Annotated in this window: 109 protein-coding genes (1 of these 109 only partly in view); 51 read left to right on the top strand and 58 right to left on the bottom strand. The window is 62.9% G+C overall.

Annotation, left to right across the window (positions count from 1 at the left end):
- The 4 genes in view from NKH33_RS04715 to phnG are tightly spaced (at most 1 nt apart) and all read right to left on the bottom strand, a layout consistent with a single transcriptional unit that may run on beyond the window.
- Positions 1-787 carry the 5' portion of an alpha-D-ribose 1-methylphosphonate 5-phosphate C-P-lyase PhnJ gene (locus NKH33_RS04715; RefSeq protein ID WP_352918352.1) on the bottom strand. 125 nt of this gene lie to the left of the window's left edge, so only the first 787 of its 912 coding nucleotides appear in the window; it begins with the start codon at positions 785-787; its stop codon lies off the left edge, out of view.
- Positions 784-1,896 (bottom strand): carbon-phosphorus lyase complex subunit, encoded by a 1,113-nt coding sequence (locus NKH33_RS04710; protein WP_352918350.1) that lies wholly within the window; start codon positions 1,894-1,896, stop codon positions 784-786. Before NKH33_RS04710 ends, NKH33_RS04715 begins: the two co-directional genes overlap by 4 nt.
- A 1-nt stretch (position 1,897) precedes the next feature.
- Positions 1,898-2,509 carry a phosphonate C-P lyase system protein PhnH gene (gene phnH, locus NKH33_RS04705; protein ID WP_352918348.1) on the bottom strand — a complete coding sequence of 204 codons (612 nt, stop codon included), beginning with the start codon at positions 2,507-2,509 and terminating at the stop codon, positions 1,898-1,900.
- Positions 2,509-2,970: a phosphonate C-P lyase system protein PhnG gene (gene phnG / locus NKH33_RS04700; RefSeq protein WP_352918347.1), complete on the bottom strand. Its 462-nt coding sequence runs from the start codon at positions 2,968-2,970 to the stop codon at positions 2,509-2,511. Before phnG ends, phnH begins: the two co-directional genes overlap by 1 nt.
- A 134-nt stretch (positions 2,971-3,104) precedes the next feature.
- Here phnG and phnF point away from each other — a divergent pair, with 134 nt between their 5' ends.
- Positions 3,105-3,848, top strand: coding sequence for a phosphonate metabolism transcriptional regulator PhnF (phnF, locus tag NKH33_RS04695; RefSeq protein ID WP_352918345.1), 744 nt, complete (start codon positions 3,105-3,107; stop codon positions 3,846-3,848).
- Positions 3,849-3,866: 18 nt separating this feature from the next.
- Here phnF and NKH33_RS04690 read toward each other — a convergent pair whose 3' ends face one another.
- The 5 genes from NKH33_RS04690 to NKH33_RS04670 form a co-directional block, all read right to left on the bottom strand.
- Positions 3,867-4,883 carry a zinc-binding alcohol dehydrogenase family protein gene (locus tag NKH33_RS04690; protein WP_352918343.1) on the bottom strand — a complete coding sequence of 339 codons (1,017 nt, stop codon included), beginning with the start codon at positions 4,881-4,883 and terminating at the stop codon, positions 3,867-3,869.
- Positions 4,884-4,953: 70 nt separating this feature from the next.
- Positions 4,954-5,919 carry an ABC transporter permease gene (locus NKH33_RS04685; RefSeq protein WP_352448376.1) on the bottom strand — a complete coding sequence of 322 codons (966 nt, stop codon included), beginning with the start codon at positions 5,917-5,919 and terminating at the stop codon, positions 4,954-4,956.
- Positions 5,916-7,469: a sugar ABC transporter ATP-binding protein gene (locus tag NKH33_RS04680; RefSeq protein WP_352456805.1), complete on the bottom strand. Its 1,554-nt coding sequence runs from the start codon at positions 7,467-7,469 to the stop codon at positions 5,916-5,918. The genes NKH33_RS04685 and NKH33_RS04680 overlap by 4 nt, the downstream gene beginning before the upstream one ends.
- A gap of 104 nt (positions 7,470-7,573) precedes the next feature.
- Positions 7,574-8,569 (bottom strand): ABC transporter substrate-binding protein, encoded by a 996-nt coding sequence (locus NKH33_RS04675; protein WP_023675208.1) that lies wholly within the window; start codon positions 8,567-8,569, stop codon positions 7,574-7,576.
- A 315-nt stretch (positions 8,570-8,884) separates the two neighbouring features.
- A complete protein-coding gene (locus tag NKH33_RS04670) occupies positions 8,885-10,390 on the bottom strand; it encodes a UxaA family hydrolase (protein ID WP_352685868.1) in 1,506 nt (501 codons plus the stop codon).
- A gap of 256 nt (positions 10,391-10,646) precedes the next feature.
- Between NKH33_RS04670 and NKH33_RS04665 the strand changes: the two genes are divergently transcribed.
- From NKH33_RS04665 to NKH33_RS04635, 7 genes are all read left to right on the top strand, one after another.
- Positions 10,647-11,549 (top strand): GntR family transcriptional regulator, encoded by a 903-nt coding sequence (locus NKH33_RS04665; protein WP_352685870.1) that lies wholly within the window; start codon positions 10,647-10,649, stop codon positions 11,547-11,549.
- Positions 11,550-11,668: 119 nt separating this feature from the next.
- Positions 11,669-12,025 (top strand): DUF2946 family protein, encoded by a 357-nt coding sequence (locus NKH33_RS04660; protein WP_352685872.1) that lies wholly within the window; start codon positions 11,669-11,671, stop codon positions 12,023-12,025.
- Positions 12,026-12,124: 99 nt separating this feature from the next.
- Entirely contained in the window at positions 12,125-12,661 is a 537-nt protein-coding gene (locus NKH33_RS04655; RefSeq protein WP_352539441.1) for a copper chaperone PCu(A)C, read from the top strand.
- A gap of 25 nt (positions 12,662-12,686) precedes the next feature.
- Positions 12,687-13,205: a YcnI family copper-binding membrane protein gene (locus NKH33_RS04650; RefSeq protein WP_352918340.1), complete on the top strand. Its 519-nt coding sequence runs from the start codon at positions 12,687-12,689 to the stop codon at positions 13,203-13,205.
- Between the two features lie 56 nt (positions 13,206-13,261).
- The gene (locus tag NKH33_RS04645) at positions 13,262-14,887 is read left to right on the top strand and encodes a copper resistance CopC/CopD family protein (protein WP_352918338.1); all 1,626 of its coding nucleotides are present in this window, start codon (positions 13,262-13,264) and stop codon (positions 14,885-14,887) included.
- Positions 14,888-15,027: 140 nt separating this feature from the next.
- Positions 15,028-16,452 carry an NADP-dependent phosphogluconate dehydrogenase gene (gene gnd, locus NKH33_RS04640; RefSeq protein WP_023675215.1) on the top strand — a complete coding sequence of 475 codons (1,425 nt, stop codon included), beginning with the start codon at positions 15,028-15,030 and terminating at the stop codon, positions 16,450-16,452.
- A gap of 187 nt (positions 16,453-16,639) precedes the next feature.
- Positions 16,640-16,870, top strand: a complete 231-nt coding sequence (locus NKH33_RS04635) for a hypothetical protein (RefSeq protein WP_095488311.1) — start codon at positions 16,640-16,642, stop codon at positions 16,868-16,870.
- A 242-nt stretch (positions 16,871-17,112) separates the two neighbouring features.
- Here the strand turns inward: NKH33_RS04635 and NKH33_RS04630 are convergent, their stop codons facing one another.
- Positions 17,113-21,864: an NACHT domain-containing protein gene (locus tag NKH33_RS04630; protein WP_352918336.1), complete on the bottom strand. Its 4,752-nt coding sequence runs from the start codon at positions 21,862-21,864 to the stop codon at positions 17,113-17,115.
- A 477-nt stretch (positions 21,865-22,341) separates the two neighbouring features.
- Entirely contained in the window at positions 22,342-23,391 is a 1,050-nt protein-coding gene (locus tag NKH33_RS04625; protein WP_352766999.1) for a LacI family transcriptional regulator, read from the bottom strand.
- Positions 23,392-23,785: 394 nt separating this feature from the next.
- On the opposite strand from NKH33_RS04625, the gene NKH33_RS04620 reads away from it, so the two are divergent.
- The 7 genes from NKH33_RS04620 (at position 23,786) to mgrA (ending at position 31,254) form a co-directional block, all read left to right on the top strand.
- The gene (locus NKH33_RS04620) at positions 23,786-25,024 is read left to right on the top strand and encodes an ABC transporter substrate-binding protein (RefSeq protein WP_352684520.1); all 1,239 of its coding nucleotides are present in this window, start codon (positions 23,786-23,788) and stop codon (positions 25,022-25,024) included.
- Between the two features lie 107 nt (positions 25,025-25,131).
- Positions 25,132-26,025 (top strand): carbohydrate ABC transporter permease, encoded by an 894-nt coding sequence (locus tag NKH33_RS04615; RefSeq protein ID WP_352474879.1) that lies wholly within the window; start codon positions 25,132-25,134, stop codon positions 26,023-26,025.
- On the top strand, positions 26,018-26,947 hold the full coding sequence (locus NKH33_RS04610) for a carbohydrate ABC transporter permease (RefSeq protein WP_023675222.1): 930 nt from the start codon (positions 26,018-26,020) through the stop codon (positions 26,945-26,947). Before NKH33_RS04615 ends, NKH33_RS04610 begins: the two co-directional genes overlap by 8 nt.
- Positions 26,948-26,952: 5 nt before the next feature.
- Positions 26,953-28,065: an ABC transporter ATP-binding protein gene (locus NKH33_RS04605; protein ID WP_352918333.1), complete on the top strand. Its 1,113-nt coding sequence runs from the start codon at positions 26,953-26,955 to the stop codon at positions 28,063-28,065.
- Positions 28,066-28,170: 105 nt separating this feature from the next.
- The gene (locus NKH33_RS04600) at positions 28,171-28,917 is read left to right on the top strand and encodes a sugar phosphate isomerase/epimerase family protein (RefSeq protein ID WP_352918332.1); all 747 of its coding nucleotides are present in this window, start codon (positions 28,171-28,173) and stop codon (positions 28,915-28,917) included.
- A gap of 12 nt (positions 28,918-28,929) precedes the next feature.
- Positions 28,930-30,078: a Gfo/Idh/MocA family protein gene (locus NKH33_RS04595; protein WP_352918331.1), complete on the top strand. Its 1,149-nt coding sequence runs from the start codon at positions 28,930-28,932 to the stop codon at positions 30,076-30,078.
- Between the two features lie 129 nt (positions 30,079-30,207).
- Positions 30,208-31,254 (top strand): L-glyceraldehyde 3-phosphate reductase, encoded by a 1,047-nt coding sequence (gene mgrA, locus NKH33_RS04590; RefSeq protein ID WP_352918330.1) that lies wholly within the window; start codon positions 30,208-30,210, stop codon positions 31,252-31,254.
- 82 nt (positions 31,255-31,336) lie between these two features.
- On the opposite strand, the gene NKH33_RS04585 is transcribed toward mgrA, so the two are convergent.
- Positions 31,337-31,633: a DUF2934 domain-containing protein gene (locus NKH33_RS04585; RefSeq protein WP_352918329.1), complete on the bottom strand. Its 297-nt coding sequence runs from the start codon at positions 31,631-31,633 to the stop codon at positions 31,337-31,339.
- Between the two features lie 190 nt (positions 31,634-31,823).
- Between NKH33_RS04585 and NKH33_RS04580 the strand changes: the two genes are divergently transcribed.
- Entirely contained in the window at positions 31,824-32,174 is a 351-nt protein-coding gene (locus NKH33_RS04580) for a hypothetical protein (protein ID WP_352613085.1), read from the top strand.
- Positions 32,175-32,265: 91 nt separating this feature from the next.
- On the opposite strand, the gene NKH33_RS04575 is transcribed toward NKH33_RS04580, so the two are convergent.
- Positions 32,266-33,354: a S1 family serine peptidase gene (locus NKH33_RS04575; RefSeq protein ID WP_352918328.1), complete on the bottom strand. Its 1,089-nt coding sequence runs from the start codon at positions 33,352-33,354 to the stop codon at positions 32,266-32,268.
- A 390-nt stretch (positions 33,355-33,744) separates the two neighbouring features.
- On the opposite strand from NKH33_RS04575, the gene NKH33_RS04570 reads away from it, so the two are divergent.
- A complete protein-coding gene (locus NKH33_RS04570) occupies positions 33,745-34,827 on the top strand; it encodes a trypsin-like serine peptidase (RefSeq protein WP_352918327.1) in 1,083 nt (360 codons plus the stop codon).
- Here NKH33_RS04570 and NKH33_RS04565 read toward each other — a convergent pair.
- The 3 genes from NKH33_RS04565 to NKH33_RS04555 all read right to left on the bottom strand — a co-directional run bounded on the left by NKH33_RS04565 (position 34,808) and on the right by NKH33_RS04555 (position 38,169).
- Complete coding sequence (locus tag NKH33_RS04565; protein ID WP_352918326.1) at positions 34,808-35,488, bottom strand: DUF4760 domain-containing protein; 681 nt, start codon at positions 35,486-35,488, stop codon at positions 34,808-34,810. The two genes, NKH33_RS04570 and NKH33_RS04565, sit on opposite strands and share 20 nt — an antisense overlap.
- Positions 35,485-35,865 carry a hypothetical protein gene (locus NKH33_RS04560; RefSeq protein WP_352474870.1) on the bottom strand — a complete coding sequence of 127 codons (381 nt, stop codon included), beginning with the start codon at positions 35,863-35,865 and terminating at the stop codon, positions 35,485-35,487. The genes NKH33_RS04565 and NKH33_RS04560 overlap by 4 nt, the downstream gene beginning before the upstream one ends.
- 102 nt (positions 35,866-35,967) lie before the next feature.
- Positions 35,968-38,169, bottom strand: coding sequence for a caspase family protein (locus tag NKH33_RS04555; protein WP_352918324.1), 2,202 nt, complete (start codon positions 38,167-38,169; stop codon positions 35,968-35,970).
- 211 nt (positions 38,170-38,380) lie between these two features.
- Here NKH33_RS04555 and NKH33_RS04550 point away from each other — a divergent pair, with 211 nt between their 5' ends.
- Complete coding sequence (locus NKH33_RS04550; protein ID WP_023675234.1) at positions 38,381-38,785, top strand: Fur family transcriptional regulator; 405 nt, start codon at positions 38,381-38,383, stop codon at positions 38,783-38,785.
- Between the two features lie 67 nt (positions 38,786-38,852).
- Here NKH33_RS04550 and NKH33_RS04545 read toward each other — a convergent pair whose 3' ends face one another.
- On the bottom strand, positions 38,853-39,107 hold the full coding sequence (locus NKH33_RS04545; protein WP_352918322.1) for a type II toxin-antitoxin system RelE/ParE family toxin: 255 nt from the start codon (positions 39,105-39,107) through the stop codon (positions 38,853-38,855).
- Positions 39,108-39,427: 320 nt separating this feature from the next.
- On the bottom strand, positions 39,428-42,376 hold the full coding sequence (gene polA / locus NKH33_RS04540) for a DNA polymerase I (RefSeq protein ID WP_352469411.1): 2,949 nt from the start codon (positions 42,374-42,376) through the stop codon (positions 39,428-39,430).
- A 442-nt stretch (positions 42,377-42,818) separates the two neighbouring features.
- Here polA and NKH33_RS04535 point away from each other — a divergent pair, with 442 nt between their 5' ends.
- The 5 genes from NKH33_RS04535 to NKH33_RS04515 all read left to right on the top strand — a co-directional run bounded on the left by NKH33_RS04535 (position 42,819) and on the right by NKH33_RS04515 (position 48,584).
- Positions 42,819-44,204 (top strand): M20/M25/M40 family metallo-hydrolase, encoded by a 1,386-nt coding sequence (locus NKH33_RS04535; RefSeq protein ID WP_352469412.1) that lies wholly within the window; start codon positions 42,819-42,821, stop codon positions 44,202-44,204.
- A 103-nt stretch (positions 44,205-44,307) separates the two neighbouring features.
- Positions 44,308-44,928, top strand: coding sequence for a ribonuclease D (locus NKH33_RS04530; protein ID WP_254816792.1), 621 nt, complete (start codon positions 44,308-44,310; stop codon positions 44,926-44,928).
- Between the two features lie 43 nt (positions 44,929-44,971).
- A complete protein-coding gene (locus tag NKH33_RS04525) occupies positions 44,972-45,226 on the top strand; it encodes a hypothetical protein (protein WP_352918320.1) in 255 nt (84 codons plus the stop codon).
- 291 nt (positions 45,227-45,517) lie between these two features.
- Positions 45,518-47,770: a PBP1A family penicillin-binding protein gene (locus NKH33_RS04520; protein WP_352918318.1), complete on the top strand. Its 2,253-nt coding sequence runs from the start codon at positions 45,518-45,520 to the stop codon at positions 47,768-47,770.
- 61 nt (positions 47,771-47,831) lie between these two features.
- A complete protein-coding gene (locus tag NKH33_RS04515; RefSeq protein ID WP_023675240.1) occupies positions 47,832-48,584 on the top strand; it encodes an SDR family NAD(P)-dependent oxidoreductase in 753 nt (250 codons plus the stop codon).
- 113 nt (positions 48,585-48,697) lie between these two features.
- On the opposite strand, the gene NKH33_RS04510 is transcribed toward NKH33_RS04515, so the two are convergent.
- The gene (locus NKH33_RS04510) at positions 48,698-50,470 is read right to left on the bottom strand and encodes a cation:proton antiporter domain-containing protein (protein ID WP_352818328.1); all 1,773 of its coding nucleotides are present in this window, start codon (positions 50,468-50,470) and stop codon (positions 48,698-48,700) included.
- Positions 50,471-50,922: 452 nt separating this feature from the next.
- Between NKH33_RS04510 and NKH33_RS04505 the strand changes: the two genes are divergently transcribed.
- The gene (locus tag NKH33_RS04505; RefSeq protein WP_352818324.1) at positions 50,923-51,420 is read left to right on the top strand and encodes a GNAT family N-acetyltransferase; all 498 of its coding nucleotides are present in this window, start codon (positions 50,923-50,925) and stop codon (positions 51,418-51,420) included.
- Between the two features lie 272 nt (positions 51,421-51,692).
- Here NKH33_RS04505 and NKH33_RS04500 read toward each other — a convergent pair whose 3' ends face one another.
- Positions 51,693-52,142, bottom strand: coding sequence for a baeRF12 domain-containing protein (locus NKH33_RS04500; RefSeq protein ID WP_352448343.1), 450 nt, complete (start codon positions 52,140-52,142; stop codon positions 51,693-51,695).
- Positions 52,143-52,582: 440 nt separating this feature from the next.
- On the opposite strand from NKH33_RS04500, the gene cysG reads away from it, so the two are divergent.
- From cysG to NKH33_RS04470, 6 genes are all read left to right on the top strand, one after another.
- Positions 52,583-54,034 carry a siroheme synthase CysG gene (gene cysG / locus NKH33_RS04495; RefSeq protein ID WP_352539422.1) on the top strand — a complete coding sequence of 484 codons (1,452 nt, stop codon included), beginning with the start codon at positions 52,583-52,585 and terminating at the stop codon, positions 54,032-54,034.
- Complete coding sequence (locus tag NKH33_RS04490; protein ID WP_352469417.1) at positions 54,031-54,336, top strand: DUF2849 domain-containing protein; 306 nt, start codon at positions 54,031-54,033, stop codon at positions 54,334-54,336. The genes cysG and NKH33_RS04490 overlap by 4 nt, the downstream gene beginning before the upstream one ends.
- A 73-nt stretch (positions 54,337-54,409) precedes the next feature.
- Complete coding sequence (locus NKH33_RS04485) at positions 54,410-56,080, top strand: nitrite/sulfite reductase (protein ID WP_352469418.1); 1,671 nt, start codon at positions 54,410-54,412, stop codon at positions 56,078-56,080.
- Positions 56,055-56,819, top strand: a complete 765-nt coding sequence (locus NKH33_RS04480; protein WP_352448339.1) for a phosphoadenylyl-sulfate reductase — start codon at positions 56,055-56,057, stop codon at positions 56,817-56,819. Before NKH33_RS04485 ends, NKH33_RS04480 begins: the two co-directional genes overlap by 26 nt.
- 207 nt (positions 56,820-57,026) lie before the next feature.
- Positions 57,027-57,563 carry a DUF934 domain-containing protein gene (locus NKH33_RS04475; RefSeq protein WP_352539420.1) on the top strand — a complete coding sequence of 179 codons (537 nt, stop codon included), beginning with the start codon at positions 57,027-57,029 and terminating at the stop codon, positions 57,561-57,563.
- A 137-nt stretch (positions 57,564-57,700) separates the two neighbouring features.
- Positions 57,701-58,321 carry a DJ-1/PfpI family protein gene (locus tag NKH33_RS04470; protein ID WP_352539419.1) on the top strand — a complete coding sequence of 207 codons (621 nt, stop codon included), beginning with the start codon at positions 57,701-57,703 and terminating at the stop codon, positions 58,319-58,321.
- Between the two features lie 147 nt (positions 58,322-58,468).
- Here NKH33_RS04470 and NKH33_RS04465 read toward each other — a convergent pair whose 3' ends face one another.
- Positions 58,469-59,491 (bottom strand): fatty acid desaturase, encoded by a 1,023-nt coding sequence (locus tag NKH33_RS04465; RefSeq protein ID WP_352469420.1) that lies wholly within the window; start codon positions 59,489-59,491, stop codon positions 58,469-58,471.
- Positions 59,492-59,617: 126 nt separating this feature from the next.
- A complete protein-coding gene (locus NKH33_RS04460; protein WP_023675249.1) occupies positions 59,618-59,821 on the bottom strand; it encodes a hypothetical protein in 204 nt (67 codons plus the stop codon).
- A gap of 236 nt (positions 59,822-60,057) precedes the next feature.
- Between NKH33_RS04460 and grpE the strand changes: the two genes are divergently transcribed.
- A complete protein-coding gene (gene grpE, locus NKH33_RS04455; RefSeq protein ID WP_023675250.1) occupies positions 60,058-60,693 on the top strand; it encodes a nucleotide exchange factor GrpE in 636 nt (211 codons plus the stop codon).
- 120 nt (positions 60,694-60,813) lie between these two features.
- Here the strand turns inward: grpE and olsB are convergent, their stop codons facing one another.
- From olsB to NKH33_RS04420, 7 genes are all read right to left on the bottom strand, one after another.
- Entirely contained in the window at positions 60,814-61,689 is an 876-nt protein-coding gene (gene olsB / locus NKH33_RS04450) for a l-ornithine N(alpha)-acyltransferase (protein ID WP_023675251.1), read from the bottom strand.
- A gap of 149 nt (positions 61,690-61,838) precedes the next feature.
- Positions 61,839-64,127: a PAS domain-containing hybrid sensor histidine kinase/response regulator gene (locus NKH33_RS04445; RefSeq protein ID WP_352918314.1), complete on the bottom strand. Its 2,289-nt coding sequence runs from the start codon at positions 64,125-64,127 to the stop codon at positions 61,839-61,841.
- 88 nt (positions 64,128-64,215) lie between these two features.
- On the bottom strand, positions 64,216-65,205 hold the full coding sequence (gene acuI, locus NKH33_RS04440; RefSeq protein ID WP_352918312.1) for an acrylyl-CoA reductase (NADPH): 990 nt from the start codon (positions 65,203-65,205) through the stop codon (positions 64,216-64,218).
- Between the two features lie 51 nt (positions 65,206-65,256).
- Entirely contained in the window at positions 65,257-65,733 is a 477-nt protein-coding gene (lspA, locus tag NKH33_RS04435; protein ID WP_352454178.1) for a signal peptidase II, read from the bottom strand.
- Between the two features lie 26 nt (positions 65,734-65,759).
- Entirely contained in the window at positions 65,760-66,623 is an 864-nt protein-coding gene (locus tag NKH33_RS04430) for a TrmH family RNA methyltransferase (RefSeq protein ID WP_023675255.1), read from the bottom strand.
- Positions 66,624-67,685 (bottom strand): RsmD family RNA methyltransferase, encoded by a 1,062-nt coding sequence (locus NKH33_RS04425; protein WP_352613052.1) that lies wholly within the window; start codon positions 67,683-67,685, stop codon positions 66,624-66,626. It abuts the gene before it with no gap.
- Positions 67,579-68,214 carry an anthrone oxygenase family protein gene (locus tag NKH33_RS04420; protein WP_352918310.1) on the bottom strand — a complete coding sequence of 212 codons (636 nt, stop codon included), beginning with the start codon at positions 68,212-68,214 and terminating at the stop codon, positions 67,579-67,581. Before NKH33_RS04420 ends, NKH33_RS04425 begins: the two co-directional genes overlap by 107 nt.
- A 143-nt stretch (positions 68,215-68,357) precedes the next feature.
- Between NKH33_RS04420 and NKH33_RS04415 the strand changes: the two genes are divergently transcribed.
- Positions 68,358-69,041, top strand: a complete 684-nt coding sequence (locus NKH33_RS04415) for a helix-turn-helix transcriptional regulator (RefSeq protein ID WP_352684488.1) — start codon at positions 68,358-68,360, stop codon at positions 69,039-69,041.
- Positions 69,042-69,127: 86 nt separating this feature from the next.
- Positions 69,128-69,496: a VOC family protein gene (locus NKH33_RS04410; RefSeq protein ID WP_352469426.1), complete on the top strand. Its 369-nt coding sequence runs from the start codon at positions 69,128-69,130 to the stop codon at positions 69,494-69,496.
- Between the two features lie 128 nt (positions 69,497-69,624).
- Here NKH33_RS04410 and lhpI read toward each other — a convergent pair whose 3' ends face one another.
- From lhpI to sppA, 4 genes are all read right to left on the bottom strand, one after another.
- On the bottom strand, positions 69,625-70,593 hold the full coding sequence (gene lhpI / locus NKH33_RS04405; protein ID WP_352767037.1) for a bifunctional Delta(1)-pyrroline-2-carboxylate/Delta(1)-piperideine-2-carboxylate reductase: 969 nt from the start codon (positions 70,591-70,593) through the stop codon (positions 69,625-69,627).
- A 33-nt stretch (positions 70,594-70,626) separates the two neighbouring features.
- A complete protein-coding gene (locus NKH33_RS04400) occupies positions 70,627-70,959 on the bottom strand; it encodes a DUF1049 domain-containing protein (RefSeq protein ID WP_352767039.1) in 333 nt (110 codons plus the stop codon).
- Between the two features lie 47 nt (positions 70,960-71,006).
- Positions 71,007-71,291, bottom strand: a complete 285-nt coding sequence (locus NKH33_RS04395; protein WP_023675261.1) for an integration host factor subunit beta — start codon at positions 71,289-71,291, stop codon at positions 71,007-71,009.
- Between the two features lie 81 nt (positions 71,292-71,372).
- Positions 71,373-72,329 carry a signal peptide peptidase SppA gene (gene sppA / locus NKH33_RS04390; protein WP_352502648.1) on the bottom strand — a complete coding sequence of 319 codons (957 nt, stop codon included), beginning with the start codon at positions 72,327-72,329 and terminating at the stop codon, positions 71,373-71,375.
- A gap of 306 nt (positions 72,330-72,635) precedes the next feature.
- On the opposite strand from sppA, the gene lptC reads away from it, so the two are divergent.
- The 6 genes from lptC (at position 72,636) to ptsN (ending at position 77,886) form a co-directional block, all read left to right on the top strand.
- On the top strand, positions 72,636-73,349 hold the full coding sequence (gene lptC, locus NKH33_RS04385) for an LPS export ABC transporter periplasmic protein LptC (protein WP_352502649.1): 714 nt from the start codon (positions 72,636-72,638) through the stop codon (positions 73,347-73,349).
- Positions 73,336-73,944: an LptA/OstA family protein gene (locus NKH33_RS04380; protein WP_292664963.1), complete on the top strand. Its 609-nt coding sequence runs from the start codon at positions 73,336-73,338 to the stop codon at positions 73,942-73,944. Before lptC ends, NKH33_RS04380 begins: the two co-directional genes overlap by 14 nt.
- Positions 73,944-74,762, top strand: a complete 819-nt coding sequence (gene lptB / locus NKH33_RS04375) for an LPS export ABC transporter ATP-binding protein (RefSeq protein ID WP_292664962.1) — start codon at positions 73,944-73,946, stop codon at positions 74,760-74,762. The genes NKH33_RS04380 and lptB overlap by 1 nt, the downstream gene beginning before the upstream one ends.
- A gap of 197 nt (positions 74,763-74,959) precedes the next feature.
- Positions 74,960-76,486 (top strand): RNA polymerase factor sigma-54, encoded by a 1,527-nt coding sequence (rpoN, locus tag NKH33_RS04370; protein ID WP_352469431.1) that lies wholly within the window; start codon positions 74,960-74,962, stop codon positions 76,484-76,486.
- A 291-nt stretch (positions 76,487-76,777) separates the two neighbouring features.
- Positions 76,778-77,362: a ribosome hibernation-promoting factor, HPF/YfiA family gene (gene hpf / locus NKH33_RS04365; RefSeq protein ID WP_023675267.1), complete on the top strand. Its 585-nt coding sequence runs from the start codon at positions 76,778-76,780 to the stop codon at positions 77,360-77,362.
- 59 nt (positions 77,363-77,421) lie between these two features.
- A complete protein-coding gene (ptsN, locus tag NKH33_RS04360) occupies positions 77,422-77,886 on the top strand; it encodes a PTS IIA-like nitrogen regulatory protein PtsN (RefSeq protein WP_352469432.1) in 465 nt (154 codons plus the stop codon).
- 92 nt (positions 77,887-77,978) lie between these two features.
- On the opposite strand, the gene NKH33_RS04355 is transcribed toward ptsN, so the two are convergent.
- Positions 77,979-78,236 (bottom strand): BQ00720 family protein, encoded by a 258-nt coding sequence (locus tag NKH33_RS04355; RefSeq protein WP_023675269.1) that lies wholly within the window; start codon positions 78,234-78,236, stop codon positions 77,979-77,981.
- Between the two features lie 63 nt (positions 78,237-78,299).
- Positions 78,300-78,725 carry an Hsp20 family protein gene (locus tag NKH33_RS04350; RefSeq protein WP_352469433.1) on the bottom strand — a complete coding sequence of 142 codons (426 nt, stop codon included), beginning with the start codon at positions 78,723-78,725 and terminating at the stop codon, positions 78,300-78,302.
- A gap of 144 nt (positions 78,726-78,869) precedes the next feature.
- Here NKH33_RS04350 and NKH33_RS04345 point away from each other — a divergent pair, with 144 nt between their 5' ends.
- A complete protein-coding gene (locus NKH33_RS04345) occupies positions 78,870-79,811 on the top strand; it encodes a nucleoside hydrolase (protein WP_352918307.1) in 942 nt (313 codons plus the stop codon).
- 490 nt (positions 79,812-80,301) lie between these two features.
- Here the strand turns inward: NKH33_RS04345 and NKH33_RS04340 are convergent, their stop codons facing one another.
- From NKH33_RS04340 to NKH33_RS04320, 5 genes are all read right to left on the bottom strand, one after another.
- Positions 80,302-80,670: a hypothetical protein gene (locus tag NKH33_RS04340; protein WP_352469435.1), complete on the bottom strand. Its 369-nt coding sequence runs from the start codon at positions 80,668-80,670 to the stop codon at positions 80,302-80,304.
- 52 nt (positions 80,671-80,722) lie between these two features.
- Positions 80,723-81,337 (bottom strand): LysE family translocator, encoded by a 615-nt coding sequence (locus NKH33_RS04335; RefSeq protein ID WP_352469436.1) that lies wholly within the window; start codon positions 81,335-81,337, stop codon positions 80,723-80,725.
- A gap of 103 nt (positions 81,338-81,440) precedes the next feature.
- Positions 81,441-82,901 (bottom strand): amidase, encoded by a 1,461-nt coding sequence (locus NKH33_RS04330; RefSeq protein ID WP_352469437.1) that lies wholly within the window; start codon positions 82,899-82,901, stop codon positions 81,441-81,443.
- A 6-nt stretch (positions 82,902-82,907) separates the two neighbouring features.
- On the bottom strand, positions 82,908-83,816 hold the full coding sequence (locus tag NKH33_RS04325; RefSeq protein ID WP_352818293.1) for a ribokinase: 909 nt from the start codon (positions 83,814-83,816) through the stop codon (positions 82,908-82,910).
- A gap of 116 nt (positions 83,817-83,932) precedes the next feature.
- Positions 83,933-84,826 carry a methylated-DNA--[protein]-cysteine S-methyltransferase gene (locus NKH33_RS04320; RefSeq protein ID WP_352453988.1) on the bottom strand — a complete coding sequence of 298 codons (894 nt, stop codon included), beginning with the start codon at positions 84,824-84,826 and terminating at the stop codon, positions 83,933-83,935.
- 115 nt (positions 84,827-84,941) lie between these two features.
- Between NKH33_RS04320 and NKH33_RS04315 the strand changes: the two genes are divergently transcribed.
- Positions 84,942-85,757 carry a class I SAM-dependent methyltransferase gene (locus NKH33_RS04315; protein ID WP_352469440.1) on the top strand — a complete coding sequence of 272 codons (816 nt, stop codon included), beginning with the start codon at positions 84,942-84,944 and terminating at the stop codon, positions 85,755-85,757.
- 9 nt (positions 85,758-85,766) lie between these two features.
- Here the strand turns inward: NKH33_RS04315 and NKH33_RS04310 are convergent, their stop codons facing one another.
- The gene (locus NKH33_RS04310) at positions 85,767-86,261 is read right to left on the bottom strand and encodes a DUF2244 domain-containing protein (RefSeq protein WP_023675281.1); all 495 of its coding nucleotides are present in this window, start codon (positions 86,259-86,261) and stop codon (positions 85,767-85,769) included.
- Positions 86,262-86,283: 22 nt separating this feature from the next.
- Between NKH33_RS04310 and nth the strand changes: the two genes are divergently transcribed.
- On the top strand, positions 86,284-87,111 hold the full coding sequence (gene nth, locus NKH33_RS04305; RefSeq protein WP_352918304.1) for an endonuclease III: 828 nt from the start codon (positions 86,284-86,286) through the stop codon (positions 87,109-87,111).
- A gap of 28 nt (positions 87,112-87,139) precedes the next feature.
- Here nth and NKH33_RS04300 read toward each other — a convergent pair whose 3' ends face one another.
- From NKH33_RS04300 to NKH33_RS04285, 4 genes are all read right to left on the bottom strand, one after another.
- Entirely contained in the window at positions 87,140-88,651 is a 1,512-nt protein-coding gene (locus NKH33_RS04300; RefSeq protein WP_352502656.1) for a tripartite tricarboxylate transporter permease, read from the bottom strand.
- A gap of 9 nt (positions 88,652-88,660) precedes the next feature.
- Positions 88,661-89,128, bottom strand: a complete 468-nt coding sequence (locus NKH33_RS04295) for a tripartite tricarboxylate transporter TctB family protein (RefSeq protein WP_352469443.1) — start codon at positions 89,126-89,128, stop codon at positions 88,661-88,663.
- A gap of 79 nt (positions 89,129-89,207) precedes the next feature.
- Positions 89,208-90,185 carry a tripartite tricarboxylate transporter substrate-binding protein gene (locus NKH33_RS04290; RefSeq protein WP_352469444.1) on the bottom strand — a complete coding sequence of 326 codons (978 nt, stop codon included), beginning with the start codon at positions 90,183-90,185 and terminating at the stop codon, positions 89,208-89,210.
- Positions 90,186-90,370: 185 nt separating this feature from the next.
- A complete protein-coding gene (locus NKH33_RS04285; protein ID WP_352469445.1) occupies positions 90,371-90,826 on the bottom strand; it encodes a DUF2214 family protein in 456 nt (151 codons plus the stop codon).
- Between the two features lie 212 nt (positions 90,827-91,038).
- Between NKH33_RS04285 and NKH33_RS04280 the strand changes: the two genes are divergently transcribed.
- The 6 genes from NKH33_RS04280 to NKH33_RS04255 all read left to right on the top strand — a co-directional run bounded on the left by NKH33_RS04280 (position 91,039) and on the right by NKH33_RS04255 (position 97,057).
- Positions 91,039-91,584 (top strand): GNAT family N-acetyltransferase, encoded by a 546-nt coding sequence (locus tag NKH33_RS04280; RefSeq protein ID WP_502896413.1) that lies wholly within the window; start codon positions 91,039-91,041, stop codon positions 91,582-91,584.
- Positions 91,585-91,791: 207 nt separating this feature from the next.
- Complete coding sequence (locus NKH33_RS04275; protein ID WP_352453995.1) at positions 91,792-92,769, top strand: Bug family tripartite tricarboxylate transporter substrate binding protein; 978 nt, start codon at positions 91,792-91,794, stop codon at positions 92,767-92,769.
- Between the two features lie 155 nt (positions 92,770-92,924).
- The gene (locus tag NKH33_RS04270; RefSeq protein WP_352918376.1) at positions 92,925-93,458 is read left to right on the top strand and encodes a tripartite tricarboxylate transporter TctB family protein; all 534 of its coding nucleotides are present in this window, start codon (positions 92,925-92,927) and stop codon (positions 93,456-93,458) included.
- Positions 93,459-93,462: 4 nt separating this feature from the next.
- A complete protein-coding gene (locus NKH33_RS04265; RefSeq protein ID WP_352469448.1) occupies positions 93,463-94,986 on the top strand; it encodes a tripartite tricarboxylate transporter permease in 1,524 nt (507 codons plus the stop codon).
- A gap of 15 nt (positions 94,987-95,001) precedes the next feature.
- Positions 95,002-96,186, top strand: a complete 1,185-nt coding sequence (locus tag NKH33_RS04260) for a CaiB/BaiF CoA transferase family protein (protein ID WP_352469449.1) — start codon at positions 95,002-95,004, stop codon at positions 96,184-96,186.
- A gap of 19 nt (positions 96,187-96,205) precedes the next feature.
- Positions 96,206-97,057, top strand: coding sequence for a citryl-CoA lyase (locus tag NKH33_RS04255; RefSeq protein ID WP_352469450.1), 852 nt, complete (start codon positions 96,206-96,208; stop codon positions 97,055-97,057).
- A gap of 79 nt (positions 97,058-97,136) precedes the next feature.
- Here the strand turns inward: NKH33_RS04255 and NKH33_RS04250 are convergent, their stop codons facing one another.
- The 13 genes from NKH33_RS04250 to NKH33_RS04190 form a co-directional block, all read right to left on the bottom strand.
- Complete coding sequence (locus tag NKH33_RS04250; RefSeq protein WP_352469451.1) at positions 97,137-97,646, bottom strand: NUDIX hydrolase; 510 nt, start codon at positions 97,644-97,646, stop codon at positions 97,137-97,139.
- A gap of 130 nt (positions 97,647-97,776) precedes the next feature.
- Complete coding sequence (locus NKH33_RS04245) at positions 97,777-98,043, bottom strand: hypothetical protein (protein ID WP_352469452.1); 267 nt, start codon at positions 98,041-98,043, stop codon at positions 97,777-97,779.
- A 160-nt stretch (positions 98,044-98,203) separates the two neighbouring features.
- The gene (locus NKH33_RS04240; RefSeq protein ID WP_352818277.1) at positions 98,204-98,896 is read right to left on the bottom strand and encodes a response regulator transcription factor; all 693 of its coding nucleotides are present in this window, start codon (positions 98,894-98,896) and stop codon (positions 98,204-98,206) included.
- Complete coding sequence (locus tag NKH33_RS04235; protein WP_352767753.1) at positions 98,893-101,634, bottom strand: DUF4118 domain-containing protein; 2,742 nt, start codon at positions 101,632-101,634, stop codon at positions 98,893-98,895. Before NKH33_RS04235 ends, NKH33_RS04240 begins: the two co-directional genes overlap by 4 nt.
- A gap of 53 nt (positions 101,635-101,687) precedes the next feature.
- Positions 101,688-102,257 (bottom strand): potassium-transporting ATPase subunit KdpC, encoded by a 570-nt coding sequence (kdpC, locus tag NKH33_RS04230; protein ID WP_023675296.1) that lies wholly within the window; start codon positions 102,255-102,257, stop codon positions 101,688-101,690.
- A gap of 12 nt (positions 102,258-102,269) precedes the next feature.
- Positions 102,270-104,363 carry a potassium-transporting ATPase subunit KdpB gene (gene kdpB, locus NKH33_RS04225; protein WP_352539404.1) on the bottom strand — a complete coding sequence of 698 codons (2,094 nt, stop codon included), beginning with the start codon at positions 104,361-104,363 and terminating at the stop codon, positions 102,270-102,272.
- Between the two features lie 213 nt (positions 104,364-104,576).
- Positions 104,577-106,280 carry a potassium-transporting ATPase subunit KdpA gene (kdpA, locus tag NKH33_RS04220; protein WP_352539403.1) on the bottom strand — a complete coding sequence of 568 codons (1,704 nt, stop codon included), beginning with the start codon at positions 106,278-106,280 and terminating at the stop codon, positions 104,577-104,579.
- 25 nt (positions 106,281-106,305) lie between these two features.
- The gene (locus NKH33_RS04215; RefSeq protein ID WP_023675300.1) at positions 106,306-106,395 is read right to left on the bottom strand and encodes a K(+)-transporting ATPase subunit F; all 90 of its coding nucleotides are present in this window, start codon (positions 106,393-106,395) and stop codon (positions 106,306-106,308) included.
- Positions 106,396-106,728: 333 nt separating this feature from the next.
- Positions 106,729-108,210 (bottom strand): hypothetical protein, encoded by a 1,482-nt coding sequence (locus NKH33_RS04210; protein WP_352918300.1) that lies wholly within the window; start codon positions 108,208-108,210, stop codon positions 106,729-106,731.
- Between the two features lie 107 nt (positions 108,211-108,317).
- Positions 108,318-108,500, bottom strand: coding sequence for a hypothetical protein (locus tag NKH33_RS04205; protein ID WP_352814468.1), 183 nt, complete (start codon positions 108,498-108,500; stop codon positions 108,318-108,320).
- A complete protein-coding gene (locus tag NKH33_RS04200; protein ID WP_352918298.1) occupies positions 108,500-108,688 on the bottom strand; it encodes a DUF3606 domain-containing protein in 189 nt (62 codons plus the stop codon). Before NKH33_RS04200 ends, NKH33_RS04205 begins: the two co-directional genes overlap by 1 nt.
- A 233-nt stretch (positions 108,689-108,921) precedes the next feature.
- The gene (locus NKH33_RS04195) at positions 108,922-109,152 is read right to left on the bottom strand and encodes a hypothetical protein (protein WP_352469460.1); all 231 of its coding nucleotides are present in this window, start codon (positions 109,150-109,152) and stop codon (positions 108,922-108,924) included.
- Between the two features lie 372 nt (positions 109,153-109,524).
- Entirely contained in the window at positions 109,525-109,959 is a 435-nt protein-coding gene (locus NKH33_RS04190) for a DUF3597 domain-containing protein (RefSeq protein ID WP_352539401.1), read from the bottom strand.
- 321 nt (positions 109,960-110,280) lie between these two features.
- Between NKH33_RS04190 and NKH33_RS04185 the strand changes: the two genes are divergently transcribed.
- From NKH33_RS04185 to NKH33_RS04175, 3 genes are all read left to right on the top strand, one after another.
- Complete coding sequence (locus tag NKH33_RS04185; RefSeq protein WP_352465923.1) at positions 110,281-110,706, top strand: cupin domain-containing protein; 426 nt, start codon at positions 110,281-110,283, stop codon at positions 110,704-110,706.
- Between the two features lie 120 nt (positions 110,707-110,826).
- On the top strand, positions 110,827-111,426 hold the full coding sequence (locus tag NKH33_RS04180; RefSeq protein WP_352918296.1) for a YdeI/OmpD-associated family protein: 600 nt from the start codon (positions 110,827-110,829) through the stop codon (positions 111,424-111,426).
- A gap of 462 nt (positions 111,427-111,888) precedes the next feature.
- Positions 111,889-112,161: a hypothetical protein gene (locus NKH33_RS04175; protein ID WP_352469463.1), complete on the top strand. Its 273-nt coding sequence runs from the start codon at positions 111,889-111,891 to the stop codon at positions 112,159-112,161.
- The last annotated feature ends 117 nt before the right edge of the window (positions 112,162-112,278 follow it).

The raw sequence follows: 112,278 nt of genomic DNA, 5'->3' as shown, positions 1-112,278 counted from the left end.
GGTCGTCGAGGATGACCTCGTCGAGATAGACGTTCTCGGCCGCGCACAGCGCGCAGGGCTGGTCGAAGGTCTGCACCTCGAACGGATGGTCCTCGAAATCGAGGCTGACCACATCGGTGAAGGGCGGCAGCGCGTAGATGCGCTTTTCGCGGCCGGCGCCGAACAATTGCAAAGCCGGCGAACGGTGCATCTTCGGATTGTCGAATTTCGGCGTCGGCGAGGGATCCATCACATAGCGGCCCTCAACCTTGACCGGGTAGGCGTAGGTGGTGGCGATGCGGCCATGCCTGGCGATGTCTTCGTAGAGTTTTACATGCATCAGACCGTATTCCTCCAGCGCATGCATCTTGCGCGTCTCCGTCTCGCGTGGTTCGAGGAAGCGCAGCGGTTCGGGGATGGGCACCTGATAGACCAGCACCTGGCCGGCACTCAGCGGATATTCGGGAATGCGGTGGCGCGTCTGGATGATGGTCGCCTTGGCCGTCTCGGTGGTGACGGCGACATTGGCGACCTTCTTGAAGAAGGCGCGGATCGAAACCGCATTGGTGGTGTCGTCGGCGCCCTGGTCGATGACCTTGAGCACATCGTCCGGGCCAATGATCGAAGCGGTGACCTGCACGCCGCCGGTGCCCCAACCATAGGGCATCGGCATTTCGCGCGAGGCGAACGGCACCTGATAGCCAGGAATGGCGATGCCCTTGAGGATCGCCCGACGGATCATCCGCTTGGTCTGTTCGTCAAGATAGGCGAAGTTGTAGGTGGCGATGTCCGCTGGTTGTGCACTCATTCCGCTGCCTGCCTCTTTTCTTCGGCCTTGCCGGCATTTTCGCGGGCATCATGCTCGGCGCGCATGCGGCGCACGAGGTCGAGCTCGGCCTGGAAGTCGACATAATGCGGCAGCTTCAGATGCTCGACGAAGCCGGTCGCCTGGACATTGTCGGAATGCGAGATGACGAACTCCTCGTCCTGCGCTGCGGCGATGACATCCTCACCCAACTCCGAGGCGCGCAGCGCGCGGTCGCATAGCGCCATGGCCATGGCCTTGCGCTCGCTCTGGCCGAAGACGAGGCCATAGCCGCGGGTGAATTGCGGCGGCGCCTTGGCCGAGCCCTTGAACTGGTTGACCATCTGGCATTCGGTGACGCGGATGCTGCCGAGCGGCACGGCAAAGGGCAGTTCCGGCACGTCCAGTTCCAGTTCGACCTCGCCGATGCGAACCTCGCCGACGAAGGGATGGTTGCGCGCGTAGCCGCGCTGGGTGGAATAGCCGAGCGCCAGCAGAAACCCCTCGTCGCCGCGCGACAGCGCCTGCAGGCGGATGTCGCGCGCCATCGGGAATTCGAGCGGCTCGCGGGTGATGTCGCCGGGGGTATGATCCCCAGGCAGGTCGCCGTCGGGCTCGATCAGGCCTTCGCGGGCGAGGATGGCCGAGACGCGCGGCATGGCTTCCGCCTTGCCTGCGCGCTGCTCCGGTTCGGCGACATCGCCGCCGGCGGCGAGCTCGGGATCGAGCAGGCGGTGGGTGTAGTCGAAAGTCGGGCCGAGCAGCTGCCCGCCGGGCAGGTCCTTGTAGGTGGCCGACAGCCGTCGCTCGACCAGCATCGTGCCGGTGTCGATCGCCCTTGTGTAGCCGAAACGCGGCAGCGTGGTGCGATAGGCGCGAACCAGGAAGATCGCCTCGATCATGTCGCCGCGCGCCTGGACGATGGCGAGTGCCGCCAATTCCCGGTCGTAGAGCGAACCTTCGCTCATCACCCGGTCGACGCCGAGCGCCAGCTGCTCGACGATCTGGTCGAGGCGAAGTGCGGGCACCGAGCGGTCGCCGCGCCGGCGGTCGGCGAGCAGTTTGTGGGCGTTGCGAATGGCCGCTTCGCCACCCTTTACCGCGACATACATGCTATGCCTCCATCGTCTTGATGCGCGTCGTGCGCGGCAGGCAGGCAATTGCTTCGGACGTGGCGAGGATGATGTCGACGCCACGCGGAAAACGCTGCTTGTTCTGCTTCCATTGCTCGACGAAATGGCGCGGCATTTGCGCCGGCGCGATCGTCGCCGTCGTCTCGATGCCCGGGCCTTCGAGCAGCAGCGCAGCGCCGGAGACAAGATCGCTGACCTCGAGGATCAGCGTCGTGGAGCGATCGGGATAATCCCGGGTGCCTTGCGAAAACCCGTCGAGCGCCATCATCTCGGCCGGCGTGGCGATCAGCGCGAAATGCGCGTCGGCCGGGGTGTTGGCCAGCGGCGCGCCGGTATGAAAGCCAAGCCAGGATTTCACCGTCGCTGAAGCCTGCAAGGCGTGGTCGAGCCAGAGCGGCGTGTCGTTATCGCACAGCGCCAGCGCAACGGCGCCGGCGGTGGCCGACAGCGGCACCGGGGGGTGGGCGAGGGCCGGCAGCGGCTGCACACTGCCTGGCCGCGCCATCGCGTCCATCACGGCACGGAATACGGTCTGCGCGTTGAATACCGGATCGGCGAAGCCGCCTTCAATGGATTGAGTGGCGATATTCATCAGTCTTCTCCGCGCACCATGGTGAAGAAATCGACCTTGGTCGCCGCCGTCTCGGCGCGGCGCTGTTCACGCGCCTTGGCCAGTGCCGCCTGCAATGGCGCAACGATCCTGATCTCGACCTCATTGCGGTGGGCCGGGTCCTGCCACAGCGCATCGGCGATTGCCGCCAGCCTTGCCTTCTGCTTGTCGCGGCCGAGCGCGTAGCAGTGGCCGACATGGCCGGACGCAAGCCGCACCGTGGCACGGGTGACCGTCGCCTCGCCGACATTGAAGGGCGCGCCGCCGCCGCCGATGCGGCCGCGTACCGTAACCAGGCCGGTTTCGGGGCCACGCAGAAGTTCCGCTTCGCAAGGCAGGCCGGCTTCGTCCCAGAGGCGGACGATGTCGTCGCCGGCCGATTGCGCCAGCGTCGTCATCACGGCCTTGCGCTCGGCCCGCTCTCGCGCTTCCCGTCCTCGCATGGCCGTACTCCTCGTTTGCGTGAATTTGTCTATTGATATAGACAACTATACAAATTATACTCGTTATCTAGCGCGTGTCCATGACGGGCACGTGACACGGGCCAAAAGATCGGCGCAAAGAATTGGGGCGGGAGATGATCGGACAAGCCAACCGCATCGAGCGGCGCAGCGGTGTCGCGCTGTGGCGACAGATCGCCGACCAGATCCTGCATTCGATCGCCGCCGGCGATTTTCCCGAGAATGCCGCGCTGCCGCCGGAGATCGCGTTGGCCGGACGCTATGGCGTCAACCGCCACACGGTGCGTAGCGCTATCGCAGCGCTGGTGCAGGAGGGTGTGCTCAGGGCGGAGCAGGGGCGCGGCACCTTCGTGCTGTCGCGCAACCGGCTGTCTTATCCGATCGGCGCCCGCACCCGCTTTTCCGAGGGATTGCAAGGACAGGCGTCCGAGCGGCATATCACCTTGCTCGCGTCATCGATCGAGCCGGCCGACCGTCGTGTCGCAGAGGGCTTAGGCCTTGCGACGGGGGCCGATGTGATACGCCTGGAAACGCGCGGCGAAGCCGATGGAATGCCGGTGTCCCGCGCGGCCGGCTGGTTCGATGCCAGGCGCTTTGCCGGCATCGATGCCGCCATGGCGGAAACCGGTTCGATCACCGCATCACTGGCACGTTTCGGCATCGACGACTATCTCAGGCAATCGACCGTGCTGTCGGCGCGCCATGCCGATGCCGCCGACCTTGCGGACCTCGAGCTGCAGCCCGGCGCCATCGTGCTGGTGACGGTCGCCGTCAACGTCACGCCCGACGGTCAGCCGATACAGTTTTCGGAGTCGCGCTTCCCGGCCGAGCGGATCGAGCTCAAATTGTCGGCGCTCTGAGATACGGCAGCCCTGGCATCATCCGACCTGAATGACAGCCTTGATCAGGCCAGACTTCTCATGCGCCCAGCGGGCGAGGTCGTGCGGCGTCTCGCCAAGCGTGGTGCGGTGCGTCACAAGCTTTGCCAGCGGCAGCGCGCCGTTGCGGATCGAGGCGGCGACATGGTCGAAATCGGCACGCAGGGCGTTGCGGCTGCCGATCAGCATCATCTCGCGCTTGTGGAATTCGGGATCGGAAAAGGCGATGTCGTCCTTGACGACGCTGACCAGGACCAGCGCTCCGCCATGCGCGACATGAGCGAAGGCCGACTGCACCGACCGGGTGTTGCCGGTGGCATCGAAAACCACGTCGAAGCCGTTGCCGCCGGTTGCTTCCCGCACCAGGTCGGCAGCGGTGCCTCGCGAGCCGTCGAGCGTCGCGAAGCCGAGTTCGCTTTCGGCAAAGCCAAGCCGTTCAGCGCTCATGTCGAGCAGCGTCACATCGAGCCCGGCGATGCGGGCGAACAGCGCCGTGCCGAGCCCGATCGGGCCTGCGCCGATGACCAGCGTGCGCGCACGTGGATCAGCCAGCGAGCGCCGCACGGCATGGGCGCCGATCGCCAGGAATTCGACGGCGGCGGCATCGGCCAGCGACAGGCCGTTTGCCGGATAAAGATTTTGCGCCGCCACCAGGATCTGCTCGCACATGGCGCCGTCGCGGTGGACGCCGAGCACCTCGATCCTGACGCAGCAATTCGGCTTGCCTTGCCGGCAGGCGTTGCATTTGCCGCAGGCGAGATAGGGATTGACGATCACCGCTTCGCCGACGGCGAGATCGACGTCCACGCCAACCTCGATCACGGTGCCGGAAACCTCGTGGCCCATGATGCGGGGATAGGCGAGGAACGGGTGCTTGCCTTCGAAGATGTGATAGTCGGTGCCGCAGATGCCGACATGGCTGACGGCGACCAGCGCCCAGCCGGCGGGGGGCGCGCCAGGCGCCGGACGATCTTCGAGGACAAGTTCGCCGGGCGAGCGGCAGACGACGGCTTTCATGCTTCAATCCAGTCGGTTCATGGGACTGCCGGCCCTGCTGTGGCGAGGCCGGCGATTGTTGGGAGGCGGTCTATTTGCCGCGGCGGCGCAGCCCGTCGAAATAGACGATGACGATGATCAGCACGCCGGTGATGATGCGCTGCCAGAAGGCGTTGACGTTGAGCAGATTGGCGCCGTTGTTGATGGTGGCAAGGATGAAGGCGCCGAGCAGCGGTCCGTGCACGGAGCCGACAGCGCCGAACAGCGAGGTGCCGCCGATCACCGAGGAGGCGATCGCCTGCAATTCCCAGCCCTCGGCCTGCGTCGGATTGCCGATGCCGATGCGCGAGGCAAGCAGCACGCCGACGAAGGCCGCGCACAGGCCCGACAGCGTGTAGGCCATGTAGATGGTGCGCTGGACGTTGACGCCTGACAGGCGCGACGCCTCGGCGTTGGAGCCGACCGAGAACAGATAGCGGCCCCAGCGGCTGTGGTGCAGGAAGATGTAGGCTGGGATGCCGACCAGGATCACCATCCAGAACAGATTGGGGACGCCGGCGAAGGAACTGCGCGAGAACGTCTGGAAGGCGTCGTTGTTGATCGAGATCGAGTTGCCATTGGTCATCAACAGACCGATCCCGCGCAGCGAGGTCAGCGTTGCCAGGGTGATGATGAAGGGCGGCAGGCCCATCTTGACGATGCCGAAGCCATGGAACATGCCGATGGCGACGCCGACCAGCAAGGTGATCAGGATGGCGAGGAAAACCGGTGTCCCGGCGTTGATCAGCATCGCGACGATGACAGTGGCGAAGCCGACCACGGCGCCGACGGAAAGATCGATGCCGCCGGTGATGATGACGAAGGTCTGGCCGACCGCCAGGATGGCGATCATCGACCCTTGCCGCAACAGGTTCGAGATGTTGTTGGCCGAGGCGAAGCTCGGCGTCGCCACCGACAGGATGATCCATAAAAGAACCAGCAGCGCCAGCAGTGTCAGCCCGAACAGGGCGTTGTAGTTGCGTTTCGGCCTTTCGGCAGCGATCGCCTCGGTGCTCATATCCGTCCTCCCGGTTTTTCTTGTTTCTCGGCCAGCGCCTGGGTGAGGATCTCCTCGTGGTCAGCGGTACGAAAGCCGTGCGTGGCCACCAGCTTGCCGCGCCGGAACACGTGCAGCGTGTCGGCGAGTTCATAAACCTCGGGCAGGTAGGACGAGATCAGGATGATGCCGGCTCCCTTGGACAACAGCGCGCCGAACAGGCGGTAGATCTCGGCCTTGGTGCCGACGTCGACGCCGACAGTCGGCTCGTCGAAGATGAATAGCTTGGCGCCATGGGCGAGCCATTTGCCGATGACGATCTTCTGCTGGTTACCGCCGGACAGGCTGGAGGCCAGCGCGCCGCGCGTCGGCGTCTTGATGCGCAGGTCGGCGATCTGGCGATCGGCTTGCGCCTTTTCCTGCGCGCGGGAGATCAGCAGATTGCTGGAGATGCGCTTGTAGATCGGCAGATTGAGGTTGAGTCCGACCGGCAGGTTGAGGCAGAGGCCCTGGTCGCGGCGGCTTTCCGGGGCCAGCGCCATGCCGAGCCTGATCGCGTCATGTTCGGAATTGACCTTGACCTCTTTGCCCTCCCAGAGGATCTGGCCGGCCGATTTGCGGTGCCGGCCATAGAGCGTGGTGACGAACTCGCTGCGCCCGGCGCCGATCAGGCCGTAGAGGCCGACGATCTCGCCGGCGCGGACGGACATCGAGACATTTTCGAAACCCTTGCCGGACAGGTTCCTGGTTTCGACGATGGTCGCGCCGGGGGTGAAATGCTCCTTGTGGTAGACCTGCTCGATCGAGCGGTTGATCATCATCTTGACCAGCTCGGCGTCATTGGTCTCGGCAATGTTCCTGGTGCCGACCAGCGTGCCGTCGCGCAGCACCGAGACGCGGTCGGCGAGCTCGAACACTTCTTCCATGCGATGGCTGATGTAGATGATGGTGACGCCTTCGCCCTTCAGCCGGCGGATCAGCGTGAACAGCTGGTCGGCCTCCTTGCGGGTAAGATAGGCGGTCGGCTCGTCGAAGATCAGGAATTTAGTGCCGCGCACTGTGGCGCGGGCGGCGGCGATCAACTGCTGCTGGCCGATGGTCAGGTCACCCAGCATGACATGCGCCGGCAGGTCGAAGCCGAGATCGTCGATGATCTTCTGCGCCTGCCTGACCATCGCCCGCTGCTGCAGGATGCCGAAGCGGGAATCCTCCTCGCCGAGGAACATGTTGGCGGCGACGGTGAGATGGCGGCACAGGACGACTTCCTGATGCACGGCATTGATGCCGAGCGCCATCGCCTCATGCGGCGTTGCCAATGCGGCAGGCTTGCCCTCCCAGATGACGTCGCCGGAGGTGCGCGGCATGACGCCGGTCAGAAGCTTGATCAGGGTGGATTTGCCGGCGCCGTTCTCGCCGACGATGGCGTGGATCTCGCCGGCCTTGAAGGCGAGATCGACCGGCTTCAGCGCATGGGTGCCGGGATAGCGCTTTTCCAGCCCGCGGAGTTCGAGGATGGTCCTGCCCGGTTCCAGCGTTGGGGCCGGATGGAGTTCCTGCGCCGTCGACATCATGACAATCCTCCCAGATTGGCCCCCAAAGATTGGCCTCGCGATTGGCACGAGTGGGATGTTTCCGGGGCGAAAAGGCCCCGGAAACAGTTCACCTGAGGCTATGCTCAGTCGAGCTTCGGGTTGAGCAGCGCGTCGATCTTCGGATCCTTCATGTTGGCCTTGGTGACCAAATTGGCGCCCGTGTCGACATTGGCCTCGACCTTCTCGCCCTTCGAGGCGGCGAGCGCCGTCTTGATGCCGTCATAGCCCATCCGGTACGGATCCTGGACGACGAGAGCCGAAATGACGCCGTCGTTGAGGAACTTGATCAGCTTCTCGTCGCTGTCGAAACCGACCAGCCCGACCTTGCCGGCAAGACTGTTCTCGGCGATCGCCTGGCCGACGCCCTGCGCCATGATCAGGTTGGAGGCGAAGATGCCCTTGAGGTTGGGGTTGGCGGTGATCAGGTCGGTGGCGATGTTGAGGCCGGTGGTGGCCTGGCCGTCGGCGTATTTGTCGGCGACCAGCTTGAGGCCCGGATATTTGGCAGCGAGCTGTTCCTTAAAACCCTGGGCGCGCTGTTCGAGCGAGCCGGCGCCCGGAAGAGCGGTGATCAGGGCGACGTCGCCCTCGACCTTGCCGCCATTGGCTTCGCCGATGGCTGCGGCAAGGCCGTCAGCGGCAACGCGGCCGCCCTGGATGTTGTCGGTGGTCAGGAACGAGGTGAAGGCCTTGGAGTCGGCGCCAGAGTCGATGCCGATGATCTTGACCTTGGTGGCGGCCTCGTCGATCGGCTTGCCGAGCGCCTTGGCTTCGGTCGGCGCAATGACGACGGCCGCCGGGTTGCCGGCGACGGCATTTTCAAGGATCGAGATCTGGCCGTTGACGTCGGTCTCGGCCTGGGCGCCGAGCTCCGGCACGTTGACGCCGAGGTCCTTGCCGGCCTTGCGGGCTCCCGCCAGAACGATCTGCCAGTAGAAGGACGTGGTGTCCTTGACGATGATCGGAATGGTCGCGTCGGCCGCGGATGCCGGGGCCGAGTGCATCACGCCGGCAAGCATCGAGGCGGCTGCGAGTGCCACGAAGGCGCGGCGATTGAGAATGCTGGTCACGAATTTCATTAGGAGTCCTCCCTAAGTCGCCCGGTGAATGTTACGGAAGCTCCATTCGGATGGCGCGGCCCAAACGGAACTTTATCAATAAAAAACATTTACCGCATTTTGATAGTGCATCACCTCGGTCGGCGCAAGCGATGTTTGATGGCCGCTCGAATGGCTGGGCGGGAAAGCTTGCTCCCTCGGAACTCCGCTGCCAATCTCCTCCAATATGTCGCATGGAATATTAATTCCATCATACAGTCAATATGGAATGTTCATTCTTTTTCGGGGTGTACGAACTGTGACACCTGGCAATCACGTCAGGTGTTTGCGACCGGCTTAGAGCGTCGCTCCGAGGTGCCACGGCACGAACTCGTTGTCGCCGTAGCCGAACTCTTCGCTCTTGGTCTTGCGGCCCGAAGCCGTCTCGACGATCAGTTCGAAGATCTCGCGGCCCATGCCGGCGATGGTCTTTTCGCCCGAGGCGATGACGCCGCAATTCACGTCCATGTCCTCCTCCATCGTGTGATACATGGTCGAGTTGCTGGCGACCTTGATCGACGGCGTCGGCCGGCAGCCGAAGCAGGAGCCGCGGCCTGTGGTGAAGACGATGACGTTGGCGCCGCCCGCCACCTGGCCGGTGGCCGAGACCGGGTCGTAGCCGGGCGTGTCCATGAACACCAGCCCGTGCCCGGTGACCTTTTCGGCATAGCCGAAGACGCCGTTGAGCGGCGTCTGGCCGCCCTTGGCGACCGCGCCGAGCGACTTTTCCAGGATGGTGGTCAGGCCGCCGCGCTTGTTACCCGGTGAGGGATTGTTGTCGATCGATGCGCCATGCTTGGCGACGTGGTCTTCCCACCATTTCACATAACCGTCGAGCTTGGCGGCGATCTCGGGGGTTGCGGCGCGATAAGCGAGCAGGTGCTCGGCGCCGTAGATCTCCGTCGTCTCGGAGAGGATGCCGACACCGCCGACGCCGGCCAAAATGTCGACCGCGGCACCCAGCGCCGGATTGGCGGTGATGCCGGACATGCCGTCGGAGCCGCCGCATTGCAGGCCGACGACGATCTCGCTGACCGGGATCGGCTCACGCTGAAGCTTGCCGACCTCTTCGGCGATCTCGGCCAGCACGACCAGCGCCTTCTCGACCGATTTGCGCGAGCCGCCGGCTTCCTGGATGTTGAAATGGCGTTTTCCCGCGGCAACGCCCTTCTGGCCGTAGAGGGTGAGCTGGTTGACCTCGCAGCCGAGCCCGACCATCAGCACACCACCAAAATTCGGATGACGGGCATAGCCGGCCAGCGTGCGGTGTAGCACCATCATGCCGTCGCCGGTGGCGCTCATGCCGCAGCCCTGGCCGTGGACGATCGGGACGAAGCCGTCGATGCCAGGATATTGCGGCAGAAGCGTGCGGTTCGCCGCGTCAGCGATGGCGTGGCAGACGGTGGCCGAGCAATTGACGCTGGCAAGAATGCCGATGAAGTTGCGCGTGCCGGCGCGGCCGTCGGCGCGGCGGTAGCCCATGAAGGTGCGGGCGCGGTCGGCCTCGGTCGCATGCACTGCCTCGTTCGGCGGCACTACCGGCAAACGCCCGCTTTCGAAGACCAGATTGTGCGAATGGACATGCTCGCCGGGCGCGATGTTTTGCGTGGCGCGGCCGATCGCCTGGGCGTATTTGACCACGGCCTCGCCGGCCGCAATCGGCTTGATCGCCACTTTGTGGCCCGGCTCGATCACTGCGGCGGCGACGGCGCCGCCCGGCAGCACGGTGCCGATCTCGATGCGGCCATTGGCGACCGCGACATTGTCGGCGGGAGACAGAAGAATGCTGTTTGCGGCGTTCACGGGAGCTTCCTGGGTGTGTTCCTGGGTGCGCGAGCGGATTGACACGCGGCTCTTAACATATAATGTCTTTTATCGTGAAAAAACATTTTTGCGTCAATTGTTTTTTCGCCAGAGCGCGACGCGTCTTTTGGATGCGAGAAGTAGGCTCTACAACCAAAACTAGCGTTGCGCATGATGTTTTCCGAAAAGGTACCGGTTTCATGCGCGAGAAACGCTTCACACTGGCCGCAAACGCCGATGCGCCACGGGGCAGGGGATGTCGAAGAGCAACAACGTTTACAAGGACGCCTATAATCGCGGTCTGAGGCTGCTCGACGAAACCAGGAGCCTGCCTTCGGAGCCGGAGCTGGGTACGCTGCTCGGCGTCAGCCGCACGACGGTCCGCACTATCCTTGCGCGCATGGAAGAAACCGGGCTGATCGATTGGAACAAGCGCAGCAAGACGGTCCTGCGCGAACCGCGACCGGACGATTTCTTCCCCGAGGAAGAAACCGACACGCTGGCCGAGATCATCGAGCGCTCCTTCATGCGGCGGCTGCTTGCCAGCGGTGCCGAAGCCGGCATGCAGATCAACGAGCTCGAACTGGCGCGTGAGATCGGCGTCGGCACCACCAGCGTGCGCGAATTCCTGATCCGCTTCTCGCGCTTTGGGCTGATCGAGAAGCGCCGCAACAGTCACTGGGTGCTGAAAGGCTTTACCCGCGCCTTCGCGCTGGAGTTGACCGAAATCCGCGAGATGTTCGAACTGCGCTCGGCCGCAGCCTTTGCCGCTCTGCCCGAGGACAGCCCGGTGTGGGCCGACCTCGACCACCTGGAAGACGAGCATCACCGGCTGGAGCGCGAGATCGCCGTGCGCTTCAACGAATTCTCCGAGCTTGACGAGCGCTTTCACCGGCTGATCCATCGGGCGTCGCACAACCGCTTCATCGTCGATTTCTACGACGTCATCGCCATGATCTTCCACTACCACTACCAGTGGAACAAGGCGCAGGAGCGCGAGCGCAACGAAGTCGCGGTCCAGGAGCATCTCGCCTATATCGCCGCGCTCAAATCGCGCGATCTCGCCAAGGTCGACGCCGCCTGCCGCAAGCACCTGAAATCGGCCCGCCACACGCTGCTGACGTCCATTCCCGAGGGCAGGCAGCCGCAACGCGCGTGATTGTGTTGCGTTGCCGCAGCAGCGTTTTGGCGATTTTCCGGCCGCCGGCTCCGTGCTAGAGAGCTGACGTTGCTGCGTGAAGAGGCTGGTTCTTGACCATACGCCGGAGACGATGGAGCATGCCGGTCGCGTTCGCCGCGGCGTGGCTTTTCATGTTCCAGTCGATGTTCGGCGCGTTTGCTTCCGGCGGCGCGCCGAACGCCTCGCAATTCGATGCTTTCGGCAACACGATCTGCACCCATGACGGTGCGACGCAACTCCCCGCCGGCGATCCGCATCAGCAGCACATGCCGGGTTGCTGCATGCTTGGCTGCAACCTCGTTTCGGCGGTCTACGCGCCACCCGATGCCGCGGGGAGCCTGGCTCGCAGCCTTTCCGTCGAAACCATCGCCTTTTTCCTGCCGGCCTTCCGGCATCGCGATTTCGCCCGCGCCCGCACTCCGTCCAATCCGCGCGCACCACCGGCGACGGCCTGATCCGTTCTGGTTCGCGCCGCGCAACGCTTTGCCGGCGCGTTTATCGACATCGTTCGCGACCGGCCATCGGCGCGATCCCCTAAAGTCCACGGAGCAATCATGTCTCACTCTTTTCGCGCTGCCGCATCCAGCCGCAGGCGCTTCTCACTGGGTCGTTTCGAGCAGCGTCTCGGCGTCGCCCTTTGCGTTCTTGCCCTCCTGTTCGCCAGCGCCCAGACGGTGTTGGCACACGAGTTCAAGCTTGGCGATCTCGAGATCGGGCACCCCTGGTCGCGCGCCACGCCAGCCGGCGCCAAGGTGGCCGGCGGCTACTTCACCATCACCAACACAGGCAGTGCGGCGGATCGCCTGCTGTCGATCACCTCCGACATTTCGGCCAAGGCCGAACTGCACGAGATGGGCGTCAGCAATGGCGTCATGACCATGCGGCCGGTCATCGGCGGCCTCGAAATCCCGGCTGGCGGCAAGGTCGCGCTGGCGCCTAACGGCTATCATTTGATGTTCATGGATTTGAAGCGGCAGCCCAAGGAGGGCGAAACGTTCTCCGCCACGCTGACCTTCGAGGAAGCCGGGCCCGTGCAGATTGAATTCGCCGTGCAAGGCATCGGCAGCGCGGCGCCCCAGGACGACGACTGACTTGGCCGCTTCGAGAGGTAGCCTCATGAAGAAATCTCTTTTGCCCGGCTGCGTGCTTCTTGTCCTCGGGACCAGCGCGGCCTTTGCCCACATCACGCTCGAAACGCCGGAGGCGGCGGTGGGCTCGACCTACAAGGCGGTTCTTCGGGTGCCGCATGGCTGCGAGGGCAAGGCGACGACCGCGCTGCGCGTGCAGATCCCGGAAGGGGTGCTCTCGGTCAAACCGATGCCGAAGCCGGGTTGGACACTGCAGGTCAAGAACGGCAAATACGAAAAGTCCTACCAGCTCTACGGCCAGGCAGTGACCAGCGGCGTCAAGGAGATCGACTGGAGCGCCGGCAGCCTGCCGGACGAGTTCTACGACGAATTCGTCTTTCGCGCGACGCTGGCGTCCGACCTGCTGGCAGGCCAGACGCTGCATTTCCCGGTGGTGCAGGAATGTGACGGGGTTGCCGATCGCTGGATCGAAATTCCGGCGGCCGGGCAGGCTGAGGACGCGCTGGAATTTCCGGCGCCCGGCCTCAAGCTGCTGCCGAAGAAGTGATCTTTACGCGGCGCGCTCTATCCGAAAGAGCGCGCCGCTGTCTTTGTGGCGGTGACATGAGTGCGGCATCCATCGTGCGAACGGCCTGCACAACCGGCCGGCTTGCCATCGGCCTGCTGGCCGCGATTGTGCTGCTTGCCACCATTGCCGCGCCAAACGCAGCCTTCGCCCATGCGGCGCTGATCAAGGCCGAGCCGGCTGACGGTGCGGTGCTGGCGCAGAGCCCGTCGCAGATGTCGCTGACCTTCAGCGAGCCGGTTTCGCCGCTGGTGCTGACGCTGGTGCGGCCCGACGGCACGTCGGTTCCGCTGACGTCCTTTCGGCTCAGCGGCCAGACCGTCGAGATCGACAATCCGCAGGCGCTGACGTCGGGCACGCATGTGCTGAGCTGGCGGGTGATTTCCGCCGACGGGCATCCGGTCGGCGGCTCGGTGCTGTTCTCGGTCGGTGCACCGAGTGCTGCGCCGGCCCCTTCCGAAGCTGTCGACCGGGCGCTTCGAACGGCGATCTGGATCGGCAAGGTTTTTCTATACATCGGCCTGTTTTTCGGTGTCGGCGGTGCCTTTGCGCTAGGCTGGCTGGCGCAAGGCGGCCGATCCGGCCAGAACATGATCGTCGCCGCGATCCTGTGCGGGCTGGCCGCCGCACTTTTGTCGCTCGGTTTCCAGGGGCTGGATGCACTCGGCGCGCCGCTTGCCCGGCTGGCGCAGCCGGTCATCTGGCAGACCGGGCTTGGCACCAGCTTCGGCTGGACGGTGCTGATCGCGCTGATGGCGCTCGGCCTGAGCCTATTATCGCTGGTCGTGCCGCCCGCCGACGCAAAGCCGCTGGCCTTGGCCGGACTGGTTGGCGTTGGCGCAGCACTTGCCGCCAGCGGGCATGCCAGTGCCGCCGAGCCGCAATGGCTGACCCGGCCGATGGTGTTTCTGCACGCCACTGGTATCGCGATTTGGTCCGGGGCGCTGGCGCCGCTCGGTCTTGCCTTGAAACGGCAGCCGGACAAAGCCGGGCCGTTGCTGCGCCGGTTTTCACGAGCGATCCTGTTCGTCGTGGCGGTGCTTGCGGCAGCCGGCATCGTGCTCGCCGTCATCCAGGTGCAAACGCCGTCGGCGCTGGTCCACACTGCCTATGGCCGGCTGCTGCTGATCAAGCTGGTGCTGCTCGTCTTTCTGTTCACGCTCGCTGCCGTCAACCGCTTCAAGCTTACGGTCCCCGCCGAGGCGGGAAAGACGGAAGTCCAGCGGCGACTGGCCCGCTCGATCGGCATCGAGGTGCTGATCGTGGTCGCGATCTTCGGCATCGCCGCCGGTTGGCGCTTCACGCCGCCGCCGCGCGCGCTGGCGATCGCCGCGGCACAGCCGGCATCGGTGCATATCCACACGCTCCAAGCGATGGCCGATCTCAGTATTGCGCCCGGGCACACCGGACCTATTGCCGCTTCGATCTTCATCATGACCGGCGATTTTGGCCCGCTCGACGCCAAGCAGGTAACGCTGGTCCTGTCAAAGCCCGATTCCGGCATCGAGCCCATCAAACGCCCGGCGACGAATCCCGGCGACGGCACCTGGCGCGTCGACGATCTCGTCATTCCGGTCGCCGGCCGGTGGACGGCGCGGCTCGATATCCTGGTCTCGGATTTCGAGATGGTGAAGATAGGGGCGCCGATCGACATCAGGCCGTGACGAGAGCGCTGGTCCACGCAAGACAATTCGGCGAGGCGGTTGACGCGGCCGCGAACCCCCGTCAATCATCGCCATCAAGAATGGGCGTCCAACCCAATCGCGGGCTCAAACCAACAAGATCCGAAAGCAGGGAAGAAACGATGGAAAAAGCCGAAATAGGCCTGATCGGCCTTGGCACGATGGGCTCCAACCTGGCGCTCAATATCGCCGAGAAGGGGCACCGCATCGCCGTCTTCAATCGCACCGCGGCGCGCACCGATGCCTTTGTCGAAAATGCCGGCGCGCTTCGGGATAGGGTGGTGCCCTGCTACAGCCTCGAAGAACTGGCCGCCGCGATCCGGCCGCCGCGGCCGATCATCATCATGGTGCTGGCCGGCAAGCCGGTCGACGAGCAGATCGCGGCATTGCGCGGCGTGCTGTCGGCCAACGACATCGTCATCGACGCCGGCAATGCCAATTTCCGCGATACGATGCGGCGCTTCTCCGAGCTTACCGATTCGGGCCTGACCTTCATCGGCATGGGCGTGTCCGGCGGCGAGGAGGGAGCACGCCACGGTCCCTCTATAATGGTCGGCGGCACCGAAGAGTCCTGGAAGCGCGTCGAAAAGGTGCTGACCGCGATCTCGGCCAAGTTCAAGGGCGAGCCTTGCGCGGCGTGGCTTGGCACCGACGGCGCCGGCCATTTCGTCAAGACCATCCACAACGGCATCGAATATGCCGACATGCAGATGATCGCCGAGATCTACGGCATATTGCGCGACGGGCTCGGCATGGGGCCGAAAGAGATCGCTGAGGTGTTTTCTCAGTGGAACACGGGCAGGCTCAATTCGTACCTGATCGAGATCACCGCCAAGGTGCTGGCCGCCGACGATCCCAAGACCGGCAAACCGGTGGTCGACATCATCCTCGACCGCGCCGGCCAGAAAGGCACCGGCAAATGGTCGGTGATCGAGGCGCAGCAGCTAGGCATCCCGGCCACCGCAATCGAAGCGGCTGTGGCGGCGCGCGTGCTGTCGTCGATCAAGGACGAGCGGCTTGCCGCCGAAAAGGTCTATGGCGGCGGCGTGAGCAAGATTTCCGGAGACAGGGACGCCCTGCTCGCCGATCTCGAGCTGGCGCTGTTTGCCGGCAAGATCGCCGCCTACGCGCAAGGCTTCGCGGTAATGAGCGGCGCGTCGAAGGAATTCAACTGGAACCTGCCGATGCCGGTCATCGCCAAGATCTGGCGGGCCGGCTGCATCATCCGCTCGCAATTGCTGGATACGATGGCGGAGGCCTTCGGCGGCGGCGGCGCAGCCACCAACCTGTTGATGGCGCCGGCTTTCGTCTCATTGATGCAGGAGGCGCATCCGTCGCTTCGCCGTGTCGTCGCAAGGGCGGCCGAAGCCGGCTCGCCGGTGCCGGCCCTGTCATCTGCACTTGCCTATTTCGACAGTTACCGGCAGGGCCGCGGCACTTCGAACCTGATCCAGGCGCAGCGCGATTTCTTCGGCGCGCACGGCTTCGAGCGCATCGACGGGCAGGGTGCGTTCCATGGTCCCTGGGGGAGTGGGGCGGCGGGTTAGCGCCGCGACTTGGACCTAGAGTTCAATTTTGCGGTCGTCAGAAGGCAGATATCTCCAGCCACCAACTGGGTGTCGGTTCGCGCCAGGAACCTGCTATGCCGGTAGAGACGATTGACGGTCTCATCGGTATCGGCGGTGCCGCGAATCTGTGGTAAGCCGCCGCTCAACCAACCAAAGGACGACACCTGTGAGCGAACCGACCGTGGCCCAGGCGACCGAAAGTATCTATGCCTCGCTGCGGGCGGATAATGCCGACATCGACGCACATATCGCGACGCTTAAAGCGGCGCTGACACGAGAAGGGATAAAACAGGCGGTGTTCGATCCTACCAAGTTGGCGCAGAACAACCGCTCGGGGCGCAAGTTGATGCAGGCCTATTTTCGCCAGCGCGGCGTGAGCGTGAGGTTTTCGGACTAGTAGAGCCGCGCGGGTGATCTCAAGCGCGCCGTTGGGAGTTCTCGGGCCGGTCCGGCGGTTCGCCATCTGGACGTCGGGACTGCGCCTCATAACGGACATCCAGATCAACTTTGCTGTTTCCTGAAAGCCGACATCACCGGTCACCATGCTGCGGGTCGCGGGCGGGTCGTGCGCTGGCTGTTGGCTCACCTCTACGCCAGATGAGAGCCGGTCTGTGCAAATAGTACGGAAAACCAGCAATCCTACTGAAGAAGCTCAGGTAAGCTTTGAAAAAGACGCCGTGCCTCCGGCCAACCCGCTTCAACAAAGAGAGCAAGGCAATCAACTAGCTTCCGTCGCCTTACTTCGTCTTCAAAAACGCTACGATAATCCGCCAGATACCATCCGATAAGCTTCACAAAAAGAGTGGCACCCATGCTTTCGTGTTCGTAGCGAGCAACTCCAGTGGTCCTTAACATCGCCTCGCTAATTAAATCAAAGCATTGTTCGGGATCGACCTCCATGAGAAAGCTTAGGACTGACAAGAGATGGTGAACTGACCCTGGAGTGCCTAGCGTCGTCAGTTTCGAGATAAACGGCGCATACTCCTTGAGGAACCTGCGTTTGGCGTCGACACCGGCAAGCTCAGGAGAGATTTCATCATGACCTACCGCATAGTAGATTTGGTCAGCAATTTCATTAAACAATTTAAGGGCAGAAACTTCTTCTGGAGTTGGCTCATTACCCGACGAAGGCCACGATTTCACCGCTGGTTCGAGAGCAGCGATTAGAATCCAGAGAAAATCTTGAGTTCTCCGGCGTAGTGTCACTTTTTCCGGGTCCTCATCATCAAAACCAATGATCAGCCCATTGCGGATATCAAATAGAGCCGACTGAAGACGCTCTTCTTGCTCTTTATAATTTTGCGTCCAATCGAACAGCAGTGCCTTAGATGTGGGGAGTTCTTTGTTAACTGCAAAAAAAACGATGAGCCCTGTCAGCGGATCGTCCCCTTTCTTTGGAAACCTCACGTCCGCAACGGGAATAGCCAACGCTTCCAACCGTTCGGGGTTTCGGCCAGCTAGTCTCGAAAGAGAGGCGATTGCCTGTTTCAAATTTGTAGCGTTCTTTTCTTTCTTCAGAAATTTTTCCGCAAGAGTCCACATCTCCTCTTCGGCTATTTGTTCGATCCAAGGAAGGACGCGAACAAGCTGAAAGCGGACAGCCGGATGAGGGTCATTTAGGAGTATATCTTGATAGCGCTCTCTAACTAATGGCCAAAACTCGGATTGAGTGGCGAGGATCGCTAATGCTTGAGCGGCTTCGATTCTTGGCGATGGTGATCCCCATGACGGAAAATCTGCGAATCTTTCCTCGGTTTCGTCCTTCAACTCGGGATCGCTGTGATGTGTCAGTTCCAGCAACCACCCGAGCGCGGCATCACGCTTCTCCGTAGGTACGAGTCCCTTAGATAAGGCAATCCCAAGTCCTTCTGCCAGCGCATCTGACATCTCCTGATCAAGCGCAGCCCCCATTGGACCAGCTTGAGCGACTGCGTCGCCAAGGGCCAAAGTTGAGTTCCACAAGAATGCTCCTCGATCCAGCGTCTCCTCTGCCTTAAAGGCATCGCGGGCGGATCGCAGATCGCTAACCAGGGCTAATAATGGTGCGACATCATGCGCCTTAACGTCTATCCCTTCCCGTTCAAGCCAATGCCGGTCAGATGCCGTCCAACCAGAGTTGAATTCGAGAGGCTTGCCGTTTTCAAATATGCTGCGACCCGTCTTGGCATCACGTAGGAATGCCCGTGCTGTTTCGGTGACGAGTTGGGACTCGCCTATCGTTTCAAATAGCGTTCCAATAATCTCAACGCGCACTTCGTCAGGCCGCGAGAACTCAGCGAAATTAAGCTGAAGCCAATCAGTCTCAGCTTGGGCACGTTCGTCTGATGACAGATGTGGGAACGTCGCAGCTATCGCGGAGATAGCGCTCCGGCGGGTATCAAGCGATTTAAGCATCGGCACACTGGCTGCCGTTTTCCAAATCTCCCTCCCAAGGATATCGGGCTTGGATGCTGCGATCTCGAAAACTGATCGCCACGCTAGACCAATGCCTGTTTCACTCAGAATCAGTTCAGGCACTTGCGTCAAAAGCGCCTGGTCGTCAGCCGTCGCTCCCCATGCACTTACCGCGCGGTAGAGCTTCGCGTAGTCGTCATGTTCCCTATCGTCTGCGTTCCACGCCCATATATGGCTGTAGTCCTGCTCGAACTCCCTCTCTACACCGGCAATCGAGACCCTTTGAACCTCCTGGCTTTCCCTGGCAGGATGTGACCTTTCGCGCTCACCTCGGATTGCGGCAGCGAAGGCACGTAAAGCGATCCGTGGATATCGCAACAGTAACTGAGGAAAATCGCTAGCGAGCGAATGTGTCGACATCGCAAAATCTTGGGCGGCATTAGACGTGAGCGAGAGTATCCAACTGCCAGACATTGAGGTGACTTGGTCTCTACTAAACTCTCCTCCACGAAAAACTCGATAAAAAAGCTGAACAACAAACTCTTCGTCATGCTCCGCGAGACTCAGACTTTCGCGCGCCAGCCACGGCACCTCGATAAAGCCAAGTTTTGAAAACCGCGGCTGCGAGAATATCTGATCCAACCTCTTCCGCGAGGCACCTGGGTCTGTTCCTATGGTCTTCGCGACGAACGGCACAACGTGTGATGCAAGCCATCGGATACGGCTCTCATCTGTCGACATGGCGTCGAACAGCACACGAGACGCCTTACCCAAGGACCTCAGCGCTTCGGGGCTCGGGTTGTCTTCGATCAGCATTCCAATCAATGCTCGAAAACTACCGAGCTGTTCGGGATTGGGATCACCAAGCGCCTCTAAAAGTGTAGCCCAAGCATCCACCGCTATCGGCTGCTTGAGCTGCGACTTCGTCATCAGCGAGCCGACGATGTGCTGAAATGCCCGATTCTTTGACGGATCGACTTTCGTGAGGGCATCCGCCAATGGCGTGAGGTCGTCGCCATTGTGAACCGACTCGACGGGCAGGCGGGCGACTTCGATACGAACGATTGGATCGATAGCATCATCGCCAATTAGCGATACGACAAAAGACCAATATTCCTCCGCGCTAAATGTAGCCTTCAGAGCTTCAAGCCAGTACCCTAGCGATGGAGTGACTAGGAGGCCTGCGCCGCTCGCCCGGCTCAAAAATTCTAATGCCGCTACGCGGTCTGGCAACAAGATCAATCGCGCGACGGCATAGTCGAATAGGACGTGATGCCGGAAGCCGATGCGGCGTGTCTGCTCTGTAACTAAAACGCCAACACGTTGAAGATCGTCAACAGCTTTCGCCGCTGTATCAGGAACGTCTGTTTCTGGGAGATCGATCGACCGAGCGGTGAGCATGCGCGTCACTACGGTCTTTAGACTTGTGACGGCCGGAAGGCCAAACTCGCTGATCCGTTCATCCCAATATCGCTCCAGCAGTTCTCCTCGCGTCGCTACCGAAGACAATGTACTTGCGGCCACACCGCTGTGCAGCAGGTCGCCAAGGAGGGCAAGATTGAAAGGGTTGCGGGCCAGGCCTTCCATCTTTGGTCCGCCTGCCTCGATCGCAGACGCAAGGATTGGCGATTTGACAGCGACATCCGCCTTTTCAACATCCGAAAGGAGTCCAATATGGATGTGTCGGACGGCGGAAAAATTCGGATCGGCATAAGCCGCTTGTGGAGCAGTTCCAGCGAAAAGCCGTCGCCACTCCCTGCCAAGACGGAGATCGAATGTTCTGACCGATGCAATGACATGCCAACCCGGAAGGGTGGACACTTCTTCCACGAGACGTTTGTAGGTGGCTTCGGCCAATCCTCCGCGTGCGGCATCAAGTGCGTCAAGCACGAGATATGCCGGTCTGTCGCCGGGCATCTGAGCGAGTACATCGATCAGCGAGTGTTGAAGGCCAATATCAATCCGCAGGGCGTCGGCCGAAATAGATACTGCCTCTACTGTAAGGACAACAACGGTAGCTTCCTTCGCAAGCTCTTGCGCTACTTCGCGAACGATGGCTGACTTGCCTGAACCCGGTTCACCGGTGATGGCGAGTAAGCCTCCCCGCGCCGCCTGGACGGTCAGTGCCGTCACGGGTCTAGCAATGGTGAAGTGACCCTCCGGGCTCGTTATTTGTGTGAAACGCTCGAGACGCCCCATGACGCCTGCGCTATAGGTGTTCAAGCGCTGTACATCGTCGCGATAGCTTGGCGGCTCGACCAGGCGAGCTTTGCCAGCTAGCGCCAGACGGATCGCTGCTGCATCTCCGCCCGTTCCGTTACCGGACGCAGTCGCGGCCCACGAAATTAGTGCCTCAAGCAGGGCGGCTTCATCCCCTACAACTGCTACAACATCGCGCAATCCATCTTCGACAGTCTGACGTTGCCCGTCACCCACGACGACTACAGAACAACACGCCAAAATAGACTGTCGTTCGGCGGGTTTGATCCCGATACCGGCGTGAGTGTTCCATGCGGCATCGATCAGCCCAGAGAAGGTCCTTAGCGCTGAGCCCAGGCTATTTGGCATGGCGGTTGCGGCGCCGGTACGGTTCCGATCGAGTGCTTCGCGTAGATTGTTCGCAACCGTAGCTGCGGTCGTCGACCCAACGGCGAGAACCAAGCGATCACGCGACGGATCAAAATCCCTACGCACTCCGCCGTCGATTATGCCATCGCGAAACTGTCGCACGAATTGGTCGGCGGCTGACGCCAGCTCACTCCCAGGATTTGATGACAGGCTAATCGTGCGTTTGGCCTGTACATAAATCTCGCCACGATCAGTCTCGATTAAAAGATCATCCACGGCCGTGGGCGTCTCAAATCGAATAGTACGTGGCACTCCAGGAAGCCCACCTGCCATACGTGAGACCGGGCGTTCGGCCAGCAGCAGCCCAGCCACGTACGCACCCACCTCGGCCTGAAAAACCACCCCTCCGGACGTGCCCCGCCCGCTCATCGTACAAGCCCCTGTGCCAAGAATTTTTCCATGAGAACAAAAGTAGAATATGGGGCACTGACGAGCAATCGACATCCGAAACTTGTCCCCAATGTTAGTAAAATGGTTCTCTGGATATCCCGTCAGGCAACTTTGGGCGGTAGCCGGGTAAATCCGGCGTTAGTTCAAGCGGGTGGGGTCGCGCCTAACAGTAGGGTATCTGGGACGTCTGCGACGAGACGCGGTCATTGATCCAAGGCTGCCGTGCTCATCCGACTTATCTGCACCATCCAGATGTGCTAAGCTTGGCTGTGATTCCACGCCGGAGATGAGGTCGGCGGGCGAATGTCGGCTCTCCGGTGCAGTCAGCCCGGACCGGACCATCCGCTTCCGGCCAAAGGCTGCCAGTCAGCAGCGCATTTTCCAGCCAAGTGGAAGAATGCGGCTAAGACAAACAGATAGAGCGGGATGCCCAGTTCAATTTGAATATATCCCGCTCTAGTCGGGGCGGCGATAGGCCTGCACTTCGCCCGGCTCGCTCAGGCTCTGCAGGGTGCCGGGTGCGGCGCCGCCGATCCAGCCCAGCACCGAGCGGGCGAGTTCGGCGCCGGCCAGCCGGAAGTTCTCGTTGACGACCAGCAATTCGCTGCGAAACAGGTGCAGAAGCTCCGACGATTGTTTGGACACCACATCGACATCGCGGCCAAGCTTGAGGCCGGCGTCTTCGATGCCGGCGACGATGGCGAGCGTCGCGGCGGCGGCGCTGCTGATGAAACCGTCCGGGCGGCTTTCGCGGCGCATCAGCTGCGCGGTCCGCATTCTGATCTGCTCGATCGAATGATCGATCGAAACAGTGTTGAACGGAATCTCGCTGGCGCCGACCTCGCTCAGAGCATCGGCAAAGCCGGCGAGCGTGTGGCCGTGATAGGTCAGCTCGACCGGCGGCGCCAACAGAGCCAGGCGGCGGCGGCCGAGGCCGGCCAGATGGCGCACTGCCTCGGCTGCGAAAGCGTAATTGTCGAAATCATGGTAGGGATGGATCAGCCCCATATCGGTGCGGCCATGCGTGGCAAAGGGGATGCCGCGCTCCAGCATATAACGGGCCCTCGGATCGTTCGGCTGCGTGCGCGAAATGATGACGCCGTCGGCTGAACCGGTTTCCACGAGGTAGCGGATCGGGTCGAGCGGATCCTGCGAGCGCGAGTAGGGTGTCACGATCAAATGGTAGGGTGTGTCGGCAATGACTTCGGAAACGCCGTAGATGATATCCGAGACAAAGCTCATGATTTCGTGCTCGGTGTTGAGCACCAGGCTGATGACATTGGTCTTGCCGGTGCGCAGGCGGACGCCGGCACGGTTGGGCCGATAACCGATCTGCTTGGCGACAAGCTGGACGCGCCGCCTGGTCTCGGCGCCGATCTCGGGCGCATCCTTCAGCGCGCGCGACACGGTGGTGACGCCCAGCCCGGTCATGAAGGCGAGCGTCTTCAGTGTCGGCCGGCCCCGGCCCGACGCTTCGTCGGCCTTCTCTTTTTGATGCCTGTTCATTCATCCCGCCCCGTCAGGCGCATAGCAGTTGCCGGGCAGGCCGGCAATCGGCGGGCCGCGGGTACGCCGCGGGCCTTCACCGAATGAGACCGCTATATACTGAAACGTTACAGATTGTCACTGCCGTGGCGATATCACTGGTGACAGGCGCAAAACGAGTGGCACTCCGGTCGGCGCAAAAAAGAGCGACAGAAGGAGCTTTTCCGGTTTTCTGGCGTCGCAGCATTGCATTTTGCAGTGCAACCCCTCTTGTTGCGATGCGGTAGGCCGGCGAGTCGCGCGATTTTATTCGCGCTTCGAAAAAACTTGATGCCACCTTCGCCTGAGGGGTTGCGCGCCTCAAGCAATTGCCGTATCGAAAATCTGTAACGTTTCAGATTCTGGGAGGAACGAAATGCGATACCAACTCATGACTGCTGCGCTGGCTGCGACGGTCGCGCTGCAATTTGCCGGCCCGGCGGCCGCGACGGATCTGGAAGTCACCCATTGGTGGACCTCCGGCGGCGAGGCGGCAGCGGTCGCCGAACTCGCCAAGGCTTTCGACGCAACCGGCAATCACTGGGTTGACGGCGCCATCGCCGGCTCCGGCGGCACGGCGCGGCCGATCATGATCAGCCGCATCACCGGCGGCGACCCGATGGGCGCGACCCAGTTCAATCACGGCCGGCAGGCGGAAGAATTGGTGCAGGCCGGGCTGATGCGCGACCTCACCGATCTCGCCACCAAGGAAAAGTGGACGGAAATCGTGCAGCCGAAGAGCCTGCTCGACGGCTGTACCCTCGACGGCAAGATCTATTGCGTGCCCGTCAATATCCACTCCTGGCAGTGGCTGTGGCTGTCGAATGCGGCCTTCAAAAAGGCCGGCGTGCCGGTGCCGAAGAACTGGAATGAATATGTCGCTGCGGCGCCCGCGCTTGAAAAGGCAGGCATCCAGCCGCTAGCGGTCGGCGGCCAGCCCTGGCAGGCCTCCGGCGCTTTCGACGTGCTGCTCGCGGCGGTCGGCGGCACCGACGCCTTCCTCAAGGTCTACAAGGACAAGGACGCGGAATTCGCCGCCGGGCCCGAGGTCGCCAAGGTCTTCAAGGCCGCGGACGATGCCCGCAAGATGGCCAAGAACACCAATGTGCAGGACTGGAACCAAGCCACCAATCTGGTCATCACCGGCAAGGCGGGCGGCCAGATCATGGGTGACTGGGCGCAGGGCGAGTTCCAGGTTGCCGGTCAGGTCGCCGGCAAGGACTATACTTGCCTTCCGGGCCTCGGTCTCAACGAGATGATCGCCACCGGCGGCGACGCTTTCTACTTCCCGCTGCTGAAGGATCCCGAAAAATCGAAGGCACAGGAAGTGCTGGCCCACACGCTGCTCGATCCCAAGACGCAGGTCGCCTTCAATCTCAAGAAAGGTTCGCTGCCGGTACGCGGCGACGTCGACCTCAAGGCGGCGAACGACTGCATGAAGAAGGGGCTCGAAATTCTCGCCAAGGGCAATATCATGCCCTGGACCGACCAGCTGCTTTCGCAGGATACCCAGAAGCAGAAGGAGGATCTTTTCTCCGAGTTCTTCGCCAAGCAGGACATGACCGTGGAAGATGCGCAGAAGCGCTTCGCCGCCATTGTCGGTTCGGCCGATTGAGCGATCGACCGACCGCCTCACTCCCGCCCCTGCAAACGCAGGGTCGGGAGCTCGGGTCAAGGCCTCTTGACCCTCCGGCCCTTACCCGATCCAAAGCGGCTGTGCAGATGAGCAAGAGCGAACGCCCTAGCCAACTCTTTCGCAACCTCAATGCGAAGATCGCCTCGATCCCAATGATCCTCACAGCGCTGGTGATCTTTGTCGGCGGCAGCGCGTGGACGGTGCTTTATTCCTTCACCAGTTCGAAGCTCCTGCCACGGCTGAATTTCGTCGGGCTCGACCAGTACTACCGGCTGTGGTCGGTGCCGCGCTGGCTGGTCTCGATCGAGAACCTGCTGATCTACGGCGTGCTGTCGCTGCTGTTCTCGCTGGTGATCGGCTTCCTGCTTGCCGCCCTGCTCGACCAGAAGATCCGGTTCGAGGACACGTTCCGGACCATTTTCCTCTATCCCTTCGCCCTCTCCTTCATCGTCACCGGTCTCGTCTGGCAGTGGTTGCTCAACCCCGAGTTCGGTGTCCAGGGAGTGGTGCGCAGCCTCGGCTGGACGAGCTTCAGCTTCAATCCGCTCTATGATTCCAGCATCGTCATCTACGGCATATTGATCGCCGCTCTCTGGCAGGGCACCGGGCTCATCATGTGCCTGATGCTGGCCGGCCTGCGCGGGATCGACGAGGATATCTGGAAGGCAGCGCGGGTCGACGGGATACCGACCTGGAAGACCTATCTGTTCATCATCATACCGATGATGCGGCCGGTCTTCATCACCACGCTGGTCATCATCGCTGCCGGTATCGTCAAGATCTATGACCTGGTTGTCGCCCAGACCAGCGGCGGGCCCGGCATCGCCTCCGAAGTCCCGGCCAAATATGTCTATGACTACATGTTCTTCGCCCAGAACCTCGGTCAGGGGTTCGCCGCCTCGACCATGATGCTGCTGTCGGTGATCATCGTCATCGTGCCGTGGGCCTATCTCGAGTTTGGAGGCAAGAAGCGTGTCTGACCATACCGTTTCCTTGCCGGCCGGCCCCGGCACGCTCGAAGCGTACGGGCCGAGCGGGCCGAAGCCGCGGCATATGTTCTCGCGCCGCAACATCTTCCTCTACGGCACGCTCATCGTGGTGGCGCTCTACTATCTTTTGCCGCTCTATGTGATGGTGGTGACGTCGCTCAAAGGCATGCCCGAGATACGCCTCGGCAACATCTTCTCGCCGCCGATGGAGATCACCTTCGAGCCATGGGTCAAGGCCTGGTCGAGCGCCTGCACCGGGCTCAACTGCGACGGGCTGTCGCGTGGCTTCTGGAATTCGGTGCGCATCACGATCCCGTCGGTGATCCTGTCGATCGCGCTCGCCTCGGTGAACGGCTATGCGCTTGCCAACTGGCGCTTCAAAGGTGCCGACACCTTCTTCATCATCCTGATCGTCGGCGCCTTCATCCCCTATCAGGTGATGATCTATCCGATCGTCATCATCCTGCGCGAAGTCGGCCTCTACGGCAGCCTCAGCGGCCTGGTGATCGTCCATTCCATCTTCGGCATGCCGATCCTCACACTGTTGTTCCGCAACTACTTTACCTCCATGCCGGAGGAGCTGTTCCGGGCAGCGCGTGTCGACGGCGCCGGCTTCTGGGGCATTTATTTCCGCATCATGCTGCCGATGTCGCTGCCGATCTTCGTCGTCGCCATCATCCTGCAGGTGACCGGCATCTGGAACGACTTCCTGTTCGGCGTCGTCTACACCCGCCCCGACACCTATCCGATGACGGTGCAGCTCAACAACATCGTCAACTCGGTGCAAGGCGTGAAGGAATATAACGTCAACATGGCAGCCACCATCCTGACCGGCCTGGTGCCGCTGATCGTCTATTTCCTGTCCGGAAAATTGTTTGTGCGCGGCATCGCCGCCGGCGCGGTGAAAGGATGATGGCGATGAACGCAAACGGCAGCATTGCGGCAAACGGCACCAGCGTCTCGATCCAGAACCTGTCGCTGAATTTCGGTGCGATATCGGTGCTGCAGACGCTCAACCTCGATGTTGCCGAAGGCGAATTCATCGTGCTGCTCGGCCCGTCCGGCTGCGGCAAGTCGACCTTGCTCAACTGTATTGCCGGGCTGCTCGACGTTTCCGAAGGCCGCATCTTCATCAAGGGCAAGAACGTCACCTGGGAAGAGCCCAAGGATCGCGGCATCGGCATGGTGTTCCAGTCCTACGCGCTCTATCCGCAGATGACGGTGGAGAAGAACCTGTCGTTCGGGCTGCGCGTTGCCGGCCTCGCCAAGGACGAGATCGCCAAGCGCATCGCCCGGGCCGCCGAGATCCTGCAGATCGAACCGCTTTTGCATCGCAAGCCGGCGGCGCTGTCCGGCGGCCAGCGCCAGCGCGTGGCGATCGGGCGCGCACTTGTGCGGGACGTCGATGTCTTTCTGTTCGACGAGCCGCTCTCCAATCTCGACGCCAAGCTGCGCGCGGAATTGCGCGTCGAAATCAAGCTGCTGCACCGCAAGCTCGAGAACACCATGATCTACGTCACCCACGACCAGATCGAGGCGATGACGCTGGCCGACCGTATCGCGGTGATGAAGGGCGGCGTCATCCAGCAGCTCGATGCGCCGCAGACCATCTATAACCGGCCGGTCAACCGGTTTGTCGCCGGCTTCCTCGGCTCGCCGGCAATGAACTTCCTCGACGGCAGACTGGAGGAGGCGGCAGGCGACTGGCACTTCGTCGCCGAGGATGTGCGGATACCGCTTGCCACCTATGCTTTCGAGAAGGACCCGGTGCCAGGGCCGGCCGTGTTCGGCATCCGCCCCGAGCACGTGGCGTTCAACAGCGGCACGGGATGGCCGTTCGCAGCCACGGCAAATGTCGAGGTCGTCGAGCCCATGGGTTCCGACACGCTGGTCTGGCTGAAGCTCGCCGGCCAGAATTTCACGGTGCGGGTGACGGCCGAGCGCACGCCAAACAACGCCGAGGCGGTCGGCATCGGTTTTGACCCGATGCGCGCCTCGCTTTTCGACGCCGCCACAGGTAACCGTCTCTAGAGCATGATTTAGCCTCCCAAGACTCTCCCACTCCCCAAGACTCTTCCACTCCCGCAAGACTCATCCCCCCAAAACTAACCATCCACAAGAAAACGGACAGAGACGATGAACTGGTCATTCCAACTTTACAGCGCCCGCAATTTCCAGCCCTGGGAGGGCGTGCTCAAGATGCTGGGGGAGCTTGGTTACAGCCAAGTCGAAGGGTTCGGCGGCGTCTATGACGATCCCAAGGCGTTCCGTGCCGAGCTCGACAAGAACGGGCTCGCCATGCCGACCGGGCATTTCTCGATCGACGCGCTCGAGAAGGATTTCGACGGCGTGCGCAGGACGGCCGACGCGCTCGGCATCACGCTGCTCATCTGCCCGTTCCTGAATGCCGAGTTCAGGCCGGCCGACACAGCCGGCTGGCGCGGCTTCGGCGAACGCCTGGCCAAGGTCGGCGAGACGGCCAGGAAGGCCGGCTATGGTTTTGCCTGGCACAACCATGATTTCGAGTTCAAGGCGCTCGCCGACGGCTCGGTGCCGCAGGACCATATCCTGTCCTCCGCGCCCGACATCGGCTGGGAGATGGACGTCGCCTGGGTAGTGCGCGGCGGCGTCGATCCGCTGCCCTGGATCGAGAAGCACGGCAAGCGCATCGTCGCCGTCCATGTCAAGGACCTGGCCAAGCCGGGCGAGGGCCTCGACGAGGACGGCTGGTCCGACGTCGGCCACGGCACCATCGACTGGCCCGGCCAGATCAAGGCGCTACGCGCCAAAAGCGCCGCGAAATACTACGTCATGGAACAGGACAATCCCAATGATATCGAGCGCTTCGCCCGCCGCTCGATCGCAGCCGCCAAGACCTATTAGGAGCACACCAGCATGGCAACAAAACTTGGCATCGGCGTCATCGGCTGCGGCAACATCTCGAAGGCGTATTTCTCGCTGGCACCGCTGTTTCGCGGCATCGAGATGCGCGCCTGCGCCGACATCAACATGGAAGCGGCGAAAGCGCGGGCAAAAGAGTTCAAGCTGCGCGCCGAGACCGTCGAGGGGCTGCTCAAGGCCGACGATATCGACATCATCGTCAACCTGACCATTCCGGCGGTGCATTACGAGGTTTCGAAGCAGATCCTCGACGCCGGCAAGCACGTCTATTCGGAGAAGCCCTTCGTGCTGTCGGTCAAGGAAGGGCTCGACCTGAAAAAACGGGCGGAAAGCAAGGGGCTGCGCATCGGTTCGGCGCCCGACACCTTCCTCGGCGGCGCGCACCAGCTTGTCCGCGACCTGATCGACACCGGCAGGCTCGGCAGGATCACCAGCGGCACCTGTCATGTGATGAGCCATGGCATGGAGCACTGGCACCCCAATCCGGACTTCTTCTTCCAGCCGGGCGCCGGGCCGGTGCTCGACATCGGACCCTATTACATCACCAACCTGATCCAGCTGATCGGGCCGGTGAAGCGGGTTGCGGCTTTTGCTTCGATCCCGATGACGGAACGCATCATCAGCTCGAAGCCGCGCGCCGGCGAAAAGATCCCGGTCTCCACGCCAACGACGATCCACGGCGTGCTGGAATTCGAGAACGGCGCCGTGGTGACGCTCAACACCAGCTGGGATGTCTGGAGCCACGGCCACGCGCCCATGGAGCTCTATGGCGAGGCGGGCACGGTGTTCGTGCCGGATCCGAATTTCTTCGGCGGCGGCGTGCGTTTCACCGAGGCCGCCAAGCCGGTGAAGAAGCTGCCGAAATGGCCGCATCCGTTCGGCGTGCCCAACGAGATGCATTCGCAAGGCATGATGGCCAACTACCGCACCGCCGGTTTGGCCGACATGGCGATCGCGATCAGGGAAGGTCGGCCGCACCGCTGCTCGATGGAACTGGCGCTGCATGCCGTCGACGTCATGACCGGACTGTTGCGTTCGGGCGAGACCGGAAAGTTCGTCGCCATGCAGACCAGCTGCGAGCGGCCCGCGGCACTCGGCGTCAAGGCGGCGAAGGAGCTGCTGGCGAAGAAGAAAACCAAGTAGGCGGCGCGCCTCCCAAGCACCGCAAAAAGCCTCTCCCCGTTTGCGCGGGGAGAGGCTAAGGGTGGCAAGCTCGACTGCCCCACCGTCGCGGCGGCAGCCGTCGGGCTCGTTTCGATTTGAGGATTTCCCATGCCGTATGTCCCCGCCGAAAACCGCTACGAAAAGATGGTCTACAATCGCTGCGGGCGGTCCGGCCTGAAGCTGCCGGCGATCTCGCTTGGGCTGTGGCACAATTTCGGCGACGACACGCCGCATAGAACCAAGCAGGCGATCGCGCGCAGGGCGTTCGATCTCGGCATCACGCATTTCGATCTCGCCAACAATTACGGCCCGCCGCCCGGCTCGGCGGAGCGGGCGTTTGGTGAGATCCTGCGGACGGACTTTGCCGGTTATCGCGACGAGCTGATCATTTCGACCAAGGCCGGCTACGAAATGTGGGCAGGGCCTTATGGCGAGTGGGGCGGCCGCAAATATGTGCTGGCCAGCCTCGACCAGAGCCTGAAGCGGATGGGGCTCGACTATGTCGACATCTTCTATTCGCACCGCTTCGACCCCGACACCCCGCTGGAGGAAACGATGGGCGCGCTCGATCACGCGGTGCGCTCGGGCAAGGCGCTCTATGCCGGCATTTCCTCCTATAATTCGCAGCGCACCCGCGAGGCCGCCGACATATTGAAGCAGCTCGGCACGCCTTGCGTGATCCATCAGCCGAGCTATTCGATGCTCAACCGTTGGGTCGAGGATGATGGCCTGCTCGATACGCTGGAGGGGCTTGGTGTCGGCTCGATCGTGTTCTCGCCGCTGGCGCAAGGCATGCTGACCGACAAATATCTCGGCGGCATCCCCGATGGCAGCCGCGCCAGCCAGGGCAAGTCGCTGCGCCCGGCATTCATCAACGACAAGTCGATCGCCAATATCGAGGCGCTGAACGTCATCGCCCGTCGCCGCGGCCAGACGCTGGCGCAGATGGCGCTGGCCTGGGTGCTGCGCAGAGGCAGGGTGACGTCGGCGCTGATCGGCGCCAGCCGGCCGGAACAGGTCGAGGATTGCGTCGGCGCGCTGAAGGCGCTCGACTTCAGCGATGCCGAGCTCGCCGAGATCGACAGCTTTGCCCGCGAGTCGGACATCAATCTCTGGGCGGCATCGGCCGAGCGCAAGGGGCCGCCGAGGAAGTAGGCGACGACGGTCTGCGGTCCGGTTTCATCGAAAAGACGCGGCAGCGCGAACTGGTAGCTGTCTTCGACACGGTGGCCAGCGGCTAACTTTCGGCTGCCTTGAGGTTCCGCGCGGCTTGCTCGAGCGTCGCCCTGTCGTTGCCCAGCCTATCGATCAGCTCTTGCGCCTGATCACCGGTTATCCCGGTGCGCATCGCCAGTGCCTCGACCGTCAGAACGTCGGAGCTGGCGATCGTTCCCGCCGGACCGTCCGCGTCGTCGAGGCCAAGCTCTTGCTTCGCCTGCTGCCAATGACGCTCATGCGCGCCATCCGGGCGGCCCTCGCGTACCCAGATTTCATAGGCTCGCTGCCGAATCTTTTCATGCCGATCGTCGTCCATGGCGGTTCCTCCCTTGTGGCGTTTTCACCAACGCGGGGAGCGCCGGAACGATCCGATGTTGATGCCGAATTCGCAGACATGCCGGACAAAAGCCGGTTTCTCACCGAACAAACACCGGACATACGCGTTTTGCGGAGGAACCTGCACAGTGGGCCGGCCGTTGAGCCGAGCCTGAGCAAAGGAGATTACAATGGCCGACGAACCAAACGAATCCGCAGCACCGAAGATGACTCAACGTGAAGCTCAGGAAGCCCTGGAGAAGCAGGTCGCGCAGCTGAGGCGCGAGATCAGCAAGATCAACCGAACCTTGGCGGAACGCGCGGAAGAGGCGATCGAGGACGCCGGCGATTGGTATGGCAACGCTGCCGAGCGCGCCTCTCGGACAGCACAAGCCCTGCGCAACAGGGCGCAGACGGTGTCGGGGGTGGTCCAGGAGAATCCCGGCACAATATCGTCGGCATTCATCCTCGGAGCGGCCGTAGGAGCGCTACTCGGCCTCACCCTGGCCGCCACAGATCAGCGCCGCGATCGCTGGTTCTAGTCCCGACCCCAGGTTTTTGGGACAGAACCGGGTTTTGGGACAGAAACAGAGGGATTGCTCCCGCTGTTCATTGGTTCAGCAATGACACCGGTCAGCGCGTGGCGGGCTTCTGCGCCGTGCCGAGGGCTTTGGGCGCTGCGGGCGCCGCCGTCTTCATCTTCTCCTCGATCCAGCCGGTGTAATTGGCCAGCCGCGTGTAGATGCCGTAGGCGTTCTTGTGGCCGCACGCGGTACCGCCGTCGGCCGGACCTTCGCCCCAGCTGACGACGCCGACCTGCACCGGACCATCGGCGCCGGTCATGAACAGCGGTCCGCCGCTGTCGCCATTGCAGGCGTCGCGCTCGCCGCTGGCCGTGCCGGCGCAGATCATGTTGCCGGTCAGCGGATCGGCCATATCGGCCGCAATCGCGTTGGCGGCCGCCTCGATGCCCCTTTCCGAATAACGCATGCGGCGGGCGAGTTCGCCGAGCGCTGCCTTCAAATCATGCGCATAAATCGCCTTGATGCCGCTGTTGCAGGTTGCGTTCGGCTGGAGGTCCAGGTCGGCGACCATCAGTGCGGTGGGAAACGTTCCGTCCTGCATCTTGCCCCAGCCGGTGACCGTCGTCTTGCCGGCGTCTGGTGTCGGCTCACGGGCAATTTTGATGGTCGGGGCATCGGCCGGCGCGGCCAGCCGGATCAAGCCGAGATCGTTGTCCAGCGTCTGCTCGCTGTAGCCCTCGTTGACGATGATCTCCACCGCCTTGTAGCGCTTGCCCTCGCTCAGATCGGTGGCGCCGGTGAGCACGGTGACCACATCAGGCGAAATCGGCTCGCCGTCGTCATTGAGGCAGTGCGCCGCCGTCAGCACCCATTGCGGCGCGATCAGGCTGCCGCCGCAGAACTGCGCATTCGCCTGCGACGCCGGGCTTTTGTCCAGTTTGCCGGTGGTCAGCAATGCCACCTGGAACGGGTAAGCGCCCTTCTCGGCCTCTTTGCCGCCGTAGACGCGATCGGCGCCGTCGGGGTTCTCCGCCCTGGCCTTGGCCCTGGCCTCGGCCACGCGTTTCATCGGCGAGATCGCCGCCTCCGGCCGAGCGGCCGCGTCCGTGGCATGAACGGATTTGACGGCCGGCAAGGCCGCCGCGATGCCGAGCAGCGCGGCGGCGGCAATCGGTCTGAACCTATGGATGATCTTCACCTCGAACCCCCTGAGACGATGTTCCCGACAGGTCAGTCGCCGACGCATGGTCCACTGAAATGGAGCCGGCCGGTGAGATCATGCTCCACGGCGAAGCACGATCCGTCACAAAGCCGAGCACCATTTCTGCTAGTCGTGCTGTCGAGCCAACCCGCCCAAAATCCTATAGCCCCCCACGGGCTATGTGGAAGCAATTTGTCGTTGCCAATGTTGGATTATTTTAGGCAGTATACCGTTGCAGGCATTTTTGGCGGGGACCTAAACTGGCTGCACTGAATAATGGCCCGGTAAAGGCACCGGTAACCAATTTCATTTTTTTGCGCCACCACGATCTCGACAATATTTCTGTATCTTGATCCAGTCCTTGCTGACTTTTGGGAGAGTCTCACCATGACAAAACTGACACATAGCATTATTGCGTCCGCGTTGCTTTCCACCGCAATGTGGGCGGTTCCTGCCTTGGCTGCCGATCCAGGTTCCGCCAATGCCGGCAACGGCGAAAGCATGCGGGATTTAACATCGGGCGATTACAAGCCCGGCCGGGCGAAACCAATCGCCCCGCCGAAACTGACCGACGACGAGGCCAACCGCGCCGCGCCGCTCACCGACGAAGCAACGGCCGTCAAATCCTATGGCATTGTCGGCCGCTCCGCCGATGGCAAGGACATCAAGATTGACCCGAACGAGACGCTGAAGGACCTTGTCATCAAGGACATGAACGCGCCCGCCGACGGGCAGAAGTCCGACAATTCCGGACTGAGCGGAGGCGAAGAGGCTGGCCGTCAGGTGTTCGGCACGGACGACCGCGAGCAGATCAAGAATACCAAAACCTACCCATTCACCGCGATCGGCTATCTCGAAGGCAAATCGAAGAGCGGCAGCTATGGCAGCTGCTCGGCGACGCTGATCGGCCCGCGCACGGTGCTCACCGCGGCGCACTGCCTCTACAGCCACGAGGACAAGGCCTGGCTCGACGATATCCTGTTCGTGCCGGCTCTCAACGGCAAGACTGCCGACGACGCGCCGTTCGGCGCCTTCACCTATGAAAGCGCTTATGTCATCCAGGGCTTCATCGACAATTACCAGGGCTTTTACGGCTCGGTCGTGCCGTGGGATCTCGGCATCGTCACCCTGAAGCAGGATGTCGGCACCAACCTCGGCTGGCTCGGCTATGCCAATTATGACGACCTCGGCGATTTCACCGCCAACATCATCGGCTATCCCGGCGACAAGCCGATGGGCACGATGTGGAAGGCGACCTGCGAAGTGCACGCCGAAAACATCGCCACCGAGTATTTCCAGTACGACTGCGACACCTATCCCGGGTCGAGCGGCAGCTCGGTCTATGCCTATGACAATGGCTCCAAGCAGCGCGTCATCACCGGCGTGAACGTGGCCGAGAGCCCGGATGCCAATACCGCCGTGCGTCTGAACGCCATCAACGTCCAGTGGATCAACAGCCTGTACAAATAGGCCTGCAGAGTTTCCGCCTCGGTGAACCGGCCTTGCGCTCCTTGTCGATATAGCCGGCAAAATAGCTCCAGAAGGAAGCGGCATAGTCGCGGAAATAGGAGTCGGCGACGTCGCGCGAGCACAGCCTGCCTTCGACGCAGAAGGAAAGGCGGTTGAGGAAATAGACGACGCGGTCGAAATTGTCGCTGAAGTCGGCAAGCGGCATGTCGCCGCCGGTAGCGCTCATCGCTTCGATGCCGATGCGCTGTCTGAACACCTGTTCCTCGGTCGGCGTCGGATTGGCACTGAGCAGATTGCCGTATTTGGCGTTGAGCGCCGCCAGGCGTTGCTTGAGGGCCCGTTGCGCCTGCTGGTAATCCTTGCTTTCCCAGAGCTCGACCAGCGACATCGTCTGCTCGACGCGCTTCTGCTCCTGGTTCGCCAGGAACTGGTAGACCGAAAAGATCAAGGTGAAGATGATCGCCAGGCGCACCAGCAATCCGGACCAGGCATAGACGAGCATGCGCCAGTCGCGATCGGTGAATGGGTTCGCCTCCTTCTTGACCTCGTGATTGCTCACCCACGGCAGGCCTTCGACGGTTTCCGGCAGCGACACCGGCTTCTTTTGCGGTACCGGCGCCGTCACTGCCTGCTGCGTTGCGTTGCCCCCCGCTTTCGTCATCCGCAGCTGTCCAGTTCTATGGTGGCGGACGGGTCGAGCACGATGCCCGGCGTCTCCAGCTTCTTCTTCAGGCAATCCAGCTGCGTGCGCGAAACGATGAACTGCACGTCAGGCTCCACCTGCGCCTTGCCCGGCGACGGCAACGGCTCGACCACGCCGCGCGACGCGCAGCTGCTGAGATCGACGACAACGGCGGTGTTGCCGGTTTTGGCGATCCGGTCGTACTGGTCGAGAAAGCAGCTCGCCAGTTCGGAGTTGATGACGACCTCCTTGGCGCAGAGGCCGCAAGCCTCGTCCGCCGAAGCATTGGCGGCCAGCAACAGCCCGGCGACAAGGCCGGCGGTTGTTGCGCGCCACGAAAATACGATCCTGTTCACGAACGCCCTCACCCGTTCCGTTCGGCCGCCGACAGCGGTGGTCGAAGAATGTTCATTATCAGCCGATTAGGCAAGAGGCCCGGCCGGGCACCTGACCGCGCCTCAGGCGCGCGGCACCGTCTCCATCGGAAAAATCATCACGGCGCCCTTCGACCCCTTGTCGTCGGTCAGCCGCATGGCCGACCGCGTCGCCGGGGCCATGCCGATATCGGCCAGCATGTCGGCGAAGCTTGGCTGTCCCAGTCCCCGCGTTACCGAGACAACGCCCTCTTGCGCCAGGAAGCTCAGATCCTGCTTCTCGCTCTGCGGCGGCGCCTCGGTCAAGACGGCGATCATCCGCTCCATGCCGAAGCTGGTGTCGGTGAATTTGAACAGGCCTTCCTCGAGCACGGCGCCTTCGGTCAGGCGCTCGGCAAGAAAATGCTGGATGGAATAGTCGGAGCCGACGTAGAGCACGTTGATGTCGACCAGGTTGGTCGAACCGTTCCTGGCCAGTACGTGGACCTGATCGTCGGGCGAAACACGCGGCACCGTCGACGCTTCGATCGGCTGCAGCGTGTCGCTGTCAAAACGCTTGATCCGGAACTCGACGCTGACCTTTTCCGGCCGATAATCGGAGGCGGCGGCCAGCCTCGACAGGCCGATGGCGCGGAAGATTTTCGTCAGATTCCCTGCGGCGGCCTCGATCAACTTTTCGCGGCCGTCCGGATGAATGACGATCGACGGCGGCTTGCTGCCGTCCTTGAGCGTCATGTCGCCCGAAGCCGGCAGGAACCACAGCGCCGGCGTGTCGGTGGCATCTGCTGCGGTGCCGGCAATGGCGTTCTCGCGCAGCACTGCGAGACGCAGATCTGCGCTCTTGCCCGGCTCGACCAGCGCGATGTGAAACCCTGAGCTCTTCCTGGCCGCCAGTTCGTCGAGAACCGAGTTCGCCAGCGCGGCCTCTTTCTCGAGGCCTTTGGCCGCTGCCGGCCGCGCGACCACGAGCTTGTAGTCGACGGCGAGCTCGGCCAGCCGTGCATAGGCATTGGCGGGGATATCGGCCAGCTTGAGCGCCGGCTTGCCGCCGAACTCGACCGGCTTGACCCGGCTTTCCAGGTTTTTCGCCGACTGAACCTGGAGATAGCCAAGCGCCTCGGACAGCGGCGACAGCGCCGACGGCAATATTGCGAGCCTGCTGCCCAGGGTGAGGCGATGCAGCAACCCGCCGCCAATCGTGGCTTTGTCGTTCTCGATGACGATCGGCCATTGCATGACCGCGTCTGTCTTGTCGGTGCCGAAGACGCGTGCGTCGAGTTCTCCCTCGAACAGCGGCGTTGGCCGGGTGCGGCCGTCCGCCGAATATTGCTGCAGCACGGCCTGGCCGAGCTGGCGATAGGTGATGTTGGGGTTCTCGGCCAGTTTCGACAGGATGGTGAAGGTGAACAGGCCGAAACGCGGTGCATCGGCCGTGCCCTTGGGCAGCGGCATCTCGGGCGTCGTCTCCACCGTCTGCGCCGCGTAGAAGGCGACCAATTTGCCCTTGCTGGTCGGCTCGGCGCCGGTCGGCGTCAGCTTGAAGGCCGGCTTGCGCTGCCCGTCCTCGTCAAAGCCGCGTGGCGCGGCCGACGCAATCTCGTCATAGGCTCTCACCGCAGCCGCCCTGGCAGCGTCGTCGCCGCCGACCAGATCGGCGAACTCGACCTTGCGTTCCAACTCGTCGTCGACCTCGGCGGCGCGCGTCGCAGTGCCGGAATGGCAGCAGTCGAATACGGCCCAGACAAAGGCGCCCTTGTCGCGGATAGCGTCGAGCGCGGTGCCGATCTCGTTGTCGACCAACGCATTGGGCACGCCCTTTTCGCGGTGCACCCATTTGTCGATGTCGGACGGCAAGAAAATCTCGTCGAGGCCGTCCGTCTCGTCGCCTTTGTTCGCTGCCGGCTGCTGCGCGCCGTGACCGGACAAATGCAGGTAGACGAAATCGTCGCGCTGGACCTTGGCGGCAAGATCGGCCAACGCCGCCTTGATCGCCGCATGTGTCGGCGGTCCGTTGGCGCCTTCGACATCCTTGGCGAGCAGCGTGACGTTTTCGGCCAGGAATTTTACCGGCGCGGGCGTGTTCCCCAGGAGGTAATCGCGCACCAGGCCGGCATCGTTTTTCGGTCCGATCAGCCAGTTTTTCTTCGGCAGGTTCGGGTAATCGGTGCAGGCAACAAGCAGCGCATGGTAGGTGCGCGCCGCTGCGAATGCCCGAAACGGCACCAGGCCGGCAGCGGCCAGCGCGGACGTGCCGGCAAGCAGCGTCCGCCGCGTCACTTTGATCATGATTGCTTCCCCAAGCCCGATCGAATTTCCAAGCACGGCCAGCCTGGCCGAGGATTTTGTCAGTATTTTGAATATGGCGTCGCCGGCCAGCCGACCACCGGCTGCGAATAGAAACAGTAGCAAAAAAGGCAGTTCGTCGCTATCTCAGTGGAAGAGGCCGGATTGCATGCCTAATGGCAGCGATCGGCACGGAGCGGCTTGGAACGGGATCATGGCGGCAAGGGATGTACTGACGAAGAACCAGCTTTGCGTGCTCGAGAAACTCGAGGCCGCCAGCGGCCCGCTCAGCGCCTATACGTTGCTCGACCAATTGCGCGAGCGCGGTTTTCGCGCGCCGCTGCAGGTCTACCGGGCGCTCGACACGCTGGTGAAATCCGGCTTCGTGCACAGGCTCGAAAGCCTCAATTCCTTCGTCGCCTGTGCCGAGCCGCACGACCACAGCCATTCGATGACGGCGTTTGCCATCTGCGACACCTGCGGCCAGGTGACCGAGTTCTCCGACCATGATGTCGGCCACCGGCTCGACGAATGGGTGCGCTCGACCGGCTTCGCCGCCAAGAAGGCGGTGATCGAGTTTCGTGGGACATGTGCGAAGTGTTTGGCCGAGGCGGCTTGAGGCCGGAGCAACGCGGCGAAGGCGGAGCAAGGTTTTCCGAGCCCTCGCCGGGTGTTCCCGGATCGGCTCAGTAGGGAAAGGGTCTCCTTGAGGTATGCCGGATGTGCAGGATCTCAATTGCGTCGGCACGGGCACGATAGAAGACCTTATAAGGGTAGCGGCCTATGAAGAGGACGCGAACGCCAGGGATGTCGGTCGCGTGACCGCTTTCGGGAAATTCGGCAAGTCGCGAAATCCCAGCGTGGATCCGAGAAATGACTGAAAGGGCGCCCTGAGGCGCCCGCTCTTCGAGGTAGTTTGAAAATTGCCTCGCGTTCGGCAAAGGCTTGCCGCGTAAATCGGACCTTCATAGCCTGCGGGGGGTGTCGGCCGCGCGAACGGTATCCTCATCTACGAAAGTGCCGTGATCGGCCTCTGCTAGGCCCGCTGTGACCGCGCTGCGCTCTGATTCCGACATCGCATACACGCCAGTCCGCCGCGCCTCGATGACGCGGGCGTAATCAGCAAGCTCCTCCTGGTCTTCGCGAGGCCAAGCTTCCGCATGCCTTACCAGATTCTCAAGTGCCTTGGTGATCATACGGGCACTATAGCATACCGCTGCTGCTCGTGAACCTTGAACCGAACATGGCTCTGTGGCCCGCCTTAATGCGCCTCTTCCCAGTTGTTGGCTGCGCGGGCGTCGACGTGCAGCGGCACCGACATCGATACCGCCGGCATGGCGGCGTTCTCCATGACGTGGCAGACGACCGGGATCGTCGCCTCGACCTCGGCTTCGACCGTCTCGAAAACCAGCTCGTCATGCACCTGCAGCAGCATGCGGGCAGAAAGCCTGGCTTTTTCCAGCGCCTCGTCCATACGGATCATGGCGCGACGGATGATGTCGGCGGCGGTGCCCTGCAGGCGGGCGTTGATCGAGGCGCGCTCGTTGAAGGCACGGACCGAAGGGTTCGACGACCGTATCTCCGGATAGTGGATGCGGCGGCCGAAGATGGTCTCGACGAAGCCGTGCTCGCGGGCATAGGCCTTGGTCGCATCGATATAGTCGCGGATGCCGGGGAAGCGCTCGAAATATTTCTTGATGTAGTCGCCGGCTTCCTCGCGCGCGATCGACAGCTGGTTGGCGAGGCCAAAGGCCGAAATGCCGTAGATGATGCCGAAATTGATCGCCTTGGCACGGCGGCGCACTTCCGAAGGCATGCCCTCGACCGGCACGTTGAACATTTCAGACGCGGTGATGGCGTGGATGTCGGCGCCATCGGCGAAGGCCTGCTTGAGCTGCGGGATTTCGGCGACGTGGGCGAGCACGCGCAATTCGATCTGGCTGTAGTCGGCGGAAACCAGCTTGTTGCCCTTGTCGGCGATGAAGGCCGTCCTGATCTTTCGACCCTCGACGGTGCGCACCGGAATGTTCTGCAGATTGGGATCCGAGGACGACAGCCGCCCGGTCGTCGTCGCGGCAAGCGCGTAGGAGGTGTGGACGCGCTTGGTGTCGGGATGGATGAAGCCGGGCAGCGCATCGGTATAGGTCGATTTCAGCTTGGTCAGCTGGCGCCAGTCGACGATCTTGCGCGGCAATTCGTGGCCTTCGGCGGCGAGGTCTTCGAGAAGCTGCGCCGAGGTCGACCACTGGCCGGTCTTGGTTTTTGAACCGCCGGGCAGACCCATCCTGCCGAACAGGATGTCGCCGAGCTGTTTTGGCGAGCCGATGTTGATGCGTTCGCCGACCAGCTGGTAGATCTCGTCCTCGAGCCGTGCGGCACCCTGTGCCAGTTCGCCGGAGAGCCGCGACAGGATCTGCCGGTCGACGGAGATGCCGCGCTGCTCCATCCGTGCCAGGACCGGCACCAACGGCCGTTCAAGCCGTTCATAGACCGAGACCAGGCCCTTGGCGGCAAGCCGTGGCTTCAGCACCTGCCAGAGCCTGAGCGCGACGTCGGCGTGCTCGGCCCCGTAAGCCGTCGCCTTGCCGAGGTCGGCCTGATCGAGGCCGACGAAGCTTCTTCCCGAACCGGCCAGTTCCTTCAGCGGAATGGTCGCGTGGCCGAGCCATTTATCGGCCAGCGCTTCCAGGCCGTGGCCACCGTGGGTTCCGGCCTCGAGCACGTAGGAGATCAGCATGGTGTCGTCATAGGGGCCGATCTCGATGCCGTGACGGCTCATGACGACAAGGCGGTATTTCATGTCGTGCACGATCTTGAGGACGGATTTGTCCTCGAGCAGCGGCTTGAGCAACGCCAGCGCGTCGCGGATCGGGACCTGGTTTTCGACCGCGCCGCCGCCGAGCAGGTCGCCATTGCCGTTTTTGTGGGCAAGCGGCACATAGGCGGCGTGGCCGGGCGCGACGGCCATGGCAAGGCCGATCAGTTCGGCCCGCATCGGATCGGGCGAGGACGTCTTAACGTCGAAGGCGACGATGCCTCTCTCCATCGCCTCGGCGATCCAGGCCTTCAGCGTCGCGGCGTCGCGGATGCAGGTGTAGGCGCCGGTGTCGATCTTGCGGGCGGTGGCAGCCTCCAGGCGAAGCGCCGAAAGCAGGGATGGGGTGTCGCCTTGCTTGGCTGCGGCCGGAGCTTCGAGTGCCGCTTCGTCCGACGGCGGTGCGCTCTCGGCGGCCGCGGGCACGCCAAAACCCATATCGGGGCCATGCGCGGTATCGGCACGCTCTATGGTGACGGGGGTGGCTGGAACGTCGCCGGCGTCGGTTCCGGTCGCTTCGGCCACGCGGCGGGTCAGCGTCGAGAATTCCATGGTCTTGAGGAAGCCGATCAGCCTGGGGCCGTCCGGCGCATGCAATACGAATTCGTCAAGCCCTTCGGTCACCGGCACGTCGTTCTTCAGCCTCACCAGGTCACGCGAAATGCGTGCCTTGTCGGCATTGGCGATGATCGATTCGCGCCGCTTGTCCTGCTTGATCTCGCCGGCGCGGGCGAGCAGCGTGTCGAGGTCGCCGAACTGTTCGAGCAATTGCGCTGCCGTCTTCGGCCCGATGCCGGGCACGCCCGGCACATTGTCGACCGAATCGCCAGTCAGCGCCTGCAGGTCGATCATTTTCTGTGGCGGCACGCCCCATTTCTCGATCACCTCGGGAACACCGATCTGGCGGTCCTTCATCGGGTCGTACATGGCAACCGTTGGGCCGACCAGTTGCATCAGATCCTTGTCGGAAGAGATGATGGTGGTGTCGGCGCCGGCTTCGCAGGCAAGCCGGCAATAGGTGGCGATCAAATCGTCGGCCTCGTAGCCTTCCGTCTCAAGGCATGGCAGGTTGAAGGCCCTGGTCGCCTGGCGGATCAGGCCGAATTGCGGGATCAAATCTTCCGGCGGCGCCGAGCGGTTGGCCTTGTATTCGGGGTAGAGGTCGTTGCGGAAGGTCTTCGACGAATAGTCGAAAATCACGGCGAAATGCGTCGGCACGATGCCGACATCGGTGTTGCGGGCGTCCTGCGTCAGCTTCCAGACCATGTTGCAGAAGCCGAGCACGGCACTGGTCGGCAGCCCGTCGGACTTGCGGGACAGCGGCGGCAGCGCGTGATAGGCACGGAAGATGTAGCCGGAGCCGTCGACAAGGAAGAGATGATCGCCTTTTTTCATGGCACGAGGGAATAGCGCGGCGCAGCGCCGCGGTCCATGCCAAAGGCGGCTTCTGCCAAGGGTTCCGGCAACACCCTGACAAATGGCGTGCGAGCCTGGCCTGCCATGCGGCCTGGCCGGAGCTTTGTTCGCTCACGCCTATGTTACAAAAGTGTAATTTTTGTGCCCTTGAATCGCCACGTTCGCAGACACAGATAAACGCCATCGGCAGTTTTCGCCGAAGTCCGGAGCAAGGCCCGTCCCCCGCCTATTCCGGACACTTGCGGCAGCCTATCCCCCCTCTCCGGGCTGCCGCATCGTTTCGAGTAGAGGCCGCCGTGGTTCCCTCCACCACGGCGGCATTTTTTTGCCTTTGGACAGGAAGCTGTGGCCCAACGGTCGCGGGCTTTCCGTTTCGCAACATGGGCTCTAGATTCGCCGCCAGAATCGAAAGGCCCGCCAGATGTCCGCAGTTTCCCCTGTTCTCGACCGCCTCGACAAGAACTTCGACCAGAGCCTGGAACGCCTGTTCGGCCTGCTCGGCATCAAGTCGATCTCCACCGATCCGGACTACGCCGCCGACTGCCGCAAGGCCGCCGAATGGCTGGTCGCCGAGCTCAAGCTGATCGGCTTCGACGCCAGCGTGCGCGACACGCCGGGGCATCCGATGGTGGTCGCGCATCACGATGGGCCGGCGGGCGCGCCGCATTTGCTGTTTTACGGCCATTACGACGTGCAGCCGGTCGATCCGATCGAGCTGTGGGAAAGCGACCCGTTCGCACCGGCGGTCAAGGAGATCGAGCCCGGCCACAAGGTGATCACAGGCCGCGGCGCGGCCGACGACAAGGGCCAGCTGATGACCTTCGTCGAGGCTTGCCGCGCGTGGAAGCAGGTGCATGGCGGATTGCCGTGCCGCTTCACAATCCTGTTCGAGGGCGAGGAGGAGTCCGGATCGCCGTCCCTGAAGCCGTTTCTCGAGGCGAATGCGGATGAGCTCAAGGCCGATTTCGCGCTGGTCTGCGACACCGGCATGTGGGACCGCGATACGCCGTCGATCTGCGTCTCGCTGCGCGGGCTGGTCGGCGAGGAGATCACGGTGACTGCCGCCGACCGCGACCTGCATTCCGGGCTCTATGGCGGTGCGGCCGCCAATCCGATCCGCATCCTGGCAAAGATCCTGGCCGACATCCACGATGCGGATGGTCACGTCACCATTCCGGGTTTTTATGACGGCGTCGAGGAAACGCCGTCGCAGATATTGCAGTCGTGGCTGTCGCTCGGCGAGACGGCCGAGACCTTCCTCGGCCCGATCGGCCTGTCGATTCCGTCCGGCGAAAAGGGCCGCTCGGTGCTCGAGCTGACCTGGGCGCGACCGACGGCCGAGTTCAACGGCATTATCGGCGGCTATACCGGCAAGGGCTTCAAGACGGTGATCGCCGCGCAAGCCTCGGCAAAAGTCTCCTTCCGCCTGGTCCACAAACAGGATCCGGAAAAAATCCGCGCCGCCTTCCAGGCATTTGCCAGGCAGCGCGTTCCGGCCGACTGCTCGGTCGAATTTCATCCGCATGGCGGCTCGCCGGCGATCCAGCTGTCCTACGACTCGCCCTTCCTCGCCAAGGCCAAGCAGGCGCTGTCCGACGAATGGCCGAAGCCGGCGGTGGTGACCGGCAGCGGCGGCTCGATCCCGGTGGTCGGCGATTTCCAGACTTATCTCGGCATGGAGTCGCTGCTCGTCGGTTTCGGCCTCGACGACGACCGCATCCACTCGCCGAACGAGAAGTACGAGATGAGCTCCTTCCACAAGGGCCAGCGCTCCTGGGCGCGCATTCTCGAGGCGCTGACACGCTGAAATTACGCCAGATTCAAGTTTTTGTTGATTTTTCGCCGGATCGCGGCAAGGACGGGCACGGTCCGTCGCGCATCGCTGCACGGGGCCGCGACCGGAGAAGACGATGAGCGACATACGTTTCCACAAAAACGATCTGCCCGGCCTGCTGCATTACGATGTCGGGGCGGTCGCCATCGACACCGAGACGCTGGGGCTGAACCCGCATCGCGACCGGCTCTGCGTCGTGCAGATCTCGCCGGGCGACGGCTCGGCCGACGTCATTCAGATCGCGCCCGGCCAGAAGAAGGCGCCGAACCTCGTCAGCCTGCTGAAGAACCGCAGCATCACCAAGCTGTTCCATTACGGCCGTTTCGATCTCGCCGTGCTCTACAACGCCTTCGGCGTCATGCCGGAGCCGGTGTTCTGCACCAAGATCGCGTCGCGGCTGACGCGCACCTACACCGACCGGCACGGGCTGAAGGACATCTGCTTCGAGCTTCTCGGGATCGGCCTGTCGAAGGCGCAGCAATCATCGGACTGGGCCGCCGAGACGCTGTCGCCCGAGCAACTCGAATATGCCGCCTCCGACGTGCTCTATTTGCACCGGCTGCGCGACGTGCTGAGCGCGCGTCTGGCGCGCGACAACCGGACCAGGGAGGCCGATGCCTGCTTCCGCTTCCTGCCGACGCGTGCGAAACTCGACCTGATGGGCTGGGATGAGGAGGATATCTTCGCCCACAGCTAATGGCCTTCATGCACTTTAACGCCGTCGGCCGGGAGGAATTGAAATGGCTGCGCGAAAACCAATCGAAACGGCACCCAGGGACGGCTCCAAGGTCACCGTCTACTGGCAGGACAGCGACGGCGTGATGAACGAGAGCATCGCGCAATACCGTTCGCTCGACCGGCTGAAGGCGGCAGGCGGCGACTGGGACGAAAGCGACGCTGGCTGGTGGGCCTATACGGACGGCCATACGCAAAGGAAGATCGAGCCGATCAGCTGGCGGCCGGCGGCCTCCGACGATGCGGATGCCGACGACTGAGGGTTGTCGCAACCGCCGAACTGAAGTGATTATTCTGAGGCAACGCGCATTTTGTTCTTGCTTTGTGCCGGCAGCTATGCTACTAATTTCGCTATGGTGCTCATTGGCTCCAACGACCCGCCCGCCGAGGCGGGTTTTTCATTTCCGGCTTTGGCGCTGTCGCGGGCCGCAGCCGTTCGGCAAGCGACTGAATACAGTTTACTTCGATTTTTCCCGACTTAACCCGCCTTTAAACCGCCGCATCTAGTCTTCAACCCCAACGCCATAGGCATGGGGAAGACAGCACAGCGCATGGCGAACCGGAAAGACAGCCGCATCGAGCCCAGCTTCGAGGCATCGCCGGGGGCGAGATCCTCGGCCGGTTTTTCGGTAAGCGAGGAGGACCGCGTCGTGCCGAGCAACCGAAAAGCCGCTGCAAAGCGCAAATCGTCCAAGGCCAAGCCGCCGCGCGGCGGGCGCGGCAAAAGCCGGCGCGGCGTGTTCGGCGTTCTTGCCCGGCTGTTCTACTGGTGCTTCGTGCTGGCCATCTGGGGCGGCATCGCCACTGCCGGCATCGTCGTCTATTACGGCGCGAAAATGCCGGCGGCCACCACCTGGGCCATTCCCGACCGCGCCCCCAACATCAAGATCGTCTCGGTCGACGGCCAGCTGCTTGGCAATCGCGGCATGAGCGGCGGCGAGGCCGTCGGCCTGCACGAAATGTCGCCCTATATTCCCGAGGCCGTCATCGCCATCGAAGACCGCCGCTTCTATTCGCATTTCGGCATCGACCCGATCGGCCTTTCCCGGGCCATGGTGACCAATGTACTGGGCGGGCATTTTTCGCAGGGCGGCTCGACGCTGACCCAGCAGCTGGCCAAGAACCTGTTCCTGACGCCGGACCGCACGCTGGAACGCAAGGTGCAGGAAGTGCTCTTGGCGCTGTGGCTGGAGCACAAGCATACGAAGGACCAGATCCTCGAAATGTACCTCAACCGGGTTTATTTCGGCTCTGGCGCCTATGGTGTCGAAGCGGCCTCGCGCCGCTATTTCGGCAAGAGCGCGCGTGACGTCACGCTGTCGGAGGCCGCCCTTCTCGCCGGTCTGCTCAAGGCGCCGTCGCGGCTGTCGCCGGCGCGCGACCCGAAGGCGGCCGAGCAGCGCTCGCAGCTGGTGCTCGCCGCGATGCGCGACGAGGGCAAGATCAGCGCCAAGGAGCAGACCACGGCAATGAGCGCGCCGGCGACACGCGCGCCGTCCTACTGGACCGGCTCGGAAAACTACGTCGCCGATACGATCATGGAAGAACTGCCCGACCTGATCGGCGACGTGCGCCGCGATATCGTCGTCGACACGACCGTCGACCTGACGCTGCAGAAACTCGCCGAGCAATCGATCCGCCGGCTGATCAACCAGAGCGGCAAGAAGCTCAATGTCAGCCAGGGCGCGCTGGTGTCGATCGACAATTCCGGCGCGGTGCGTGCGATGGTCGGCGGTTACGACTATTCGACCAGCCAGTTCGACCGCGCCTCGGAGGCGCGCCGCCAGCCGGGCTCGGCGTTCAAGCCGTTCGTCTACATGGCGGCGCTGGAATCCGGCCGCACGCCCGACAGCGTGCGCAACGACGCGCCGATCAAGATCGGCAACTGGACGCCCGACAATTACGGCGGCAAATATTTCGGCAAGGTGACGCTGGCGACGGCGCTGGCAAAATCGCTGAACTCGGTGGCCGCGCAGCTGACCATGGAAGTCGGGCCGAATGCGGTGGTCGAGGCGGCGCACCGCATGGGCGTCCAGTCCGAGCTGACAGCCAACACCTCAATCGCGCTCGGCACCTCGGAAGTGACGCCGCTGGAACTGACCTCGGCCTATGTTCCCTTCGCCAATGGCGGTTATAAGCCCGACATCCATTTCATCCGCCGCGTCACGACGAGCGACGGCAAGGTGCTCTACGAAAACAATGGCGGCGGTGCGCCGCGCGTCGTCAAGCCCGATGTCGTCGGCATGATGAACTCGATGATGACCGGCACGGTCGAAATCGGCACGGCCAGGAAGGCGGCGTTCGCCTGGCCGGCGGCCGGCAAGACCGGCACCAGCCAGAATTCGCGCGACGCCTGGTTCATCGGCTATACCGCCAATCTGACCACCGGCGTCTGGTTCGGCAATGATGACGGCAGCGCGATGAAGAAGGTCACCGGCGGCGCGCTGCCGGCGCAGGCCTGGCACGAGTTCATGGTCGCCGCGCATGAGGGCGTGCCGGTGCGACCGCTGCCCGGAACCTGGAAGTCGACGCCGCCCGACACCATCGTCCCGGACGACATACCGTCCGACACGCCGCCGCCGGCGCCGGTCGCTTCCGTTGGCCAATCGGCGCCGCCTGTGGCAGCTACCCAGCCGGCTTCGCGTCCCGTGCGTCCCGCCGAGACGGTCGATGCCGGCGGCCTGGCCATGCCGGGGGTCGACAGCGCCACCGGATCGATCAAGCACCCGGTGCCGCCCGGCAATGTCGGCGGCCCGGTCAAGAAGCGGCAGACGTCGATCCTGGACATCCTGACAGGCGGCTGAACAACAGGCCCCCTCGCCACCGCTGCCGCGTTCCGCTACATCTCCCGTTTGGAGACCGCGAATGGCAGAGACCGACACCAGAAAGACCATTGTGCTGACCGGCGCCAGCCGTGGCATCGGCCACGCCACGGTCAAGCGCTTTTCACGCGAAGGCTGGCGCGTCATCACCTGCTCGCGCCAGGCCTTTGCCGAGGACTGCCCGTGGCCGGCCGGCCCGGAAGACCATATCAAGGTCGACCTCGCCGACCAGGAGGATGTCGGCATCGCCATCTCCGAGATCCGCCACCGGCTCGAGGCGCATGGCGGGCAGCTGCATGCGCTGGTCAACAATGCCGGCATCTCGCCGAAGCTCAAGGACGGCAACAGCCGCATGAACTCGATCGACACGCCGATGCATGTCTGGCGCGACGTCTTCCAGGTGAATTTCTTTGCCCCGATCATGCTGGCACGGGGATTGTTCAAGGAGCTGGCATCGGCCAAGGGCTCCATCGTCAACGTCACCTCGATTGCCGGCACCCGCGTGCATCCTTTCGCCGGCACCGCCTATGCGACGTCGAAGGCGGCACTCGGCTCGCTGACCCGCGAGATGGCGCATGATTTCGGCCCGCACGGCATTCGCGTCAACGCCATTGCGCCGGGCGAGATCGACACCGCGATCCTGTCGCCGGGCACGGAAAAAATCGTCGAGACCATTCCGCTGAGAAGGCTGGGCACCACGGCGGAAGTTGCCGACATCATCTTCTTCCTGTGCTCGCAGCAGGCGTCCTACGTGACCGGCTCGGAAATCCACATCAATGGCGGCCAGCACGTTTGAGCTGTTGGTTTTGATCAATCGTTGACGCTGCCCCTCATCCCCCTGCCGGGACCTTCTCCCGTGAAGAACGGGGAGAAGGGGCTTGACCGCAACGCTGGCGGGGCAGCGCAGGCTTAGGCTGCCGTGGGCGCTTTCGGTGCTGCCGTCACCACCTCGACGATTCCGCGGGCGATCTCGCGTTCGCCCATGATGACGGTGTCGGCACCAAGGTTTTTGAGGTGCTCGACCTCGGCATCGGAATGGGCGCGGGCGATGATTTCGATTGCCGGATTGGCGGCGCGGGCGCGCAGCACGACCTGCCCGGCCTCGAAGGCGTTGGGAATGGCCAGGATCAGCCGCTTCGCGCCCGCGGGATTGGATGCGGCGAACACGTCGCCACTCGCCGCGTTGCCGGGTACGGTTTCGACGCCTTCGGCCTTGAGTTTCGCCAACGTCTTGTCGGCATCCTCGATGACGAGGAAGGGCAGGGCGGCCTGCTTCAGCGATGTACCGACAAGGCTGCCGACGCGGCCGTAGCCGATCAGGATGGTGTGGCCGGTCAGCCTCGTCCTGGGCGGTGGGCCATCCTCGTTAGCAGGCGCCGCGACCGAAGCCACCTGGCCGGGCTCGGTCGCCGGGCCGATCGGCCTTGCTTCGCCGGACGGCGCCGTCCTGCCGGCGCGTGCTTCCAGCCAGGGTTTCATCCGGTCGACGGCAAGAAACATCAGCGGATTGAGGACGATCGACAGGATGGCGCCGGCGAGGATGAGGTCGCGGCCTTGTTCGGGCAGCAGTTTCAGCCCGACGCCGAGTTCAGCCAGGATGAACGAGAATTCGCCGATCTGGGCTAGGCTTGCCGAAATCATCAATGCGGTTGCGACCGGATAGCGGAAGACGACGACGATAACAAAGGCTGCCAGCGACTTGCCGACAACGATGATGGCCAGCGTCGCCAGGATCGGCCAGCCATTGCTGATCACGCTGAACGGGTCGAACAGCATGCCGACCGAAACGAAGAACAGCACGGAAAAGGCGTCGCGCAGCGGCAGCGATTCCTCAGCCGCCCGGTGGCTGAGCTCGGATTCGCTCATGATCATGCCGGCGAAGAAAGCGCCAAGAGCCAGTGACACGCCGAACAGCTTGGCCGCGCCGAAGGCGACGCCAAGCGCAATCGCAAGCACCGCCAACCGGAACAGTTCGCGCGATCCGGTATGGGCGACGTAGTGCAGGACCCAGGGGATAAGCCGGCGGCCGACCACCAGCATGACCAAGACAAAGGCCGCGACCTTGGCCAGTGTGACGGCGACGACGCCCCAGACGCCGTAGCTCGCCGGCAGCGACAGCAGACCGCTGGAGTGCACCTCCACCTGCTCTTGGCCGCCGAGCACGCCGGCCAATGCCGGCAAAAGCACCAGCGCCAGCACCATCGCCAGATCCTCGACGATCAGCCAGCCGACGGCGATGCGGCCGCGCTCGGTCTCGATCAGCCGCCGCTCCTGCAGGGCGCGCAACAGCACCACGGTCGAGGCCACGGAAAGCGCCAGGCCAAAGACCAGTCCCGCGCCCATCGACCAGCCGAGCATCCAGGCAAGGCCGGCGCCGAGGGCTGTCGCGAAGCCGATCTGCACAATGGCGCCGGGCACGGCGATGGCGCGGACCGACAACAGGTCCTTCAGCGAGAAATGCAGGCCGACGCCGAACATCAGCAGGATGACGCCGATCTCGGCAAGTTCATTGGCGAGGCCGGCATCGGCGACGAAACCCGGCGTGTTCGGTCCAACCAGAACGCCGGCGACGAGGTAGCCTACCAGCGGCGGCACGCGAAAACGGTTGGCAAGTGCGCCGAAGACGAAAGCCAGCCCCAGACCGGCGACGATGGTGGCGATAAGGGGCGTGTCATGCGGCATTGTCTATGGAGCGCCTTCAGGAATCGCGATGTCGGATATGCGCCGTCCAATGGCCGCCGCCTTGGCAGTATGGAGGCTGGGACAGTCGCGAGACAACCCGCAATCCCCATGAAATCGATGGCAAGGCGGCAAAAAGGCGTTGAGCCGGCAAGATTTGCCGCTACGGCGCGCGTGCTCCAGGCAGGCGATTGATACGGAAAAGGGCTTATCCCGTTCGCACAGGCAGATGCTGCTAATTGTGCATTTATAGAACTGGGATTCATCCGTTTAGCAGACCGAAGCGGACCTCGGATGGAAGATGGGTGCGACGCATCAGGCGCGATTCGCCAATCCGTGTCCTGTCAGATCGTGGCAGCCTCCTACTGCGCCACAGACGTTTTTGAAGCCGGGCGCTTGCGGATGAGACAATCTTCGACAAAGACCTCGGGAACCCGGAGAGCCTTGGAGGAAGTATGGTTAAAATCGCCAATACAGCCGCAGAGCACATTGAGAGTTTCCATGCGGCTCTCGACGTGGTCGCGCGGGAGAGAAAATACCTGACCATGCTGGAAGCGTTCCCGCTTCCTGAGACACGCGATTTCGTTTTGAACATGATTAAGCAGCGAAACCCGCATATCGTAGCGACGGAAGGAGACCGTGTTGTGGGATGGTGCGACATCACCCGCCATTTCTTTCCATCCCACGCTCATCGCGGAAGTTTAGCGATGGGAATCATACCCGATTATCGTGGACAAGGATTGGGCCGTCGCCTTATCACCGCCGCCTTGGAAAAGGCTCGGCAAGAAAACTTCGTTCGCGTTGAACTCTCGGTGCACGCCGATAATAGCCGGGCCATAACGCTGTATGAAAAAACTGGTTTTGTTACGGAGGGTGTCCTCAGGCGTGGCGTTTGCATTGATGGTCGCTATTTTGACACCATCTGCATGGCCGTGATGCTCGACGGTCAATGACGATGCTGGCGCATCCCGACCGACGTTTTGTCGCCGTGATCCTGCTAATTAACTTCGGATGTTTTCCGTCGGCGCCAGATCAGCTTTGAACGCTGGCGACCCCCTCTCCCCGTCCTTCACGGGGTCCGGAGGGCGGGCGAGACAAGCGGCTCGCCCAGGAATGGGTAAGGGTGAGGGGAGCGCAAACCTGATGCGGTTGTCCTCGCCTGCCCCAGCCTGGGACCTGCCCCAGCCTAGGATTAGTAAGGAAATTACACGCCGCCGATGCCCGATCAGGTCGCCTGCAGCAGGCTCTCGATATCGGGTATGCTGTGGTTGGTCAGCGTCTTTGGAATTTCGGCCGTTATCTTGTCGGTGACCTCCTTGTGCAGCTTCCTGCGCATGTCGCCCAGCACCGGCGGCGGCGCGATCAGCACGATCTCCTTGAAGCTGCCGCGATGCGCGAGCTTGTAGAGCCTGTCGGCAATCTCTTCGGCAAAACGCTCCTTGCCGAGACGGTGCCAGTCGGTGTCCTCGACCGCACTGCGGTGGACGGAAGGGCCGTCGCTGTAGCGGCCGGGGCGGTCCGTGCCTTGTTCTCGGGTTGCCGGATTTTCCTGCTCCATCTCGTGCACGACCTGAAGGTCGGGATATTGGACGTCTCCACGGTTCTCGAGGAACAGCGCCTTTTCGCCATCTGCCACCACGATCCATAGTCCGCGTTTCAGTCTGACGTTGCTCATGGGGCGCTCCTTTTTTGATTTTTCGAGCCCATCGCCGGGCCTTTGCCGCAGGGGTGTGACCGGGCCTGGGTCCATAGGGCAAACGCGTGCCGAGGCGGGAATGTTCCGGCACTCGGACCCGGTGCTCCGACAGGGGTCGGCGAGAGTGCGGGGCTGCCGTCGATCGCTCGGTCAGCATCCGGCGGCTTAATCTACTAAATTGATAGAATTTAGAAAAATCTGTTTTGTGGTTAGCTCCTCCGGCCGCTAAAAAGGCAGCGGATCAAGGGCTGCAACAGCAGCTTCAATCTGCCCCGCATTTGAATGTGGAATATTTTTCTCTTGGCCTTCATGCTTGCAGAAAAGAGATTGCCTGCTACGAAGCGATGCGCGAGTGGGTGCCTTCTGGTTTTTCGCGCCTCCGCGTAGAACTGACAAACGGTTCCAGGATTCCGCTCGTCATGCCGCAAGCCACACCCAAGCTCAATGCCTTTCCCGTCTTCATGCGGGTCGAGGGCGAAGCCATAGCCATCGTCGGCGGCGCAGAGGAAGCGCTGGCCAAGGCGCGGCTGCTCGCGCAGTCGAGCGCTGTGCTGCGCATCGTCAGCGATGAAACAAGCCCGGAGCTGCTGGCCTTTATCGCCGAGACGGGGGCCGCCCACATCGCCGACGTCTATGATGCAGCACATCTCAATGGTGCGGTGATGGTGTTTGCCGCCAGCGGCGACGAGGCGCTCGATCGCCGCGTTGCCGGGGATGCGCGCCGGCTGGGCATTCCGGTCAATGCCGTCGACCGGCCGGAGCTATGCGATTTCTTCACGCCGGCACTGGTCAACCGCGCGCCGGTCGCCATTGCCATCGGCACGGAAGGTGCCGGCCCGGTGCTGGCGCAGATGCTGCGCAGCCGCATCGACCGCATGCTGGCGCCCTCGCTCGGGCCGCTCGCGGCGCTCGCCGCATCTTTTCGCGACACCGCCGAAAGACTGCTGCCGAAGGGCAATGCCCGCCGCCGCTTCTGGAGCGATTTCTTTGGCGGCGCGCCGGCCCGCGCTGTCGAGGCAGGCGAGCTTTCGCAGGCGCATGATGCGGCCGTCGGCTTGCTGCTTTCGACAGAACCGGCATCGGGCCATATCGCGCTTGTAGGCGCCGGTCCAGGCGCCGAGGACCTTTTGACGCTGCGCGCCCATCGCCTGCTGATGGAAGCCGACGTGATCGTCCATGACGCGCTGGTGCCGGAGGCGATCGTCGCAATGGGCCGTCGCGATGCCGAGCGCCTGCCGGTCGGCAAGCGCAAGGGCTGCCATTCCAAGAGCCAGGCCGAGATCAATGCGCTGCTGGTCGAGCTTGGCCACGCCGGCAAGCGTGTCGTGCGGCTGAAGTCCGGCGACCCGCTGGTGTTCGGCCGGGCCGGCGAGGAGATGGCGGCACTTCGCGATGCCGGCGTCGCCTACGAAGTGGTTCCGGGCGTCACCGCGGCCTTCGCCGCCGCCGCCGATTTCGAACTGCCGCTGACGCTGCGCGGCGTGTCGTCGTCGATGGTGTTCACCACCGGCCATGACCTCAAGGGAAATTCGCTGCCCGACTGGGCAAAGCTCGCCATTTCCGGCGCGACGGTCGCCGTCTATATGGGCCGCTCGGTCGCCGCCGAGGTCGCCGGCCGGCTGATCGAAGCCGGCCTGTCGCCGGATACGGCCGTCGCCGTGGTCGAGAATGCCAGCCTTGCCAACCGCCGCCGTTTCCACGGCACGCTCGCCGACCTGCCGTCGCTGGAGGCGCGCGCCGACCTCAGCGGCCCGGTGATGACCATCATCGGCGACGCGGTCGCCGGGGCCAATTTCGAACGGTCCGAGCCGCTGGCGGCACACAGGCAGGAAAGCGTGGCGAGTGCTGCCGCGCAAGGAGTGAGCCAATGAAAGTCCTGACCGCGAACCGCCTCGCCGACGGCATAGCCGTCTGGTACGCCAATGGCGGCTGGGCCGAGATCATCGACCATGCCGACATCGCCCATGACAAGGCGGCCGAGGACCGGCTGGAGGCAATCGGCGCCAAGGCCTCCGCCAACAACGAAGTGGTCGACGTCAACCTGATAGACGTGACCGTGGCCAACGGCACGGTCGAAGCGGTCCGGCTGCGTGAAAAGATCCGTGCCGCCGGCCCGACCACCCGCAACGACCTGGGCAAGCAGGCCCGTCCGCAAGCCGCACGCGCGGCATAGATGACACAAGCATGATCCCGATCATGCTCGAACGAAGAAAATAACGGGCGGACGCGCCCGGAAAGACCTGAATATGTACCGTTACGATGAGTTCGACCACGATTTCGTCAAGGCCCGCGTCGCCGAGTTCAGCGACCAGGTCGCGCGGCGCCTTGCCGGCGAGATCACCGAGGACCAGTTCCGGCCGCTGCGGCTGATGAACGGCGTCTATCTGCAGCTGCATGCCTATATGCTGCGCATCGCGGTGCCCTACGGCACGCTGAACAGCAAGCAGCTGCGCATGCTCGGCCACATCGCCCGCAAATACGACAAAGGTTACGGCCATTTCACGACGCGCCAGAACATCCAGTTCAACTGGCCGGCGCTGTCGGACATCCCGGCGATCCTGGCTGATCTGGCAAGCGTCGAGATGCACGCCATCCAGACCAGCGGCAATTGCATCCGCAACGTCACCGCCGACCACTTCGCCGGCGCCGCCGCTGACGAGGTTGCCGATCCGCGCCCCTATGCCGAAATCCTGCGGCAATGGTCCTCGGTGCATCCGGAGTTCTCGTTCCTGCCGCGAAAATTCAAGATCGCGGTGACCGGCGCCGAGCGCGACCGCGCCGCCATCCAGACGCACGACATCGGCTTGCATCTGAAGAAGAACGCCGCCGGCGAGCTCGGTTTCGCCGTCTATGTCGGCGGCGGCCAGGGCCGCACGCCAATGGTCGCCAAGAAGATCCGCGATTTCCTGCCCGAAGCGGATCTGTTGTCCTACTGCACGGCGATCCTGCGCGTTTACAACCTCTATGGCCGGCGCGACAACAAGTTCAAGGCGCGCATCAAGATCCTGGTCCATGAGACCGGCGTCGAGGAGATCACCCGCCAGGTCGAGGCCGAATGGCAGGAGTTGAAGGACGCCGAGCTGAGGCTGCCGGAAGAAGACATCCGCGCCATCGATGCCTATTTCGCGCCGCCTCCGCTTGTCGACCGGCCGGAAGGCGACGAGGCGGTCAAGCTTGCCCGCCTCGACTCCAAGAGCTTTTCCGAATGGCTGGATCAGAATGTGGTCACCCATCGCCATCCGGACTACGCGGCGGTGACCATCTCGCTCAAGGGCATCGGCGAGACGCCGGGCGATGCCTCCGACAGCCAGATGGAAGCGGTCGCCGACATTGCCGAAAAATATTCATTCGACGAGCTGCGCGTCAGTCACGAGCAGAACCTGATCCTGCCGCATGTCGCGCGGGCCGACCTCAAGGCGGTCTATGACGCGCTTGTCGATATCGGGCTGGCGACGGCCAATTCCAACCTGATCAGCGACATCATCTCCTGCCCCGGCCTTGACTATTGCGCGCTGGCAACGGCGCGTTCCATTCCCGTGGCGCAGGAAATCTCGCGGCGCTTTGCTTCGCTGGAGCGCCAGCGCGACATCGGCGAATTGAAGCTGAAGATTTCCGGCTGCATCAATGCCTGCGGCCATCACCATGTCGGCCATATAGGCATCCTGGGCGTCGAGAAGAAAGGCGCCGAGCTTTACCAGGTGACGCTCGGCGGCTCGGCCGACGAGAACACCTCGGTCGGCGAGATCATCGGCCGCGGCTTCAGTTCGGAAGAGATCACCGATGCCATCGAGCAGATCGTCGAGACCTATCTCGGGCTTCGGCTGGACAGAAACGAAAGATTCATCGACGCCTACCGCCGAGTCGGTCCCGCGCCGTTCAAGGAGGCGCTCTATGCTGGCGAAGCCAAGGCCGCTTGACCGTATCGTCGACGTGGAGGCCGGCATCGCCGCCCAAGCGGCGGGTCTCGACGCGCTCTACGGCCATCTGAAGCCGCTGGAGATCATCGAGCGGTCGACCCGGGAGTTCTTTCACGGCGAAATCGCCGCCGTCTCGTCCTTCGGCGCGGATTCGGCGGTGCTGCTGCACATGATCGCCGAGATCGACCGCACGCTGCCGGTGATCTTTCTCGACACCGGCAAGCATTTCGAGGAAACGCTCGGCTATCGTGACGCGCTGGCCGCCGATTTCGGGCTGAGCGATATCCGGGTGATCAGGCCCGACGATGCGGCGCTGGCAAGGATCGACCCGACCGGCAATCTGAACGAGACGGACACCGACGCCTGCTGCGACGTGCGCAAGGTCGAGCCGCTGGCGCGCGGCGTTGAGCCGTTCCGCGCCTGGTTCACCGGCCGCAAGCGCTTCCAGGCGGCGACCCGGGCAGCGCTCCCAGTGTTCGAGGCGGTCGGCTCGCGCATCCGCATCAATCCGCTGGCGCACTGGACGACATCGGACCAGGCCGGCTACATGCGCGCGCATGCGCTGCGTGAAAACCCGCTGGTCGCCTATGGCTATCTGTCGATCGGCTGTTTCCCATGCACGCAGCCGGTGCAACCGGGCGACGATGCGCGCAGCGGCCGCTGGGCCGGGCACGCCAAGACCGAATGCGGCATCCACTTGTCGGGGCTGGAAAGGTCGCTGACCGACGCATCACTTTAGGGTATATTGATATTCAGCCGGCCTTCAAACGGCGGCTTCCTGCGCTTCCGGCGCTCACGTACCCAAAGTACGCTCCGCTCCGGTTCTCGGAAGCCACGCAGTTTGGTCGCTTCGCGCCCGCCTTCGGCTCCGGCTCGGCCTGACCTGAATCTCAACGCACCCTGAGGTGTTTTGCACTTAGAATCTTTGGACTTGGGAATTTTCTTGATGAGCGACTTGATAGCCGAAAACGCCATGCGGCTGTGGACACCGGATGGGTTCCGCGAGGACGAGTGGGTTCATGCCGAAAGCGCCGAGGCGCTGGTCGGCAATGGCCGTTTCATCCTGCCGTTGCAGGCGTTTCTGGGCCTCGATCCGGAGGTGCGGCGGTCGGCGAAGGAGCGCATCGGTGTGCTGCTGCAGCCCGGCGATCAGCTTGAGAAGATCGCAGGCCTGCTCGATCAGCTGTCGCTGGTTGCGCTGGCGTTTCCGGCGTTCAATGACGGCCGCTCGTTCTCCAAGGGCGAATTGCTGCGCAGCCGTTATCATTTTGCAGGCGCTATGCGCGCCACCGGGCAGGTGCTGATCGATCAGCTGCCGCATATGCTGCGCGTCGGCTTCGATGAATTCGAGGTATCGCACCCGGTGCTGCTGAAGCGGCTCGAGCAAGGCCGCACCGGCGGACTGCCGCTGTTCTATCAGCCGGCGGTGAAGCCGGAGGCCAAAGGCCCGAAATATTCCTGGCGGCGGGTGCGCGCCGGCTGATCCGCTCCAGAGGGCCAGAAGCCCTGTCTGGTCGGACCACATTCCCGATTCAGCCTTTTATTTTGCGCCTCTCCGCCTTAGGATAGGCCCATTATTTCGCGATCCGAATAAATGTGGCCACAAGGGAGGAACCGGGTATGGCTGGCAAGAAGATATTGATGCTCGTTGGCGAGTTCAGCGAGGAGTACGAGATTTTCGTCTTTGAACAGGCCATGCATGCGGTGGGCCACACCGTCCATGTCGTTTGCCCCGACAAGAAGGCCGGCGATATCCTGAAGACCTCCCTGCACGACTTCGAGGGCCACCAGACCTATACGGAAAAGCTCGGCCACGACTACATCCTCAACAAGACGTTTTCCGAGGTCAATCCGGCCGACTACGATGCCGTCTACGCGGCGGGCGGGCGCGGGCCGGAATATATCCGCATCGACAAGCGCGTGCAGGCGCTGGTGCGGCATTTCCATGAGACGGGAAAACCGATCTTCACCATCTGCCACGGCGTGCAGATCCTGATCGCGGTCGACGGCGTGGTGCGCGGCAGGGAAGTCGCGGCGCTGCAATATTGCGAGCCGGAAGTCACGCTGGCCGGCGGCATCTATATCGATGTTGCGCCGACCGGCGCCCATGTCGACGGCAATTTGGTGTCGGCCAAGGGCTGGCCGGGCCTTGCCGCCTTCATGCGCGAATGCCTGAAAGTGCTGGGCACCGAGATCCGCCAGGGCGAGATCCTGATGCGCGACCAGCGCCGGGCGGCTTAAGCTCGGAATGTGGAGCCCGCCGCACCCCTAACGCATGTCGCGCAAAAGTGTCAGCGGTTTTGCGATAACGGCATGCATAAACAACAACCTAAAGCGCGTCGCGTGAGGCCGGTCGAGCGCGACGCGCTTTAGGTGCGGCGGTATGCTTTACACGGCCATCCGCGCTTCGCGGAACGATACCAGCTTGCTGCGACTCTCGTCCCACAGCGCCAGCTTGACGCAGCGCAGGCTGTCGAGGAGTGTGACGCGGCCGATCTCACGCAGCTCCGGATAGTCCCTCAACACTTCCGGAAGCCGGTAGCATGGCACCTTGGCCGAGAGGTGATGCACGTGGTGGACGCCGATATTGCCGGTGATCCAGTTCAGCACCGGCGGCAGGTCGTAATAGGACGAACCGTGCAGGGCAGCGTGCTGGAATTCCCACTCGGAGTCCTTTGTCCACTCCGTCTCCTCGAACTGATGCTGGACATAAAACAGCCAGATGCCGGCCGATCCGGCGAGGATGACGATCGGCAAATGCACGACCAGGAACGCGCCGGGGCCAACGAACCAGATGAGCAGCGCGGCGATGACCGCGATGGCGAGATTGGTCGACATCGACGACACCCAGGGGGTGAAACCGCCCCGCATCATGCCCAAGGGCAGTCTCTGCTCGAAAATGAAGATCCATATCGGGCCAAGGCCAAACATCACCAGCGGATGACGATAGAGGCGATAGGCGAGCCGGCCCCGCCATGACAGTTGCCGATATTCAGCGACCGTCAGTGTCTTGATGTCGCCGGTGCCGCGCTCGTCGAGATTGCCGGCGCTGGCGTGATGGGTTGCGTGGGCGCGGCGCCAGCAATCGTAGGGCGTCAGCGTCAACACGCCAAGCACGCGGCCGATCCAGTCGTCGGCATAGCGGTTGGCAAAGAAGGAGCCGTGGCCGCAATCGTGCTGGATCATGAAGATACGCACCAGAAAGCCGGCTGCCGGAAGGATGAGGACCAGACCCCACCAATGGCCATAGGCATAAGCGGCCGAGGACAGTGCCCACAGCGTGGCGAAGGGGATGAGGGTGATGGCGAGTTCGACGGCGCTGCGACGCCTGTCGGGCTTTTTATAGCGCGACAGGATCTTCAACCAGGCGCGCTTGCTGTTTGCCACAGCTTCGGGGGAAATCATGTTCATCATGAAACATAGGCGGAGCGGCGCGCTGCCGCAAGGCGGAGATCACGCAAAGTTACTGCGGGTAAATGTCGCGCGATGGCGAGGAATTGCGGCCGCAATCGCAGGTCGCGTTGCTGGCGACGGTGTCTACCGACGGCGCCCGCCTGCGACCACCTTGGCTTCGACGCCGTCCAGGCGGTCGAGCAATTCCTTCAGACGGTCGGGAATATCGGACTCCGTGCGGAAGGCCGGTAAGGTGCGCAGAAAGCGCTTGGTCGCCTCGGTGCCGAGCTGGCGCCGGATATCGGCGGCGAGCCCGTCGCGTTTTTCGCCATTCCTGCGGGGCATCATCCAAAATCCTGTGTCGGCTTCGAAACTCTTCCAAGGGAGGAATGGTTCCCGCATTGTAGTGTCCCGGCAAGCAAAGCCGTCGGGTACGGTAAAGTTTGAATTAAAATCGAAAGGTCTGCGCCGTCCGCCATCAAGCAGCGACAGCGGCTGCAGTATCGCTTGCCCCTTGATTTTTGGCCGCTAAACCTCGATATCGGGCGCAAATCCACACCATTCGAAAATGACGGGAAACGGCGATGAGCGACCAGGCAAAAGACGAACGCGCGCCCGATGAAGCCGAGAAGACCGAGGCTGCCGCGGAGCCAAGGGAAGGTGGCGTCGACGGCGACTATGAGGCGCTTGTGCGGCTTCTGAAGGAAAACGAAGAGCTGAAGGATCGCGCGCTGCGCGTCGCGGCCGACATGGAGAATTTGCGCCGCCGTACCGCGCGGGACGTCCACGATGCGCGCGCCTATGCGGTTGCCAATTTTGCCCGCGACATGCTTTCGGTGTCAGACAATCTGCGCCGTGCGCTGGATGCCATCCCGGAGGAGGCCAAGGCGTCGGGCGATGCCGGCTTCAAGGCGCTGATCGACGGCGTCGAGATCACCGAGCGCGCCATGCTGTCGGCGCTGGAACGCCACGGCGTGAAGAAGCTTGAGCCCGAGGGCGAGAAATTCGATCCGAATTTCCACCAGGCGATGTTCGAGGTGCCCAATCCCGACGTACCGGCCAACACGGTCGTGCAGGTCGTGCAGCCCGGCTATTCGATCGGCGAGCGTGTGCTGCGGCCGGCCATGGTCGGCGTCGCCAAGGGCGGCCCCAAGCATGTCGCAAGCGAAGCGCCGGTGGAGCCGGGGCCGGTCAACGAGCAGGCTGAGAAAGATGCGTAAGTTAGGGGAGTAGGGGAATAGGGCAGTACGGGAGTAGGGAATAGCGCTACGTCGGGTAAAGTAGAGCAATTGCCTACTCGGGCCCTTGCCTTCTCTCCGCCTACTCCCCTACTGCCCTATTCAGGCCGCAAACCGCTGCGCTTCTCCACCATAATAATTGACGTAGCGGGCACCGATCTCCTTGACCGGCATCACCACGAACACGTCGACCGTCGAGAATTCACGGTCGATGACACAACCGTCGCCAATGCGCGCGCCGACGCGCAGATAGCCCTTGACCAGCGGCGGCATCGCCGCGATCGCCGCCTTGGTGTTGACGGCCTCGATCGGCATCAGATCCATGGAACAATAGCGCCCGGCGACGGCGCGCACGTCCCAGGATGAATTCGTCCGGCAGTGGTGGGCAAGATAGGTCAGCGCCTCGGCATGTGCCGCAGGCACGGTGCCGTGGAACGACGCGCAGCCGGTCATCACGCCGATGCCGTAATGGTTGATGTAGGCCCATATGCCTTGCCACAGCGCCTCGATGGTGCGCTTCGAGCGGTATTCCGGCAGAACGCAGGAGCGGCCGAGCTCGAGGAAGCGCTGGCCGGGATGCCGCGCGATGAGCTTGGTCAGCTCGAATTCACCTTCGGAATAGAAGCCGCCGGCGGCCGCGGCAATCTCCTGCCGCAGCAGGCGGTAGGTGCCGACGATGCGGCGATGCTCGGGGCCGGAAAGCGAAGTATCGAAGACCAGCAGATGATCGCAGAGGGGATCGAAGCGATCGGCATCGCGGCGGTCCTGCATCTGGAACAGGTCCTTCCTGGCACCAAGCTCGTCGTAGAACACCCGGTAGCGCACTTCCTGCGCGGCAGCGATCTCGGCCTCGTTGCGGGCGAGCCGCACTTCGAGATTGCCGATGCGGCCGAGCGATGCGCCTTTTATGACGGCATCGGCGTTCCGGCCGACGAGCAAAGGCCCGCTGGCGTTCGGCCGAGCATCACATTCCGGCATGACTGTATGCACGAGTGATTCTCCTTCGAGCCATCCCTCTTGGCACGGGGATACGGTGTAGGTGCAACAGGATTGTGACAGTACCGTGATACGGCTCTGCGGGCAATACTTCGTCGGCTGGGCAATCTATCAACCGTCTATGTTGTGCCTCAGGCGGCCGCTTGCCCTTCGACCGCATGAACCAGGGCATCGGGGTCGAGCGGCTTGGTGACGAAGCCGCTGGCACCGTGAGCGAGCACGGCGTGGCGGGTCTTTTCCTGGCTGTCGGCCGACAGCACCATGATCGGCACTGGCGGCACCGCGGTCTCCTCCTCATGGCGGCGGATGGCGGCGATGGCGTCCAGGCCGTCCATGACAGGCATATGCAAGTCCATCAGCACCACGTCGTAACGGTGCTTGTGGCCGGTGCTGATGACCGCCTCGACGGCGGCCTTGCCGTTGCCGACCACTTTCACGCGATGCCCGGCCTTCAGCAGCGTGGCGCGGGCCAGCATGGCGTTGATGTCGTTGTCCTCGGCGATCAGCACCGACAGGCCCTGCTGGCGGGCGCCAATGGCGTGCCCCGCCTGCGCGCCGCGCCTTTGCAGTTGCGGCTCGGCGATGACCGGCGCGTGGCTGGTCAAAAGCACGCGCAGCAATGTCTCGCCGCGCACCGGCCTCGCAAGGAAGGTGGCGTAACCATTGGCACGGAACTCGCCAAGCATGCCACGGTCGGTCGGTGCAATCAGCGTCACTGCCTCGCAATCGGCAAATCCGCTCTGGCGCAGGCGCCTGAGCAGCCTGCCGTCGCTTTGCTCCATGGCAGCATCGATCAGCAGCACGTCGCAGCTCTCGGCGAAAGGGGTGGCCTGGGCGGCGGCGGTGGCCAGATCGACCGTGCCGCCATTGGCGCGAATGGTGCGGGCGAGGGCTTCGGCCTCGACCAGGTTCTTCGACACGATCACGGCATGCCGGCCCGACAGCGCGTCCTGGCGGATCTGCGGCGCCTCGACGGCGGAAATAGCGGGAATCTCGAAGACGAATTCGGACCCCTGGCCAAGCCGGCTTGACACAGAGATAGTGCCGCCCATGGCGGTCACCAGGCGCTTGGAAATGGCGAGACCGAGGCCGGCACCGCCATGCGCACGGGTCGAGGTGCCGTCAGCCTGTTCGAAGTCCTCGAATATGCGCTCCATGTCCTCCTCGCGTAGACCGGGGCCGGTGTCGGTGATGGTGAAGCGGATGCGGTCGGTGGTTTCGGTGCGGACGCGGGCGATGCTTGCCAGGACGCCGCCGCTGTCGGTGAACTTGACGGCGTTGCCGATGAGATTGAGCAGCACCTGCCTGACCCTGCCGGGGTCGGCGGTGATCAGCTGCGGCACGTCGGGTTCGACATGACAGCCGAGGCCGATATCCTTGGCAAAAGCCCGCGCCGCCAAAAGCTCGATGACATTGTCGGCGATCTCGCGCACCGACATCGGCTGCGGTTCGGGATCGAAGCGGCCGGCCTCGATCTTGGAGTAGTCGAGCAGGTCCTCGATCAGCGCCAGCAGCGCGCTGGCCGAGGTCGAGATGGCGCCGACATAGGTCCGCTGCTCGGGCGAAAGGCTGGTGTCGGCGAGAAGCCGGGCCATGCCCATGATGCCGTTCATCGGCGTGCGGATCTCGTGGCTGACGGTGGCGAGGAAGCGCGATTTGGCCTGGCTCGCATATTCGGCCCGCTCGCGGGCGGTGATCAGCGAGGATTCGGCGCGCTTGCGAGCGGTGATGTCGCGGGCGATGGCGCGATGCGAAACGGCGCCGCTGTCCTTGTCGCGCACCGACAGCTCGATCCAAGAGAACCAGCGTGGGCCGTCCGGCGTGCGAATGGCGACGTCGGTGGAACTCAGGCATTCATGGTCGGAAAACGCGGCGTCGGGGACGATGCCGACATCGATGCCTAGTTCGGCCAGGGTCTTGCCGGCAAGGTCGCGCTGGTCGGTTTCGACAAGGTCGGCGAAAACCTTGTTGGCGTAGACAATGTGGCCGTCGCGGTCACGATGGACGACGAGATCGCCGAGTGCATCGATCAGCCCGCGAAAGCGCTCCTCGCTCTCCTGCATCTCCCACATGCGGTCGGCCAGCGTCTCTATTTCGGCGCGGCTGCGGGCGGTCGTGGCATCGAGCAGGGCCACCGCGCGGCGCTCGGTGCGCCTGTTGCGCAGATGCATGGCGAGCCCGGCGATGGCTGTCGCCAAAAGGCCGATGGTGATGAAGATCGGCGTCCCGGTCAGATGCGAAAAGGCTGCCAGCACGACGATGGCGACGAGCGTCAGGAAGGGCAGGCCTTCGCGGTTGGAGGCCGGCAGTTCCGGCGCCAGCGGTGGCGCGGCGACAAGCTGCCGTCCTGGCGCCGCGGGGGCCGTCCCGTCGGCCCGTTCGGCTGGTTCCGCCTCTCTGATGCCGGGTTCCGCAATCATACGGAACTCCTGCCAGACAGAGCTTATCGAAGCTTGTGGTTGATCGCTCGAATTTTAGCGGTCGCTCTCTTTTTTATCCCTTGGGGGTTCACATATCCACCACCACGCGGCCGCGGATCTTGCCCTCGACGATGTCATGTGCGGCGCCGATGATGCCGTCGAAGCCGATGCTCGTCGACAGGCTGGCAAGCTTTGCGTGGTCGAGATCGGCACTGATGCGGCGCCAGGCCTCGAGTCGGACCGCCTTCGGCGCCATCACCGAATCGATGCCGAGCAGCGAGACGCCGCGCAGGATGAAGGGGGCGACGCTTGCCGGCAGGTCCATGCCGCCGGCGAGGCCGCAAGCGGCGACGGCGCCGCCATAGGAGGTCATCGACAGAACGTTGGCCAGCGTGTGACTGCCGACCGCATCGACGCCGCCGGCCCAGCGTTCCTTGGCGAGCGGTTTTGCCGGCTGGGTGAGCTCGTCGCGTGAAATCACTTCCGCGGCGCCGAGGTCGATCAGATAGGGGCTTTCGGCAGCGCGGCCGGTCGAGGCGATGACATGATAGCCGAGGCTGGACAGGATCGAGACCGCGACCGAGCCGACGCCACCGGCAGCGCCGGTCACCACCACCGGGCCGCGATCGGGCACGATGCCGTGGCGCTCCAGCGCGATGACGCAAAGCATGGCGGTGTAGCCGGCGGTGCCGACTGCCATCGCATCATGCGGGCTCATGCCGTCCGGCAACGGCACCAGCCAGTCGCCCTTGACGCGGGCGCGCCCTGCAAAGGCGCCGAAATGCGTCTCGCCGACGCCCCAGCCGTTCAATATGACCTTGTCACCCTTGCGCCAGCCAGGATTGGAAGACGAGATGACGGTGCCGGCGAAATCGATGCCCGGCACCAGCGGCCAGCGGCGGATCACCGGCGCCTTGCCGGTAATTGCAAGACCGTCCTTGTAGTTCACCGTCGTCGCTTCGACCGCGACGGTGACGTCGCCCTCCATCAGGTCTGCCTCGGTAAGCTCGGTCACCGCGACCGACTGGTTTTTCTCGGCGTCGCGCGAAACGAGGATGGCTTTGAAGGTTTCGGGCATTTTTTCTCCTCGGGCTTGCAGATCAGAATGTGCGGCGCCAGGCGAGTGAGGTCAATCGCTCGACGCTCCGCGCCGCCAGCCAATGAGTTCGTCGAAGACGACCAGCACCGCACCAACCGAAATGAAGGCGTCGGCGAGGTTGAAGATCGCGAAGGACCAGACCGGCGTATGGAACAGGACATAGTCGATGACATGACCGTAGATTGCGCGATCAATCAGGTTGCCGAGCGCGCCGCCGACGATCAGTGCGAAGCCGATGCGGGCAAGCAGGTGGCCGGGCGGCGTGCGGGCCGCAAGATAGAGCACGAAAGCGACCACCAGAACCGCGACGACCACCAGGCCGGTGTCGCCGAAGGACGAAAACAGCGAGAACGCGATGCCGGTGTTGTAGGTGCGGTACAGCGCCAGGAACGGAAGAAGGTCGAGCCGTTCCTGAAAGGCAAGACCGGTTTCGACTAGGTATTTCACCCACTGGTCGAGCGCTATCGCGGCGACGACCAGAAGAGCATACGGCCTCCAGGACTTCATGGTTTGCAGTTTCACGGTTTGAGATGTCACGATCTGGCGTCCTCCGGGCCGAGCTTCAGCGCGCCGCGCCGGATCTCGAACAGCATGACGCCGGTGGCCACCGCAAGGTTGAGCGAATCGGCGCGGCCGGCCTGCGGTATCCGCAGCAGTTTGTCGCAGCTTGCGGCAAGCTCGTCAGGCAGACCTTGCTGCTCGTTACCCATCATCAAAAGCACCGGGCCTTTTGAAAAATCGACCGAGCGGTAGTCGACCGCACCTTTCAGATGGGTGCCGGCGACGAGGCCGGGAAAGCTCGTTCGCCAGGCGAGAAAAGCTTCGGGCGACGCCTTGGCGACCGGCACGGCGAAAATCGAGCCCATGGTGGCGCGCACCGTTTCGACCGAAAAGGGATCGGTGGTCTCGCCGACCAAGATGACGCCCCTGGCCCCGACAGCGTCGACCGTGCGGATGACGGTGCCGAGATTGCCGGGGTCGCGGACGCGGTCGAGCGCCACCCAGACGTCGCCGTCACGGGCGCGGATGTCCTTCAACGGCAGGAATTTCTGCGAGAACACGCCGACGACCATCTGCGGATTGTCGCGGCGGGTGATGGCGACGAGCACTTTTTCCGAAACTTCAAGGACGGTGCCGCCGGCGGCGACCGTGCGCGCCGCGATCTTTTCAACCGCCGTATTGCCACGTCCGGCCTTGGCGAAGACCAATGTCCTGATCGACCAGCCGAGATCGAGCGCGTCGATGACCAGCTTCAGGCCTTCGGCCATGAAGGCATTCTGCTGGTCACGGAATTTCTTCAGCGCGAGCGCCTTGATGTCCTTGACCAGCGGGTTGGCGAGGCTGGTGACTTCCTTCACCTGCCCTGGCGCGCCCGCGTGCCGTTCGTACGCACTCATTCAGGCCACCCAGCGTGAGAACAGCGAGGTCGAAAGCGCCCGACCGGCAGACTTCTCGCGGATGATCAATTCACCCGACTCGACCGTGCCGCCCATGCCGGCGAAGGTGTCGCGCATCAGGGCATGGATGGCGAAAAAAGAGGCGCGGATCGAATAGGCGGTCAGTACCACGGCGAGCGGCTTCGGCGTCAGGATCGCGCGGCAGATATCGGTCAGCGCCGGCAGGTCCTCGAACAGCTGCCAGACCTCGCCCTTCGGTCCGCGGCCATAGGCGGGCGGGTCGAACAGGATGATGTCGTAGCGGCTGCCGCGGCGCTCCTCGCGCTCGGCGAATTTCACGGCATCGTCGACGATCCAGCGGATCGGCTTTTGCGACAAGCCCGCCATTTCCTGGTTTTCGCGCGCCCAGCCGATCGCCTTCTTGGAAGCATCGACGTGGGTGACCTCGGCGCCGGCACGCGCCGCCACCAAGGAGGCAAGGCCGGTGTAACCGAACAGGTTCAACACCTTCACCGGCCGTTTTGCCGCCGCGATCAGTCCGGCCATGTGGTCCCAGTGCGAGGCCTGCTCGGGAAAGACGCCGACATGGCGAAACGAAGTGAAGCGGCCGAGATAATCTATGCCGTCATGCTTCATCGGCCAGGTTTCGCCGAGCGGCGTCTTGGGGAAGCGCCAGCGGCCGATGCCTTCCTCGTCGGTATCGCCGGTGAAAATGGCGTCGGCGCGCTCCCAGTCCCTGGCCGGCAAAGCCTTTTGCCAGATCGCCTGGCCCTCCGGCCGAACGATGCGGTAGGGGCCGTATTGCTCGAGTTTTTCTCCGGCGCCGCTGTCGAGCAACGCGTAGTCCTGATTGGGGCCGACCTCGAGGATCAGCGGCAGATGTTCGGCAGGCAGCACGCCATCGCGACGGGATAGAGGGCGCGGCGCGGCTTTCGGCTCGGACCGGTCCTGCAGTTTAGGCTCCGAACCGGCGGTCAGGCCGGCGTAGCGCCGCCGCGGCTGCTCCGCCCCGCCCTTCGGGGGCGGGCGGCTGTCGCGGCGTTTGTCGCGAAAAGGTTTCAAGAAGGCGCATCTCCGGACGGCGGCTCGCCGCTTCTGCCACAGCACATTGACCGGCGCAACAAAAGGGCTGCCGACGTGTGCAGCCGCGCCTGATCGCCAGCAGGCCGACTGCGAGCGCTATGAAACCAACGGCCTTGAAGCCGGTGACGACCATATGGCCGGTTTCCCAACTGCTCCGGATACTTTCGAAATTGTCCGGGATCGGTCCAGGCACCCAGGTGGCCAGGACATCGTTTGCCGGTTTGACCAGGGTAAACCACGCCACGAGGGCCATCAGATAAAGCACGGTGGCGGCCAAAATCCACCAGAATGCCGGGCGGTCGCTGCGCAGCATCCAGGCGAGAAGCCCCGGACAGGCGATCGCGGCCACGTCCAGCGGTGCGCCGACAATCGCGAAGAATTGGAACTGAGCGTTGAAGACAGTGGTTTCACGCCAGAGCGAAGGCGGCCAACTGGTCAGCCGCGGCACCGATTCCAGCACATGGGCGAAGGATGGTCCGAGGCTGAGCGCAGCGACGATGGCGGTCAAAACCGACCAGAACAACAGGAACCCGCGCATATCCATAGTGGCCAGACAACGGCGTCAGGACGCAGACGTTCCCGTCCGCCACCCATGTCGCTTGCCGCCGAAAGCGCTGGGGCTCTATCGTGATTGAAACCAGGTCATGATTCATGTCCCGTGCTGAACGCCTGCTCGACCTGATCCAGATCCTGCGCCGGCATCGCCGGCCAGTCAGCGGCCGCAGCCTTGCGGGCGAAATGGGTGTGTCGATCCGCACGCTCTATCGCGATATCGCCACGCTGCAGGGGCAGGGCGCGCCGATCGAGGGTGAGGCGGGGTTGGGTTACGTGCTCAGGCCCGGTTTCATGCTGCCGCCCTTGATGTTCACCGATGAGGAGATCGAGGCGATCGTGCTCGGTTCGCGCTGGGTGGCCAAGCAGCCGGACTGGCGGCTTGCGAACGCCGCCACCGACGCGCTGGCCAAGATCGCGGCGGTGCTGCCGAACGATTTGCGCGAAGAGCTCGACGCCTCGACGCTGCTGGTCGGGTCGCGCACCGAGGTCACCGAAGGCATCGATCTCGGCGTGGTGCGGCAGGCCATCCGCGAGGAGCGTAAGCTGAGCTTTGTCTATCGCGACGCCGGCGGCGCTGCCTCCGAGCGCACCGTCTGGCCGTTCGCACTCGGCTTCTTCGACAAGGTGCGCGTCGTCGCGGCCTGGTGCGAGATGCGCCAGGATTTCAGGCACTTTCGCGCCGACCGGATATCCGGCCTCAATGCCACCGAGATGCGCTATCCGCGCCGCCGTCAGGTGCTGCTCAAAGAATGGCGGGCGACGCTCGACACGCCAAGCTAAGGCTGCTGCTCAGTTGAGACTGCTGCCAGAATCTGGCAGTGGCGTACGGTATGCTCCTCCAGTCGAAACGATCTGGAGAGCAATTCATGACACCGCCCAATTTCGTCATCCTCTATGTCGACAAGCCTGAGCAAAGCGGCGCCTTCTATAGCGCGCTGCTTGGGCGGCAGCCGGTCGAGACCTCGCCGACCTTCGTGCTGTTCGTGCTCGACAACGGCTTCAAGCTCGGCCTCTGGTCGCGTCACACCGTGGAACCGGCCGCCGCGGCAGCAGGCGGTGGCGCCGAGATCGTCTTTGCGCTGGACACGCCGGAGGCGGTCGATGCCACCTACACCGATTGGGCCGGACGGGGTCTGAAAATCCTGCAGAGCCCGACCGACATGGATTTCGGCCGGACCTTCGTCGCGCTCGATCCCGACAATCATCGGCTGCGGGTTTATTGGCAAAGGGAGTAAGGCAGTAGGGCAGTAGGGGAGTACGTGACAGGAAATATAGCTGGCGCGGCGCCGCACGATCAGTGCGGTTTCCTACTGCCCTACTGCCCTACTGCCCTACTGCCCTACTGCCCTACTGCCCTACTGCCCTACTGCCCTACGCTTGCGCGATACACGCCAATGCCGGCGGCGAGGTCCTCGAGGGCTGCGCCGACCGACTTGAACAGCGTGATCTCGTCGTCGTTCTGCCGGCCTTTTTTCTGGCCGCGCGTGAGTTCATAAAGGTCGGCGACGATGGCTTCCGGCTTCAACACGCCGGAGGCCAGCGGCTGGACGATGTCACCGGCTTCCTTGGTGGCGCCGGCGCGGGTGTCGACATAGACGCGGGCCCGCGCAACCGTGTCGTCGTCGCTTTCGCGCATCGCCGGAGTGAAGCCGCCGACGAGGTCGACATGCGTTCCGGGTCGCAACAAGGCGCCCTTGACCAGCGGCTCGGTGGTGATTGTCGCCGAGGAAATGATGTCGGCCTGGCCGAGTTCGGCGTCGAGATCGCCTGCGGCTTCGGCCGCAAAACCTTCCGCACGCAATCTTGCAGCGACCTTTTCGGCATTGGCCGGCGTGCGGTTCCAGATGCGGATGCTGGTGATCGGCCGCACAGCCGAATGCGCCTTCGCTAGGAACGGCGACAGCGCGCCGGCGCCTACCACGAGCAGCCGCGAGGCGTCCTCGCGGGCCAGGTAGGAGGCGGCCAGCGCCGAGGCGCAGGCCGTGCGCCACTGCGTCAGCCGCTGGCCGTCGATCATGGCCTGCGGCTCGCCGGTGGCGCCGTCGAGCAAGAGGTAAAGGCCCATCACCGCGGGTTTTCCGACAGCGTTGTTGTCGGGCGACACGGTGACGATCTTGATGCCGATGTGACCGCCGGCGGAGGTGCCAGCCGCGTTGAAGTCGGTCCAGGCCGGCATCAAAAGCAGCGTTGAAGCGGCGCCGTCGGGCCGCTCTATCGTATGATGGTGCCTGACCGGCTGTATGGCGCCATCGCGAAAGGCGGCGCGCAGCGTCTCGATCAGTCCGGGAAAGGTCAGCGCGCTGTCGACCTCGGCGGCCGAAATGGTCAGCATGAAAGGCTCCGCGAAAGATATGTCAGCGACGCTTCAGTTTGTCGCCTTCGGCAAAGCCTGGCCCCGAGGCGCGGCAGGCGCGCGGCTTACCGCCTGGCGCAGATTCTCGGCCTCGGCACCGCGCTGGCGCGCCAGCTTGCGATAGCGCCCTTGCTTGATCCAGGTCGCCAGGCTGCCGACGATCATGCCGATGGCAAGGGCAAGGAACAGGAATATGAACAGCGGCAAGGTCAGCGTCAGCGCCGGGTTGCCCGGATTGAACGGGTCGAGCGTGAAGGCGACCGGTTCGCGGTTGGCAACGGCCAGCGCGATCAGGATGATGGCCAGCGGCACGAAGACCACGATGAGGATTAAGCGATTGAACATGTTTTTCCGTAGGCACTGCTGTCGGAGCGGGACGGCGGGCGCCGCGCCTATTTGCCTCCGTTCAGCCTTTCACGCAATTCCTTGCCGGTCTTGAAGAACGGTACCCATTTCTCCTCGACCTCTACGGATTCGCCAGTGCGCGGGTTGCGGCCGGTGCGGGCAGGGCGATTTTTCACCGAAAACGCGCCGAAGCCGCGCAACTCGACCCGGTTGCCCTCGGCAAGCGCGTCGGTGATTTCATCGAAGATGGCGCTGACAATGTTTTCGACGTCGCGCAGGAAAAGATGCGGATTACGCGTGGCGATGATCTGCACAAGTTCGGATTTGATCATGAAAAGGCTCCCCGTAAAAGCAGTGCCGCCGAAATTATCAGAATGATTTTATTTGGTTTTTCACTCGTCCCAAGCGGTTCCTCAAGGGTGCCAGACGGAAACGAGACCGTCAAGAAACAAGCGGTCCGCTCCAATTTCGTGAAGGACGTCGCCGTCATGGCCGGCCAGGCCAAGCGCAGCACCGACGGTCTGCGCCATCGCTTTGGAGAACAGGAAACCGCCGCGTTTTTCCGTGTCCTTCCATTCCACCACCTTGAGCTTGGCATCGACACCCTTGCCTGCAAGCCAGTCGATTGCTTCGGCCTCGCCGCCGACCGCGTCGATCAATCTGTTGGTGACCGCCTGCCGGCCGGTGAAGATCGACCCGTCTGCGAGCGCCAGCACCTCCGGCTTGGTCATGTTGCGGCGCTCGGCGACGATGCCGACGAACCAGTCGTAGCTGTCGAGGATGAGCTTGCGGACCATGGCGCGCTCATCGTCATTGGTCGGCTTGAAGGGAGAAGGCGAGGCCTTCAAGGGCGAGGATTTCACCTCCTCCAGCTTGACGCCGAGCTTGTCCATGAGGCCGCTGACGTCCGGGTACTGAATCAGCACGCCGATCGAGCCGACGATCGAGGATTTGCGTGCGACAATATGGTCGGCCGCGGTGGCGATCATATAGCCCGCCGAAGCCGCGAGCGTGCCGACCTCGGCCACCACCGGCTTTTCGGCGGCAAGCTTGCGCACTGCCTCATAGATCGATTCGCCACCGACGGTGGTGCCGCCGGGTGAATCGATCGACAGGATCACAGCCTTGACGCGCGGCGACTGACGGATTGCCTCCAGCCGCTTGATCAGTTCTTCGTCTTCGGTGATGGTACCTTCGATCTTGACCTTGGCGATGTGGTCGACAGCCGCGCCGGTGAAGTCGTCACCATAGATCCATGCCGAGAAGGCGATCAGTCCGGCTGCTGCGACGATAATCGCCGCAACACGCCAGAATGTCAGCTTGCGGCGCAAGCGGCGGCGGTCGATCAGGTCGTCGGCTCTCAATACCATGGTCAGCCTCGTAGTCGGTGGGAGCAGATGCTTTTAAAGCAACCATTCGCGCCCGGCTACCGTTTCCTGACGGCCTTGCGCCAAAGGCCGTTAGGCATTCGCGGCAAGCCTCAACCTGTCACGTTCCACAGGCTCTAACACTGTGCGCCCATATCTGGTATGAGGTACAGGCTGCGCTGGGGCCATTTTCATTGTACAGGGGCGGCTGTCACATTTTTGCGGTTTTCCTCGGCTTGTGCTTGCTTGAGGGCGCCGGCACCCCACCTATAGGGCGGCTTGGCGGGCAGGGGTTTAGAAGAAGCAGTCATGTTAGCGGGACCAATCGAACCGACCAACACCGAGACGGAGTTGGCTCCCAAGGCCGCAGGCCGGGCGCGGGTCGACGCGTTTGACGTTGCGCAGCGTCATTCGCGCCGGGTCCGTGTCCTCAAGCTGGCCGTGCCGCTGGTCGCTGCCGTGATTGCGGTCGCGTTTCCCGTCTATTCCTATCTCATGGCTCCCGCTGCAATCGAGGTGCAGGCCGACGGCGGCGCCTTTGCCGATGGCAAGCTGGTGATGGCGAACCCCAAGCTCAACGGCTTCACCAAACAGAACCTGCCCTATTCGATGACAGCCCTGCGCGCCATACAGGATGTCAGCAAACAAGGCATCATCGATCTGGAGGGCATCAAGGCCAAGCTGCCGATTGCGACCGACAACACGGCCGCCATCGATGCCACGCACGGCACCTATGATCGCGACGGCAACACGCTCAGCCTGACCAGCGATGTGACCGTGTCGACCACGGATGGTGTGGTGGCAAAATTCAAATCAGTCTATCTCGACATGGGCGAAGGCACTATGAAGACAAGCGAGCCCGTCGATGTCAGCCGCGGCGGGTCGCGGATCAGGGCGGATTCGATGTCGGTCCAGGACAATGGCAAGGTCCTGGTTTTCGAGAACAAGGTGCGCGTCGACATCGATCCCGCCAGTTTGAAGGCGGCAGAGGCAAAGAGCGGAGAGACCAATGCGGTTCAGTAGTTCGGCACGGCGCCTCGCCGCGATTTCGGCGTTGACGCTCGGGTTGCCCTTGGGGCTGACCTTCGGGACGGCGCCGTCGCTGGCGCAATCCAGTGCCACCAGCCAAATGTCCGGCCTCAGGCTGTCGGGCGACAAGCCTATCCAGATCGAAAGCGACAAGCTCGAGGTGCGCCAGGCGGAAAGCGTCGCCGTCTTCACCGGCAACGTCAACGTCGTCCAGGGTCCAACCGTGCTCAAGGCCGGCAAAATGACGGTCTATTACGTCAGGGATGCAGGCGCCGCTAAAGGCGCCCAGCCCGCGGGTGCCGCGGCGATGACCGGATCCGCCAACATCGACCATCTCGAGGTCGACGATAAGGTCTACATCAAATCGGACAATCAGGTTGCCACCGGCGACCGCGGCACCTTCGACATGAAGACCGAAGTGCTGGTGCTTTCGGGCAGCAAGGTCGTGCTCTCGCAAGGCGATAACGTGCTTGTCGGCTGCAAGCTTACCGTGCAGATGAAGAGCGGCCTTGCCCAGGTCGACGCTTGCGGCGGCCGCGTCATGATGTCGATCACGCCGCCGGCGAAGTCTGGAGCAGCGAAACCCTGATGACCGGCATATCGTCGCTGCTGGCGCGTCTTCCAGGGCGCGCCGCCAGCAAACTTGCGGCACCGGCCAGGGTCACCGTCGAAGCGGCAAAGTTCAAGGGAACCTTGATCGCCAAGGGGCTGACCAAAAGCTACAAGGGCCGCAAAGTCGTCAGCGGCGTGACGCTGGGCGTACGCGCCGGCGAGGCGGTTGGGCTGCTCGGCCCCAACGGCGCCGGCAAGACGACCTGTTTCTACATGGTAACCGGCCTGGTGCCGGTCGATGAAGGCACGATCGAAATCGACGGTTTCGACGTCACGTCGATGCCGATGTATCGCCGCGCCCGTCTCGGCATCGGCTATCTGCCGCAGGAAGCGTCGATTTTTCGCGGCCTGAATGTCGAGCAAAACATCCGGGCCGTGCTCGAGGTCGTCGAAAAGAGCCGCAAGGAGCGTGAGCGCCTGCTCGACGAATTGCTCGAGGAGTTTCACATCAGCCATCTGCGCAAGGCTCCGTCGCTGTCGCTCTCCGGCGGTGAGCGGCGACGCCTCGAAATTGCCCGCGCCTTGGCAACCCGCCCCGCCTATATGCTGCTCGACGAACCTTTCGCCGGCATCGATCCGATCGCCGTCGCCGACATCCAGCAACTCGTGCGCCACTTGACGGCACGTGGCATCGGCGTTCTGATCACCGACCACAATGTCCGCGAGACACTTGGCCTGATCGACCGCGCCTACATCATCCATGCCGGCCAGGTGCTGACCCATGGTCGAGCCGACGAAGTGGTCGCAAATGCCGACGTGCGGCGGCTTTATCTCGGCGAGGGATTTACACTCTAAATGCGAAATTCCGGTTCGAACGGGATTTCCGGCGTAGTCCAACAGCTTTTTCTTCAATTTTCTGCCTGAAAACGCGTCGGCAGGCGAGTTTTACCGCTCCTCGCCTTGACAAGCAAAAGCCGGGCCAGTTTCTATGCTGGCCTGGAAAATTCCTTCCAGCAGTGCGGGTGCGTAGACGGGGCGTTTGAAACCGAACCATGGCGTTGGCGGCAAAACTACAGCTACGACAGTCGCAGTCGCTGGTGATGACGCCGCAGCTGATGCAGTCGATCCGCCTGCTGCAGTTCACCCATCTCGAGTTGGAACGCTTCATCGACGACGAGATCGAACGCAATCCCTTGCTGGAACGCGCCGAACCGCAGGAGGACGCCGCCAGCGACCAGGCGCAGAAGGGCGACGCCGCATCGGAACCGGCTGCCGACGGCGACTGGTTCGAGGCGGAAACGGCATGGAGCGCCGAGGCGATCTCGGAAAAGCTCGATACGTCGCTGGAAAACCTGTTTCCTGACGATCCTGGTACGAGCGAGCGGCTCGGGCCCGACCTGACGGCACAATGGAAATCGGCGTCCGGCAATGGTTCCACCTCTTCCTCCGACGGCTTCGACGTCGCGGATATGGCGGCGGCGGCCATCACGCTGCGCGACCATGTCGGCGAGCAGGTGGCGCTCGCCTTTGCCGATCCGGCGGCGCGCCTGATCGCCGGCGAGCTTGCCGACGGCCTCGACGAGGCCGGCTACATGCGTGCCGATATGGCCGAGATCGCCGCCCGCCTCGGCGCGGACGCCACGGCGATGGCAACGGTCCTGGCGGTCTGCCAGACATTCGAGCCCGCCGGCATATTCGCCCGCGACCTCGCCGAATGCCTGTTGCTGCAGCTGGCCGTGCGCGACCGGCTCGATCCGGCGATGAAGGCGCTGATCGCCAATCTCGAACTCCTGGCACGGCGCGATTTCCAGACGCTGAAGCGGATTTGCGGCGTCGACGAAGAGGATCTGCTCGACATGCTGGCCGAGATCCGGGCGCTCGACCCACGGCCGGGAATGGCGTTTTCGCGCGGTGCCAGCGATGCGATCGTGGCCGACATCGAGGTGCGTGCAGCCAATGACGGCAGCTGGACGGTCGAGCTCAATGCCGAGACGCTGCCGCGCGTGCTGGTCGATCACATCTATTTCGCCCAGGTCACGCCACATGCGAAAAACCAGGCGGAAAAGGATTTCCTTGCCGAATGCCTGCAGAACGCCAACTGGCTCACGCGCAGCCTCGACCAGCGGGCGAAGACCATTCTCAAGGTGGCCTCTGAGATCGTGCGCCAGCAGGACGCTTTTCTCGTCCACGGCGTGCGGCACCTGAAGCCGCTCAACCTGCGCACGGTGGCGGACGCCATCGGCATGCACGAATCAACGGTCAGCCGGGTCACGGCAAACAAATACATGCTGACGCCGCGCGGCGTGTTCGAGCTGCGCTATTTCTTCACCGCCTCGATCGCTTCGTCAGGTGGCGGCGATGCGCATTCGTCGGAAGCGGTGCGCGACCGCATAAAGCAGCTGATCGACGAGGAGAAAGCCATCGATGTGCTTTCCGACGATGCCATCGTGGACATGCTGCGGGAAAGCGGCGTCGACATCGCCAGGCGCACGGTGGCCAAATACCGGGAAGGCATGAACATACCCTCTTCGGTGCAGCGGCGGCGCGAAAAACGCGCTTTGGCCAGCGCCGGCCGTTGATCTCCGGCGGAATTTCCACAGCTTTCGCCCTTCATTGACAAGCGGCGACGAAGTGGCTAGAAGCCCGCCCGCATGGGACGGGCTGGCGAGTGGATTTGAGTTCGCCGATGCCCGCACGAGAGATGGTCCGTCACGATGTAGGCCACGGGACGGCCAAGAAGGCGGCTTGTGATCAACCGGAAAGTTCGGATCTAAAATCGGCGCAAGTGACGCCGCAAAAGCTTGTGCGCGCGGACCACGAGTATAAACTCGGGACAGTTTGAAGCCTGAGCAAGGAAGGTCAGTTTTCAGATGACACTGCGCATATCGGGAAAACACATGGATATCGGCGATGCGTTCCGTACGCGCATCAACGACCGTGTCGGGGAAGTGATCGGGAAATATTTCGATCGGGGCTTTTCAGGGCAAATCGTAGTCGTCAAATCGGGGTCGCGCTACACGGCCGATTGCATGATCCGGCTGGACTCCGGTGCTTCGCTGCAGGCGACCGGCGATGCCCAGGATCCAACGCTTGCCTTCGATACCGCGGCGGACCGTCTGGAAACACGCCTCAGGCGCTACAAGCGCCGGCTGAAGTCGCACAATTCAGGCAATAGCAACGGCGAGCTCACCGACGTCGCCTATACGGTGATGGCGCCGCTTGCCGACGACGAGGAGGACATACCGGAGAATTTCGCGCCGGCCATCGTCGCCGAATCGACCATGACGCTGCGGACCATGTCGGTGGCGTCAGCGGTGATCGAACTCGACACCAAGGACAGCCCGGTCCTGGTCTTCCGCAATGCCGGAAACGACCATCTCAACATCGTCTATCGCCGGCCGGACGGGAATATTGGCTGGATCGACCCGTCCACGGCCAAGGTCGCGCAGGGGTAAAAACCAGCCGCACGCGAGCGTGGGGACTGGCGACGGCAGGCGAACAAGGGATTTCAAGCATGGATCTGAGCGATCTCGTCAGCATTCCGGCAATCATGCCGGCGTTGAAGGCGAACTCCAAAAAGCAGCTGCTGCAATTGCTGTCCGAAAGGGCGGCGGCGATTTCCGGCATTCCGGAGCGAGAGGTGTTCGACACCATCCTGCAGCGCGAGCGGCTCGGCTCCACCGGCGTCGGCAACGGCATCGCCATTCCGCACGGCAAGCTGGCCGGGGTGAAGCGGATCGCCGGCGTTTTTGCCCGGCTGGAGACACCGGTGGACTTCGAGGCCCTCGATGATCAGCCGGTCGACCTGGTGTTTCTGCTTTTGGCTCCCGAAGGCGCCGGCGCCGACCACCTCAAGGCGCTGTCGCGCATTGCGCGGGTGCTGCGCGACGCCGACACGGTTGCCAAGATCAGGGGCACGCGCGACGCCGTAGCCATCCACGCGCTGCTGTCGGACACACAGGCCTCGCACGCCGCCTGAGGTTTTGATTAAATCCGTTGAAGGGCCGCCGTGAGCGGCCCTGTCCGTTTCCAACCAGATCGCTGCGCCGTATTTGTCAGTGGATAACGACGTTAGTGGATAGCGACCGGGGTCAGATCGTTTTCCAGCGCGCCAGCCAGTGCCCGGTCGCGAGCGTCCGAAAGCAGGATCGGCTGGCCATTGGCGGCAAACAGGGCCCACAGTTCCAGCCCGGGCGCGATTTCGCCGAGGCCCGGGAAACGGCCGCGCAGATCGTCGCTCGACACTTTCCTGAGATAGGCGACAGAACCTTCGCCGAGATGGGCGAATTCGCCGCTGGTCATGATGATATTTTCGTTAGTTCTGGTCATTTCAAGCCTCCTTGCCGCGAGACGCCGCTCAAGGCCATCCCGCATGAGAGCTATCGGCAAAAATCAGTCTTTCACCGATATATTTATTTTTCGTACCAGCCGTTCGGATTCCGGCCGATCGAGATCGATCGACAGAAGGCCGTTCTTCAATTCCGCCGTAATCACCCGCATGCCGTCGGCCAGCACGAAACAGCGCTGAAACTGGCGCGCGGCGATGCCGCGGTGGAGGAATTCGCGCTCGGTGTCGTCGTTCTGACGGCCGCGCACGACCAACTGGTTCTCCTCCGTTGTGACATCGAGATCGCTTTCCGCGAAACCGGCAACGGCGAGCGTGATACGCAGCCTTTCGGTTTTGCCGTCGGCACCGCTGAGGCGCTCGATGTTGTAGGGAGGATAGCTGTCACCGGACTTTGCCAACCGCTCCAGCGTCTTTTCCATGGAATCGAAACCGAGGAGAAGCGGGCTGGAAAAAGGCGTCATTCGGCTCATGTTACAGTGTCCTCTCAAGAGCGACATAAAGTGGAAAAACCCGGATGGCATTTTTCCCGATGGTCTTGATATGGTCCGCCGCCCGGCAGACTTCAAGCCGTCACACGTCCCGCCCAAAAAGACTTGCCAAAACAAGGAATTGAAATGCCCCAATCCCGCAGGATCATCATCGACACTGACCCCGGCCAGGACGATGCCGTCGCCATATTGCTGGCGCTGGGCAGCGCCGAGCTGGAGATCGTCGGCATCACCGCGGTGGCCGGCAACGTGCCGCTGAAACTTACCGAAAAAAACGCCCGCAAGATCTGCGAGCTGGCCGGCCGGCCGGACGTCAAGGTCTATGCAGGCGCCATCCGGCCGCTGGCGCGCGAACTCGTCACCGCCGAGGAAGTGCATGGCAAGACCGGCCTCAACGGGCCGCAACTGCCCGAACCAAAGATGAAACTGCAGGACGAGTATGCGGTTGATTTCATCGTTGAGACGCTGATGAACGAGGAGAGCGGCACGATCACGCTGTGCGCGCTCGGGCCGCTCACCAACGTTGCGCTGGCGCTGATCCGCGAGCCGAAAATCGCGCCGCGCATCAAGGAAATCGTGCTGATGGGCGGCGGCTTCTTCGAGGGCGGCAACGTCACGCCGACCGCCGAGTTCAACATCTATGTCGATCCGCATGCTGCCGATGTCGTGTTCAAATCCGGCATTCCGATCGTGATGATGCCGCTCGACGTCACCCACAAGGCGCTGACCACCGCCAAGCGTACGAAGGCCTTCCGCAAGCTCGGCACCAGGGTCGGCACGGCCACCGCGAACATGCTGGAATTCTTCGAACGTTTCGACGAGGAGAAATACGGTACCGACGGCGGCCCGCTGCACGATCCTTGCGTGATCGCGTATCTGCTGAAGCCGAAGCTGTTCAAGGGGCGCAACTGCAATGTCAGCGTGGAAACCGCCTCGGAGCTCACCATGGGCATGACGGTGATCGACTGGTGGGGGGTGACCAAGCGGCCGAAGAACGCCATGGTGATGCGCGACATCGACCATGATGCGTTTTTCGCGCTGTTGCTGGAACGGCTGGGGCGGCTTTAGGGCTGCTCAGTAGTTGAGCAGGCGGTAGGTGGTGGTACCGTCCTGGCGTTGTTGTTCTTCGATCGAGACTTCCGATCCAATCATGTGGGGTGTTTCCACCTCACCATCGACAAATATCCGAGCGTTGCCCTCATAGAGGCGGACTTCATATCTATAATAAAGTCCATGTCCGACGGAACCCCTCGGATTTAGAGGCATCGTCGCAACATCTTCGACGGTGCCTCCTACGAGTTGTGTGCCAGTGATCGGACTGTTCTGCCTGGTTACAATCGGCACAGCGATCGCGAGAGCGAGCGCACACAAGATTGTGATGCCAACAACTCTGTCGCGAAACTCTTCCCGAAGCAAAAGAATGCGGGTTCTAAGAGAAAGATTTGCCGGCCCCATACCTTAGAGTTGAGTAGCATAGGGGCTTTGTTCAAGAGCGATTCCCCGAAAAAGCCATGTCACTCGCGTCACCTTTGAAAACAGCTTATCGATCGATCGTCGTTCAATTTGCAAACCGGTAAAAGACGAAGCCATTGTCGCGCGTGACGCGCTCGATGCCTACGCGCGAGCCGATCAGATGCGGGAGGTCGTCGTAAACGAGGACCGTCGAACCGTTCTCAAGGACCAGCAGATATTGGATATTGCGCCCTTTACCCTGTCCACTTTTGATCGTCGCATCGACCGGGTCGACCGATCGGATCGGACTTGCGTCATTCGCCCATTTGTTCAGAGCCGACGGAACCATCGCCGCGAACAAAGCGATGAACAGGATCACGCCAAACGCGTTCCTTTTCAAATCCGCGTAACTCCACGGCATAGACATGAATCCCCAACTGTTGATCCATGTGGTGGCCTGAAGGCCGACTTTCAATCGGCTTTCCTATTCCAGGATGTTGCTGTTGGCGTCGCCGGGCTCGCGGCCGTTACTTCGCCTTGGAAAAGGCCAGCCACAGGCCGCCGCCGACCAGGAAGCTGCCGCTGATCCTCGACAAGAGCTTGAGGCGGCCGGCCGACAGCAGGCGTCCGGCGCGGCCGGCGGCCAGCGCGTAGGTCGAATCCGAGACTGCGGCGAAGATCATCGCGGTGAGACCCATGACGCCGATCTGTAGTGCGTAATTGCCTTCGGGAGCGATGAACTGCGGAAAGAAGGCGCCGAAGAACACTAGCGTCTTTGGATTGCTGATCGCCACCAGCAGGCCCTGCAGGAAGAAGCCGCCACGTGGCCTTTTTGCCGTTCCGTCGGCGTTCAGCTTGCCTTTCGAGCGGAACATCTGCACGCCCATCCAGATCAGGTAGGCGGCGCCGATCAGCCGGACCCACTCGAACCAGTGGCCCATGCCCGCGATCAGCGAAGTCAATCCGATGCCGACGATGGCGATCATGATGGCTAGCCCGGCCTGGGTGCCGGCGACATTGGCGAGCCCTGCGCGCGAGCCATGGCGGATGCTGTTGGCAATGATCAGCGTCACCGTCGGCCCCGGCACCAGGATGATGACGATGCAGGCGACGACATAGGTGGCGTAGAGTTCCAACGACATTTTTTCCCTCCACAGATGCCGCTCGTGCGGCGCGCTGTCGCGATCAATGCATGGCGATGAGTTGCGTGCAAGCCGGCGAGGCGCCGACAATGCGGAGTTGATTTCAGCAGGCGCCGGCCTGCCATGGCAGCGTTGTCTCATAGGCGGCAGCCGCCCTCAGCACGGAGAGGTCACCGCGCGGCCGCCCGATCAATTGCATGCCCATTGGCCTGCCCCTGGCGTCGAAGCCCGCCGGTACGTTGACCGCCGGGCAGCCGCCCAGCGTGGCGAGCGCTGAGACCTGCATCCAGCGGTGATAGCTGTCCATGGCACGCCCGGCCACTTCCCTTGGCCAGTGGGTGACGACATCGAAGGGAAAGACCTGTGCGGCTGGCAGCGCAATCAGGTCGAAACGCTCGAAGAGCGATAGCAGTATTCGGTGCCAGGACGAGCGCCTCACCGTGGCGGCATGGATCTGCGGCGCGGTGAGGCGCAGTGCATGTTCCACCTCCCACACGGCCTCCGGCTTCAGCAGGCTGCGTTTCGAGGGATCGTCGTAATGCGCCTTGAGCGCACAACCGCTGCTCGCCTGCCGAAGCGTTACAAATGCCTGCCACAGCGCTTCGAAGTCGCATTCCGGCATCAGCGGCTCGGCCTCGAAGGATACACCCGCGAACCGGCCGAGTGCTGCCTCGCAAAGCTGTAGAATGCCTGCTTCAACCGGCAGATGACCTTCGAGATCGCCGAGCCAGGCGATACGCCCGCCGGCCGCCGGCGTTTCCACCCCTTGGAGAAACGAGCCTGGCTTATCATGCGACAGCGGCGCGCGAGGATGGTAGCCGGCCTGCACGTCGAGCAGCAGCGCCATGTCCCGCACCTTACGCCCCATCGGCCCTTCGACGCCCATTTGCGCAAGAAACACATCAAGGTCAGGGCCGGCCGGCACCAATCCCTGCGATGGACGGAAGCCATAGACATTGTTGTAGGCAGCGGGATTGCGCAGGGAACCGCCAAAATCGCTGCCATCGGCAACGGGAACCATGTCGAGCGCCAGCGCGACCGCCGCACCGCCGCTCGAGCCGCCGGCGGTCAGCGCCGGGTCAAATGCGTTGAGCGTCTGTCCGAACACGGTGTTGTAGGTGTTGGAGCCGAGCCCGAATTCGGGAACGTTGGTCTTGCCGATGATGATCGCGCCGGCCTTGCGGACGCGCTCGACGAAGAAGTCGTCTTCCTCAGGCACAAAATCGGCGAAGATCGGCGAGCCGAAGGTGGTTCTCAGGCCTTTTGTCAGCGCAAGATCCTTGATCGCGATCGGCAGGCCGAACAGCGATCCGGTATCTCCACCTCGCGCCAGATGAGCGTCAGCGCTGTCGGCCTCGCGCAGGATGTCGGCACGCTCACGCAATGAAACGATAGCGTTGACCAGCGGGTTCACCGCCTCGATCCTGTCGAGGAATGCCGCGACCACTTCGCGCACCGAAAGCTGCCGGCGCCGGATCTTCCCGGCAAGCGCCACGGCAGACAGGCGGCAGATGTCGCCGGCGGGCGGCACCGCATGCTTGGTCGTCGGGCGCATGGCTGTCATCCGGCTTCAGCCTGTAGATTTCTGCAGAGCGGCATCGACGTCCCTGGCCAGCGGGATGGCCGGCTGTGCACCGGCTTTCAGGCAGGCCAGCGAACCGGCTGCGGCAGCGCGGGCAAGCGCCTGGTCGAGCGGCAGGCCGGCTGCCAGCCCGGCTGCAAAATAGCCGCAGAACGTGTCGCCGGCGCCGACCGTATCGAGCGGACTGATCTTCAGCGCCGGAACCATCAGGAGATCGTCCGGCGTTGCCGCCAGAACGCCGTCCGCGCCAAGCGTGACGACGATGGTGCGGCCGGTTCTCGCGGCATAGTCGCGCATCCGTGCCGGGCGGTCGCGGCCATTCAACGACAGCGCCTCGCCATAGAGGTCGAACTCGGTTTCGTTGGCGACGACATAGTCGGCCTTGCCGAGGAAGCCGGCCGCGTCGCCATGGAAAGGGGCGGTGTTGAGCACGGTGATCGCGGCGGCTGTCCTTGCCGCGTCGAGTGCTGCCTCGACGGTCTGCAGCGGGATCTCCAGTTGCAGCAGCACGACGTCGTCGTTTTTTACGAAAGCCTTGGAAAGGTCACCCGGCACGACCGAATCATTGGCGCCCGGCACAACGGCGATCACGTTCTCGCCGTCGGCGCCGACCATGATCAACGCGGTACCGGTCGAGGCAAAGGTCTCGCCGACGCCGGACAGGTCGATCTTGCCGTCGCGCAGCAGCGCCAGAGCGTCGCTGGCGAAGCTGTCCTTGCCGACCGCGCCGACCATGCGCACCTTGGCGCCGGCGCGGGCGGCGGCCAGCGCCTGGTTGGCGCCCTTGCCGCCGGGGGCAGTAGCGAAACCGGAGCCGCGCACGGTCTCGCCGGGACCGGGCAAGCGGTCGACACTGGCGATGAGATCGAGATTGATGGAGCCGATGACGACGATCAAGAAGTGCCTCCCGCTAGCGCATACCACTCTAATTGCGCGGGAAGCTACTCCGTAAGATCGCTGCTTGTCACCCTAGCGGTCCTTGCATCGCTCCAATCGTTCCATTCGTTGGCTATTCAAGAAGAGACCTGTCCCGCCTCCCAGCCGAGGATGGCGCGTTTGCGGGTCAGACCCCAATGGTAGCCGGTGAGTGCGCCGGACTTGCCGAGAGCCCGGTGGCACGGCACGACGAAGGACATCGGATTGGCACCGACCGCGGCACCGACAGCCCGGCTGGCACTCGGTGCGCCGATGCGCGCCGCGATCGAGGAATAGGTGCAGGCCTGGCCCATCGGAATGCGCAGCAAGGCCTCCCAGACACGGACCTGGAAGTCTGTGCCGATCATGACAACGCGCAGCGGCTGGTCGGCGCGCCACAGCGACGGATCGAAGATGCGCGCGGCATAGGGTGCCGTCGCCGCCATGTCCTCGACATAGGTCGCATTCGGCCAGCGGCTGGACATGTCGGCAAAGGCCGCACGCTCGCCGCCGGGGTCGTTGAAGGCGAGGCCGGCGAGGCCGCGGTCAGTCACCATGATCAGCGCGATGCCGAAAGGCGAGATATGATAGCCGTAGCGGATGGTGAGCCCTGCGCCGCGGGTCTTGTAATCCCCCGGCGACATCGCTTCGTGGGTGACGAACAGATCATGCAGCCGGCCTGGGCCGGACATGCCGAGTTCGAACGAGGTTTCAAGCAGCGGCATGCCGGCATCGAGCAGCTTGCGCGCATGATCGAGGGTGACGGCCTGCAGAAAAGCCTTGGGCGACAGGCCGGCCCAGCGGGTGAACAGCTTCTGCAGCCCGGTCGGCGTCTCGCCGACCTCCTCGGCCAGCACTTCCAACGAAGGCTGGTCGCGATAGTCGAGGCTGATCTTTTCGATGGCACGACGGACGATTTCGTAGTCTCCACCTTCAGGCGTGATGTCTTTCTGAAGGATTGCTGTCGTTTTGAGAGGCATTTGGGCGTTCATGGCAGTATCTCCTTGAGTGCGAATATCGTCCTTCGCGGCGCCGATCACCACCCGAAACTTGCTTTCCCGCGGCATGTACCCAGATAGAGCTGGGCTTTGAATGGGGAGGACGGTCGTGGCTGGTGAAAAAGTAAACCTGACCGGGGCAAAGGAGACTTTGCTTTTGACACTTTACGGCAAGGCGCTGGAGAGCCGGCTGCCCAATTCGCTGCTCAGGGACTACTTTGCCGACGAGGCGGTGCGCAACATCGACTATGATTTCTCACGGCTCAAGGTCGACAACAATCTCGGCGTCGGTCTAGCAATCAGGGCAAAGACGCTGGACGTCTGCGTTCAGGACTTTCTCGCCCGAAATCCTGACGCCATCGTACTGCATCTCGGGTGTGGGCTCGATACGCGCGTATTCCGTATCGATCCGCCAGCCGGCGTGGACTGGTTCGACGTCGACTATCCCGAAGTCATCGACCTCAGGCGCAAGCTCTATCCCGTGCGGGATCACTACCACCTGATCGCTTCGTCGGTCACCGAACCGGGATGGCTGAACGAAGTACCTCGGGATCGCCCGGCCATAGTCGTGGCGGAAGGCCTGACTCCCTACCTGGGCGCCGAAGAGGGGCAGCAACTGTTTTCTCGTTTGGTGGGACATCTTTCGAGCGGCGAACTGGTTTTCGATGCCTATAGTCGCCTGGGCCTGAAGATCATTCGCCTCAATTCCTCCTTCCGCGCCACCGGTGCCGAGGTCCATTGGAGCATCGAGAACCCGCATGAGTTGGAGCGAGCCGTTCCGAAGCTGCGGTTCGTCGAGGACATCCCTGCCTATAAGCCGGAACATGCCGCTCGCATGCGCTGGTTCGCGAAACTGTTTGTTCGCCTTTGGAAATACATTCCAGCATTGCGCAAGATCGGCAGGCTGTTGCGCTATCGGTTCTGAAACGCTGGCTCAGCGCGCCTTAGCGGCTGCCAGAGCGCGCGAAAATGCGGTGGCAAAACTCTCGCGGTCGGCGGGGTTGAGAAAGCCGCCGATCGAGACGGTTTTTCCTTGCGCCTCGACCGCCATTCTGGTGATGCCGATCTCGGCGTGGCGGGCGATCGAAAAGCGCGCCCAGAACGGATTGAAGCGGTGTGCTTCCGATTTGCCTGACGGGGCAGTCTTGCGGATGTCGAGGCTGGTGCGCGACACCGATACCTCCTCGCGAGCCCGGGCGGCACGATAATTGGCGCGGAAGGCGATGTAGACGGCGATCACGTCGAGGCCGAAGAAGCCGAACACCGGCCAGGCGCCGCGCGACAGAAAAAAAGCTCCGGTCACCAGCCAGCCGAACAGCAGGGCGCCCATCAGTATGGCAAAGCCGGTCTTGCCCAGCGACCGGTGCGGTGTCAGCAGCGCCTGGAAAAATGGCTCGTCGGCCTGAAATGAGGCGTTTGTGTCGCTCATTGGGGAATATTATAGGAAGGCAATGACAAGCCCCAAGCCCAAAAACTCTTCTGCGCTAAAAAAAGACCTGTTGCCCGGCCGCCGCGACGGCTCGAACGCCAAGCGGCGTCCGCGGCCCGCAAGATCGCGGGCGCTTTACAGCGCGGCCGAGGTGCATGAGATTTTCCGGCGCTTTTCCGTTCAGCGGCCGGAACCGAGGGGCGAGCTCGAACATATCAACGCCTTCACGCTGTTGGTGGCGGTGGTGCTTTCGGCTCAGGCGACGGACGCCGGCGTCAACAAGGCGACGCGGGCGCTGTTCAAAATTGCCGACACGCCGCAAAAGATGCTGGCGCTGGGCGAGGCCAAGCTCGGCGACCATATCCGCACCATCGGGCTATGGCGCAACAAGGCCAAGAACGTCATCGCGCTGTCGGAGGCGCTGATCCGCGACCATGGCGGCGAGGTGCCTGAGGATCGCGATCAACTGGTCGAGCTGCCGGGTGTCGGCCGCAAGACCGCCAACGTCGTGCTCAATGTGGCATTCGGCCAGCATACGATGGCGGTCGACACGCACATCTTCCGCATCGGTAACAGGCTCGGCCTGGCGCCGGGCAAGACGCCGGAACAGGTCGAGCAAGGTTTCCTGAAGATCATTCCGGATGAATATATGCGGCACGCGCATCATTGGATGATCCTGCACGGCCGCTATGTCTGCAAGGCGCGCAAGCCGGATTGCCCGGCCTGCGTCATCGCCGATATCTGCAAGGCCAAGGAAAAGACGACCAGCGTGCCTGCACCGCTGGTGGAGATCGCGCCGCTCGGGCCAGGAGAAGCGGCTACTGAGTCAGTGCCCGGCAAGCGACTGTGAAGTTCCTCGCATGTGGCGCCGTCCACGTTCAGGAACTCTCTTCGACAAACACCTCCTCGCGCTTCTTCTTGACCGCGGGGAGAAACACGATGACGAGCACGGCAAGCGCGATGAGGAGCAGGCTGGCGCTGATCGGCCGCGTCACGAAGGTGCTCGGATCGCCGCGCGAGAGGATCATGGCGCGGCGCAGGTTTTCCTCGAGCAGCGGGCCGAGCACGAAGCCGAGCAGCAGCGGCGCAGGTTCGCAGCGCAGCTTGGTCAGGAGGTAGCCAAGCAAGCCGAAGAAGGCGACGGCATAGAGGTCGTAGACGTTGGTGTTGACGCTGTAAACGCCGATCGAGCAGAACGCCATGATGATCGGGAAGAGCACGTAGTAGGGGATGGTAAGAAGTTTCACCCAAAGCCCGATCAGCGGCAGGTTCAAGATGATCAGCATCAGATTGCCGATCCACATCGAGGTGATGATACCCCAAAACAGCGCAGGCTGTTCGATGGCGACATTGGGGCCGGGCACGATGCCCTGGATGATCATAGCGCCGATCATCAGCGCCATTACCGGGTTGGCCGGAATGCCGAGCGTCAGCATCGGGATGAAGGAGGTTTGGGCGCCGGCATTGTTGGCCGATTCCGGTCCGGCGACGCCTTCGATGGCGCCCTTGCCGAATTCCCCGGGATTTTTCGAGACACGTTTTTCGACGGTGTAGGAGGCAAAGGCGGCAAGGATCGCGCCGCCTCCCGGCAGGATGCCGAGCGCCGAACCGATGATCGTTCCGCGCACGATGGGAGCCGCCATGCGCCGAAAATCTTCGCGGGTCGGCATAAGGCCGGAGATCTTTCGGATCAGCACGGAACGCTCATGCTCGTTTTCGAGGTTGCGCAGTATCTCGGCGACGCCGAAGACACCGACCGCCACTGCGACGAAATTCAGCCCGTCGGCATATTCGCGGATGCCGAGCGTGAAACGGGGTGTACCGGTGTAGATATCGGTGCCGACAAGGCCGAGCAGCAGGCCGAGCACGACCATGGCCAGCGCCTTGACGATCGAGCCGTGGGCGAGCGCGACGGACGAGACCAGACCGACAATCATCAGCGAAAAATACTCGGCAGCACCGAATTTCAACGCTATCGCCGTCAGCGGCGGGGCAAAGATGGCGACGAGGAAGGTCGACACCGTGCCGGCAAAGAACGAGCCTATCGCCGCGGTCGCCAGTGCCGCCCCGGCGCGGCCTTTCCTGGCCATCTGGTAGCCGTCGATGGCGGTGACGGCCGACGAGGATTCGCCGGGCATGTTGATGAGAATAGCGGTAGTCGAGCCGCCATACTGCGCGCCGTAATAGATGCCGGCGAGCATGATCAGGGAGGAAACCGGATCGCCGATCTGGAAGGTGATCGGCAACAGCATGGCAATGGTTGCGGTGGCGCCGATACCGGGCAGGACACCAATCAGCGTGCCGAGAAGGACACCGATCAGGCAGAAACCGAGGTTTGCCAAAGATGTGGCCGTCGAAAAGCCGAGTGCGAGATTGTTGAGGAGTTCCATTTCATCTCCTCACAACGACAGTGGCAACCACGGGCCGAAACGCCGGAACGGCAGGCCGAGTGCGTAGCTGAAGATGGCGAACGCGAACAGCGTCAGGCCGGCCGACAGCACGAGCGCGGTCAGCGGCTTCATGCGGCCGCTGGCAAACGATGCGATCAGCGCCGCCAGGAAGATCGATGGGATGAAGCCGAGGCCGCGCACCGTCAGGCCGAAGAAGATCGGAGCAGGCAGGATGAACAGCATGCCGCGCCACGCAATGTAACCGATCGGCTCGCTCTCGAAGCGCACTGCCTCGACTAGGATGACGGCGCCGAGCAGAATGAGCACGATCGCCAGAACCAGGGGGAAATAGCCCGGCCCCATGCGAAAGGCGGTGCCGATTTCGAGGCCCAGCGACTGCAGCGCGAAAAAGACGCCAATAAAGATCAACAGCGCGGCGCATATGCCGTTGGCTCTGTCGATTGCGAAAGGTTTCATGACGTCCTCCCGGCCCGCCTCACGGGCGTGCCGATGCCGGTGTAAAAACGGGGCGCCGGCGGCGCCCCGTTAAAAACCTTTAGTCGGCGTACTGGCCGGCCGCTTCGATGATCGGCTTCCAGCGCGCAATCTCACTTTCCAGCTTGGCCTTGAGCGCGGCCGGCGTGGCATCGGCCTCGGGCGACGGCTTGGTGCCGAGTTCGGCAAATCGGGCGACGACGTTCTGGTCCTTCAGCGCCACCTGCAGAGATTTCGACAGGCGTTCGGTGATCTCGGCCGGCGTGCCCTTGGGTGCATAGATGCCGTGCCAGATGCCGACCTGCACCTGGGGAAGACCGGCCTCTATCGTCGTCGGCACGTCCGGCAGCACGTCTAGCCGTTGCGGCGAGGTTACGGCATAAGCCTTGATCGTGCCGCCCTGGATCTGCTTGGTGGTATTGGTCGTCTGGTCGCACATGATGTCGACCTGGCCGCCGAGAAGATCGGTCATGGCCGGGCCGGTGCCCTTATATGGTACGGTGACCAGCGGCGTGCCGATGGCGCTCATAAACAGCATGCCGCACAGATGCGAGGCGGCACCGATCCCGGCATTGGCAACGGTGATGCTGTCCTTGTTAGCCTTGGCGTAGTCGACCAGCCCCTTCAGATCGGTCGGCTCGAGGTCCTTGCGGCCGACGATGGTCATCGGCACCTCGGTGACGAGGCCGACATATTCGAATGCGTTCAGCGTGTCGTAGGCGAGCTTTCTGTAGAGCGTAGCACTTGTCGCCATGCCGATGTGATGGAGGAGCAGCGTGTAGCCGTCAGGCTCGGCATTTGCGACGCGGCCCGCGCCCAGTGTGCCGCCGGCGCCGCCGACATTCTCGACGATGACCTGCTGGCCGAGGTCCTTCGACATGGCTTCCGCGACAAGACGCGTGACGGTGTCAGTCGGGCCGCCGGCCGAAAACGGCACGACAATGCTGATCGTGCGTTCGGGGTAGGTCTGCGCGCCAGCGGCCGGTGGGTAAAGCATGGCGGCCGCAACGGCAGCCAGCGCGGCGACGAATTTTCTCATCGTGATTCCTCCCAGGATACGAATTACCAACCGCTGCGCGGAGTTCCTCTCAAAACCGAATGTAGATGGAGCAATAACTAGCGCAACCCGACAAATGACAATCAGCCTCGAACGGCAAACTGCACGTTTGTCCGCGCAAATGAGTGGAAAGGTTGGGCCGCGCGATGCCCTTCCTCCGACCTATCTTAATAACCGTAGCCGCGCGCCATCGCCGCCGCGAACACCGGGATCAAGAGGAAGATGAAGGCCTCGGTGCGGACATAGCTGCGAACGGACGCTAGCTCCGCCGCAGGCACCTGGAAGCCGGGACTGGCGCTCGCCTGCCTGTTCCAGGACAGGAATCGGACGGTCGGGATAATCGACAACAGGCCGACAATTGCGAAGGCGGCCATCTTTGCCCAGAACATCCAGTTGTAGACGTAGAATTCCCAGCCCTTGAGACCATAGATGACGCGGCCGATGCCGGCGACGATGATCAGCATGGCGATGATGCCGTAGTGGCGATCGATGCCGACAAGCCGCTTCAGCGTCGCGGCGGACAAGTCGCTGCGGATCAGGACGAACTCGGCGCCGATGATGCCTGCCAGCGAAAACACCAGCAGATGATGGAAGATGGCAAGCACAAGGTCGGTCGTGTCCATGCTGTTTTCCCTCTGTCGGACGGCAGCGCCGGAACCCAACGCGCCTGAACCAGTACTGGAGAAAAACTAACACCGCCTGGCAGGATTCACATCAGCCTGGAAGATGATCTACACAGCCTTGGCTCTTGTTTTTCGCAACGGATTTGGATTTCCCGTCTCGGGCGTGTCGCTGTCCCCACTTTTGGAAGACCTGCACGGGCAACAACCGAGACATGACCATGGCCAGTCCGCATACAATTGTCGCCCCAGTAATTGAGACCTCGCGCACGGTCCTGCGGCCGCACCGGCTTGACGATTTCGACGCCTATGTCGCGATGTGGGCCGATCCCGCCGTCACCCGCTTTATCGGCGGCAAGCCGCGCACGCGGGAGGAAAGCTGGATGCGCTTCCTGCGCCACGCCGGCCTGTGGTCGCTTCTGGGCTACGGCTTCTGGGCGATCGAGGAAAAAGCGACTGGCCGCTTCATCGGCGAGGCCGGCTTTCACGATCTGAAACGCGACATGACGCCGTCGATCGAGGGCATTCCGGAGGCCGGCTGGGCTCTGGTTTTGGGCGCGCATGGCCACGGGTTGGCCAGCGAAGTCGTCGCACGGGTGCTTGCCTGGGGCGACGAGACGTTCGGCGCCGCGAAGACCGTCTGCATCATCGATCCGGAAAACACCGGATCGCTGAACGTCGCGGCAAAATGTGGTTATGGCGAAGTGCTGCGAACCGTCTACCAAGGCAAGCCGACCATCCTGCTGGAGCGGCAACCCTGACGGATGTTGTTTGGCACTGCCTGCCACGTCGTCTTCGGGCGTCCGGTTCGCCAGCCTGAAAATCGTGCAGGCCGATTGTGCCGCATGCGGCGTGTTCTGTCTTTGACAGGAAGACGCAAACTCTGCATGAATTTTATCGAGCGGGTCTGAAGTCAGGCCACGTTTCTGGCAGGCACCGGAGGAGGTGTCGCGATTTGGAGGAATCCCATGCTGAACAGACGCCGATTCTTGATGAGCACCGCGGCAGCAGGTGCTGCCGGACTCGCGGCATCGCATTTTATTCCCGCCTTCGCGCAGGACGCGCCGCAGCTGCAGATTTTCGTGCCAGCGGCGCCGGGCGGCGGCTGGGACCAGACGGCGCGCGCCATGGACCAGGTGCTGCGCAGCGAAAAACTGATCTCCGGCTCGCAGATCACCAATGTCGGCGGCGCCGGCGGTACTGTCGGCCTGCCGCAATTCGTCAACCAGTGGAAGGGCAAGGGCAATGCGCTGATGGTGGCTGGCATGGTCATGGTCGGCGCGATCATCGCCAACAAGGCGGCTAACAACCTTACCGAAGTCACGCCAATCGCCCGCCTTACTGGCGAGTTCGAGGCGCTTGTGGTGCCGGCCGCCTCGCCATTCAAGACTGCGGCCGACTTTGTTGCCGCCCTCAAAGCCGACCCGACGCAGGTTCCGGTCGCCGGCGGTTCGGCTGGCGGCTCGGACCACATCTTGTTCGGCCTCATCGCCAAGACCGTCGGTGTTCCGGCCACCAATCTCTCCTATGTGCCGTTTGCCGGCGGCGGCGAGGCGCTGTCGGCGCTGCTCGGCAACCAGGTCGCGGCCGGCATCTCCGGCTATGGCGAGTTCGCCGAACAGGTCAAGGCGGGTGCGCTGCGGCTGCTGGCCATCTCCGCGGATAAACGCCAGGAGGGAATTGATGCGCCGACGATGAAGGAAGCCGGCATCGATGTCGAGCTGTTCAACTGGCGCGGCGTCTTCGCACCGCCCGGCGTCTCGGACGCCGACAAGGCAGCAATGATCAAGCTGATCGAGACCATGGCCAAGAGCGACGCCTGGGCCACCGAATGCAAGAACCGTAACTGGACGCAGATCCTGCTCACCGGTGACGATTATGCGAAATTCGTCGCCGAAGACACGGCCCGCATCGGGACGATCCTCAAGGACCTCGGCCTGGCGTGATGCTCTCGGCAAGGGGCGGCCTGCGCCCAACCCTTGCCGATTTTCGCCAGCCGCATGGACATACGCGGCGCCGGAGGTGAAACTAGGCCGAGATCGGCCGAGTGAGACCGGTCCAGGGAGAACCGGCCCTCGGGGCTGGCATTGGGAGGACGATGATGAGCACCAGCGACCAGCAGGCGCCGCCGCGCCTTGCAGTGCCCGAACTGCTGATCGGCGTTGGGCTCCTCGCCTGTGCGGGTGCGGTTGCCTGGCAGACGCTGGCAATCCCGGTCTCGCCGCTCTATTCCAAGGTCGGTCCGACCGTCTTTCCCTACATCACCATGACCGGGATGATGATCCTGTCGCTGCTGCTCATCATTGCCGCCTTGCGGGGCGGATGGGAGCCGGAGGACGAAAAGGAGACGCCGACCGACTGGAAGGCGATGGGCATCGTCGCCCTCGGACTGATCGCCAATCTGGTGCTGATCCAGCCGCTCGGCTTTACCGCGGCATCTGTCATCATGTTCGTTCTCATCTGCCACGGTTTCGGCAGCCGGCGTCCGCTGCGTGACGTGCTGCTCGGGCTGATCCTGGCGCTGGCCGCCTATTTCGGCTTTGCCAGGGCGCTTGGCGTCAATATCGGTGCCGGCTTCATCGAAAACCAGCTGAATGCGACCGTCGATTCGATCGTTGCCATGCTGAGGGGCTGACGCCATGGAAACGCTTGGCCATCTCGCGCACGGATTTTCGGTCGCCTTCTCGCCGATCAATCTCATATGGTGCCTGGTCGGCACCACGCTGGGGACTGCCATCGGCGTGCTGCCCGGCCTCGGGCCGGCACTGACCATCGCGCTGCTGTTGCCGATCACCTATCAGGTGGCGCCGGAGGCATCCTTCATCCTGTTTGCCGGCATCTACTACGGCGCCATGTATGGCGGCTCGACGACATCGATCCTGCTCAACACGCCTGGCGAAAGCGCCACCATCGTCACCGCGCTGGAAGGCAACCGGATGGCCCGCTCCGGCCGTGGCGGTGCGGCCCTGGCGACCTCGGCGATCGGCTCCTTCGTCGCCGGCACGCTGGGCACGATCGGCGTTGCCTTCCTGGCGCCGATCGTCGTCAAATTCGCGCTGGCCTTCGGCCCGGCCGAATATTTCTCGCTGATGGTGCTGGCCTTCATCACGGTTTCGGCGGTGCTCGGCTCGTCTTCGGTGCGCGGCCTGACCAGTCTGTTCGTCGGCTTCGTCGTCGGCATGATTGGCGTCGACCTGCAGACGGGGCAGCCGCGCTTCACCTTCGGCATGAGCGAATTGTTGGACGGCGTCGACGTCATCGTCGTCGCCGTTGGCCTGTTCGCCGTTGGCGAGACGCTTTACATGGCCTCGCGCCGCTATGCCGGCAAGGACGATATCGTGCCGTTGAAGGGCTCGCTCTACATGACCGCGGCCGAATGGGCGCGCTCGTGGAAGCCATGGCTGCGCGGTGCCCTGATCGGCTTCCCGATCGGTGCCATGCCGGCCGGCGGCGCCGAAATCCCGACCTTCCTCTCCTATGCGATCGAGAAGAAACTCTCCAGACACAAGGAGGAGTTCGGCACCGTCGGCGCCATCGAGGGCGTTGCCGGGCCGGAGGCCGCCAACAATGCATCCGCGGCCGGCGTGCTGGTGCCGATGCTGACGCTCGGCCTGCCGACCTCGGCGACGGCCGCGATCATGCTGTCGGCGTTCCAGAGCTACGGTATCAATCCGGGGCCGCTGCTGCTGACGACGCAGGCCGACCTGGTGTGGGGGCTGATCGCCAGCCTGTTCATCGCCAATGTCATCCTCGTCGTCCTCAACCTGCCGCTGATCGGGCTCTGGGTGCGATTGCTGAAGATCCCGGCGCCGCAGCTCTATGCCGGCATCCTCGTGTTCGCCACGGTCGGCACCTACGGTATCTCGCAATCGCCGATCGACCTCGTCATCCTCTATCTGCTCGGTGCCGCCGGCTTCCTGATGCGGCGTTTCGATTTCCCGACCGCGCCGGTCATCATCGGCATGATTCTCGGGCCGCTTGCGGAAACGCAGTTCCGCCGCGCGATGACCATCTCGAACGGCGATTGGACGGTGTTCTACAAGCATCCGCTGTCGCTGACGCTGCTGACGCTGGCCTTCATCGGCCTGGTTGGACCGCATATCTGGGCCTACATCGAGCACAGGCGCATGCGTGGACCGGAGCACGTGCCGGGCGATGCCTGAGCTGTTCGTGACGTCATGACAGACCTGCTTTCCGGCATCCGCGTCCTTGACCTGACCAATGTGCTGGCCGGCCCCTATTGCGCCTACCAGCTGGCGTTGCTCGGGGCCGACGTCATCAAGGTCGAGACGCCGCAAGGTGGTGATCTGGCGCGCCAGCTCGGCGCCTCGCCGGAGCTCAACCGGGCGGGCATGGGCGCTTCGTTCCTGGCGCAGAATGCCGGCAAACGCTCGGTGGCGCTCGATCTCAAGCAGGAGGCCGACCGCGAACGCTTCCTCGATCTGGTCGCTTCGGCCGACGCGCTGGTCGAGAATTTCCGCCCCGGCGTAATGGACCGGCTGGGGCTTGGCCATGCCAGGCTGAAGGAGGTCCGGCCAAGCCTTGTCTACTGTGCGATATCGGGCTTCGGCCAGACCGGGCCGATGCGCGACAATCCAGCCTACGACCAGATTATCCAGGGTCTTTCCGGCATCATGAGCATCACCGGTACACCGGAAACGGCGCCGCTGCGTGTCGGCTATCCCGTCGCCGATACGCTTGGCGGGCTGGTCGGAGCCTTCGCCATTACCGCCGCACTGGTCAAGCAGAAGACGACTGGCGAGGGCGCGTTCCTCGACGTGTCGATGCTCGAATGCACGCTTTCTGCGCTCGGCTGGCCGGTGTCGAACTATCTGACGGCGGACGTCGAGCCGCAGCCGATGGGCAATGAAAACATGACGGCCGCACCGTCTGGCGCGTTTCGCACCGGCGACGGCTTGCTCAACATCGCCGCCAACAAGCAAGAGCAGTTCGTCACACTGTGCCGGTTGATCGGTCGGCCGGAGTTGGCGTCGGATGTCCGCTTTGCCGAGCGCGAAACGCGCAAGCAGAACCGCATTGCATTGAAAGCGCTGATCGAGGATGCCTTGGCGAGCGGCTCGGCCGCCGCCTGGGAGGAGACGTTCAATCGCGCCGGCGTGCCGGCAGGCCGGGTGCTGACAATCCCGCAGGTACTGCAAGAGAGACAAGTGATCGAGCGCGGCATGACGGTACGCTTCCAGGCCGTGTCCGGGATGGCTAGGCCGCTGACCGTGGTGCGCGGCGGCTTCATGGTCGATGGCGAGGCACCTTTGCCGAGCAGGCCGCCGCCGGGGCTGGGCGAGCATATGGACGAAGTTTTTGCCAACCTGCCGCCACGCGCCAAGAAAAGAGCGAAGGCATGAGCGGCACGGAAAAGAAGCCATGAGCGACACGGAAAACAAGGCTGGCCGCGCGCGCGGCGAGGAATGGTGGCAGACCGGCATCATCGAGATGCGCCCCGGCGTCATCCGGCTGCGCGGCTATGAAATCCAGGATCTGATCGGTCGCGTCAGCTTTCCGGCAATGATCTGGCTCATGCTGCGCGGCGAACTGCCGAGCGAGGAGCAGGCGGCGCTGCTCGGCATCGCGCTGGGTGCTGCCGTCGACCATGGGCCGCAGGCGCCGTCGATCGCCATCGCCCGCATGGCGATCACGTGCGGCGTCGGCATCAACAGCGCCATGGCATCTGCCATCAACGTGCTTGGCGATGTGCATGGCGGCGCCGGCGAACAGGCGCTTTCCTTCTACGGCGACATCGCCGCTGAAGTGGACGCCGGCGTGCCCCTCACGGGCGCCGTGTCGCTGCGGGTTGATCATTTCCTTGCTGGGGAGGACGGTTATGTGCCCGGGCTCGGCCATCGCTTCCACCCGGTCGACCCGCGGGCGCCCCGCCTCATCGAGCTGACCCGTGACTTTGCCGCGCGCGGCGTCGTCAGCGGGCGCTTCGCCGATATCGCCGAGATGGTCGAGGCCGAGGTTTCGCGGCGCAAGGGCAAAAAAATCCCGCTCAATATCGACGGCGCCACGGCCGTCATCTACGGCGAGCTCGGCTTCCCGCCGCCGCTGACGCGGGGCCTTTTCGTGCTGTCGCGCTCCGTCGGCATCCTCGCACATGCATGGGAACAGTCGCAGGAGAGCGAACGCAACAAAGGGCCACTGCCGCGCGAATGGCTGTGGGCCTATACCGGCACGCCGGCGCGGCCTCTGCCCGAGGAAGACGATGGCAGTCAGTGAGGCATCGGTTCAAGAGACGGGGGCGGCGGGCGCTGGAAACCAATTCCATCCCGACACAGTTGGGGCATGCCTCCATCTTCTATTGAGCGGGATCTTTTCCGAACGCCGGACTCTGCTTTTTGGGATTATGCTCCAGTTCGGCAATCCTGATGTTCCTCACCAGCGTCGAAAGATCCGGCTCGTCGATCAGCAACGCCGCGTCGGTCGGCGTCAGCCATGCCCGCTGCCGTCTCTTGGCTTCTTGCCACTTGGCAAGTTCCTCGGTTACCTCAAGCAAATAGACGACGACATCGACGCGAACGAAGCGGTTCGCCAGCCGCTTCCAGTAGTGGTAGGTGCCGGCAGGCTGTTTCAGTGTCTTGCCGAGAACACCGGCTTCTTCCTGTGCTTCGATGGTGGCTGCCTTGCGGCCGCTCTTGCCCTTCATCGGCCAGCCCTTCGGTACGATGAAGCGCCTCGTCGTTCGCGATGTGACCAGCATCACCTCGACATCGCCATGCTCGTTCAGCCGAAAGGGAATCGCCGCGACCTGGCGAACCCCGTCGCCCTTCCTTGCCTTGCGTACAACCTTCTTCTTGCTGGCTGCCATTCGATAATCCAGTCGAATCGGTGCCCAGACGGCAAGGGCAGCGTTGCAAACTCGCCCGCTTTCAATGGGGCGCAGGCGGAGCGGTTTCCCCAGTATATAAGTCGGCTAAATAAATGAAAGGGACCGGTCGTCAGCGGCAGGTGCTGACAAAGCCGCTCCCTGACGGCAGCAACTGGCAAGTTGGCCTCATCTGCGGCACCTCCTGCCGTTGCGGTATTGGGATTTGGCGATCCAGGGCACGGTACTGCTGTTGCTGCTGCTGGTATTGCTGCCGCCGCAGCCTGTTCTCCAACATCTGCAACTGGTCTTGCTGGATCAACACGTTGCGATCGGCGGGACTGCCGACCTGTGCCGATGCAGCAGGATTTACGCCCGACAGCATCGACGCAGTCAGCATTGCCGACCCTAAAAACGTCAATAGACGAAGCCGTGGCATTCGTTCATTCCCGCACAAAACCAATCTTCTTTTAATATAGGGCTTTTGTCCGGCGACGCCATGGCCGCCGCTGATTTGAAGCAGATTGGAAGAGGCATTTCGGCTTCGGATGCTCGTCGCGTCAATCGACTTCGCGCAGCCGGTATCCGACGCCGGTCTCGGTCGTGATATAGCGGGGCTGGTCGGGCGTCTTTTCAATCTTTAGCCTGAGTTGCCGGACATAGACTCTGAGATATTGAACGTCGGTGGAATCGCCCCAGACCTGCTTCAGCAGGAACTGGTGGGTGAGAACCTTGCCGGCGTGCTGCACCAAGGTGCGAAGAATGTCGTATTCCTTCGGCGAGAGCTTTATCTCCTTGTCCTCGATCTTGACGACGCGCTTCACCAGATCGACGGAGAGGTCGCCGGTCTGGAACACCGGTCTCTCACCCTGCTGCTGGAACTTGTGGCGAAGCGCGACGCGGATGCGTGCGACAAGCTCGTTCATACCGAATGGCTTGGTGACATAATCGTCGGCGCCGAGTTCGAGGGCCGAGACGATGCCGGCCTCGTCGGTGCGGCTGGAAAGAATAACCACGGGAATGTCCAGGCCATCATCCCGCCATTTGCGGAGCAGCTCATGCCCGCTCATGCCGGGCAGGCCGAGATCGAGCAGCACAAGGTCCGGCTTTTCCGTCGCGATGAGTTCAATCGCCGCCCTGGCGTTCGGCGCCTCGCTGATCGCATAGCCTTGGCTGCCAAGCCCGACGCGAAGCAGTTTCCGGATCGGCGGTTCGTCGTCGACCACCAATATCCTGACGTCCAGGCTCGTCATGCCAGATCGTCCATATTTTGATGGCCCGTCTCGGGTTCGCCGAGATTGGGCAGTTCCGCCGGCACCAGTTGCATCCTGATGGTGAAAACCGCCCCCGAGCGGTCGGACCTGTTTGCCGCCAAGAGCGTCCCGCCCATCGCTTCGATGAAGCCGCGGCAAATCGACAGGCCGAGCCCCGTGCCGGCACGCACCTGGTCACCCTTGCGCACACGGTAGAAAGTGTCGAAAACGCGCTCTAGATCCGCTGGCGGAATGCCTGGTCCCTCATCCATGATCTGCAGGATGACGAAGCCGTTGTCGGCCCAGGCTTGCAGGCGGATCGTCGAACCTGGCGGCGCGTATTTTGCAGCATTGTCGAGGAGGTTGAACAGCACCTGTTCGAACAGAACGGGGTCGACCCGCAACATCGGCAGATCCGATGGAATGTCGATCTCGGTCTTATGCTCGCCGACGATTTTGCGGGCCCGATACAGAGCTGAACCGACAATGTCGCCGAGATAGTGAAACGCATAGTTCGGCTCCATCGTGCCGGATTCGATCTTGGTCATATCGAGCAGATTGGCGATGAAGCGGTTAAGCCTCTCCGCTTCATCGAGCACGGTCGACAGCAGTTCCGCCCGGTCCTGCTCGGGAAGCGCGGCCTCGAAGTCCCTGAGTGTTCCGGCCGCGCCCATGATGGCGGCAAGCGGCGTTTTCAAATCGTGGGAAATGGAGGTGAGCAAGGCCGAGCGCAGACGGTCTGCCTCGGCCGCAAGCTTGGCCCGGTCAACATCGGCGACGAGCTGGATGCGCTCGATGGCGACCGCCGCCTGGTCGGCGAGCGCATCGAGCAGACGCTGCTGCTCGGGTGTCAGCAGCGGACCTTGCTTGTCGTTGTCGAGGCCGACAACGCCTACCGCCGTGCGTCCGGTCCGCAAGGGCAGATAGAGGCGCTTTGCTCCGGGCAGCGTGTCGGCGCCGCGCCCGGCGGCGCGGTTATGCTCCCAGGCCCAGCGGGCTGCTGCGATGTCGGCCTCGGCCAGCGTGTCGTCGGGTGGGTAGCCGGCTTTGACCGCAATCGTGCCGTTCTCCGGCAGAAGCAGCACCACGCGCAGCTTCAGCATCGAGGCGATCTGGAAGGCAGTCGCCCAGAGAACGTCATCAAGCGTCCCAGCGCCGGCGAGCTTCTTTGAGAAGAGATAAATATCTTCTGTGGCGCGTGCCCGCGAGCGCGCGGCGACCGCCTGACGCTGCACGCGCGCTGTTAGATTGCTGCCAATGACCGCAACAACCAGGAAGACAGCCAGCGCAACGATGCTCTCCGGATCCTCGATCGTCAGCGTGTAGCGTGGTTCTAGGAAGAAATAGTTGAAGGCAATGGCGCTGATGAGGCAGGCATACAAAGCCGGCCAGAGACCGCCGGTCACCGCCGACGTCAGGACCCCAATGAGAAAGATGATCGCCAGATTGCGGACGTCGAGAAACTGGTCGAGAAGGACGGCGAAGGCGAGCGAGCCAACAACATAGGCCGTGGCCCTGAGATAGGGCCAGATCTCGAACTGCCACTGCTCGTCCGCCGCCTTGACGGTCCTCGAAGTCGCCTCGGCGTTGCGTTCGTTTCCCGAAATGACATGGACGCTGATGTCGCCGGCATTGCGGATGAGATCGTAAGTGAGCGAGCCTTCGATCAATTCCCGCCAACGCGATCGGGTCGGCCTGCCGATCACGATATGGGTGAAGTTGTTCGCCGTCGCATGCCGAACGATGTCTTGCGCGACGTTCTGACCCGGAATGGTCGTCACCTCGGCACCGAGCTGCTCGGCAAGGCGCAGCTGCGTCGCCAGCCGATCCTTGTCCTCCTCGGGCATGGCCGCTGAATGAGGGGTATCGACATGAAGCGCCGTCCAAGGGGCGCGGAGCCGGTCGGCCAACCTCCGCGCATAGCGTACACGGGCCGCCCCGCCCGGACGCGCATCGACGCAGACGAGAACCCTTTCCCCCGCCGCCCAAGGCCCGGGTATCGCGTGGGCCCGCATGTGGGTCAGCAACTGCTCGTCGACCCGCTGGGCAGTGCGGCGGAGCGCCAATTCCCGGAGCGCCGTCAGATTGCCCGGCGAGAAATAGTTCTCGATGGCGCGCTGGGCGGTGCTGGGGATGTAGACCTTGCCTTCCTCAAGCCGTTTGATCAGATCGTCGGGGGTGAGGTCGATGATCTCGATGTCGTCGGCCTGGTCGATTATGGAGTCGGGGACAGTTTCCCGCACCCTGACGCGGGTGATCTGCGCCACGACATCGTTCAGGCTCTCGACGTGCTGGATATTCAGCGTCGTGTAGACATCGATGCCGTGCGTCAGGATTTCCTGGACGTCGAGATAGCGCTTGGGGTGACGGCTGCCGGCGACGTTGGTGTGGGCGAGTTCGTCGACCAGAACTAGCGCCGGGTGCCGGGCGAGGATGGCGTCGAGATTCATCTCCTCAAGGATCCGCCCCTTGTAATCGATCTCAAGGCGAGGAATGACCTCGTAGCCTTCGACCAGCGTCTGGGTTTCCTTGCGGCCGTGCGTCTCGACGATGCCGATCACCACGTCGACCCCGTCGGCCAGCCTGGCGCGGCCCGACATCAGCATCTCGTAGGTCTTGCCGACACCGGGGGCGGCGCCGAGAAATATCCTCAGGCGGCCGCGCTCCTCCCGCTCGGCATGCTCGAGCAGCGCGTCGGGAGAGGGCCTGGTTTCGGCGGTGCGTCTGTCGTCTGGCATACGGGTCAATCATGAACGGCGCCGGCTTCGGTGTCGATCCCGGCGCCGGTCCTTCACTGTTTCATGGCATCGTCCAGCGCAAGGTTGAGGGCCAGCACATTGACTACCGCCTCGCCGATGAATCCCAATTCGCGATCTTCGACATGGCTGTCGACAAGCGATTTGATCCTGGATTCATCGACGCCCCTGGCCTTGGCCACCCTGGCAACCTGAAAATAGGCCGCATCGGGGCTGATATGCGGATCGAGGCCGCTGCCGGACGTGGTGACCAGATTCATCGGTACCGGCTGGCTCGGGTTTTCGGCTCTCAGCTTTTCGGCGTCGCTCTTGATCCTGTCGATGAGCTTCGGGTTGGTCGGGCCGAGATTCGAGCCGCCCGAGGCGGCGGCATTGTAGCCGTCGCCGGCAGCCGACGGGCGGCCATGGAAGTAGCGGTCGCTTTCGAAAGCCTGGCCGATCAGCTCGGAACCGACGAGCTTGCCGTCCTTCTCGATCAGGCTGCCATTGGCCTGGCGCGAAAACAGCGCCTGGGCAATGCCGGTCATGCCGATCGGATAGACCAAACCCGTCAGAATGGTGAAGAAGACGATCATGACGATCGCGGGCCTGATTTGATTGAGCATCGACGTGGTTCCTTAGGCGAGACCGAGAGCGGTGATGGCCATGTCGATCATCTTGATGCCGACGAAGGGCACTACGACGCCGCCAAGGCCATAGACAATGAGATTGCGGCTGAGCAGCGCACCGGCGCCGACCGCGCGGTATTTGACGCCCCTCAGCGACAGCGGGATCAGCGCAATGATGATCAGCGCGTTGAAGATGATGGCCGAGAGGATAGCGCTCTGCGGCGTCGCCAGATGCATGACATTGAGCGCTTGCAGCGGCCCGGCGGTCTGGCCCGGGGCGATGTAGAAGGCGGCGAATATTGCCGGGATGATGGCAAAATACTTGGCCACGTCGTTGGCGATGGAGAAGGTGGTCAGCGAGCCACGCGTCATCAGCAGCGCCTTGCCGATTTCGACGATCTCGATCAGCTTGGTCGGATCGCTGTCGAGATCGACCATGTTGCCGGCCTCGCGCGCCGCGACCGTGCCGGTGTTCATGGCAACGCCGACATCGGCCTGCGCAAGGGCCGGCGCATCGTTGGTGCCATCGCCGCACATCGCGACCAGTTTGCCTTTGGCCTGCTCGTCGCGGATCAGCTTCAACTTGTCCTCGGGCGTCGCCTGGGCAAGGAAGTCGTCGACGCCGGCTTCCGCCGCGATCGCCGCCGCGGTCATCGGATTATCGCCGGTGATCATCACCGTGCGGATGCCCATGCGGCGCAATTCGGCAAAGCGTTCTGCGATGCCGCCCTTGACGATGTCCTTCAGATGGACGACGCCGAGCAGGCGCCCGTCGCGCTCGACCGCGAGTGGAGTGCCACCCGATTTGGCGATCTCGTCGGCGATCGCCTGAAGGTCGCGGACGGTGTCGCTGCCGGGGCGCATACTGCCTGTGGCAACGGTCGAGAGGTTGACGTGGGCAAGTACCGCATCGACTGCGCCCTTGCGGACCGAGGAGCCTTCCAGATCGACACCGCTCATGCGGGTTTGCGCGGTGAAGGGCACGAAAGTCGCGTGCAGGCTTGCCATGTCGCGGGCGCGGATAGCGTATTTTTCCTTCGCCAGGACGACGATCGAGCGGCCTTCCGGCGTTTCGTCGGCAAGCGAGGCAAGCTGAGCCGCGTCGGCCAGTTCCTGTTCGGTGACGCCCTTGACCGGACGAAATGCCGTCGCCTGACGGTTGCCCAGCGTGATGGTTCCGGTCTTGTCGAGCAGCAGCGTGTCGACATCGCCGGCCGCCTCGACGGCGCGCCCCGACATGGCGAGCACGTTGAAGCGCACCAGGCGGTCCATGCCGGCAATGCCGATAGCCGACAGCAGGGCGCCAATTGTGGTCGGGATCAGGGTAACGAACAGGGCGACCAGCACGGTCACCGGGATATAGCCGCCCGAATACGAGGCGAAGCTCGGGATCGTCGCCGTCGCCAGCACGAAGATCAGCGTCATGCCGACGAGCAGGATGTTGAGCGCGATCTCGTTGGGTGTCTTCTGGCGCTCGGCGCCCTCGACCAGCGAGATCATGCGGTCGAGGAACGTATGACCGGCAGCCGCAGTGATGCGCACGCGGATCCAGTCGGACAAGACCTGCGTGCCGCCGGTCACCGCCGAACGATCGCCTCCGGATTCGCGGATGACCGGTGCGGATTCGCCGGTGATGGCCGCCTCGTTGACCGACGCCACGCCTTCGACCACCTCGCCGTCCGAGGGGATGATGTCGCCGGCTTCGACAAGCACGGTGTCGCCGACCTTCAGGCTGGTGCCGGGCACCAGTTTGAACTTGCTGCGGTCGCCACCGTTCAACAGCTTGGCCTGCGTCTCGGTTCGCGCCCGACGCAGCGAGTCAGCTTGCGCCTTGCCGCGGCCTTCGGCCACCGCTTCGGCGAAATTGGCGAAGAGCACGGTGAACCACAGCCAGATGATGATCTGCAGCGTGAAGCCAAGATCGCCGCCGCTGGTAACGAGATCCTTGACGAACAGCACGGTGGTGAGCGCCGAGACGACGGCGACGACGAACATCACCGGGTTTCGCATCAAGGTGCGCGGGTTCAGTTTTCTGAAGGAACCGCCGATAGCGGGCCACAGAATGCGGGTATCCATGATGCTCACGGATTTCGACGGGCTCATTTGGTAGCTCCAGTGTCGATGTTGTTGACCGGTCGATCGTGTGCCGAACGAAGGTGCGGCGGCCCGTAAGCCAGCAGCCAGATCATGATCAAGGCTGCCGCAATAGCGAGGAATGTGGACAGCGTCGGGAAAGGAGGGGGCGTTTTCTCCCCCTCCGGCTCGGGGCGATGCCGGACCTTTCGAGGTATGATCTTGAACCAGGGCATCGCCGTTTCAGAATGTCTGACCGTGAATCATCGCCAGGTGCTCGACGATCGGTCCGACCGCCAGGGCCGGGAAGAAGGTCAGGCCGCCGACGATCAGGATGACACCGGCCAGCAGCCCGACGAACAGCGGACCATCGGTCGGGAAGGTGCCGGCGGAGGCAGGGACGGTCTTCTTCGCAACCAGCGAGCCAGCAATCGCCAACGCCGGAATAATGACCAGGAACCGGCCCATCAGCATGCCGATGCCGAGCGTTACGTTGTACCAGGGCGTGTTGCCGCTGAGGCCGCCAAAGGCGGAGCCATTGTTCGCCGCGGCCGAGGTGTAGGCATAGAGAACCTCGGAGAAGCCATGCGGGCCGGCATTGGCGATGGAAGCAACGCCGGTCGGCAGCACCACCGCGATAGCAGTGAAGATCAGCATTGCAAGCGGCAGGCAGAGCACGGCCAGCATAGCCATCTTGACCTCCTTGGCCTCGATCTTCTTGCCGAGATATTCGGGCGTGCGTCCGACCATCAGCCCGGCGACGAAAACGGCAATGACGATGAACATCAGGATACCGTAGAAGCCGGCGCCGACGCCGCCGACAATGACCTCGCCGAGCTGCATGTTGATGATGGGGATCATGCCGCCGAGTGCGGTGAAGCTGTCATGCATGGCGTTGACCGCGCCGCAGGATGCGGCCGTGGTGATGACGGCAAACAGTGCCGACAGGGCGATGCCGAAGCGGCTCTCCTTGCCCTCCATGTTGCCGCCGTCGACACCCAGCGCATGAACAAGCGGATTGCCGGCGGCTTCCGCCCAGTAGCAGACGGCAACGCCAGCGATGAACAGCACGCCCATCGCCGACAGAATTGCCCAGCCCTGGCGCTGGTTGCCTACCATGCGGCCGAAGACATTGGTCAGCGCCGCGCCGAGGGCAAAGATCGTCACCATCTGGATCAGGTTCGAGATCGCGTCGGGATTTTCAAACGGGTGCGCTGCATTGGCGTTGAAGAAACCGCCGCCATTGGTGCCGAGCATCTTGATGGCAACCTGGGAAGCGACCGGCCCGACCGCGATAGTCTGTTGCGCGCCTTCGAGCGTCGTCGCGTTGACGTAGGCAGCGAGCGTCTGCGGCATGCCGAGATAGACATAGACGAGAGTCAACACGATGCAAAAGGGCAAAAGCAGGTAGAGCGTGCCGCGGGTCATATCGACCCAGAAATTGCCGATCGATTTGCCTGAGGCTCTGGCAAAGCCGCGGATCAATGCGACCGCAATGGCGACGCCAGTCGCCGCCGACAGAAAATTCTGCACGGTCAAGCCGGCCATCTGCACGAGATAGGACATCGTGCTTTCGCCGCCGTAGTTCTGCCAGTTGGTGTTGGTCATGAAGCTGGCGGCGGTGTTGAAGGCCAGCTCAGGTTCGACGGCGGTCATGCCGGCCGGATTGTAGGGCAGGCCGCCTTGCAGCCGTTGCAGGAAATAGAGCACCAGGAAGCCGGCCAGGTTAAAGAACAGCAGGGCGGCCGCATAGGAGGTCCAGTGCTGCTCCTCGCGCTCGCTGGTCCCTGATATGCGGTAGAGCCCGCGCTCGAGCGGGGCCAGAATTGACGACAGGAATGTGCGCTCGCCGCTGAAAACGCGATGCATGTAGCCGCCGAGCGGCTTGGCCAGCAGAACGACGATCCCGCAATAGACGAGGATCTGCAGCCATCCGTTGATTGTCATGGGGTTGGCTCCTTGCCAGCGGAGATCAGAAGCGTTCCGGGCGAACGAGGGCGTATGTCAGGTAGGCGAGAAGAAACAAGGTCACGGCGCCGCCGAGGATATAGTCGAAAAGCATGTTACGATCCCCTAAACTTACAGCTTGTCGCAGGCTTTGATGTAGCCGAAGCATAGAGCAAAGAACGCGATTCCAATCGCGACAACAAATATGTCCATAATGCATTTTCCTATATCGTGTTTGTTCTTTTAATTTGGACAAAACTGCCCAACCCGTCGCCGCATCATATGGGCGGCTGGATACACCGCTCCTGTGAATATGGATCAAAGTGCCATAAAGGTTCGAGACGGGACGCGGAGCAAAGAAATCAAAATCCCATAAGGATTTCGCCGCCTCGGCGCTGGCCGAAGCTTCAGGAGGGAGGTGCGCACCGGCGCGCGAAGCTGCCGGGGCTCAGTCCGCGCGGGTGTAGATCACCGCGTAATCGTCCGCATAGGCCCGCTTCCAGCCCAGTTCGTCGAAGAACGGAATGCGGCTGTCGTCGGCGGTCAACAACGCCCAGCCTATCGTATATTTGTCGAGTTGGGCTTTCAGGATCGGCTTGCCCCGGCTGTGCCCCGTCTGCTCATCCGTTTCCGTAAAGCCATTCAGGAAGAGCTGATCCGCGCGGCCGTCGATGAACGTCCTGATACCATGGAAAATCAGCGTGCCGCCGAAATCGTAGGAGTTCAGCAGATTGCCCGACAGATTATGGGTTTGGGCAAAGGCCAGTGCATCCCTCGCCGAGGTCTTCTGGCTCGGCGCGACCGGATAGCTCGTCAAGGCGGCAGCCGCCAAAACCAGCAAAACGGCAAGTCCAGCACAAATCCTGGAAAATTGCCGTGCGAAAAATTGTTCAAGTCCGTCACGCTTTTCCGCCGCCCATTTCTCGGCTGAAAGCGCTGGATATTGTTGCGCGACCTCGACGGCAAGGACCACCGGCACGAGAAGAAAGAACAGGTACATGAACCGTATGTGGGTGAGATAGACGTGCAACGTGAAGACAAGGAACAGCGCCTTGGCCCAGCCAATGCGCAATCTCGACACGAGCAGCCCGAAAAGCGCCACCAGCAGGGCTACCTCCTGGAGGGTGTGCCGCGCGGCGTCGAAGGGTTGCCACTCCGCAATGTAAGGCACCGCCTCATTGCCATAGGCCACGGTGAATGTGGCGAGTATGGCCTTGACGCCATAGGGATTGAGCAGGCTGACCAGCGGGCAAAGCAGCCCGAAAGCGATCCACTTGGCCAGCAGCCGGGGGTTCGACAAGCGTGTGCGCATGACGAGATCGAGCCCGGCGAAGGCGGCGATGACGAAACCGAAGGTGAAGGTGGCATGGAGATTGGCCCACAGGCAAAGCAGCGCCAGCAGCCATAAGGGCGGTGCTTTCTCGTTGCGTGCGGCCTGGAAAAGTCCAGCGGTCCAGACGACGATGATGGGCAAGGTAAAGATGTGCGGCCGGGCGACATAGATTGGCCCGATCAAGAGCGCGAGAACCAGCGTCAGTCCTATCGCCAGCGTCGGCTTCAACCACGCGCTGAGATACCACGACGTCAAGAAGGCCGTCAGCGCGATTACTGCAGCCGCCAGCAGCACCACGCCGTTCCAGCCGCCGGCTTGAAAGGCAATTGCAAGGAGAACCTGGCTAAGCCATTCCTTGGCGATCCATGGCTGGCCGGCAAAAGTGTAGGAATAGATGTCGACGGTGGGGAATGTGCGGCTTGCCAGCATATCCATGCCGACCTTGATGTGCCACCAGCTATCGGGATCCTGCAGGAGGGAGTGGGCAAAGGCGAGGAGCGCCGCCGCCATCACGACCGCCGCCACCAGGCAAAACATCAGCCTCACATGCCGTATGTCGTCTATCGACGGCCTCGCCCCACCAGATATCCCGCGCATATGGCATCCCTGAGCCGCGATAGCGGAAGGGATAGGCCGAATTTGTTAGAAAACCGATAAGCCGCAGGATCGCGGCCCCATGCCGCGCGTCCAACCGGCTGGGCAGCTCAGCCCTCGGCCTTGAAGTTCTTGGCTTCCTTCTCGACCTTCGGGCTGTCCTTGCCGTGCTTGCGCATCAGATCCTTCGCCTGCTTCGGCGAAACGTCGGTGGTTTCGGCCAGGCGCAGAGCCTGCTTTTCGTCCAGATCGCGCGTCTTGCGGTCGGCCATTGCGGTTTTCTTGTCAGCCATTACGACGCTCTTATGCTCTCGGCGATTTCGTTCAGCACCTTGCGGTCGGTGCCGTGGCGCTTGATCAGCGTGCGCGCCTGCTCAGGGGTAATGCCCGCTTCCTCGGCGAAGTGACGTACCTCGTAGTCTTCGCCGCCCGCCACTCGTGAGCGGTCGCGACTGTCGGTCTCGGTTTTGTCGTCGGCCATGGCAGCTCTCCTCATCTCAACGAGAGCATAACGGGCAAGATTTCAGCGAGTTCCTTCGAGCGTGTCGCCCAACTACCGGCTTCGGGCATGACCCGGCATGAGCAGCGGTTTTGCTCAAAGCAAGGGCTTGGTGCCAGGCCGACCTTCACGCACAAACAGGCCGGCCTCTTTGGCGGCGCTGCCACCGCCCGCCACTGCTCCTGGGCGCAGCCTGATGTTCGTTCCAGATTGTTTTAATGGGAGCGATGGTCGAACACGACGCCCATGGTCCTACCAACCGCCGTCATGACGATAAGCTCGACCAGATCGTCGTCACTGTTGCCGCAGGCCGGAGCCGTCCTGCGAACGATGTCCAGCATCGCCCTCGTCGATATGGTGTCGCCGGCACCGAACCGTGAAAGCGCAGATGAAACAAGCTCTTGGGCTGTCAAGTCGGCGACCGTCACCCGCTTCACCACGTTCATTGGCTTCCTCCCACCATCAACCCTCTCCCGAGAGAATGATACGCCGAACGTCGCGTTTCGCCAGCAAAATGGTGGTCCTACCAGCGCGTGGGCAGCGACCGAAATCGTCGGTTTTGCGGGAGGCAATCCGGGCGCGAGGGCAGCGCTTTTGTGCCATGCGACTTCGCCATGGACCCAATCCCGGCGGCCGGGATCGGTCTCAGTTTTATTTACGGGCAGTCTGATGCTTGGCAGTGTGGTCTGCTCGGTTGCGGCCGAAGCCGGCGCAGCAAGAACCACGGTGCGGGCAGAACCGGTCTGTCTTTTTTGTTTGACGCAATTCCGGACGGAAAACCGTTCACACGTTTTCCTGGAATTGCTTGTCTTGTGACTCTAGGCGGCCAGGTCGCTCGGAAGCTTGCCGCCGTTCTCGGCCAGCTTTTTCATCAGTGCGTCGTGCAGCCACAGATTCATCGTTACAGTGTCGTTCATATCGCCGGTGTAGTTCAGCTCGTGGGCAAGCTCCTTGCGGGCGCCGAGGCTGCTGTCGATATTCAGAGCCTTCATCAGGTCGACGATCGAATTCTTCCAGTTGAGTTTCTGCCCCCTCGCGGCCACCGCCTTGTCGAGAATGGCAGCGATGTCAGGGGCAGAGGACGGCGCGGCCGGCGCGGCCGGAGCCGGGGTTGCAGCCGGGGCGGATCGGGTAGGCGCCGTCGGCTGGGTGGCCGTGCTCGAAGCAGGCGCGGGAGACGGTTGCGCCGGCGGCGCTTCGCCCGCAACCGCGTTTCCGAAAATCGCACCTTTGATACTGTCGAAAATGCCCATTGCTATCTCCTGTATTGGCTCGACGGTGTGTTGCCCTGACGGTCGGTGAGGCGACCGTTGCCGAATGCCGCATTGAGCGCCCTGGTTGTACCGGACCACGAACGCAACGCAGGGGCAACTCAAAACTGACTAAAAGGTAAAGGCTTGGTTGCATTGGGGTATCGGCTCAGTGATCCGGCCCGAGAGTAGAATAGGTCGGATCGCGGCCCGACAAATCGTCACGCGCAATGCACGAGGGAACGGTCAGCAGCCAGTTTTGCTGACGCAGACCAGAAAAATCATCTAGATTCGTGTTCGCAATTCGCTGAGAGGAACGAAGCCATGACAGCAGTCGTCGCATCCGACAGGCTCGAACGTTCGCTGGTTTGGGCAGAGGACGATCCGTCGGTCAAATGGGCCGGCGCTTTCGCGGTTTACGGCGGGCACGGCACCACCCAGTCCTCGGTCATTGTCTACGAGATCGAGCCCGGCAAGCGGCTCGGCTGGCACAGCGACGCCACCGAAGAGACGCAATACATCATCGCCGGCACCGGCGAGCTACACATTGAGGGCGGCACCACCCACCCGGTCGGGCCGGGCAGCGTCCTGGTACTTCCGACGCCGGTCAGGCACGACCTCGTCAACACCGGCACCGAAACCCTGCGCGCCGTCGCTTTCTTTGCGGCGGCGATGTTCACGCAGACATTCGACAACGTCATGCTGCCGCCGAAATCCCATGTCCTCGGAACGCCCAATCGTGCGGGCTGAATGCGTGCCGGCGAGAATCACCAGGCCTGCGGATTGCGAACTCGGAGCTGAGGTGAGCGCGCGCGCGGCCGGCAAGCGGTTTGGCGTCGTTACGCGCTCGCGTCATGGGCGGACCGGCTGATGGCGCCCGTCAAGGTCGACCCCGCCAAGGTGCGCGAGTTCAGGGATGCCGAAAGCTTCCATGCCTGGCTTGGCGAGCATCACGACAGCGAGGACGAAGTCTGGATCAAGATCCATAAGCTCGATTCGGGACTGCCGTCGATCACGCCGAAGCAAGCCATCGACGCGGCGTTGTGCTGGGGCTGGATCGATGCAGTGCGCAAGGCCTTGGACGGCAAAAGCTACCTGCAGCGCTACACCCCGCGCGGCAGGAAGAGCACCTGGAGCCAGATCAATGTCGACAATGTCGCCCGGCTGATCGAGGAGGGCCGGATGACCGAGCACGGGCTGAGGCAGGTCGATGCGGCCAAGGCCGACGGCCGCTGGGCGCGCGCCTACAAGAGCGGCAAGGAGATGAAGATCCCCGACGACCTCCAGGCGGCAGTAGACGCCGAGCCCACGGCGAAAGAGATGCTGGCAAAGCTCAGCGGCCAAAACCGCTTCGCACTCGCCTTCCGCATCCACAACATGAAAACCGAAGCCGGACGCAAGAAGAAGATCGCGGCGTTCGTGGAGATGCTGAAGCGCGGCGAGACGATCTATCCGCAGGGCAGAAAGTAACATTTGACGAGGCGTGCCGGCGCTGCGTCTTGTGCTTGTCCCTGTCGGCGAACCTCGAATGCGGCCGGATCGCTGCTCAGGCCCACCTTCGATCCAGGCGATGTCGCCGACGATTTGTTTTCGACGAGCGTCGCCCGGCACTTCGACACCAGCTCTCATTCGTTTAGTTGATGCAGGAAAAAGTCTCGTCCTCACAGTCGGCATAGTATATTAGCAGGCGCTGTTATGAGGTTTTTGCCCGTTCAGGAGCCGACTGGCACGTGGGCCGTGTTTGATGCGACCGTGGATGTGCCTGCGGATTTCGCTGGCAGTTGCCTTATCGGCTTGCCGCGGGAGCGGGCGGAGTGGCTCGCAGCAAGAGCCAATCGAGATGCTGCAAAAGGCACTTCGATTTGCCGGTTGTCAGCTGCCGGACCGGCACAAGCCGCGGTTCTTAGACTTAGACCGATAGGAGAGATTTCGATGATGCAAGAAAGGGTAATGGCGGCTGCGTTGGCAGCCAGGAATCAGGAAGCGGATATTCGTGGTGTCTTCGATATCACCAACAAAACCGATGCGCCAATTGGCCCCCGCCGATTGGGCGAGGCTATCCACTTTGTCGCCAATGCACCTATCGTTGGCTATGATGTTCACGCCGCCGTCATCAGATATGGCCCAGTCGGAACCCCCAGCCTCAGAGCAACAGATTGCGCACAGCTGTGGGAGAAGTTCGGCGAGGCCTTGCTGCAACACTGACGGGCAGACCTTTGGCGCGTATGGCACCACCATCGTGCAGGGCACTTCCCTTGTGAGAACGACATGGAAGCCTGGCGGGTGATATTGCAATCAAATTAGCGTGAGCGCATATTTTTT

The organism is Mesorhizobium sp. M1182 (assembly GCF_040318335.1).
Classification (GTDB): Bacteria; Pseudomonadota; Alphaproteobacteria; order Rhizobiales; family Rhizobiaceae; genus Mesorhizobium.
Note: the sequence above shows the minus strand (reverse complement) of the source record. Positions and strands in the feature narration are given on the sequence as shown.

Bases quoted from the DNA above. Each gene is read 5' to 3' on its own strand.
- NKH33_RS04710 (WP_352918350.1), bottom strand. From the start codon at position 1,896: ATGTATGTCGCGGTAAAGGGTGGCGAAGCGGCCATTCGCAACGCCCAC.
- phnH (WP_352918348.1), bottom strand. From the start codon at position 2,509: ATGAATATCGCCACTCAATCCATTGAAGGCGGCTTCGCCGATCCGGTA.
- phnG (WP_352918347.1), bottom strand. From the start codon at position 2,970: ATGCGAGGACGGGAAGCGCGAGAGCGGGCCGAGCGCAAGGCCGTGATG.
- phnF (WP_352918345.1), top strand. From the start codon at position 3,105: ATGATCGGACAAGCCAACCGCATCGAGCGGCGCAGCGGTGTCGCGCTG.
- NKH33_RS04690 (WP_352918343.1), bottom strand. From the start codon at position 4,883: ATGAAAGCCGTCGTCTGCCGCTCGCCCGGCGAACTTGTCCTCGAAGAT.
- NKH33_RS04685 (WP_352448376.1), bottom strand. From the start codon at position 5,919: ATGAGCACCGAGGCGATCGCTGCCGAAAGGCCGAAACGCAACTACAAC.
- NKH33_RS04680 (WP_352456805.1), bottom strand. From the start codon at position 7,469: ATGATGTCGACGGCGCAGGAACTCCATCCGGCCCCAACGCTGGAACCG.
- NKH33_RS04675 (WP_023675208.1), bottom strand. From the start codon at position 8,569: ATGAAATTCGTGACCAGCATTCTCAATCGCCGCGCCTTCGTGGCACTC.
- NKH33_RS04665 (WP_352685870.1), top strand. From the start codon at position 10,647: ATGTCGAAGAGCAACAACGTTTACAAGGACGCCTATAATCGCGGTCTG.
- NKH33_RS04660 (WP_352685872.1), top strand. From the start codon at position 11,669: ATGCCGGTCGCGTTCGCCGCGGCGTGGCTTTTCATGTTCCAGTCGATG.
- NKH33_RS04655 (WP_352539441.1), top strand. From the start codon at position 12,125: ATGTCTCACTCTTTTCGCGCTGCCGCATCCAGCCGCAGGCGCTTCTCA.
- NKH33_RS04650 (WP_352918340.1), top strand. From the start codon at position 12,687: ATGAAGAAATCTCTTTTGCCCGGCTGCGTGCTTCTTGTCCTCGGGACC.
- NKH33_RS04645 (WP_352918338.1), top strand. From the start codon at position 13,262: ATGAGTGCGGCATCCATCGTGCGAACGGCCTGCACAACCGGCCGGCTT.
- gnd (WP_023675215.1), top strand. From the start codon at position 15,028: ATGGAAAAAGCCGAAATAGGCCTGATCGGCCTTGGCACGATGGGCTCC.
- NKH33_RS04630 (WP_352918336.1), bottom strand. From the start codon at position 21,864: ATGAGCGGGCGGGGCACGTCCGGAGGGGTGGTTTTTCAGGCCGAGGTG.
- NKH33_RS04625 (WP_352766999.1), bottom strand. From the start codon at position 23,391: ATGAACAGGCATCAAAAAGAGAAGGCCGACGAAGCGTCGGGCCGGGGC.
- NKH33_RS04620 (WP_352684520.1), top strand. From the start codon at position 23,786: ATGCGATACCAACTCATGACTGCTGCGCTGGCTGCGACGGTCGCGCTG.
- NKH33_RS04615 (WP_352474879.1), top strand. From the start codon at position 25,132: ATGAGCAAGAGCGAACGCCCTAGCCAACTCTTTCGCAACCTCAATGCG.
- NKH33_RS04605 (WP_352918333.1), top strand. From the start codon at position 26,953: ATGAACGCAAACGGCAGCATTGCGGCAAACGGCACCAGCGTCTCGATC.
- NKH33_RS04600 (WP_352918332.1), top strand. From the start codon at position 28,171: ATGAACTGGTCATTCCAACTTTACAGCGCCCGCAATTTCCAGCCCTGG.
- NKH33_RS04595 (WP_352918331.1), top strand. From the start codon at position 28,930: ATGGCAACAAAACTTGGCATCGGCGTCATCGGCTGCGGCAACATCTCG.
- mgrA (WP_352918330.1), top strand. From the start codon at position 30,208: ATGCCGTATGTCCCCGCCGAAAACCGCTACGAAAAGATGGTCTACAAT.
- NKH33_RS04585 (WP_352918329.1), bottom strand. From the start codon at position 31,633: ATGGACGACGATCGGCATGAAAAGATTCGGCAGCGAGCCTATGAAATC.
- NKH33_RS04580 (WP_352613085.1), top strand. From the start codon at position 31,824: ATGGCCGACGAACCAAACGAATCCGCAGCACCGAAGATGACTCAACGT.
- NKH33_RS04570 (WP_352918327.1), top strand. From the start codon at position 33,745: ATGACAAAACTGACACATAGCATTATTGCGTCCGCGTTGCTTTCCACC.
- NKH33_RS04565 (WP_352918326.1), bottom strand. From the start codon at position 35,488: ATGACGAAAGCGGGGGGCAACGCAACGCAGCAGGCAGTGACGGCGCCG.
- NKH33_RS04555 (WP_352918324.1), bottom strand. From the start codon at position 38,169: ATGATCAAAGTGACGCGGCGGACGCTGCTTGCCGGCACGTCCGCGCTG.
- NKH33_RS04550 (WP_023675234.1), top strand. From the start codon at position 38,381: ATGGCGGCAAGGGATGTACTGACGAAGAACCAGCTTTGCGTGCTCGAG.
- polA (WP_352469411.1), bottom strand. From the start codon at position 42,376: ATGAAAAAAGGCGATCATCTCTTCCTTGTCGACGGCTCCGGCTACATC.
- NKH33_RS04535 (WP_352469412.1), top strand. From the start codon at position 42,819: ATGTCCGCAGTTTCCCCTGTTCTCGACCGCCTCGACAAGAACTTCGAC.
- NKH33_RS04530 (WP_254816792.1), top strand. From the start codon at position 44,308: ATGAGCGACATACGTTTCCACAAAAACGATCTGCCCGGCCTGCTGCAT.
- NKH33_RS04525 (WP_352918320.1), top strand. From the start codon at position 44,972: ATGGCTGCGCGAAAACCAATCGAAACGGCACCCAGGGACGGCTCCAAG.
- NKH33_RS04520 (WP_352918318.1), top strand. From the start codon at position 45,518: ATGGCGAACCGGAAAGACAGCCGCATCGAGCCCAGCTTCGAGGCATCG.
- NKH33_RS04515 (WP_023675240.1), top strand. From the start codon at position 47,832: ATGGCAGAGACCGACACCAGAAAGACCATTGTGCTGACCGGCGCCAGC.
- NKH33_RS04510 (WP_352818328.1), bottom strand. From the start codon at position 50,470: ATGCCGCATGACACGCCCCTTATCGCCACCATCGTCGCCGGTCTGGGG.
- NKH33_RS04505 (WP_352818324.1), top strand. From the start codon at position 50,923: ATGGTTAAAATCGCCAATACAGCCGCAGAGCACATTGAGAGTTTCCAT.
- NKH33_RS04500 (WP_352448343.1), bottom strand. From the start codon at position 52,142: ATGAGCAACGTCAGACTGAAACGCGGACTATGGATCGTGGTGGCAGAT.
- cysG (WP_352539422.1), top strand. From the start codon at position 52,583: ATGCCGCAAGCCACACCCAAGCTCAATGCCTTTCCCGTCTTCATGCGG.
- NKH33_RS04490 (WP_352469417.1), top strand. From the start codon at position 54,031: ATGAAAGTCCTGACCGCGAACCGCCTCGCCGACGGCATAGCCGTCTGG.
- NKH33_RS04485 (WP_352469418.1), top strand. From the start codon at position 54,410: ATGTACCGTTACGATGAGTTCGACCACGATTTCGTCAAGGCCCGCGTC.
- NKH33_RS04480 (WP_352448339.1), top strand. From the start codon at position 56,055: ATGCTGGCGAAGCCAAGGCCGCTTGACCGTATCGTCGACGTGGAGGCC.
- NKH33_RS04475 (WP_352539420.1), top strand. From the start codon at position 57,027: ATGAGCGACTTGATAGCCGAAAACGCCATGCGGCTGTGGACACCGGAT.
- NKH33_RS04470 (WP_352539419.1), top strand. From the start codon at position 57,701: ATGGCTGGCAAGAAGATATTGATGCTCGTTGGCGAGTTCAGCGAGGAG.
- NKH33_RS04465 (WP_352469420.1), bottom strand. From the start codon at position 59,491: ATGAACATGATTTCCCCCGAAGCTGTGGCAAACAGCAAGCGCGCCTGG.
- NKH33_RS04460 (WP_023675249.1), bottom strand. From the start codon at position 59,821: ATGATGCCCCGCAGGAATGGCGAAAAACGCGACGGGCTCGCCGCCGAT.
- grpE (WP_023675250.1), top strand. From the start codon at position 60,058: ATGAGCGACCAGGCAAAAGACGAACGCGCGCCCGATGAAGCCGAGAAG.
- olsB (WP_023675251.1), bottom strand. From the start codon at position 61,689: ATGCCGGAATGTGATGCTCGGCCGAACGCCAGCGGGCCTTTGCTCGTC.
- NKH33_RS04445 (WP_352918314.1), bottom strand. From the start codon at position 64,127: ATGATTGCGGAACCCGGCATCAGAGAGGCGGAACCAGCCGAACGGGCC.
- acuI (WP_352918312.1), bottom strand. From the start codon at position 65,205: ATGCCCGAAACCTTCAAAGCCATCCTCGTTTCGCGCGACGCCGAGAAA.
- lspA (WP_352454178.1), bottom strand. From the start codon at position 65,733: ATGAAGTCCTGGAGGCCGTATGCTCTTCTGGTCGTCGCCGCGATAGCG.
- NKH33_RS04430 (WP_023675255.1), bottom strand. From the start codon at position 66,623: ATGAGTGCGTACGAACGGCACGCGGGCGCGCCAGGGCAGGTGAAGGAA.
- NKH33_RS04415 (WP_352684488.1), top strand. From the start codon at position 68,358: ATGTCCCGTGCTGAACGCCTGCTCGACCTGATCCAGATCCTGCGCCGG.
- NKH33_RS04410 (WP_352469426.1), top strand. From the start codon at position 69,128: ATGACACCGCCCAATTTCGTCATCCTCTATGTCGACAAGCCTGAGCAA.
- lhpI (WP_352767037.1), bottom strand. From the start codon at position 70,593: ATGCTGACCATTTCGGCCGCCGAGGTCGACAGCGCGCTGACCTTTCCC.
- NKH33_RS04400 (WP_352767039.1), bottom strand. From the start codon at position 70,959: ATGTTCAATCGCTTAATCCTCATCGTGGTCTTCGTGCCGCTGGCCATC.
- NKH33_RS04395 (WP_023675261.1), bottom strand. From the start codon at position 71,291: ATGATCAAATCCGAACTTGTGCAGATCATCGCCACGCGTAATCCGCAT.
- sppA (WP_352502648.1), bottom strand. From the start codon at position 72,329: ATGGTATTGAGAGCCGACGACCTGATCGACCGCCGCCGCTTGCGCCGC.
- lptC (WP_352502649.1), top strand. From the start codon at position 72,636: ATGTTAGCGGGACCAATCGAACCGACCAACACCGAGACGGAGTTGGCT.
- NKH33_RS04380 (WP_292664963.1), top strand. From the start codon at position 73,336: ATGCGGTTCAGTAGTTCGGCACGGCGCCTCGCCGCGATTTCGGCGTTG.
- lptB (WP_292664962.1), top strand. From the start codon at position 73,944: ATGACCGGCATATCGTCGCTGCTGGCGCGTCTTCCAGGGCGCGCCGCC.
- rpoN (WP_352469431.1), top strand. From the start codon at position 74,960: ATGGCGTTGGCGGCAAAACTACAGCTACGACAGTCGCAGTCGCTGGTG.
- hpf (WP_023675267.1), top strand. From the start codon at position 76,778: ATGACACTGCGCATATCGGGAAAACACATGGATATCGGCGATGCGTTC.
- ptsN (WP_352469432.1), top strand. From the start codon at position 77,422: ATGGATCTGAGCGATCTCGTCAGCATTCCGGCAATCATGCCGGCGTTG.
- NKH33_RS04355 (WP_023675269.1), bottom strand. From the start codon at position 78,236: ATGACCAGAACTAACGAAAATATCATCATGACCAGCGGCGAATTCGCC.
- NKH33_RS04350 (WP_352469433.1), bottom strand. From the start codon at position 78,725: ATGAGCCGAATGACGCCTTTTTCCAGCCCGCTTCTCCTCGGTTTCGAT.
- NKH33_RS04345 (WP_352918307.1), top strand. From the start codon at position 78,870: ATGCCCCAATCCCGCAGGATCATCATCGACACTGACCCCGGCCAGGAC.
- NKH33_RS04335 (WP_352469436.1), bottom strand. From the start codon at position 81,337: ATGTCGTTGGAACTCTACGCCACCTATGTCGTCGCCTGCATCGTCATC.
- NKH33_RS04330 (WP_352469437.1), bottom strand. From the start codon at position 82,901: ATGACAGCCATGCGCCCGACGACCAAGCATGCGGTGCCGCCCGCCGGC.
- NKH33_RS04320 (WP_352453988.1), bottom strand. From the start codon at position 84,826: ATGAACGCCCAAATGCCTCTCAAAACGACAGCAATCCTTCAGAAAGAC.
- NKH33_RS04310 (WP_023675281.1), bottom strand. From the start codon at position 86,261: ATGAGCGACACAAACGCCTCATTTCAGGCCGACGAGCCATTTTTCCAG.
- nth (WP_352918304.1), top strand. From the start codon at position 86,284: ATGACAAGCCCCAAGCCCAAAAACTCTTCTGCGCTAAAAAAAGACCTG.
- NKH33_RS04300 (WP_352502656.1), bottom strand. From the start codon at position 88,651: ATGGAACTCCTCAACAATCTCGCACTCGGCTTTTCGACGGCCACATCT.
- NKH33_RS04295 (WP_352469443.1), bottom strand. From the start codon at position 89,128: ATGAAACCTTTCGCAATCGACAGAGCCAACGGCATATGCGCCGCGCTG.
- NKH33_RS04290 (WP_352469444.1), bottom strand. From the start codon at position 90,185: ATGAGAAAATTCGTCGCCGCGCTGGCTGCCGTTGCGGCCGCCATGCTT.
- NKH33_RS04285 (WP_352469445.1), bottom strand. From the start codon at position 90,826: ATGGACACGACCGACCTTGTGCTTGCCATCTTCCATCATCTGCTGGTG.
- NKH33_RS04280 (WP_502896413.1), top strand. From the start codon at position 91,039: ATGACCATGGCCAGTCCGCATACAATTGTCGCCCCAGTAATTGAGACC.
- NKH33_RS04275 (WP_352453995.1), top strand. From the start codon at position 91,792: ATGCTGAACAGACGCCGATTCTTGATGAGCACCGCGGCAGCAGGTGCT.
- NKH33_RS04270 (WP_352918376.1), top strand. From the start codon at position 92,925: ATGAGCACCAGCGACCAGCAGGCGCCGCCGCGCCTTGCAGTGCCCGAA.
- NKH33_RS04265 (WP_352469448.1), top strand. From the start codon at position 93,463: ATGGAAACGCTTGGCCATCTCGCGCACGGATTTTCGGTCGCCTTCTCG.
- NKH33_RS04260 (WP_352469449.1), top strand. From the start codon at position 95,002: ATGACAGACCTGCTTTCCGGCATCCGCGTCCTTGACCTGACCAATGTG.
- NKH33_RS04255 (WP_352469450.1), top strand. From the start codon at position 96,206: ATGAGCGACACGGAAAACAAGGCTGGCCGCGCGCGCGGCGAGGAATGG.
- NKH33_RS04250 (WP_352469451.1), bottom strand. From the start codon at position 97,646: ATGGCAGCCAGCAAGAAGAAGGTTGTACGCAAGGCAAGGAAGGGCGAC.
- NKH33_RS04245 (WP_352469452.1), bottom strand. From the start codon at position 98,043: ATGCTGACTGCGTCGATGCTGTCGGGCGTAAATCCTGCTGCATCGGCA.
- NKH33_RS04240 (WP_352818277.1), bottom strand. From the start codon at position 98,896: ATGACGAGCCTGGACGTCAGGATATTGGTGGTCGACGACGAACCGCCG.
- NKH33_RS04235 (WP_352767753.1), bottom strand. From the start codon at position 101,634: ATGCCAGACGACAGACGCACCGCCGAAACCAGGCCCTCTCCCGACGCG.
- kdpC (WP_023675296.1), bottom strand. From the start codon at position 102,257: ATGCTCAATCAAATCAGGCCCGCGATCGTCATGATCGTCTTCTTCACC.
- kdpB (WP_352539404.1), bottom strand. From the start codon at position 104,363: ATGAGCCCGTCGAAATCCGTGAGCATCATGGATACCCGCATTCTGTGG.
- kdpA (WP_352539403.1), bottom strand. From the start codon at position 106,280: ATGACAATCAACGGATGGCTGCAGATCCTCGTCTATTGCGGGATCGTC.
- NKH33_RS04215 (WP_023675300.1), bottom strand. From the start codon at position 106,395: ATGCTTTTCGACTATATCCTCGGCGGCGCCGTGACCTTGTTTCTTCTC.
- NKH33_RS04210 (WP_352918300.1), bottom strand. From the start codon at position 108,210: ATGCGCGGGATATCTGGTGGGGCGAGGCCGTCGATAGACGACATACGG.
- NKH33_RS04205 (WP_352814468.1), bottom strand. From the start codon at position 108,500: ATGGCTGACAAGAAAACCGCAATGGCCGACCGCAAGACGCGCGATCTG.
- NKH33_RS04200 (WP_352918298.1), bottom strand. From the start codon at position 108,688: ATGGCCGACGACAAAACCGAGACCGACAGTCGCGACCGCTCACGAGTG.
- NKH33_RS04195 (WP_352469460.1), bottom strand. From the start codon at position 109,152: ATGAACGTGGTGAAGCGGGTGACGGTCGCCGACTTGACAGCCCAAGAG.
- NKH33_RS04190 (WP_352539401.1), bottom strand. From the start codon at position 109,959: ATGGGCATTTTCGACAGTATCAAAGGTGCGATTTTCGGAAACGCGGTT.
- NKH33_RS04185 (WP_352465923.1), top strand. From the start codon at position 110,281: ATGACAGCAGTCGTCGCATCCGACAGGCTCGAACGTTCGCTGGTTTGG.
- NKH33_RS04180 (WP_352918296.1), top strand. From the start codon at position 110,827: ATGGCGCCCGTCAAGGTCGACCCCGCCAAGGTGCGCGAGTTCAGGGAT.
- NKH33_RS04175 (WP_352469463.1), top strand. From the start codon at position 111,889: ATGATGCAAGAAAGGGTAATGGCGGCTGCGTTGGCAGCCAGGAATCAG.